99 protein-coding genes and 2 tRNA genes (2 of these 101 cut by a window edge) are annotated in these 115343 nt (G+C 51.7%); 38 read left to right on the top strand and 63 right to left on the bottom strand.

The genetic code is table 11. The features are described 5' to 3' along the window. A protein-coding gene (locus CBR65_RS21295; RefSeq protein WP_087468726.1) for a CTP synthase crosses the window boundary here: on the bottom strand, window positions 1-896 show its 5' portion. 730 nt of this gene lie to the left of the window's left edge; only the first 896 of its 1626 coding nucleotides appear in the window; it begins with the start codon at window positions 894-896; the stop codon falls past the left edge of the window. Window positions 897-1034: 138 nt separating this feature from the next. Further along, entirely contained in the window at window positions 1035-2375 is a 1341-nt protein-coding gene (gene tilS, locus CBR65_RS21290) for a tRNA lysidine(34) synthetase TilS (protein WP_087468725.1), read from the bottom strand. Between the two features lie 122 nt (window positions 2376-2497). Between tilS and CBR65_RS21285 the strand changes: the two genes are divergently transcribed. Beyond that, window positions 2498-4453: a S9 family peptidase gene (locus CBR65_RS21285; protein ID WP_087468724.1), complete on the top strand. Its 1956-nt coding sequence runs from the start codon at window positions 2498-2500 to the stop codon at window positions 4451-4453. Between the two features lie 5 nt (window positions 4454-4458). Beyond that, the gene (gene greB, locus CBR65_RS21280; protein WP_087468723.1) at window positions 4459-4971 is read left to right on the top strand and encodes a transcription elongation factor GreB; all 513 of its coding nucleotides are present in this window, start codon (window positions 4459-4461) and stop codon (window positions 4969-4971) included. A 174-nt stretch (window positions 4972-5145) separates the two neighbouring features. Here the strand turns inward: greB and CBR65_RS21275 are convergent, their stop codons facing one another. The 5 genes from CBR65_RS21275 to cysM form a co-directional block, all read right to left on the bottom strand. Then, complete coding sequence (locus CBR65_RS21275) at window positions 5146-6372, bottom strand: HD-GYP domain-containing protein (protein WP_369825670.1); 1227 nt, start codon at window positions 6370-6372, stop codon at window positions 5146-5148. Between the two features lie 212 nt (window positions 6373-6584). Next, window positions 6585-7388 carry a nucleoside triphosphate pyrophosphohydrolase gene (mazG, locus tag CBR65_RS21270; RefSeq protein ID WP_255377172.1) on the bottom strand — a complete coding sequence of 268 codons (804 nt, stop codon included), beginning with the start codon at window positions 7386-7388 and terminating at the stop codon, window positions 6585-6587. 104 nt (window positions 7389-7492) lie between these two features. Continuing rightward, a complete protein-coding gene (gene relA, locus CBR65_RS21265) occupies window positions 7493-9730 on the bottom strand; it encodes a GTP diphosphokinase (RefSeq protein ID WP_087468720.1) in 2238 nt (745 codons plus the stop codon). 21 nt (window positions 9731-9751) lie between these two features. Further along, window positions 9752-11218, bottom strand: coding sequence for a 23S rRNA (uracil(1939)-C(5))-methyltransferase RlmD (gene rlmD, locus CBR65_RS21260; RefSeq protein ID WP_087468719.1), 1467 nt, complete (start codon window positions 11216-11218; stop codon window positions 9752-9754). A 63-nt stretch (window positions 11219-11281) separates the two neighbouring features. Further along, window positions 11282-12178, bottom strand: a complete 897-nt coding sequence (cysM, locus tag CBR65_RS21255; RefSeq protein ID WP_087469206.1) for a cysteine synthase CysM — start codon at window positions 12176-12178, stop codon at window positions 11282-11284. 146 nt (window positions 12179-12324) lie between these two features. On the opposite strand from cysM, the gene CBR65_RS21250 reads away from it, so the two are divergent. Next, the gene (locus CBR65_RS21250) at window positions 12325-15132 is read left to right on the top strand and encodes a response regulator (RefSeq protein WP_087468718.1); all 2808 of its coding nucleotides are present in this window, start codon (window positions 12325-12327) and stop codon (window positions 15130-15132) included. A gap of 4 nt (window positions 15133-15136) precedes the next feature. Here CBR65_RS21250 and recO read toward each other — a convergent pair whose 3' ends face one another. The 8 genes from recO to CBR65_RS21210 form a co-directional block, all read right to left on the bottom strand. Continuing rightward, window positions 15137-15856 carry a DNA repair protein RecO gene (gene recO / locus CBR65_RS21245; RefSeq protein WP_087468717.1) on the bottom strand — a complete coding sequence of 240 codons (720 nt, stop codon included), beginning with the start codon at window positions 15854-15856 and terminating at the stop codon, window positions 15137-15139. Window positions 15857-15870: 14 nt separating this feature from the next. Beyond that, window positions 15871-16785, bottom strand: a complete 915-nt coding sequence (gene era / locus CBR65_RS21240; protein ID WP_087468716.1) for a GTPase Era — start codon at window positions 16783-16785, stop codon at window positions 15871-15873. A gap of 32 nt (window positions 16786-16817) precedes the next feature. Beyond that, on the bottom strand, window positions 16818-17495 hold the full coding sequence (gene rnc, locus CBR65_RS21235; protein WP_087468715.1) for a ribonuclease III: 678 nt from the start codon (window positions 17493-17495) through the stop codon (window positions 16818-16820). Window positions 17496-17497: 2 nt separating this feature from the next. Continuing rightward, on the bottom strand, window positions 17498-17902 hold the full coding sequence (locus CBR65_RS21230) for a DUF4845 domain-containing protein (protein WP_232461274.1): 405 nt from the start codon (window positions 17900-17902) through the stop codon (window positions 17498-17500). A 40-nt stretch (window positions 17903-17942) separates the two neighbouring features. Beyond that, entirely contained in the window at window positions 17943-18788 is an 846-nt protein-coding gene (lepB, locus tag CBR65_RS21225) for a signal peptidase I (RefSeq protein ID WP_087468713.1), read from the bottom strand. Window positions 18789-18847: 59 nt separating this feature from the next. Beyond that, on the bottom strand, window positions 18848-20647 hold the full coding sequence (gene lepA / locus CBR65_RS21220) for a translation elongation factor 4 (RefSeq protein ID WP_087468712.1): 1800 nt from the start codon (window positions 20645-20647) through the stop codon (window positions 18848-18850). A gap of 199 nt (window positions 20648-20846) precedes the next feature. Beyond that, window positions 20847-22268, bottom strand: coding sequence for a DegQ family serine endoprotease (locus CBR65_RS21215; protein WP_087468711.1), 1422 nt, complete (start codon window positions 22266-22268; stop codon window positions 20847-20849). A gap of 125 nt (window positions 22269-22393) precedes the next feature. Further along, the gene (locus CBR65_RS21210; protein WP_087468710.1) at window positions 22394-23311 is read right to left on the bottom strand and encodes an OmpA family protein; all 918 of its coding nucleotides are present in this window, start codon (window positions 23309-23311) and stop codon (window positions 22394-22396) included. 169 nt (window positions 23312-23480) lie between these two features. Between CBR65_RS21210 and pyrC the strand changes: the two genes are divergently transcribed. Then, window positions 23481-24515, top strand: coding sequence for a dihydroorotase (pyrC, locus tag CBR65_RS21205; protein ID WP_087468709.1), 1035 nt, complete (start codon window positions 23481-23483; stop codon window positions 24513-24515). A 9-nt stretch (window positions 24516-24524) separates the two neighbouring features. Continuing rightward, on the top strand, window positions 24525-25199 hold the full coding sequence (rnt, locus tag CBR65_RS21200; protein WP_087468708.1) for a ribonuclease T: 675 nt from the start codon (window positions 24525-24527) through the stop codon (window positions 25197-25199). A 33-nt stretch (window positions 25200-25232) separates the two neighbouring features. Here the strand turns inward: rnt and CBR65_RS21195 are convergent, their stop codons facing one another. Then, a complete protein-coding gene (locus CBR65_RS21195) occupies window positions 25233-25712 on the bottom strand; it encodes a MaoC/PaaZ C-terminal domain-containing protein (protein ID WP_087468707.1) in 480 nt (159 codons plus the stop codon). 155 nt (window positions 25713-25867) lie between these two features. Here CBR65_RS21195 and CBR65_RS21190 point away from each other — a divergent pair, with 155 nt between their 5' ends. After that, window positions 25868-26686 carry a universal stress protein gene (locus tag CBR65_RS21190; protein ID WP_087468706.1) on the top strand — a complete coding sequence of 273 codons (819 nt, stop codon included), beginning with the start codon at window positions 25868-25870 and terminating at the stop codon, window positions 26684-26686. Window positions 26687-26761: 75 nt separating this feature from the next. On the opposite strand, the gene CBR65_RS21185 is transcribed toward CBR65_RS21190, so the two are convergent. Further along, window positions 26762-27466: a DUF3313 family protein gene (locus CBR65_RS21185; protein ID WP_087468705.1), complete on the bottom strand. Its 705-nt coding sequence runs from the start codon at window positions 27464-27466 to the stop codon at window positions 26762-26764. Between the two features lie 167 nt (window positions 27467-27633). Here CBR65_RS21185 and CBR65_RS21180 point away from each other — a divergent pair, with 167 nt between their 5' ends. The 3 genes from CBR65_RS21180 to CBR65_RS21170 are packed head-to-tail and all read left to right on the top strand — an operon-like array spanning window position 27634 to window position 30925. Beyond that, complete coding sequence (locus CBR65_RS21180; RefSeq protein WP_232461273.1) at window positions 27634-28905, top strand: hypothetical protein; 1272 nt, start codon at window positions 27634-27636, stop codon at window positions 28903-28905. Continuing rightward, window positions 28905-29333: a hypothetical protein gene (locus CBR65_RS21175; protein ID WP_232461272.1), complete on the top strand. Its 429-nt coding sequence runs from the start codon at window positions 28905-28907 to the stop codon at window positions 29331-29333. The genes CBR65_RS21180 and CBR65_RS21175 overlap by 1 nt, the downstream gene beginning before the upstream one ends. Further along, window positions 29330-30925, top strand: a complete 1596-nt coding sequence (locus CBR65_RS21170) for a diguanylate cyclase domain-containing protein (RefSeq protein WP_087468704.1) — start codon at window positions 29330-29332, stop codon at window positions 30923-30925. Before CBR65_RS21175 ends, CBR65_RS21170 begins: the two co-directional genes overlap by 4 nt. 63 nt (window positions 30926-30988) lie before the next feature. Here CBR65_RS21170 and purL read toward each other — a convergent pair whose 3' ends face one another. Then, complete coding sequence (purL, locus tag CBR65_RS21165; protein WP_087468703.1) at window positions 30989-34858, bottom strand: phosphoribosylformylglycinamidine synthase; 3870 nt, start codon at window positions 34856-34858, stop codon at window positions 30989-30991. Between the two features lie 30 nt (window positions 34859-34888). Further along, window positions 34889-35113, bottom strand: coding sequence for a hypothetical protein (locus tag CBR65_RS22215; RefSeq protein WP_157672182.1), 225 nt, complete (start codon window positions 35111-35113; stop codon window positions 34889-34891). Between the two features lie 130 nt (window positions 35114-35243). On the opposite strand from CBR65_RS22215, the gene mltF reads away from it, so the two are divergent. Next, on the top strand, window positions 35244-36758 hold the full coding sequence (mltF, locus tag CBR65_RS21160) for a membrane-bound lytic murein transglycosylase MltF (RefSeq protein WP_087468702.1): 1515 nt from the start codon (window positions 35244-35246) through the stop codon (window positions 36756-36758). A gap of 153 nt (window positions 36759-36911) precedes the next feature. Here the strand turns inward: mltF and CBR65_RS21155 are convergent, their stop codons facing one another. From CBR65_RS21155 to CBR65_RS21120, 8 genes are all read right to left on the bottom strand, one after another. Beyond that, on the bottom strand, window positions 36912-39275 hold the full coding sequence (locus CBR65_RS21155; protein ID WP_087468701.1) for a hypothetical protein: 2364 nt from the start codon (window positions 39273-39275) through the stop codon (window positions 36912-36914). A gap of 247 nt (window positions 39276-39522) precedes the next feature. Continuing rightward, entirely contained in the window at window positions 39523-40506 is a 984-nt protein-coding gene (locus CBR65_RS21150) for an alpha-E domain-containing protein (protein ID WP_087468700.1), read from the bottom strand. Between the two features lies 1 nt (window position 40507). Further along, window positions 40508-41956 carry a circularly permuted type 2 ATP-grasp protein gene (locus CBR65_RS21145; RefSeq protein ID WP_087468699.1) on the bottom strand — a complete coding sequence of 483 codons (1449 nt, stop codon included), beginning with the start codon at window positions 41954-41956 and terminating at the stop codon, window positions 40508-40510. Window positions 41957-42187: 231 nt separating this feature from the next. After that, a complete protein-coding gene (locus tag CBR65_RS21140) occupies window positions 42188-42862 on the bottom strand; it encodes a 2OG-Fe(II) oxygenase (protein ID WP_198300835.1) in 675 nt (224 codons plus the stop codon). A gap of 69 nt (window positions 42863-42931) precedes the next feature. Beyond that, complete coding sequence (locus tag CBR65_RS21135; protein WP_198300834.1) at window positions 42932-43777, bottom strand: class I SAM-dependent methyltransferase; 846 nt, start codon at window positions 43775-43777, stop codon at window positions 42932-42934. Between the two features lie 59 nt (window positions 43778-43836). Next, complete coding sequence (locus CBR65_RS21130; protein WP_087468697.1) at window positions 43837-44466, bottom strand: energy transducer TonB; 630 nt, start codon at window positions 44464-44466, stop codon at window positions 43837-43839. A 105-nt stretch (window positions 44467-44571) separates the two neighbouring features. Then, window positions 44572-46134: a M56 family metallopeptidase gene (locus CBR65_RS21125; RefSeq protein WP_087468696.1), complete on the bottom strand. Its 1563-nt coding sequence runs from the start codon at window positions 46132-46134 to the stop codon at window positions 44572-44574. Between the two features lie 22 nt (window positions 46135-46156). Continuing rightward, window positions 46157-46549 carry a BlaI/MecI/CopY family transcriptional regulator gene (locus tag CBR65_RS21120; RefSeq protein WP_087468695.1) on the bottom strand — a complete coding sequence of 131 codons (393 nt, stop codon included), beginning with the start codon at window positions 46547-46549 and terminating at the stop codon, window positions 46157-46159. 293 nt (window positions 46550-46842) lie between these two features. Here CBR65_RS21120 and CBR65_RS21115 point away from each other — a divergent pair, with 293 nt between their 5' ends. The 4 genes from CBR65_RS21115 (at window position 46843) to CBR65_RS21100 (ending at window position 51310) form a co-directional block, all read left to right on the top strand. Beyond that, window positions 46843-47586: a ferredoxin--NADP reductase gene (locus CBR65_RS21115; RefSeq protein ID WP_087468694.1), complete on the top strand. Its 744-nt coding sequence runs from the start codon at window positions 46843-46845 to the stop codon at window positions 47584-47586. Between the two features lie 175 nt (window positions 47587-47761). Beyond that, complete coding sequence (locus CBR65_RS21110) at window positions 47762-48520, top strand: sterol desaturase family protein (protein WP_087468693.1); 759 nt, start codon at window positions 47762-47764, stop codon at window positions 48518-48520. A 17-nt stretch (window positions 48521-48537) separates the two neighbouring features. Further along, window positions 48538-50427 (top strand): StlD/DarB family beta-ketosynthase, encoded by a 1890-nt coding sequence (locus tag CBR65_RS21105; RefSeq protein ID WP_087468692.1) that lies wholly within the window; start codon window positions 48538-48540, stop codon window positions 50425-50427. A 1-nt stretch (window position 50428) separates the two neighbouring features. Further along, a complete protein-coding gene (locus CBR65_RS21100) occupies window positions 50429-51310 on the top strand; it encodes a hypothetical protein (RefSeq protein WP_087468691.1) in 882 nt (293 codons plus the stop codon). Between the two features lie 46 nt (window positions 51311-51356). On the opposite strand, the gene CBR65_RS21095 is transcribed toward CBR65_RS21100, so the two are convergent. Then, a complete protein-coding gene (locus CBR65_RS21095) occupies window positions 51357-52007 on the bottom strand; it encodes an OmpA family protein (RefSeq protein ID WP_087468690.1) in 651 nt (216 codons plus the stop codon). Between the two features lie 265 nt (window positions 52008-52272). Here CBR65_RS21095 and CBR65_RS21090 point away from each other — a divergent pair, with 265 nt between their 5' ends. Continuing rightward, complete coding sequence (locus CBR65_RS21090) at window positions 52273-52788, top strand: leucine-rich repeat domain-containing protein (RefSeq protein ID WP_232461271.1); 516 nt, start codon at window positions 52273-52275, stop codon at window positions 52786-52788. A gap of 55 nt (window positions 52789-52843) precedes the next feature. Here the strand turns inward: CBR65_RS21090 and CBR65_RS21085 are convergent, their stop codons facing one another. The 10 genes from CBR65_RS21085 to queE all read right to left on the bottom strand — a co-directional run bounded on the left by CBR65_RS21085 (window position 52844) and on the right by queE (window position 59980). Next, a complete protein-coding gene (locus CBR65_RS21085; RefSeq protein WP_087468689.1) occupies window positions 52844-53113 on the bottom strand; it encodes a PilZ domain-containing protein in 270 nt (89 codons plus the stop codon). A 188-nt stretch (window positions 53114-53301) separates the two neighbouring features. Then, window positions 53302-54012 carry a phosphoribosylaminoimidazolesuccinocarboxamide synthase gene (purC, locus tag CBR65_RS21080; protein ID WP_087468688.1) on the bottom strand — a complete coding sequence of 237 codons (711 nt, stop codon included), beginning with the start codon at window positions 54010-54012 and terminating at the stop codon, window positions 53302-53304. Window positions 54013-54061: 49 nt separating this feature from the next. Then, window positions 54062-54820, bottom strand: coding sequence for an MBL fold metallo-hydrolase (locus tag CBR65_RS21075; protein ID WP_087468687.1), 759 nt, complete (start codon window positions 54818-54820; stop codon window positions 54062-54064). Between the two features lie 10 nt (window positions 54821-54830). Further along, entirely contained in the window at window positions 54831-56048 is a 1218-nt protein-coding gene (bamC, locus tag CBR65_RS21070) for an outer membrane protein assembly factor BamC (protein ID WP_232461270.1), read from the bottom strand. Window positions 56049-56066: 18 nt separating this feature from the next. Beyond that, complete coding sequence (gene dapA / locus CBR65_RS21065) at window positions 56067-56942, bottom strand: 4-hydroxy-tetrahydrodipicolinate synthase (protein ID WP_087468685.1); 876 nt, start codon at window positions 56940-56942, stop codon at window positions 56067-56069. Window positions 56943-57063: 121 nt separating this feature from the next. Continuing rightward, window positions 57064-58122, bottom strand: coding sequence for a quinolinate synthase NadA (nadA, locus tag CBR65_RS21060; RefSeq protein WP_087468684.1), 1059 nt, complete (start codon window positions 58120-58122; stop codon window positions 57064-57066). 111 nt (window positions 58123-58233) lie between these two features. Next, window positions 58234-58309 (bottom strand) — tRNA-Lys (locus tag CBR65_RS21055). A gap of 66 nt (window positions 58310-58375) precedes the next feature. Next, a tRNA-Lys gene (locus CBR65_RS21050) sits at window positions 58376-58451 on the bottom strand. 124 nt (window positions 58452-58575) lie between these two features. Beyond that, window positions 58576-59268, bottom strand: a complete 693-nt coding sequence (gene queC, locus CBR65_RS21045; RefSeq protein ID WP_255377170.1) for a 7-cyano-7-deazaguanine synthase QueC — start codon at window positions 59266-59268, stop codon at window positions 58576-58578. A 61-nt stretch (window positions 59269-59329) separates the two neighbouring features. Then, entirely contained in the window at window positions 59330-59980 is a 651-nt protein-coding gene (queE, locus tag CBR65_RS21040) for a 7-carboxy-7-deazaguanine synthase QueE (RefSeq protein WP_087468682.1), read from the bottom strand. Between the two features lie 218 nt (window positions 59981-60198). On the opposite strand from queE, the gene CBR65_RS21035 reads away from it, so the two are divergent. Further along, window positions 60199-60519 carry a hypothetical protein gene (locus CBR65_RS21035; protein WP_087469201.1) on the top strand — a complete coding sequence of 107 codons (321 nt, stop codon included), beginning with the start codon at window positions 60199-60201 and terminating at the stop codon, window positions 60517-60519. A gap of 7 nt (window positions 60520-60526) precedes the next feature. Here the strand turns inward: CBR65_RS21035 and CBR65_RS21030 are convergent, their stop codons facing one another. The 3 genes from CBR65_RS21030 to lpxL all read right to left on the bottom strand — a co-directional run bounded on the left by CBR65_RS21030 (window position 60527) and on the right by lpxL (window position 63339). Beyond that, window positions 60527-61186: an HAD family phosphatase gene (locus tag CBR65_RS21030; protein ID WP_157672181.1), complete on the bottom strand. Its 660-nt coding sequence runs from the start codon at window positions 61184-61186 to the stop codon at window positions 60527-60529. 108 nt (window positions 61187-61294) lie between these two features. Further along, window positions 61295-62254 carry a magnesium/cobalt transporter CorA gene (corA, locus tag CBR65_RS21025; RefSeq protein WP_087468680.1) on the bottom strand — a complete coding sequence of 320 codons (960 nt, stop codon included), beginning with the start codon at window positions 62252-62254 and terminating at the stop codon, window positions 61295-61297. A gap of 152 nt (window positions 62255-62406) precedes the next feature. After that, on the bottom strand, window positions 62407-63339 hold the full coding sequence (gene lpxL / locus CBR65_RS21020; protein WP_087469200.1) for an LpxL/LpxP family Kdo(2)-lipid IV(A) lauroyl/palmitoleoyl acyltransferase: 933 nt from the start codon (window positions 63337-63339) through the stop codon (window positions 62407-62409). Between the two features lie 180 nt (window positions 63340-63519). Here lpxL and CBR65_RS21015 point away from each other — a divergent pair, with 180 nt between their 5' ends. Continuing rightward, complete coding sequence (locus CBR65_RS21015) at window positions 63520-63846, top strand: hypothetical protein (RefSeq protein WP_087468679.1); 327 nt, start codon at window positions 63520-63522, stop codon at window positions 63844-63846. Between the two features lie 103 nt (window positions 63847-63949). Here the strand turns inward: CBR65_RS21015 and grxD are convergent, their stop codons facing one another. Both grxD and CBR65_RS21005 read right to left on the bottom strand, forming a co-directional pair. Further along, the gene (gene grxD, locus CBR65_RS21010; RefSeq protein WP_087468678.1) at window positions 63950-64267 is read right to left on the bottom strand and encodes a Grx4 family monothiol glutaredoxin; all 318 of its coding nucleotides are present in this window, start codon (window positions 64265-64267) and stop codon (window positions 63950-63952) included. Window positions 64268-64403: 136 nt separating this feature from the next. Beyond that, complete coding sequence (locus CBR65_RS21005; RefSeq protein ID WP_087468677.1) at window positions 64404-64793, bottom strand: helix-turn-helix domain-containing protein; 390 nt, start codon at window positions 64791-64793, stop codon at window positions 64404-64406. 237 nt (window positions 64794-65030) lie between these two features. Between CBR65_RS21005 and CBR65_RS21000 the strand changes: the two genes are divergently transcribed. Both CBR65_RS21000 and CBR65_RS20995 read left to right on the top strand, forming a co-directional pair. Further along, complete coding sequence (locus CBR65_RS21000; RefSeq protein ID WP_087468676.1) at window positions 65031-66461, top strand: ATP-binding protein; 1431 nt, start codon at window positions 65031-65033, stop codon at window positions 66459-66461. Between the two features lie 8 nt (window positions 66462-66469). Continuing rightward, the gene (locus tag CBR65_RS20995) at window positions 66470-67144 is read left to right on the top strand and encodes a response regulator (RefSeq protein ID WP_087469199.1); all 675 of its coding nucleotides are present in this window, start codon (window positions 66470-66472) and stop codon (window positions 67142-67144) included. Between the two features lie 89 nt (window positions 67145-67233). On the opposite strand, the gene CBR65_RS20990 is transcribed toward CBR65_RS20995, so the two are convergent. The 4 genes from CBR65_RS20990 to CBR65_RS20975 all read right to left on the bottom strand — a co-directional run bounded on the left by CBR65_RS20990 (window position 67234) and on the right by CBR65_RS20975 (window position 74147). Further along, window positions 67234-69765, bottom strand: coding sequence for a PKD domain-containing protein (locus CBR65_RS20990; protein ID WP_198300833.1), 2532 nt, complete (start codon window positions 69763-69765; stop codon window positions 67234-67236). A gap of 426 nt (window positions 69766-70191) precedes the next feature. Continuing rightward, window positions 70192-70827: a carbohydrate porin gene (locus CBR65_RS20985; RefSeq protein ID WP_087468674.1), complete on the bottom strand. Its 636-nt coding sequence runs from the start codon at window positions 70825-70827 to the stop codon at window positions 70192-70194. A 166-nt stretch (window positions 70828-70993) separates the two neighbouring features. Continuing rightward, on the bottom strand, window positions 70994-73411 hold the full coding sequence (gene hrpB, locus CBR65_RS20980; RefSeq protein WP_087468673.1) for an ATP-dependent helicase HrpB: 2418 nt from the start codon (window positions 73409-73411) through the stop codon (window positions 70994-70996). 22 nt (window positions 73412-73433) lie between these two features. Next, window positions 73434-74147, bottom strand: coding sequence for a DUF6445 family protein (locus CBR65_RS20975; protein ID WP_087468672.1), 714 nt, complete (start codon window positions 74145-74147; stop codon window positions 73434-73436). A gap of 175 nt (window positions 74148-74322) precedes the next feature. Here CBR65_RS20975 and CBR65_RS22375 point away from each other — a divergent pair, with 175 nt between their 5' ends. The 4 genes from CBR65_RS22375 (at window position 74323) to CBR65_RS20960 (ending at window position 76776) form a co-directional block, all read left to right on the top strand. Next, a complete protein-coding gene (locus CBR65_RS22375) occupies window positions 74323-74679 on the top strand; it encodes a hypothetical protein (RefSeq protein ID WP_198300832.1) in 357 nt (118 codons plus the stop codon). Continuing rightward, entirely contained in the window at window positions 74660-74878 is a 219-nt protein-coding gene (locus CBR65_RS22370; RefSeq protein WP_198300831.1) for a hypothetical protein, read from the top strand. The genes CBR65_RS22375 and CBR65_RS22370 overlap by 20 nt, the downstream gene beginning before the upstream one ends. A gap of 283 nt (window positions 74879-75161) precedes the next feature. Further along, window positions 75162-75596, top strand: coding sequence for a DUF6795 domain-containing protein (locus CBR65_RS20965; RefSeq protein WP_157672180.1), 435 nt, complete (start codon window positions 75162-75164; stop codon window positions 75594-75596). 1 nt (window position 75597) lies between these two features. Beyond that, the gene (locus CBR65_RS20960) at window positions 75598-76776 is read left to right on the top strand and encodes a lipase family protein (protein WP_157672179.1); all 1179 of its coding nucleotides are present in this window, start codon (window positions 75598-75600) and stop codon (window positions 76774-76776) included. 9 nt (window positions 76777-76785) lie between these two features. Here CBR65_RS20960 and CBR65_RS20955 read toward each other — a convergent pair whose 3' ends face one another. Continuing rightward, window positions 76786-78819 carry a TonB-dependent receptor domain-containing protein gene (locus tag CBR65_RS20955; protein WP_087468669.1) on the bottom strand — a complete coding sequence of 678 codons (2034 nt, stop codon included), beginning with the start codon at window positions 78817-78819 and terminating at the stop codon, window positions 76786-76788. Window positions 78820-79074: 255 nt separating this feature from the next. On the opposite strand from CBR65_RS20955, the gene CBR65_RS20950 reads away from it, so the two are divergent. Then, window positions 79075-81552, top strand: a complete 2478-nt coding sequence (locus tag CBR65_RS20950; RefSeq protein ID WP_087468668.1) for a response regulator — start codon at window positions 79075-79077, stop codon at window positions 81550-81552. A 35-nt stretch (window positions 81553-81587) separates the two neighbouring features. Here the strand turns inward: CBR65_RS20950 and CBR65_RS20945 are convergent, their stop codons facing one another. Further along, the gene (locus CBR65_RS20945) at window positions 81588-82451 is read right to left on the bottom strand and encodes a DNA ligase (RefSeq protein ID WP_087468667.1); all 864 of its coding nucleotides are present in this window, start codon (window positions 82449-82451) and stop codon (window positions 81588-81590) included. A 321-nt stretch (window positions 82452-82772) separates the two neighbouring features. On the opposite strand from CBR65_RS20945, the gene CBR65_RS20940 reads away from it, so the two are divergent. Together CBR65_RS20940 and argF are read left to right on the top strand one after the other, a co-directional pair. Continuing rightward, window positions 82773-83936, top strand: a complete 1164-nt coding sequence (locus tag CBR65_RS20940) for an acetylornithine transaminase (RefSeq protein ID WP_087468666.1) — start codon at window positions 82773-82775, stop codon at window positions 83934-83936. A gap of 87 nt (window positions 83937-84023) precedes the next feature. Further along, complete coding sequence (argF, locus tag CBR65_RS20935) at window positions 84024-84941, top strand: ornithine carbamoyltransferase (protein WP_087468665.1); 918 nt, start codon at window positions 84024-84026, stop codon at window positions 84939-84941. A gap of 159 nt (window positions 84942-85100) precedes the next feature. Here the strand turns inward: argF and CBR65_RS20930 are convergent, their stop codons facing one another. The 3 genes from CBR65_RS20930 to CBR65_RS20925 form a co-directional block, all read right to left on the bottom strand. Continuing rightward, entirely contained in the window at window positions 85101-85925 is an 825-nt protein-coding gene (locus CBR65_RS20930; RefSeq protein WP_087468664.1) for an SDR family oxidoreductase, read from the bottom strand. Window positions 85926-85973: 48 nt separating this feature from the next. Next, window positions 85974-86096, bottom strand: a complete 123-nt coding sequence (locus CBR65_RS22605) for a hypothetical protein (protein WP_255377169.1) — start codon at window positions 86094-86096, stop codon at window positions 85974-85976. A 187-nt stretch (window positions 86097-86283) separates the two neighbouring features. Further along, on the bottom strand, window positions 86284-87072 hold the full coding sequence (locus CBR65_RS20925) for an enoyl-CoA hydratase (protein WP_087468663.1): 789 nt from the start codon (window positions 87070-87072) through the stop codon (window positions 86284-86286). A 151-nt stretch (window positions 87073-87223) separates the two neighbouring features. On the opposite strand from CBR65_RS20925, the gene argS reads away from it, so the two are divergent. Continuing rightward, window positions 87224-88963 (top strand): arginine--tRNA ligase, encoded by a 1740-nt coding sequence (argS, locus tag CBR65_RS20920; protein ID WP_087469198.1) that lies wholly within the window; start codon window positions 87224-87226, stop codon window positions 88961-88963. A 118-nt stretch (window positions 88964-89081) separates the two neighbouring features. Beyond that, a complete protein-coding gene (locus tag CBR65_RS20915; protein WP_087468662.1) occupies window positions 89082-89999 on the top strand; it encodes a hypothetical protein in 918 nt (305 codons plus the stop codon). A gap of 4 nt (window positions 90000-90003) precedes the next feature. Here CBR65_RS20915 and CBR65_RS20910 read toward each other — a convergent pair whose 3' ends face one another. Genes CBR65_RS20910 through CBR65_RS20900 form a run of 3 tightly spaced genes read right to left on the bottom strand, consistent with a single transcriptional unit; the run spans window position 90004 to window position 93707 of the window. Beyond that, complete coding sequence (locus tag CBR65_RS20910; protein ID WP_087468661.1) at window positions 90004-90324, bottom strand: YqcC family protein; 321 nt, start codon at window positions 90322-90324, stop codon at window positions 90004-90006. Window positions 90325-90372: 48 nt separating this feature from the next. Then, window positions 90373-92499, bottom strand: coding sequence for an ATP-dependent DNA helicase DinG (gene dinG / locus CBR65_RS20905; RefSeq protein WP_087468660.1), 2127 nt, complete (start codon window positions 92497-92499; stop codon window positions 90373-90375). 56 nt (window positions 92500-92555) lie between these two features. Then, window positions 92556-93707, bottom strand: coding sequence for a 1-acyl-sn-glycerol-3-phosphate acyltransferase (locus CBR65_RS20900; RefSeq protein WP_087468659.1), 1152 nt, complete (start codon window positions 93705-93707; stop codon window positions 92556-92558). Here CBR65_RS20900 and CBR65_RS20895 point away from each other — a divergent pair. Continuing rightward, complete coding sequence (locus CBR65_RS20895; protein ID WP_369825631.1) at window positions 93706-94278, top strand: YchJ family protein; 573 nt, start codon at window positions 93706-93708, stop codon at window positions 94276-94278. The two genes, CBR65_RS20900 and CBR65_RS20895, sit on opposite strands and share 2 nt — an antisense overlap. A 209-nt stretch (window positions 94279-94487) precedes the next feature. Beyond that, window positions 94488-95768 (top strand): diguanylate cyclase, encoded by a 1281-nt coding sequence (locus tag CBR65_RS20890; RefSeq protein WP_087468657.1) that lies wholly within the window; start codon window positions 94488-94490, stop codon window positions 95766-95768. Between the two features lie 47 nt (window positions 95769-95815). On the opposite strand, the gene CBR65_RS20885 is transcribed toward CBR65_RS20890, so the two are convergent. Beyond that, window positions 95816-96838 (bottom strand): aspartate carbamoyltransferase, encoded by a 1023-nt coding sequence (locus tag CBR65_RS20885; protein WP_087468656.1) that lies wholly within the window; start codon window positions 96836-96838, stop codon window positions 95816-95818. 367 nt (window positions 96839-97205) lie between these two features. Between CBR65_RS20885 and CBR65_RS20880 the strand changes: the two genes are divergently transcribed. Beyond that, window positions 97206-98069 carry a hypothetical protein gene (locus CBR65_RS20880; RefSeq protein ID WP_087468655.1) on the top strand — a complete coding sequence of 288 codons (864 nt, stop codon included), beginning with the start codon at window positions 97206-97208 and terminating at the stop codon, window positions 98067-98069. A gap of 12 nt (window positions 98070-98081) precedes the next feature. Here the strand turns inward: CBR65_RS20880 and CBR65_RS20875 are convergent, their stop codons facing one another. From CBR65_RS20875 to CBR65_RS20855, 5 genes are all read right to left on the bottom strand, one after another. Then, a complete protein-coding gene (locus tag CBR65_RS20875; protein ID WP_087468654.1) occupies window positions 98082-99248 on the bottom strand; it encodes a glycerol-3-phosphate dehydrogenase/oxidase in 1167 nt (388 codons plus the stop codon). A gap of 38 nt (window positions 99249-99286) precedes the next feature. Then, complete coding sequence (locus tag CBR65_RS20870) at window positions 99287-100792, bottom strand: FGGY family carbohydrate kinase (protein WP_087468653.1); 1506 nt, start codon at window positions 100790-100792, stop codon at window positions 99287-99289. Further along, entirely contained in the window at window positions 100792-101232 is a 441-nt protein-coding gene (locus CBR65_RS20865; RefSeq protein WP_087468652.1) for a DUF2214 family protein, read from the bottom strand. The genes CBR65_RS20870 and CBR65_RS20865 overlap by 1 nt, the downstream gene beginning before the upstream one ends. A 127-nt stretch (window positions 101233-101359) precedes the next feature. Next, complete coding sequence (locus tag CBR65_RS20860; protein WP_087468651.1) at window positions 101360-101698, bottom strand: DUF1820 family protein; 339 nt, start codon at window positions 101696-101698, stop codon at window positions 101360-101362. Window positions 101699-101859: 161 nt separating this feature from the next. Then, window positions 101860-105513 carry a hypothetical protein gene (locus CBR65_RS20855; RefSeq protein WP_157672178.1) on the bottom strand — a complete coding sequence of 1218 codons (3654 nt, stop codon included), beginning with the start codon at window positions 105511-105513 and terminating at the stop codon, window positions 101860-101862. A gap of 210 nt (window positions 105514-105723) precedes the next feature. Here CBR65_RS20855 and miaB point away from each other — a divergent pair, with 210 nt between their 5' ends. The 6 genes from miaB (at window position 105724) to lnt (ending at window position 112375) form a co-directional block, all read left to right on the top strand. Next, complete coding sequence (miaB, locus tag CBR65_RS20850) at window positions 105724-107094, top strand: tRNA (N6-isopentenyl adenosine(37)-C2)-methylthiotransferase MiaB (protein ID WP_087468649.1); 1371 nt, start codon at window positions 105724-105726, stop codon at window positions 107092-107094. Between the two features lie 107 nt (window positions 107095-107201). Then, window positions 107202-108164 carry a lysylphosphatidylglycerol synthase domain-containing protein gene (locus tag CBR65_RS20845; RefSeq protein WP_087468648.1) on the top strand — a complete coding sequence of 321 codons (963 nt, stop codon included), beginning with the start codon at window positions 107202-107204 and terminating at the stop codon, window positions 108162-108164. 135 nt (window positions 108165-108299) lie between these two features. Further along, window positions 108300-109352 carry a PhoH family protein gene (locus CBR65_RS20840; RefSeq protein WP_087468647.1) on the top strand — a complete coding sequence of 351 codons (1053 nt, stop codon included), beginning with the start codon at window positions 108300-108302 and terminating at the stop codon, window positions 109350-109352. Window positions 109353-109357: 5 nt separating this feature from the next. Further along, window positions 109358-109828, top strand: a complete 471-nt coding sequence (gene ybeY / locus CBR65_RS20835) for an rRNA maturation RNase YbeY (protein WP_087468646.1) — start codon at window positions 109358-109360, stop codon at window positions 109826-109828. A gap of 43 nt (window positions 109829-109871) precedes the next feature. Next, window positions 109872-110741 (top strand): HlyC/CorC family transporter, encoded by an 870-nt coding sequence (locus tag CBR65_RS20830; RefSeq protein WP_198300830.1) that lies wholly within the window; start codon window positions 109872-109874, stop codon window positions 110739-110741. 71 nt (window positions 110742-110812) lie between these two features. Further along, entirely contained in the window at window positions 110813-112375 is a 1563-nt protein-coding gene (lnt, locus tag CBR65_RS20825) for an apolipoprotein N-acyltransferase (RefSeq protein ID WP_087468645.1), read from the top strand. Here the strand turns inward: lnt and CBR65_RS20820 are convergent. Both CBR65_RS20820 and CBR65_RS20815 read right to left on the bottom strand, forming a co-directional pair. Further along, entirely contained in the window at window positions 112372-112785 is a 414-nt protein-coding gene (locus CBR65_RS20820) for a hypothetical protein (RefSeq protein ID WP_157672177.1), read from the bottom strand. The genes lnt and CBR65_RS20820 overlap by 4 nt on opposite strands. Window positions 112786-112836: 51 nt before the next feature. Further along, window positions 112837-113223: a hypothetical protein gene (locus CBR65_RS20815; protein ID WP_087468643.1), complete on the bottom strand. Its 387-nt coding sequence runs from the start codon at window positions 113221-113223 to the stop codon at window positions 112837-112839. Between the two features lie 327 nt (window positions 113224-113550). Here CBR65_RS20815 and CBR65_RS20810 point away from each other — a divergent pair, with 327 nt between their 5' ends. Then, on the top strand, window positions 113551-115343 hold the 5' portion of the coding sequence (locus CBR65_RS20810) for a di-heme-cytochrome C peroxidase (protein WP_087468642.1). It continues 103 nt past the right edge of the window; only the first 1793 of its 1896 coding nucleotides appear in the window; its start codon is at window positions 113551-113553; its stop codon lies beyond the right edge, outside the window.

Genomic DNA, 115343 nt, shown 5'->3' with positions numbered 1-115343 from the left:
TCCATGTATTTGCCGACCATAGCAATGGTCACGGTGTGTTCAGGATTCAGCTTGCCGTCCACAACGCGATCCCATTCGCTCAGATCAGCGGGCGGACAATTCAGGCCGAACTGATCCACAACAATTTGATCAAGGCCGAATTCGTTCAACAAACGGGGAATGGCATAAATAGTGTTGGCGTCGGGCAGTGGTACAACAGCGCGTTCAGCAACGTTGGTAAAGAGCGCGATCTTGCGGCGGGAATCTTCATCCACCAGTTTTTCAGAACGACACAGCAGCACGTCCGGTTGCAAACCAATGGAGCGCAGTTCTTTTACCGAATGTTGGGTAGGTTTGGTTTTCGTTTCACCAGCGGTGGCGATGTAAGGCACCAACGTCAAATGAATTAATAAGGAATGTTGCGGGCCCAGTTCAACTTTTAACTGACGCACGGCTTCGAGAAATGGTTGCGATTCGATGTCGCCGACGGTGCCGCCGATCTCCACCAGCGCCACATCCACATCGCGACCACCTTCAACGATACGGCGTTTGATTTCATCGGTAATGTGAGGAATAACCTGCACCGTACCGCCGAGATAATCACCGCGACGCTCTTTGCGCAGCACCGTCTCATAAACCCGACCGGTAGTGAAGTTATTGCGGCGAGTCATCTTGGTGCGAATAAAACGTTCGTAGTGGCCCAAATCCAGGTCGGTTTCCGCACCGTCTTCGGTGACAAATACCTCACCATGCTGGAAGGGGCTCATGGTGCCCGGGTCCACATTGATGTAAGGGTCGAGTTTCATGATGGTCACTTTCAGACCACGGGATTCGAGTATGGCAGCCAAAGAAGCTGAAGCAATGCCCTTACCGAGAGACGATACAACACCGCCTGTGACGAATATATAGCGTGTCATTTGAAGCCTTGTAGAAATTGAATGATGCAGTGCAGATGCGTGGGCAAGTCAACCAGGGGGGCTGACCTTTACCTTTCAGGACGGGGCGCCAGACTACCAGAAAGCCGGGATTGCCTCAACGGAAAGCTGCCGGCCGTTTCAGCGAATGTGCCATTGCAAACGGTAACCCGGCGCGCCGGGTAGGGCCACAAAATCGGCACAAACCCATAGATCCCCCACCGCTGCCAATTGACCATCGACATAGACCAGCGGCACTCGCTCGCGCCACCAGGGTTCCAACCCGTGTTCCTGTAGCAGCTTTTTCAGGGTTTGTGAGTGCGCGCGACCGGCGGGTCGGCAGCGTTCACCACCGGTGCGCCAACGAAGTTCAACCTGGGTAATGTCGGCGCGCAGGCAAGATGCCGGCGTCGCTGAGGAACAATACTCAAACGTCAGCCATGCGTTTGCCGACAAACAACACGCCTCGGTTTTGTTGATTAACTGCCATAGGCCAGGGTGGGACTGTTCCTGCATCGGTGTTAACGCCAGCGATCGCATGACGTATAACCGCTCCCGAAACCGCTGCACCGCCACATCTCCCCAGCGCACTTCACCCTCGGCATCAGCGCGCCCATAAATCAACTGGACATCAATCTGCTGCAGATGGACAAGTTCCGGTGCCGCATAGCATTGCTGGCGAAACCAGTAACGCAACAGATTATGGCGACGCGCAACCGACATTTCGCGTAAAACCGCGAGCGCCACACTACAGCCTTGTCGCTCCAAACGCGGCGCGGCACGCTCCAGATCCTCAGCGGCCAACTCTTGTAATAACTGTTCACTTTCGGCACAGGCTTGCGCGCTCTGTTGCCAGCGGCGGGTATAGTCGGGCCAGCGCAAGGCCAGCGACGGCATGACTTTTTGTCGAAGATAATTGCGATCGTAGTGCGTGTCGGTATTACTTTCGTCTTCAACCCAGGTCAGTTGATGCGCGATAGCGTAAGAATCCAGTTCACTACGTTTAACATCCAGCAGCGGGCGCAGGATCGTTCCCTGCCCCAATGGACGCTGCCGCGCCATGGCTGCCAATCCGCGCGGGCCGCTGCCACGCAGTAAACGCAGCAGCAGGGTTTCGGCTTGGTCATCCGCATGATGCGCTGTCAGTAACCAATCACCTTCACGCACATGAGCCTCAAAGACGGCGTAACGCGCCGTGCGCGCCGCCTCTTCCAAACCGCGACCGCTGTGCTCAACCACGACGGTTTGCGTAATGTATTCAACACCCCATGCAGAACACAATGCGGCACAGTGTTCTTGCCATTCAGCCGCATGGGGCGAAATCTGGTGGTTCACGTGTAGTGCGGTGACAGGCGTCGGCAGTTTGAGTTGCACCAAGGCATGCAAGAGCACCACCGAATCCAACCCACCACTCAGCGCTACCCACAAACGCCTGACATTTGAAGGCAAGTGTTGATGCAAGGCAGCGGGGGTAAAAACCATAGATGAAGTCCACGTGTGAATGACGCCATTAAACCCGAATCCACACGGAATAAAAACCGGCGGTTGAAGTCCCCGATCAAGCACAGGCACAATGCCGGCAACTTCACGAGCAGGCTTTGTTTATGAAACAGACACCGTTAACCGCCGCCTACGGCAGTTGGGCATCACCCATCAGCGCCGCGTCGCTGACTGAAAAAACCGTGCAGCTGAACGAACCGCGTTTTGACGGTGAGGTAATTTATTGGCTGGAATCCCGTCCGCAGGAAAAAGGGCGCAATGCGCTGGTCCGCTTGCGTGATGGTGTGCGCGAAGATCTGTTACCAGCCCCCGCCAGTGTGCGCACACGCGCCTATGAATATGGCGGAGGTAATTACACGGTTCATAGGGACTTTGTTTATCTGATGCTGGATGCTGACCAACGCGTATACCGCCTGGACACCGCCCATCACACACTGCAACCGCTCAGTCCGGAAGGACAATATTGTTATGCCGATTTTTGTGTGGATGAACAACGCCAGCAATTAATTTGCGTGCGCGAAGACCATTCGCAACCCGGACAGGAACCCGTCAGTGCGATTGTCGCTTTATCACTGGATGCGTCTCTGGAAGTCAGATTGCTGGTCAGCGGTGCAGATTTTTATAGCAACCCGCGCCTGAGTCCAGGCGGCACAAGCCTGTCGTGGCTGTCGTGGCAACACCCACAAATGCCGTGGGACGGTACCGAATGTTTTATCGCGGATTTCACCGATGACAATACACTGAGCACGAGCAAAAAAATTGCCGGCAGCGAAAAAGAATCTATCTTTCTACCGGAATGGTCTCCTGAAGGAGATCTCTTTCTGGTCTCCGATAAAAATAATTGGTGGAATATCTATCGTTGGGCGGCGCAAAAAAACGACAGCACAGAACTCCAGGCGCTGTACGAAATGGAAGCGGAGTTTGCCACACCACGCTGGGTCTTCGGCATGTCGACTTTTGGCTTTCTTAACGCCGATACACTTTTGTGTTGTTACAGCCAACAGGGTCGCTGGCATTTAGCATATCTGGATTTGCCGACCCAAAACCTTTGTAGTATTCCTTGCGACTTAACCGACATTTCCGCCATCCACTGCTGCGCAGGCAAAGCATTGTTGCTCGGCGGAAATCCGCAACGCAGCACGCAGCTGTATGTTTACGATCATGCGAACGAATCACTAACGCCCCTGGCACAAAGCGCACAGCAAACACCCGACATTGCTTATTTGTCCGACCCCCAGGCCGTGAGTTTTCCAACCCAGGATCAGGAAATTGCGCACGGTTTTTATTACCCCCCGCACAACCCGGAATTCATCGCGCCTGCCGAATCAAAACCACCATTGATTGTGATGTGCCACGGTGGCCCGACAGCGGCAACGTCTTCAACACTGAATCTCAAAATCCAGTTTTGGACCAGCCGCGGATTTGCGGTGCTCGACGTAAACTATCGCGGCAGCACCGGCTATGGCCGCCAATACCGCGACCGGTTAAAACACAACTGGGGCGTAACCGATGTGATTGATGTCTGCAGCGGTGCCGATTTTTTAATTACCCAAGGCTTAGTGGATAAAAATAAATTGGCCATTCGCGGTAGCAGTGCCGGCGGTTACACGGTATTGGCCGCACTAACCTTCAGTAAACGTTTTACCGCAGGCGCGAGCCTTTACGGCATTGGCAACCTAGAAACACTGACGCAGGATACACATAAATTCGAAGCCCGTTATCTCGATAATTTAATCGGCACCTACCCCGAAGAAAAAGCGCTATACCTCGCACGCTCCCCACTGTGTCACATCGATCAATTACAGTGCCCGGTCATTTTTTTACAAGGCTTACAAGACAAGGTGGTACCACCCAACCAGGCCGAAGCCATGGTCAAGGCACTCACCGCAAAAGGCATTCCCAACGCCTACATCACCTTCCCCGAAGAAGCCCACGGCTTTCGCCAGGCACACAATATCCAGCGGGCCATCGAAGCAGAATTATTTTTTTACAGCAAGATCTTTGGCTTCGCGTTAGCAGAATCCATTTCTCCCATTCACATTACCCATCTGGAGCACTGAGCATCATGGGTCGTTGGCGTCCCCCATCAGTCAAAGGCTCGGCCTATATCACCGCTGCCGGCGCAAAGCGTTTAAAAGATGAATTAACCCATCTATGGAAAGTTGAACGCCCGCAAGTAACCCAGACAGTCCATGAAGCCGCAAAAAACGGCGACCGCTCTGAAAACGGCGACTACATCTACGGCAAACGCCGCCTGCGCGAAATTGACTCGCGCGTGCGCTTTCTCAGCAAACGCCTGGAAGTATTAACCGTTGTGGATCGTTTACCGGAAGATCAAAGCCGGGTATTTTTCGGTGCATGGGTGACGCTGGAAGATGAAGACGGAAATGAACACCTATGGCAGATTGTCGGCCCGGATGAATTCGACGTGAGCCAACGAAAGCTCAGCATGGACTCACCCTTGGCCAAAGCCATGTTACGCAAACAGTTGGATGATGAAATTGTGCTGCGCAAACCCGAGGGTGAAGAAATTTATAACATCACTGCGATTGAATATCGCGATTATAGTGAGAGCTGACTCTAACAAAATTGACGCTGGCACAATACAAGTTTGGTATTAGGCCTTTTATTTTGAAACCCTCAAGTCAAGGACGACTTGAGGGAGCTATAAGGATGTATTCATGCGCTTTCAAAATAAAAGGCCTAATGCCAAACGAACTACGAAGCACCTTTTTCTATCACATGAAAACCCTCAAATCCTAAACACCAACCCCTTCTCCTTATAATCCCGAATAAAAACATCATGACTACCATCGCGCAAAGCGCGTTTCACCAAAAAACTTTTATCAAGATTCCCCTGCTCAATCTCCGCAAGATTCAACACCTGCTCCTTCTCCAACTTACCACTCTGATCATGCACCACAATCACCCGCGGCAAATGGCGATACCGGTGATTGGTTTCCAACACAATACCCACACTACCGTTAACCAACTCCACCAGACTACCCGGCGGATACAAACCGACACACTTCATAAACTCCAGCGCAAGCCGCTCATCAAAATGCGTACCGCGATCCTTGAAGATATTTTTCAAGGCATCCGTACTGGGAATAGAACGGGAATAGCAGCGATCCGCCGTCATCGCATCATATGCATCAACGATGGCAATAATGCGCGCAAAATCGGAAATACCCGAAGCTTTTAATTTGCGCGGATACCCGTTGCCATCAATACGTTCGTGATGACTGTAAGCCACGTCCACCGCACCGTGATAAATACCGGGCGACGACATCAATAAATTCCGCCCGTGCACCGTGTGGGCTTTGATCATGTTGAATTCTTTAGGCGTCAACTCACCCGGTTTATTCAATATTTCATGGGGTACGCGCATCTTGCCCACATCATGCAGCAAACCGCACAAGCCGAGTTTTTCCAGCTCCGGTTCGCTCATGCCCAAGTGGCGGCCAAAGGCGATGGCGAGAATACACACGTTCAAACAGTGTTCCGATGTGTACTCATCTTCGTTACGCATGCGCGACATCCACAGCAAAGCATCAGCATTGCGCAACACGCTTTGCACACAATCTTTTACGGTGGATTTGGCTTGTTCAGTATTGATGACACCGCCGAGGCGTACATCGTCCAGCAGGGTTTTGGTGAGCCGGCGCGCTTCGCGATACACACTGACCGCAGCTGCGCGTTCCTGCTCCGCAGACACTTTATTGATGTAGGTAATTTTGGCTTGGGGTTTGGGGCCGAGGATGGCCCGCTCTTCCGGTGGTATCCAGGTGTCCTGTACGGCATCGACCCAGATATATTCAGAGTATTCGGCTACGGTGTCGATATCATCCAGACTTTCTACGATAAACCCTTGCATCAGAAACGGCGTCTCAAGCCAATCCCGATCGAGTTTGGATACGTACATACCGATTTTCAGCTCTGAAATGTGGATCTTTACCGTTTGCCGGCTGGTATCCACATATCCCGGCTGCACTTCACGCCGATCCAAGCTAACCTCTCTCTGACTGCATTTATTCTACGGACGGAAGCATCCAGTCGACGACTGTTACGACCACCTTGCGCATTTTTCATCGCGAAGAGCATGTTCAGAGCATAGCTGGTTTTGAAGTAGGTCACACCAGACAAAAAGTTATGAATCGGTTTTTTTTTATACGAAGCGATACAAGTATGTCAGTCGATTTTCTTGGCTTCATCCCACAGGCGATTCATGTCATCCATTGAGGATTCCGCCAAGGGGCGAGCGCTCTGCTGCTCCATATACTGGAAGCGCTGTTCAAATTTGCGATTCGCCGCGCGCAGGGCGGCTTCGGCATCAATCTTGAGGTAGCGGGTAATATTCACCACCGCAAACAGCAAATCGCCCACCTCTTCTTCGACCGCATGGGCATCCTGCTGCGCCAGTGCATCTTCCACTTCGACCAGTTCTTCGCGTACCTTGGCAATCGGCCCCTGAATATCATCCCAATCGAAACCCACTGAGGCCGCGCGTTTTTGCAATTTGGTCGCACGCGTGAGGGACGGCAAATTGACCGGCACATCATCCAGCAAGCCAGTTTTGCCTTTAGCTTCCCGCTCCTGTTGTTTGATGGTTTCCCAACGGGCTTTTACATCCACCGGCAACGTATGGCGATTATCGATTTTGCTGTGCAAGGTGCCGTCAGGAAATACGTGGGGATGTCGACGCACCAGTTTGGCCACCAGGTCGGATACGACACTGGCAAAATCAAACCGACCTTCTTCTTTGCCGATCCGGGTATAGAAAATTACCTGGAACAACAGATCGCCCAGCTCCTCGCTCAGATGAGCAAAATCCTGCTTCTCAATCGCGTCGACGACTTCGTAGGCTTCTTCAATGGTGGAGGGTGCGATGCTGGCGTAATCCTGTTTGATATCCCAGGGGCAACCGGTATCGGGATCGCGCAGTCGGGCCATGAGGTATAGCAGATCATCAACAGTGTATTGCGGTTGGTTCACGCGAAGTCCTTTGAGTGATGAGTTGGATGTTGAGCGAATGTGGTGTCGGATTACGCGGCGCATGGCGCCGCTAATTCGACCTACATATTCCAGTGTGACAAAAATTAATGTTTACGGCGCGCCGAGGCGATGTTGGGTAATTGATTCAAGCGCGTCAATATGCGGCTCAACTCATTAATGCTGCGAATCTCGGCAGTGATCAGCATATCCACCGTATTTTTGCGTTTGTCCGATAAGGTTTGCAATGCACTGATGTTGATCCGCTCGTTATCCAGCAGCGCCGTAATATCGCGCAGCAAACCATAGCGGTCGTAGGCTTCGATGATGATATCCACCGAGTAGGCACTTTGCGGCGCGGAGCCCCACTCCACCTTGATGATGCGCTGCGGTTCGTCCGCCTGAAGTTGCAGTACATTGCTGCAATCCTGGCGATGGATAGATACGCCTTTGCCCAAGGTAATGTAACCCGTGATTGCATCGCCCGGCACCGGGTTGCAGCAGTTGGCGATCTGGGTCAGCAGATTGCCCACACCTTCAATATAAAAATCCGATTCTTTTTTCTTGTGCGACGACTTGGCCCGAAACGGAATGACCGGCTCTTTCGGGTTAGCCAGATCCAGGAGTTTTTGCGCGGCATTAAGTACCTGACCGACACCGACATCGCTCGCGCCCACCGCCGCGTAAAGATCGTCGAGACTGGCGAAATGCAGACGCTGGGCCAGCTCCTCAAAGTCCAGATCGAGCAACGCCAAGCGTTTGAATTCCCGATCCAACAGTGCCTGACCTTCCGCAATATTCTGATCGCGCGCCTGCACCTTAAACCAATGCTGCACCTTGGCCCGTGCCCGCGCGGTGTTCACATAACCCAAAGCCGGCGACAACCAATCGCGGCTCGGCGCTTCGCGCTTGCCGGTCAGGATTTCCACCTGGTCTGCGTTATTCAGGTGATAGTTGAGCGGCACAATCCGGTTGTTTACCTTGGCCCCGCGACAGCGATGCCCCACATCCGTATGGATACGGTAGGCGAAGTCCAGCGGCGTGGCAGTTTTAGGCAAATCAACGACGTGACCTTCTGGCGTAAAGACGTAGATGCGATCCTGGTTGACGCTGCGCAAATCATCTTTCAGAGGCTCGCCGCCCAGTTCGTCGTGCCATTCAAGAACCTGACGCAACCAGGAAATTTTTTGCTCATAGCTGTCCTGCACGTTTTCCTTGTCGGTGCCTTTGTAGCGCCAGTGTGCGCACACACCGTATTCGGATTCTTCGTGCATGGTGTGGGTGCGAATCTGAATCTCCAGCACCTTGTTTTCCGGCCCCATCACCGCCGTGTGCAGCGAGCGATAACCGTTCTCCTTGGGTGAGGCAATATAGTCATCAAATTCGTGGGGGATGTTGCGCCAGAGACTGTGGACGATCCCCAACACCGTGTAGCAATCACGCACCGTGGGCACGAGGATGCGCACCGCGCGGATATCGTAAACCTGGGAAAAATCGATGCCCTTGCGCTTCATCTTGCGCCAGATGCTGTAGATATGTTTCGCGCGCCCGGTGACTTCGCCATCGATATGAGCCGCCAACAATTCCGAGCGCAGCAGCGCCAGCATATTGTCGATGTATTCCTGCCGCGCCATGCGCCGCTCATCCAGCAAGCGAGCGATGCGTTTATATTCCTCCGGCTCCAGGTAGCGGAAGGACAAGTCCTCCAATTCCCATTTGATATGGCCGATCCCCAGACGATGAGCCAGGGGCGCGTAGACATCGGCTACTTCCCGCGCGACCTGCCGACGACGCTCAACGCTAACGGTTTTGACTGACCGGATAGCACAAGTGCGCTCGGCCAGTTTGATGAGGGCAACACGCACGTCATCAACCATCGCCACCAGCATCTTGCGGATATTTTCCGCCTGCTCCTGGGATTGGCGACCGAGGATACGTTCTTCGTTATCGTTGCGCTGGTAGCTGATCGCCGCCATGCGCAACACACCTTTCACCAACTTGGCGACGGTATCGCCAAACTGTTGTTGCACATCAACCAGGGGAATTTTGTTTTCGCGCACCGCGCGATAGAGGATGGCGGCGACGAGCGTGTCCTGATCCAGTTGCAAATCGGCGAGGATTTCCGCCATCTCCAGACCAATTTGGAAAGAGTTGGCGTCCCCGCCCCAGTTGTGCTGGAAATCACTGTGAATGCTGGCCGCCGCCAGGCTGACTTCGCAGGCTTTACGCAATTCTTTTCGAGTGGCTTCGGGCTGGGAATCGATGCCATTGATCCGCTCGATCCAGGCATCGATATCGACATTGCCATCGGCGGCAATGGGGTGGTCTTGTCTGACTTTAACCATAGTAAATCCACTAACGACCAATTAAGGGCGCACAAACAACGCCATGGATTCCACATGAGCCGTGTGAGGGAACATATCCAACACGCCCAGGCTGTCGAGCTGATAGCCGCTCGCCGCTAATAATTTGGCATCACGCGCCAGGGTGGCAGGATTGCAACTGACGTAGACAATGCGTTTGGCGGCAAGTTGCCCAATACTGGAAACAATTTCACGCGCCCCGTCCCGCGGTGGATCAAGCAGGATGGCGTCGATCTTGCCGCAGCGCTGGTGTAACTGATTGACGCTTAATTTACTCAAATCCGCTGCCATAAAGGTTACGTTCTGTAACCCATTCCTGGTGGCATTTTCACGTCCGCGCGCAACCATAGCGTCCACCGCTTCAATGCCAATCACTTCAGCGCTGCGCTGTGCCAAGGGCAAGGTGAAATTGCCGATGCCACAAAACAGGTCCAGGACTCTTTCCGTGCCGGCCAGATTAAGCAAGTTCAATGCCTGACTGACCATCTGCCGATTTACGGCAGGATTCACCTGGATAAAATCCTGCGGGTGAAATCCCAAGGTCAGTGAAAATTCCGGTAAGTCATAGTTTAGCCGGGGATCGCAAACCTCACCCTCGATTGTCGAAAGTGCCGCCCCTTTATCACCTTGCAGCCAAACCTGACACTGCTGTGCATCAGCCAGTTGACGCAAACGCTGCTTATCGTCAGCGGCCAAGCGCTTGGTATGACGGACGATAACCCCGGCGCCGGCACTGGCTTCAATAAGTTCCAGGTGAGTCACCGCTGCGGTGGACTGCAAGTCACGCAGCCATTGTTGCAAAGGGGCGAGCAGTCGATTTAACGAGGGCGCCAACACCAGGCACGCATCAATTTGAGTCAACTGCTTGCTCTGCCTCTGACGAAAACCCAGCGTCACCGAGCCGTCTTTTTCATACCACACGCCCAGGCGCGCCCGACTGCGGTAGCCGGTACTCAGTGGGTGAATCGAAGGAAGGATGTGGCGCGGCGTGAGTCCGCCCCAGCGCTGCATCTGTTCCAACAGCGCATCTTGTTTAAGCTGGATTTGTCGGGCATCCGGCATGTGCTGCAACTGGCAGCCGCCACACAACCGGTAATGGGGGCATGGCGGGATCTGACGTTGTGACGATGGCTCAATGACCTCGTCAACCACGGCCTCGGCATAGCGCCCGTGTTCGCTGATAAAACGTGCCGTAACCCGTTCGCCAGCCAGAGCATCTGCCACAAACAACGTCTTGCCCTGCCACTGGGTAACGCCACGACCGTCATGGCTTAAACGATCAATGACAAATTCGCCCAGGCGCTGGTTAGGCCGTGCCGCTGGCGTTGTTTCCTCACGCCGCACGGCGTTGCGTTTAGGGACATGGCTAAAGTCAAAATCTAATGGCGCTTTGGTTTTTTTATCGGCGCGCGGCTTGCTGCCCAATTTGCCGGGATGCTTGCCTTTGCCGCCGTTTTTTCCGTGGGACATAAAATGGTTATCGCTGAATGAGGATGATGGCCAGTACGGGCCATCGACGAGGAAGTCGGCGTACTAGGCGCCGACGTTGAAAACACCGGAAGACAAGTAACGATCACCGCGATCACACACAATCGCCACAATCACCGCATCGTCAACCTGCTGGCTGAGTCGCAGTGCGGCAGCAACAGCACCACCGGATGAGACGCCGCAAAAGATGCCTTCTTTGCGAGCCAGTGCGCGCATGGTGTCTTCCGCTTCCTGTTGCGACATGCTGACAATTTCATCCACGCGGGATTTGTCGTAAATCCTGGGCAGATAGGCTTCCGGCCAACGACGGATGCCGGGAATGCTGGCGCCTTCTGCCGGTTGTAGGCCAATAATACGAATAGCCGGATTGCGCGCTTTCAGGTAACGCGACGCACCCATGATGGTGCCCGTGGTTCCCATGGAACTGACAAAATGGGTAATCGTGCCACGGGTCTGCTGCCAGATTTCCGGGCCGGTACTTTCATAGTGGGCGAGCGGGTTGTCGTCGTTGCCGAATTGATCCAGCACCTTGCCCTTACCTTCTGCCTGCATCTTCAAGGCCAGGTCGCGAGCACCTTCCATACCCGCTTCTTTGGATACCAGGATCAGTTCCGCTCCGTAGGCACTCATGGAGGCTTTGCGTTCGGCGGTACTGTTATCCGGCATGATCAGGATCATGCGGTAACCTTTGATCGCCGCAACCATCGCCAGCGCAATGCCGGTATTGCCACTGGTCGCTTCGATCAATGTGTCACCGGGCTGGATATAGCCGCGCTCTTCGGCGTGGCGAATCATGGAAAGTGCCGGACGATCCTTGACCGATCCGGCGGGGTTATTGCCTTCCAGTTTTAGCAGGATAGTGTTGGTCGTCTTACCGGGTAAACGCTGCAAACGCACCAGCGGCGTGTTGCCGACAAAGGACTCAATCGTGGGGAAATCCATGCTCATCTCAATACCTGAAAGTAGATTGCCGGGTGGCGCAAAGGGGGGCTATTCTACCGCCGAATGTGCTATGGTGAAACCAACAAAAAAATCCGCATGACACCCCGTTAATCTCGTCTGTCCGTGCTCACAGGGCTTGTGTTTTCATGAAATATAACAGTATCAAGGCGCAAGTCTGGCGCCTCATATTAATTCCTGCACTGTCCGTCAGCCTGATGCTGGCCGGTACCCTGACGTATCTCTACGTTAAACAACTCAATAAATTTGTGTCGCACCGCGGCGGTATGCTGACGCAAAAGATGGCACACCTGAGTCACTATGCCTTGCGCAGCGGTGATGAAAATATGGTGCCATCAATCCTGGAGGCGTCTCTCGAAGAGCCCTTCATCCGCGCGATTCATCTTTATCATCACGAAACCGGGCAACACTTTCATGTGGGGCCGCAATTTATGGAGATCACCCACGGCGACGCGCCGACCATGGAGAAACCAAGCACACGCATCACCGTGAAATCCATTTTGTTTTCCCACCCGGTCGTCAATAACAACGGCAAACAACCTATCGGCTGGGTGGAGATGGAGTTATTGAATTCACCCTTTTTGGTGTTGCGTTATGAAACCCTGTTAATCAGTGTATTGGTTACGGTCCTGTGTTTGATCCTCGCCGCCTGGCTCGCTATTCGGTTACACCAGAACATCACCATTCCGCTCAGCCATATCAAAAGTGTGGTGCGTAAACTCGCGAAAGGAAAATTACACAGCCGGGTGGACACACAACACGGACAGGAATTTTTAGAGTTGGGGGAAACGGTAAACGCCATGGCGTTATCCATGGAAAAAGCGCAGCAGGATATGCAGGCCTACATTGACCAGTCCACCGAAGATCTGCGCGAAACACTGGAGACTATCGAGATTCAAAATATTGATCTGGATATCGCGCGCAAGGAAGCGCTGGAAGCCAGCCGTATCAAATCAGAATTTCTGGCGAACACCAGCCACGAAATTCGTACACCGCTCAACGGCATACTCGGTTTTACCAACCTGGCCTTGAAAACCGATCTGGATGAACAGCAACGGGAATACCTGAATACGATTCGCGATTCTTCGCAACATTTGCTCACAGTAATCAACAGTATTCTCGACTTCTCCAAGATTGAAGCCGGCAAACTCACGCTGGATTACGTGCCCTTGCCCCTGCGTCGCTCAATCGATGAAGCGATTCATATCCTCGCACCAGATGCCCACGAAAAAAATCTGCAAATCATTACCTACATCGATCCGGAAATACCGGCCAATTTGTTGGGTGATCCATTGCGTTTCAAACAGGTTATTACCAACCTGGTAAGCAATGCCATTAAATTCAGCAACAAAGGCAACATCATTGTTGATGTGGTATTACTCACGCGACAGGAATCCCAGGCGACCATTAAAGTGACGGTCAGCGATGAAGGTATAGGCCTGGCCCGCAGTCAAAAAGACAGCCTGTTTAATGCCTTTGCCCAGGTCGACACCTCCAGTGCGCGGGAACACGGCGGCACTGGACTCGGCCTCGCCATCAGCAAAGGTCTGGTGGAGCGTATGGGCGGCGACATCGGTGTGGAAAGTGAACCGGAAAAAGGTTCAAGCTTCTGGTTTACAGCACGCCTGGGCATCGATAAAAAACAACCGACAAGCAACTTCAAACCCAATTTCAATAAACGAAAAATTCTGGTTTGCGGTGAGAATTCAGCGTCCGCTGCACAAATCAGCCGGCTGCTGCAGGAGTGGGAAACCGATACGCAGGTGATCAGCGCTGTGCATGATATTTTTCCCACACTCCGCCAGGCGCGCGATGCGGGTCAACCGGTTGATGTTGTTATCCTTGATATTTCACCTGCGGAACGCAAGATCCAACCGATCCTGTTGCATAATCTTACTGAACAATTAATGGGTGAGTTCAATTGCAAGGTGATTGCCTGTTGTACCGCTGCACACCAACGCTTGCTGCGCAACCAGGCGGATAAATTACAAACCACTTTCGTCAATAAACCCATCACCTACGATTCGCTGTTACAAACTCTGGGACGGCAGTTAAATATCACAGTTAAGGACACCCGCGCCCAGGAAGCGGAAGCGGATGAACACCGGAATCGCCCAAGCGCATCGGTGTTGGTGGTCGACGACAATCCCGCCAACCTGCAACTGGCTTCGGAATTGTTGCGCGGTTTAAATACCAATGTTGTGCAGGCAAGCAGCGGTAAGGAAGCGCTGGACATCTGCGCTAAACAAAATTTTGATGTGATATTTATGGATATTCAAATGCCCGGCATGGATGGTATTGAAACCACACGTCGTTTACGTGCAACGGAAACCGGAGGGCGACGCACGCCCATCATTGCATTGACGGCACACTCCATGACAGAACAAAAATACGAGCTGTTGGTTGCAGGGATGGATGACTGTGTCAGCAAACCGGTCAGTGAAGCGCAATTGGCCCATATTGTTAATCGCTGGGTGTCGCAAACCGGCAAGAAAGAAGTCGTAGTAACACCACAGGAATTACAAAATTCGGTAACACAACCGCGCATGCCCGCGATTACTGATCTGGCGGAGGATGTTACCTCCGTGGATATTCTGACCTCCTTGCGTCTGGCGAATAACAAACCAACACTCGCACGGGATATGTTGGTGATGTTATTGCAAAACCTGGAAGCAGAACGCTGTGATATTAACGCGGCGTTTGAGCAGGAAGATTTTGTCAAATTGGAGGAATTGGTGCATCGCCTGTATGGCAGCTGCTGCTATTGCGGCGTACCGCGGCTGAAAAAAATCAGTGGTCTGCTGGATAAATTATTGCAGGCCAAACAATACGAGCAAGCACCGGGCGCGATGGTGTCATTGAATAAAGCCATTGATGACGTATTGAGTTGGGGACATAACCGCGACATCAATGCGATTTTTTCGCTGGATGAATAATTATTTATTCAGAGCGCAGGGATGCAAACAGCTCACGACTGCGCAAGGGTCTGGAGCCCAATAGAGGTTGTAACATCAAACGGCTCAATCGCTTTGCCGCTTGCCGCGTCTCCTGTGCCGCAAAATTTCGCGCGGCCATGGCGAGGATGTCCTTGCCCTGAAAGACTGGCAGCCTTGAGGTAGATGGGTGCAGATTTTCTGCCTGGTAAAAACCTGCTTGTGTATCAAACCAATAATGTTGTTCCGAACTGATCTCATCACCCGTGTGAGCATCCGCAGAAAAGTCGATGGCGTAACCCAAATCCTGCAACAAGGTGAATTCAAAATCACGCAGCAGAGGTTCCAGGTCAACATTGTCTCGCAAACGCTGCAAACTCTCCTGATAGCGATAATACAACTGGGGATGGGCATCCATCTCCGGCAGCAAACGCACCAGTAACTCATTTAGATAAAAACCGCTATAAAGCTGGGCACCGGTTAAATGACAGGCAGGGCCGAAGGCTTCGATAGCCGTCAGCAGCTTTAAATCGGTTTTGCCTTGCAGGGAAACTAATAACCCCAGAAAAGGATTAAACAAAACGCGCTTGTTGCCTTTGCCCTGACGAACGCCGCGCGCCACGGCACCGATACGACCATACTCAGGGGTAAAAAAATCCACCAACAAACTGGTGTCGCGATAAGGGCGCGTGTGAAGAATGTAAGCAGGTTGGAGTTCAATGCGCATAATAGCGCTCGCGGTTAGAGGTCGTTGTAACCCAGGCTGCGCAATGCACGTTCGTCATCGGACCAGCCGGATTTTACCTTGACCCACAGGTTGAGCATGATCTTGCTTTCAAACAGTTTTTCCATATCGAGGCGCGCTTGTTGGCCGATCTGTTTGATACGTTCGCCTTTTTCGCCAATCAGGATTCTTTTTTGCCCGTCGCGCTCAACCAGAATTAATGCCGAAATCGTTAACAGTGCGCCTTCCTGTTTAAACTCTTCGATCTCAACAGCCATCTGGTAAGGTAATTCATCACCTAATTGGCGAGTGATTTTTTCACGCACGATTTCGGCGGCCATAAAGCGCGAACTGCGATCCGTGATCTGGTCTTCCGGGTAGAGATGAATCCCTTCCGGCAAACGTTCAACCAGTAAGGACTCCAGACGCTCCAGATTAATATTGCGCAGCGCCGAAACGGGAATGACTTCATCAACTTTTAGTTTTTCGGCGAGTTTTTGCAGATGAGGTAAAAGTGTTTCCTTGTCTTCCACCTTGTCCACTTTATTCACGGCGAGGATGATCGGGCATTGCACGCGGCTGAGTTGTGCAGCCACCGCCTCGTCTTCATCATTCCAGATAAAGCGATCCACCAGAAACACCACAACATCGACATCTTTCATTGCGGTACTGGCGGTGCGGTTCATATAACGATTGATCGCACGGGTTTCATTGAGGTGCAGGCCGGGCGTATCGACAAAGATAAGCTGTATATCACCTTCCGTTTTAATACCCACCACAGCGTTGCGCGTTGTCTGGGGTTTGCGTGAGGTGATACTGATTTTCTGGCCAAGCAGGTGGTTAAGCAATGTGGATTTGCCTACGTTGGGTCGTCCCACTATCGCGACATACCCACATCGGGTGCCAAGCGGTGCATCGTCATTGCTCGACATAGCCATTTGCCTTTATTAAGAAAAAATGTGTATCAAATTTTAAGTAACCGCAGCGCTTTTGCGGCAGCTTGTTTCTCCGCTTCGCGACGGTTGGACGCCTGCGCGCGCGTGGTTTTTTTCAGGAGCGACACGCGACATTCTATAGTGAACATCTGCGCATGGGCTTCGCCTTCCACCTCAACAACCGCATACTCCGGCAGGGGTTGCTGAAGGGATTGAAGATATTCCTGCAGGCGGGTCTTTGCATCTTTTATTGGTGAGTCGAGGGTCAGCTCATCCAGACGCGTAGCGTACCAGGTAGTAACCCGTTCGCGACAGACGGGAAATCCACTTTCAACATAGATAGCACCAATCAGCGCTTCCAATGTATCCGCGAGGATCGAGTCACGCCGATGCCCGCCGCTTTTCATTTCACCTTCACCGAGGATAAGACATTCACCCAGTTCAAACTCGCGGGCAATTTTGGCCAGGGTCTCGCCTTTGACCATTTGCGAGCGCAAACGACTGAGCTGCCCTTCACGCGCTTCGGGGAAACGCTGAAACAGGGATTCACCAATAACGAAATTAAGGATTGAGTCGCCGAGGAATTCCAGCCGCTCATTGTTGCGCGCACCGCAGCTGCGGTGCGTCAATGCCAATTCCAGAAAAGCCTGCGTTTGAAATTGGTATCCGAGACGATGTTGTAAACGTTGGTATTTAAGATTTAACACTATTACTCGGCCACGGGTTTGCAGCACTGATGCGGAGCGGTACTGTCGAGATGGTTTTTAAAATCAACAACCACATCGAGGTTATAAAACAAATTGACGCGGGCTTCGTAATCAACCTTGACGACAACACGGTTTGCAGCCCGGTCCACGACAATGTTTTGCGCTTCTTTCGAGCGGACATTGTTGATCATGTAGAAGTTGCCCATCTTTTTCTTGATCTCAGCGGTGGTCATATCTTCCAGTTTGGTGCCGGGCTCCACCAGCGCTTTCAGGCCGGATACAATGTAGCGGTTTTCCGCATAGAGCGGGATGATCTTGAATGCACACAACAGAAAAAATCCGGCGACTGCCAATACCACCAGCCAACCCAACATCCCCAAGCCTTGCTGCTTTTTTAAGGTTTTCATCATTGCATCCTATGTTTACGGGTTACACCAGGATTAACACTTATTGAATCTCACCAACGCTGTCAAAACTGGGTAGACTGAAGAACGAATCCCAGTGCATCCAGACAGCGAATGCTTTACCTACGATAGCATTTTCCGAAACCTCACCCCAAGCTCGGCTGTCGGCACTATTGTCGCGGTTGTCGCCCATCATAAAATAATGGCCCGCTGGCACCCGCCAGGTACCGCGTACGCTCAACCCACCCGGCACCAGGTCTTTCTTAACCGTGAACTCCTTGCCGTCGATAGTTTCGGTAGCAAGTCGGTAGGTCGGATTGCCAGCCGGCAATTCAGCAATCAATTTTTCGGGAACAACTTCACCATTGATGGTAAGCACGTGATTATTGTAAGAGATCAAATCTCCCGGTAATCCAATAACGCGCTTGATGAAATAGGTGTCCGGTTGATGGGGCGGAAAGAACACCATCACATCGCCGCGCTGGGGATCGTTGACCGGAATCACTTCATTGTTAAGCACCGGCAGGCGAATACCGTAGGTGAACTTGTTAACGAGGATAAAATCGCCGACATCCAGGGTAGGTTCCATAGAGCCCGAGGGAATCTGAAACGGCTCCACCAGAAATGAACGCAGTACAAACACGACCAGCAGCACCGGAAAGAATGATTTGGCGTATTCCACCAGGACCGGTTCACGACCGGCAGTTTGTTGCGCTTCGGCGTAGGCAGCCTGTTTCTGTTCGTCAGCAATATTCAATTTGCTGAATTGCTGGTCCACGGCTTCCATTGCTGCCCTGCGCGGGCGAGCCAGAACCAGTGCGTCATAAAGCCAGATCAGACCGGTGATCAACACCGCCAGGGTAAGAATCAGGGGGAGATTAATACTCATCAGTATTCCTTGTTCAACGGAATCTACACCGTGCACAAGCCAAATGGCCAGACACGGTGTCAGCTATCAATTTTTAATACGGCAAAGAACGCGGCTTGTGGAATTTCCACGCTGCCAACCTGCTTCATACGTTTCTTACCGGCTTTTTGTTTTTCGAGCAGTTTTTTCTTACGCGTCGCATCACCACCGTAACACTTGGCCGTGACATTCTTGCGCAGGGCTTTCACTGTGGTGCGCGCCACAATTTGCCCGCCGATAGCAGCCTGGATAGCGACATCAAACATTTGCCGTGGAATTAATTCTTTCATCTTTTCCGTGAGCGAACGGCCAATGTTATGGGCTTTATCGCGGTGCACGATCAACGCCAGTGCATCCACTTTTTCGCTGTTGATCAACACATCCAGACGCACCAGACGCGCTGGCTGAAAACGCAGGAAACTGTAATCCAGCGACGCAAAACCACGGCTCACCGATTTCAATCGATCAAAGAAATCCAGCACCACTTCGTTCATCGGCAACTCATAGCGCACCGAAACCTGGCTGCCGGTAAACTGCAAATCTTTTTGGACCCCGCGTTTTTCGACGCACAGCGTGATCACATTGCCCAGGTGTTCCTGAGGAACAAGAATGTTCGCTTCGACGATCGGTTCGCGCATCTCCGAGATCAACCCCGGCTCCGGCAACTTGGAGGGGTTGTCCACGTAAATGGTCTCGCCTTTATTATCGACTACTTCGTACACCACCGTCGGTGCCGTAGTGATCAAATCGAGATCGTATTCCCGTTCCAGGCGCTCCTGAATGATCTCCATGTGCAGCATACCGAGGAAGCCACAACGGAAACCGAACCCCAAGGCATCGGAGCTTTCCGGTTCGTAAAACAGTGATGCATCGTTGAGGGTTAACTTGGCGAGGGCTTCACGGAAATCTTCAAAATCATCGGAGCTGACCGGGAACATACCGGCGTAAACCTGCGGCTTGATCTTCTGGAAACCTTCCAACGCCGGCACATCCGGGGTATTGGCGTGAGTGATGGTATCGCCCACGGGAGCGCCGTGAATATCTTTAATGCCAGCAACCACAAAACCCACTTCACCGGCTTTCAATTCTTTCAACTGGGTCAGTTTCGGGCTGAACACGCCTACTCCGTCTACGCCGTGAACCTTGCCGATGGACTTGGTGATAATCTTGTCCTTCAAGCGCAGTGCACCCTGGGTAACCCGCACCAGCGACACAACGCCGAGGTAATTATCAAACCAGGAATCGATAATCAGTGCTTGCAGCGGCGCGTCCACATCACCTACCGGCGGCGGTACCAGGCGCACCAGCTCTTCAAGCACATCTTCCATACCCAAGCCGGATTTGGCGCTGCAACGTACAGCTTCGGAGGCATCAATCCCGATAATATCTTCGATTTCCTGGGCTACACGCTCCGGCTCGGCCTGAGGCAAGTCCATCTTGTTCAGCACCGGAATCACCTCCAGCCCTTGCTCAATCGCGGTATAGCAATTGGCAACTGATTGGGCCTCAACACCCTGCGCCGCATCTACCACCAACAGCGCACCCTCACATGCCGCCAAAGAGCGCGACACTTCATAGGTGAAGTCCACGTGACCGGGGGTATCAATAAAATTCAACTGGTAGGTTTTACCATCGCGCGCCTTATAGAACAGCGTCACGCTGTGGGCTTTGATGGTGATACCGCGCTCGCGCTCAAGGTCCATCGAATCCAGAACCTGGGCTTCCATCTCACGGTCACTCAAGCCGCCACATAACTGAATAAAGCGGTCTGCAATAGTGGATTTGCCGTGGTCGATGTGGGCGATGATTGAAAAATTACGAATATGGCTGAGGTCGGTCACTGGATATCGAGTACTTATATAGATGACAAAGAAAGGGGTGACAGGGTAGCCCCTGCCGGGAAAGGCGGCAGTTTAGCCTATTTGCCTGCGGCTTGCTATGCGACCGAGAGCGGTACTACAGGCGCTTTCACAGGTTGGTTTTAGCGGCACAAAACAGCTCCGGAGATGGCCCGGAGCTGTCAGGCTCATGCTTACCCCACTAGCGTAAGGTGATGGTATGAAAAACCGGACGACCATTGCGCAGGAAGCGGATAGCCTGGGGCGTACCCTTCTCCAGCGAAGCCAGGATATCGTCATAGCTCTCCACTGAACCCACTTCGTTGAAACCCAACTGATCGATCACATCACCAACCATCAAGCCCGCCTGGGCTGCCGGACTGTTCGGCTCGACATAGCGGACGACCACCCCGCCATTGCCGGATTGGCCAGCGACATCCTCGACATCCTCAACCACCAGGCCGAGCGAGTCCGCAGCTGAAGAAGGCTTTTTATCGGGCAAGGCTGGAGCAGCTGCCTGCATCTGCGGCTCAGGCAAGACACCGATGGTGACACGAATGGTTTGCTCTTTGCCTTTGCGGATAACGACGACCGGCACTTTGGATTTCGGAGAGGTACGACCGACCAGATAAGGCAGGTCCGCCTGGGTGTCCACATCGCGCCCATTGAACTTGATGATCAAATCGCCCGCCTTGATGCCGGCTTTCGCCGCCGGACCATCGGGTTCTACATCGGCCACCAGCGCACCGGTAGGTTTATCCAGACCGAGGGAACTGGCCAGATCCCTGTTCACTTCCTGGATTGCCACCCCCAGCCAGCCGCGATCCACCCGGCCTTTTTCTTTCAACTGCTCGACCACTTCCTCCGCCACGCTGGATGGAATTGCAAACGACAAACCGATGGAGCCACCGGAGCGGGTATATATCTGCGAATTGATACCGACAACCTCGCCCTCAAGATTGAACAACGGGCCACCGGAATTACCGGGGTTAATGGCAACATCCGTCTGGATAAAAGGAACATAGCTGCTTTCGTTACGGGCCGAAATATTGCGCCCCGTGGCGCTAACAATGCCCGCACTGGCAGAGTAATCAAGACCAAACGGTGAACCGATAGCTAATACCCACTGGCCCACTTTCAGACTCTCCGCCTTGGCAAACTTAAGGCTGGGTAAGTCTTTAGCGTCAATCTTCAACAATGCCAGATCGGAACGTTGGTCGCTGCCCACCAATTCGGCCTTGAATTCCCGTTGATCAATCATCCGCACGGTAATTTCATGGGCTGCATCCACCACATGATGATTGGTTAACACATAACCATCGTCCGAGATAATGAAACCGGAACCCATGGAACCGTAATCTCGCTCAGGGGGTTGATGCCGCTCGAAAAGCTCGCGAAAAATATCGGGAATATCCTGGGGGTAAGGGTAATTTTGTTGCGGGGGGACGCGTAATTGGTCGGGGGAATTGGCACGCACCAGCGTCGTTATCTTCACCACCGCCGGTGAATTTTTTTCAATCAGTTCGGTAAATTCCGGCAAGTTTGCCGCGTAGGCTTGTGCAGCGACACACTGCACCAGTAAAAACATCACAAGGCCCATGAATTTGCTGCCCGGTTTTAACATGCATTGCACCTCGATCTCACCTGAAAAAAGGGTTTTATTACTCAAGACCGGAAGAAGGTCAAGAAGAATTAGCCGACAGGCGTCAGACAAAGTGACGGGGAATTAATTCCCGGCGGGAGGGTAGATCAGCGTTCCAGGCGAATGGTTACACGACGGTTTTTTTGTCGCCCCTGATCCGTGGTATTGCTGGCGATGGGGTAACGCTCGCCATGCCAGCGCGTGGTAATCCTGTTGTTATCAACACCGGCGCTGGCGAGGTAGGTGGCAATTCTCTGGGAGCGCGACTTTGATATATCGATATTATTCGGACGCGGTCCGACGCTGTCAGTATGGCCATCGATCAACACGCGTTTGATCTGTTGATCCTCTTTAACATAGAGCGCAACCCACTCCAGCTTACGACGCTCTTCCGCTGTCAGCTCATCGGAAGCACTGTCAAAGTACAGCGTGGTGCGCGAGACTTCGGCATAACTTACCGGCAAAAGTTGTTTAAGGCAGGCTTGGTAGTTGGTAAGGGCCCCGCGAAATTTAAGCGGTTCGACCACCACCCGGACAGGATTGGGCGAGGTATTTTCGGTTTTGCGGGTAATGATCACGCGCAAGCCTTTGAGCAACTCGGCCTGCAGGGTTTCCACCAGTGAATTCTCGACACGCAGGGGGATGGGTTCAGCGACGACACGGGCTTCCGCCAATGGCGTCGGCAGATTACCTGGCTGATGCCAGGACGGTTGGCCAAGGCCGATGATCGCCTTTCCCTCCGGCAACAGGATCTGCTTCTGCTGGAGATAAAACGCTTCGGGCTCGCCCGCCCGACGGGAAAAGGCCGCTTGTCCAAAACCCGCAACAGGTTGCGATAGTTTGCATTCAAAGATCGACTGATCCACCTGCCAGTTAACGTCCGACAATATGGTGTTAAACGTCACCGCCCAGGACGAGCCAACCAATAGCAACCATCCACTTAAAACAAACCCGCCGGCCCCTAGCAGCCGGACCGGAGCAGAAAGGTAAGTCAATATTCGCGAGGGGGTCGGAGTCAATCTCATCGTCAGTCATCTGCCGTGCAGGGCTTCATTAACCATAGCATACGCAGGCTATCGACCGGATCGGATCAGGCTTTAGCTTATTCACTCACGACCAAACCGGCTGCGCTTTAGTGACAAGTTTGATAGCATGCGGCCTCGCCCTGTAAGTGCTTCTGAGACGTTACGCCTTATGACTGACCGTATCACCCTGACTCGCCCGGACGACTGGCATATCCACCTGCGCGATGGCGTCGCCTTGCAGCGCACCGTTGCCGATGCTGCACGTTATTTCGGGCGCGCAATCGTTATGCCGAATCTGGTTCCCCCGGTTACTGACACCGAACTGGCGCTGGCGTATAAAGACCGCATCCTGGCGGCGCGCCCGACGGGAAGCCAATTCGAACCCTTGATGGTGCTCTACCTGACTGACAATACCCAGCCCCAGGAAATATTCCGCGCCAAAGCTGCAGGTGTCCATGCTTGCAAGCTGTATCCTGCGGGCGCCACCACCAATTCTGCCTCCGGGGTTACCGATCTTAAAAAGATCTATCCGGTACTGGAGGCCATGCAGGAAACCGGCATGCTCTTCCTGTTGCACGGCGAAGTCACCGACAGCGCTATTGATATCTTTGATCGCGAAAAAGTGTTTATCGACCGCATTCTGACCCAGGTAGTCAGCCATTTCCCGGCCTTGCGCATGGTCCTGGAACACATCACCACCAGTGACGCGGCAACCTTTGTAAGCGAAGCCCCGGGCAATGTCGGCGCGACCATCACCGCCCATCACCTGCTCTACAATCGCAATCACATGCTGGCTGGTGGCATTCGGCCACACTATTACTGCTTGCCTATCCTCAAGCGCAATACGCATCAACAGGCACTGGTCAAAGCCGCCATCAGCGGCAGTCCCAAATTTTTCCTGGGTACCGACTCCGCACCACATGCGCAAAACAAGAAAGAAGCCGCTTGTGGTTGCGCCGGCAGCTACACAGCAAACGCGGCCATTGAGCTCTACGCAGAAGTCTTCGAAGATGCCGGTGCCCTGGATAAACTTGAGGGTTTTGCCAGCCATTTCGGGCCTGATTTCTATCAACTCCCACGCAATACCGACACCATTACGCTGGTAAAACAAGCCTGGCAGATACCGGAAAGCCTGGCCTATGGCGAACAGCCACTGATTCCGCTACGCGCTGGTGAAAGCCTGCGCTGGCAAGTACAACACTAAGGCGACCCAGTGAATCCACCTGATAACCCCAGAGATCCCAAATCACTGATTGCCCAACGTTTTCGCGGATTTCTCCCCGTCGTGATTGATGTGGAAACCGGCGGCTTCAATGCCCGCACTGATGCGTTGCTGGAAATTGCAGCGGTTACGGTGCGGATGGACGAAGAGGGATTGCTGTATCGCCATGAGACGTTTTCGTTTCACGTCGACCCCTTTGAGGGTGCCAATATTGAGCAGGCTGCGCTGGACTTTACCGGCATTGATCTCGATAGCCCGGAGCGCATGGCCGAACCGGAACTCATGGTAATGACGGATTTATTTCAGGCGATACGCCGCGCTGTTAAGGAGAATGGTTGTACACGCGCCGTGATGGTCGGCCATAACGCCCATTTTGATTTGAGTTTTGTCAATGCGGCGGTTGAGCGCTGCGACATTAAACGCAACCCCTTCCACCCCTTTTCCTGCTTTGATACCGCTACCCTTGCCGGTCTCGCGTTTGGCCAGACAGTTCTGGCCAAAGCATGTCGGACTGCCAATATTGAATTCAGTAACAGCGCCGCCCACTCGGCCGCTTACGATGCTGAAAAAACCGCCGATCTGTTCTGCTACATCGTGAACCGCTGGCGGGAATTGGGCGGCTGGGCGCCGCTGATGGTAGAAGATGGTGACGAAGAAACAGAATAAAAGAAACGGAATAAATCGTCACCAGACTTGCTGCTATGGCGAACCCACCGTGATGTCTGGAATCTGCCCGGCTTGCAATGATTGTTTCTCGGCCGGAGCAATGACCTCCGCTACACCTTTGGCGATCAATTTGCCCTCCTGGTTATAGGCCTCACAATCCAGCACGACCAATCGCATCCGCTCTTTGATCTCATTGACCGTCAGGGTCACGGTTACCGTGTCACCCAGCTTGACCGGATGCTTGAAGCTGAGGCTCTGGCTACGATAGACCGAACCCGGCCCCGGCAATCGTGTAGCGATCGCAGCGGACACCAGGGCACCAGTCCACATGCCATGGCCGATAGGTTCGCCGAACGGCGTGGTCGCCGCATACTCAGCGTCCAGATGAAGGGGATTTACATCGCCGGAACAACGGGCAAATAAAACCACATCGTCATACGTCAGGGTTTTACTGTAGGTCGCTGTCACACCGGGACTCAATTCTGCAAGTGTATAATTTTCCAGCAAATTCATCGCAACACGAACTCCTTAACAACATTTTCGTGCAGTTTAATCCATATCCTCGCAGCGCCCTACTTTTGCCCTGTAAAAAAATGGCGGCGATTGTTATGCTAGGGCAAATTTATAAATAACAACCTCCCCATATTCGGGTACAAGCAGGAGCCACTATGTCTACGCAACAAAAGCTTTTCGTCGTTGTTGACCCAACCGCTGAGACTCATATAGCACTAGAGCGCGCCATTATCATTTCCAAGCTGCATGCCGTAACGCCCTTTGTCTACGTTTTTGTCTCGGTTGACCCGGATGCGGTAGATACCCGTTCAAGCAATGATCAGCTGTTTCGCGATCAAAAGTGGTTCGATGAAACGATCAAAAAACCCTTGAACGATGCCGGTATTGAATACCTGATCCAGGTGTCCTGGTCGAGCGAGTGGCAAAAGTCCATCATGGATTCCGCCAAGCGTATCGACTCCACTGTGATTTATCTGCCGGTTCACGCCAAGACCAATAACCGTCGCTTCAGCTTCACTGAATCAAAATGGGAATTGTTGAAAGGTGCTTATTGTCCTGTTGTGCTGATTCGTCCCGGCGCCGGAGCTCAGCGCAAAGTCATTCTGGCTGCGGTAAACTTCCAGGCGCAACGCGACGTGCAGCGCGAACTGAATAAAAAAATTATTGAACAGGCAAATTATTTTGCCGAGATGTACGGCGCTACTGTGCATGTCGTCAATGGTTACCTGGACTCCATGAACTATCCGGACCGCGGCCGTCTGGTTAATGAAACCGGCATTCCCGCCGAGCGCATTCATGTCAGAAATGGCTACACCTCTGAAGCGGTTTCCGAAGTGGCTGAAGAGATTAATGCGGACCTGGTGGTGATGGGAACGCTGGGCCAAAACGGTATGACAACAACACGTCGCGGCAACACCGCTGAACGTCTGATCGCAGCGCTGGATACGGATGTGATGGTTATCAACCACGGATAATCCTGCGCAATAAACGCTCCATAAAAAAGCCGGCCCCTACATAAGAACGGGCCGGCTTTTTTTATGATGTAGCTGTTAGCGAAGATACTGCTCCAGTGGCGATTGCCGCCCGGATAGCGCATCCAATTCGGTGCGTAGGGTTTTCAACCAGTCAATAAACGCTTGCCGAATAAGCACATTGGTAGCGAGGCGGTTATTGTTTACCTGCATTTGCCCGAGATCGCGGCTATCAGTGATGGTGCCAATTAGCCGATGAGTCGCGGAATCGAAAAGCTCCATGGAAATCGTAATTTCAGCGGCATTTTTGTTATACATCACCATGGCCTCATTCTCTTCAGATGGCAGGGATTCTCCCCCGGCAATCTGCACGATTCTCGATTTCACCAGCAATACATCCTCTGCCGGATTGATCGCCGTAGAATAAGTACCATCAGCAATTAAATTACCCACCACGGCGTGTATGTATTCACTGCGTAAAAAATTCTTGTCCTCTTCAGTCAATACCCAGGGAGTATCGCTGCGTGGCTCCGCCGGTATCGTGATATCAACATCGCCAAGCCCCAGTTCCGCTACGATGAGCCGTCGATACTTTGCAAACTCAACGCCGGGGGCAACAAACGTTCCTTCTATAATGTGTGGATCTGACGTTACCGACGCATCCTCCTGCGTTTGCTGTGTCGTTTTATTTGTTTCTGTTTGGGGGGTAGCACTGCATCCCCACAGGATCAAAACGCTTAACGAAACCAAGGTTTTATAAAATATTTTTTTCAGCTGTCGCATAAGGCCCTCATCTGGTGATACCGGATCGGGGGATTATCCGCTACCCCAATCGACGTTACAATGTGCACAGCAAATCCTGTGTGCAATGAGCAAACCCTGTCTATACTCAAAGAGTCATATCAACCCGCCTTGCTTAGCGCAAGCGTATCGATACAGGATTCTCCCCGGTGTTTGTGAAACTGAATCTCTCCCGTTATGCCGCCCTGCTAACCTTCATCGCAGGCCTTGCGGCGGCTGCCGCTGTGACTGCCGACCCTGTTGACCATCACTTTTCCGGCTTTGCCACACTGGGTCTCGTCGTCAATGACAATCCCGACCTTCGCTTTCGCCGCGATGTCAGCCAAGCCGATGGTTCTTACGACAATGATATTGCGTGGAAAACGGATTCATTAGTCGGCGTCCAATGGCAAAGCCGCTGGTCAGATCAGTTTGACACGACCATTCAATTGGTAGCCAAAGAACGCTTTAACAATAATTTTGACAAAGCAATCGAATGGGCCTTTTTGCGCTATCGACCGATGGACGGATTGGATTTTCGTGTCGGGCGTCTCGGCAGCGATCTTTTTATGCTTTCTGAATACCGTCAGGTTGGCTACGCATTTCCCTGGGTTCGACCGCCACAGGAATTTTATGGCTTTTTATCTTTCTATCATTTCGACGGCATGGATATTAACAAGCGCTTCGATTTGCAGCACGGAACGCTTAATGTCAAATTATTTTATGGCAACTCTGACGAAGACTATCCAACCGCTGATGCCGACACGCCCGGTGTCAATATGGATTTCGATGTAGCGGGAATCAGCTTCAAACTGGAATGGGATGATTGGAAATTTCGCTACAGCTATTCCCATGTTGACATCAATAACAATATCGTCACCCCCTTAACAGATGCATTAGCCGGTGTGGCACCGCTGTGGCCTGAAGCAAATATATTTGCTCATGATCTGAGTACGCGAGATAAATATATTATCTACAATGAATTTGGTGTCGGGTACGACAACAATGACTGGTGGGCGCAAGCCGAGGCCACGGATTTGCGCAGCGATTCAAGCTTGATGCCGAATAGCCGTCACTTTTATCTCAGCATTGGGCAGCGTTTCGGGCCTGTGTCCGTTTATGGTATCGGCGGCTATGTCCGCCCCAAGCATGACGTCCCGGCTATCATTCCTCCGGCGGGTTATCCTTCACCGATTGCAGAACAACTGGCTATTCTGGCTTATGTCACATCCGCCAGTCTTGAGGGAGTGAGGCTTGAGCAAAAAAGTTATGGCGTGGGCGCGCGCTGGGATTTTGCCAGCAAGATGGCAGTAAAGTTACAGGTGGAAAAATTTGATATTGAAAGTGATGGCAGCGGCTTATGGGTTCGCAATCAACCGATAGGTACGGACATTGACCAAACCTCCACCGTAATCAGTCTGGCGATGGATGTATTGTTCTGATGCGCATCAAACAATTTATGATATTTCTGAGTCTGTTTTTGGTGAGCCTGACGCAGGCTGACATGCTGGTTATCGTGCATAAAGATAATCCGCTGGAACAACTTGAGCGTAAACAGGTAGTGGATTTATTCATGGGGCGAGTAACCGCTTTCCCCAATGGCCAATCGGCGCAAACACTGGACTTACGTGCGGGAACACCTTTGCGGGCAAATTTTTATAAAGCGCTGACCGGCAAAAGCGAAGCGCAAGTGGACGCCTACTGGGCCACATTAATTTTTGCCGGACGAATGTCACCGCCGAAGCAATATGCCGATGATCAAACCATTATCCAGGCCGTGACTGAAAACCCTGCGGCTATTGCTTATGTCCCCAAACAAATATTGCCTTCTACCGTGAAGGTAGTCATGGAGTTATCCAGACCGGAATGATGATCAAAAGTCTGCACATAAAACTCTCTTTAAGTGTTGCGGCGGCGGCATTGTTTGTCGTGATTCTGTCGTCCTACTTTTTTTACAAACGCAGTTATGAAAATTCGTTTGCTGACAGCGAAAGATCCGTGCGGCAATTGCTGGAGACCGTCAGCAACACCGCCGCCATTGCAGCTTATGTCGGCAACCGGGAACTTGCGCAGGAAGTTGTGGCGGGGCTTTCTATCAACGATATCGTTGTCGGTGCACAGATACGCGCCGGCAATGAGATCATTGGCCAACAAGGCAAACCGATTAATGACCATCAGCAAACACCGATTTCCCTGGACTTGAAAGCACCGTTTGATGAACAGGAAGTTGTGGGTGTTGTCGCTGTACTACCTAACCTGCCGTTAATTGCCCTGCGTGCACGCGATTCAGCGACGGCCACGACGATTGGACTTGCCGCACAAGCTGCTGTGGTTGCCCTGCTGGTGCTGATCATGGTGTATTGGATGATGACGCGCCCGCTGGCAAGCTTGTCTGGCCGGTTGCACCGCATTACGCCGGGCGATGGCAAGCGTCTTGATGTGACCGATTTACATCGCAGCGATGAAATTGGCCTGCTCGCCGGAGACATTAATTCCCTGCTCAATACCGTTGAAAAAATGCTGGAAGAAGAACGTCAACTGCGTCATCGGGTCGAGTTACTGGAACATCGTTTTCGCGGCATCTTTGAGGACAGTAGCGCGGGGATTTTTTTGGTTCACGACCAAGGGGTACTGGTCACTGCAAATCCCGCATTCTTCCGCATCACTGAATTGACAGATCAGACACCCGCATCCCTGGGCGCCATCAATATCATCAAGAAAATATTTATTGATGATGAAAAAGCGGAGGAATTAATCCAGCAGGCGCTGCGCACCCAACATCCCTGCTCTGCCGATTTACGCATCAAAAATCATCAGCAGGATACGCGCTGGGTGCATTGTATTTTCTCTCCCGCCGGCAGCGAGCAGCAAACACCGACGGTGGAAGGAGTGATCTACGATATTACCCAACGGAAAATATCTGAAGAACAGACGCGTGAACTGGCCGAAAAAGACAGCCTGACTGGTCTCTCCAATCGCCAGGCGGTCGATTCCATGCTGGGCAATTTCTCCAGCCATTCCAGTATTGCCGAAAAGGGTTGGATCATGATGATGATTGATCTGGATGGTTTCAAACAGGTGAACGATACCTATGGTCATGAAGCCGGTGATGAGGTGCTTAAAGTTGTGGCTGCGCGCCTGCGTAAATTGGTCAGGGACTCGGATATTGTGGCGCGCCTGGGGGGCGATGAATTTTTAATTGTGTTAAACCAAACCAGAAATCTCACCATGGCGCGCAGCATTGCGCAAAAAATTGTGACGTCGCAACAGGAAGCCATTGAGATTCAACCGGGTGTTTATGAAAAAGTCGGCATCAGTATCGGCATCGCGCTGTATCCGGACCACGGAGATAATGAGACCAGCGTGCGTCGCCATGCGGATCAGGCCATGTATGCAGTAAAACGCCAGGGGAAAAATGGCTACGCGGTTTATGACGAGGAAAATGTAACGTCTGAGAGCTAATGAACAATGAAGCAGTGAAAAAAAATGGAGGCAAATGCCTCCATTTTTTTCGGCACGCATGAATTAATTAACAAACACGCGCGCATTGCGGAATAACCGCATCCACGCGCCGTCTTCCTGCCAGTCATCGGGATGCCATGAGTTGCTGACCGTGCGGAATACCCGCTCCGGGTGCGGCATCAGGATCGTAGCACGACCATCGCGGCTGGTGACGCTGGTAATACCCAGCGGCGAGCCGTTAGGGTTAGCCGGATAATAGTCTGTGGTATTCAAATTATTATCGATAAATCGCATAGCTACAGTGCCGCTTTCATCGCAGGCTTGCAGCGCTGCTTCATTGGCAAACTCAGCGCGACCTTCGCCGTGAGCAACGGCAACCGGCAAATGGGAACCCACCATGCCACTGAACAGCACCGAGGGCGATTGCTGGATTTTCACCAGACTGAACCGCGCTTCAAATTGTTCTGACAAGTTGCGCACAAACCGCGGCCAATGGTCTGCACCGGGAATCAGGTTTTTCAAATTGGACATCATTTGGCAACCGTTACACACCCCCAGAGAGAAGGTGTCGTCGCGATGGAAAAATTGCTGGAACTGATCGCGCACCCGATTGTTAAACAGCACGGTTTTTGCCCAACCCTCACCCGCGCCCAGAACGTCACCGTAAGAGAAACCACCGCAAGCCACGACGCCTTTAAATGCATCCAATGCAACGCGACCGGACAACACATCACTCATATGCACATCCACGGCCGCAAAGCCGGCGCGAGTAAATGCAGCGGCCATCTCCATCTGGCCGTTAACACCTTGTTCACGCAAAATCGCGACAGAAGGACGTACGCCGGTGTTGATATAAGGTGCCGCAATGTCCTCTTGCGGATCGTAAGTCAGCGACGCGCTTAAGCCCGGGTTATTGCATAGCAGCTGTTCAAATTCCTGTTTTGCACAATCGGGGTTATCGCGCAAGGCTTGTATGCGGTAACTGGTTTCTGCCCACAAGCTTTGCAGGATCACGCGGGATTGATCGAAGATCATCTCGCCGTCCTGTTCGATGTGCAGCCAGTCTTCTTCGTTCGGCTCACCGATGACGTTTACTTTCAATCCAGCATCAGCAAAACGTGCGACCACTGCAGCAGATTTCTCGCGCGTAACCTGCAGCACAGCGCCGGGTTCTTCACTGAATAACACGGCCAGCGCGTCTTCACCCAGCCCGCTGATATTGATGTCGATACCACAATGGCCGGCAAAGGCCATCTCGGCCAGGGTGACGAATAAACCACCATCACTGCGATCGTGATAGGCAAGCAGATCATCTGCCGCAAGACTGGCCTGCATTACGTCGAAGAACTTTTTCAGTTGCCCGGCATCGTCGAGATCCGCCGGCCCATCACCCAGCTGGTTGTATACCTGGGCCAGGATTGAACCACCCAGGCGATTCTTGCCATTGCCCAAATCCACCAACAGTAAATCGGTCGTGCCTTTATCGGTACGAATCTGTGGAGTCAGGGTCTTGCGTACATCAGCCACCGGAGCGAACGCGGAAATGATCAGTGATAAAGGCGCGGTAACCGCTTTGTCACCGCCATTATCCTGCCAGGCGGTGCGCATGGACATGGAATCCTTACCCACCGGAATCGTAATGCCCAGTGCCGGACATAACGCCATACCCACCGCTTCCACCGTGCGGTAGAGTTTTTCGTCTTCACCCTTGTGGCCCGCTGCACACATCCAGTTCGCCGACAACTTCACATCAGAAAGTTTTTCAATGCGGGTCGCGGCAATATTGGTAATCGCTTCGGCAATCGCCATACGGCCGGAAGCCGGTGCATCCAGCAAGGCAACAGGTGTGCGCTCGCCCATGGCCATGGCTTCTCCGCGATAACTGTCGTAGCTGACTGTCGTCACGGCACAGTCCGCCACCGGCACCTGCCAGGGGCCGACCATTTGATCGCGCGCGACCATGCCGGTTACCGAGCGATCACCAATAGTAATCAGGAAGCTTTTTGCTGCTACGGACGGATGTTTGAGTACTCGTTCAGCGGCATCATTAATATTGATATCGCCGGTATGAAAACTATGGGTCGCGCCCTGATAACGCTCCGCCGTGCGGTGCATCTTGGGCGGTTTGCCGAACAATACTGACATCGGCAAATCCACTGGCTTTGCGTCAAAGTGTTTGTCATTGACCAACAAATGTTTCTCGTTGGTTGCCTCTCCCACCACCGCGTATGGGCATCGCTCACGCTGACAAATCGCTTCAAAGCGCGGCAGGTCTTCCGGTTTGATAGCCAGTACATAGCGCTCCTGGGATTCATTACACCAGATCGCCAACGGGCTCATACCCGGTTCATCATTGGGCACATTACGCAACTCAAATTTACCGCCGCAACCGCCGTCTTTAACCAGCTCGGGAAAGGCGTTTGATAAACCACCAGCACCCACATCGTGAATAAAGGCAATCGGGTTTTCATGCCCCTGTTGCCAGCAACTGTCGATTACTTCCTGGCAGCGACGTTCAATTTCCGGGTTCTGCCGCTGAACAGAGGCGAAATCCAGATCCTCCGATGAACTGCCGGACGCCATGGAAGATGCAGCACCACCACCAAGCCCGATCAACATCGCCGGCCCACCCAACACCACCAGCTTGGCGCCCGCTGCAAAAGGCGGTTTCTCAACGTGTTCCTGTTTGATGTTGCCGTAACCACCGGCCAGCATGATGGGTTTGTGGTAACCGCGACGCTCGCCGTCAAAGGTCTCTTCAAAGGTACGGAAGTAACCGCAGATATTGGGTCGACCGAATTCATTATTAAAAGCAGCGCCGCCGAGAGGACCGTCGATCATGATATCTAACGCACTGACGATGCGACCGGGCTTACCGTAAGGTTGCTCCCACGGTTGGGTGAAGTCAGGGATCTGCAAGTTGGAAACCGTAAAGCCTGTGAGCCCCACTTTAGGTTTTGAACCACGGCCTACTGCACCTTCATCGCGAATCTCACCGCCGGCGCCGGTACCTGCACCGGGGAAAGGTGCGATAGCGGTGGGGTGGTTGTGGGTTTCCACCTTCATTAACAGGTGAACGGGTTCCTGGTGGTAGGCGTAGGTTTTGCTGGAAGCATCCGGGTAAAAACGGCCGGCTTCCGGACCGGCAACAACAGCGGCATTGTCAGCGTAGGCGGAGAGCACATTATCGCCACCGACTTCGTAAGTGTTCTTGATCATCTTGAACAAACTGCGGGGCTGCTCGATGCCATCGATGGTCCAGCTGGCATTGAAGATTTTATGGCGGCAGTGTTCCGAGTTGGCCTGGGCAAACATCATCAATTCCACATCAATGGGATTGCGTCCCAGTGCCTGGAAGCTCTCGACGAGATAATCGATTTCGTCTTCCGCCAAAGCCAGACCCAGGGAACGATTGGCCTCAGCCAGAGCTGCCCGACCACCGCCCAGAATATCCACGCTGGTCTGTGGTGCCGGCTGCTGTTTAATGAAGAGTTGTACTACCGCTTCCAGCGAATCGAAAATGGTTTCTACCATTCGATCGTGAAGTTGCGCAGCGATCAGAGTGCTGTCTGCATCGGCGAAAGTGCCGGTCACGTAGTAAGCGATGCCCCGTTCTATCCGACGAATTGATGAGAGTCCGGTGTTTTTGGCGATATCCGTCGCCTTGGATGCCCAGGGCGAAATTGTGCCCGGGCGCGGCACCGCGAGGAACAACTGACCATCGTGACTGACCTCACCATCGACCTTGGGACCATAGGTCAACAACTGGCGAAGGATAGACTGCTCCTCTTCATTCAGCGGAGCAGCAAGGTCAGCGAAGTGGACATATTCCGTAGCGATACCCGCTACCGCGGGAACCTGTTGTTGCAGCGAGGCCAGAAGTTTTTGGGTGCGAAAGGTGGAAAGAGCGGGGGCGCCACGCAGAATCAGCATAGGGGAACGAGCCTCAAGCGTCGGGGGGTGTTAAAAGAGGGCGCAATTGTACTTGATCCTCTGGCCGTTAACATCATTTGTAATGGCCGCTCGTCCCTCTGCTTGTGGTCTGCAACTGTCTTTTACACAGCCTGTGGTGTTTTTTACCAATTTAAACAATTTTTTTGAAGATTTTTTCACAGCGTCAACCGGCCACTGACGACCATAGAACCCTGATGGAATCTGGGTTTGGCGCCAAAATTGATTATTTTTCATTCAAGAGCTACACTATTTTTGTGTGAAAAACAAGCTAGCGGCGCACGTTAAGAGGCATTAAGATCGCGCAAATTTTGCACGGGTCAGCAATGGAATAGATTCGGCATCCGTAAATCCGGAGACACCGTATATGGAGATAGGCAAACGCAAAGCCGCCCAACGATTGATTTCCAACCTGTTTAGCGGGTTGGCAATTATCGCCATTTCACTGATGCTGGTCCGCAGCTATTTGCCCACCACATTGGAAAAAGTCCTCACTGAAGGCCAACTGCGTGTTATATCGCGCAACGGTCCTACCACCTATTATGAAGGCCCCGAAGGGCTGACCGGTTTTGAATATTCACTGGTCAAAGGCTTTGCCGATGAATTAGGCGTGGAACTGGTTATCCAGGACGAAGACAGCTTCGGCCGTATCTTCAATGCTGTCGGAGAGGAACAAAACCACCTGGCCGCCGCCGGTATTACCGTCACCCCCACCCGCAGCAAGGGCGTCAAGTTCACGCGCCCGTTTATGAAGGTCAAGCAGCAGTTAATCTACAACAGCCGCCAACCGGCGCCCCGCGACATTCTCGATCTGATGGGGAAAGACCTGGTGGTCATCTCCGAATCATCCCACGTTGAACGCCTGCAGGAACTGCGCGAAACCTATCCCGAACTGACCTGGCGCGAAGAGCCAGCACTGGAGATGATCGAGCTGCTGGAGATGATCCACAAAGGCGAAGCCGATTACGCCATCGTCGACTCCAACTCCTACGACCTGAATCGCCACGCCTACCCGCGCGCGCAAACGGCATTTGATATCAGTGACGCGCAAGATCTGGCTTGGGCTTTTGCTCACAGTATTGATACCAGCCTGTTTGATGCCGCCCAGGCTTATCTTGATCGCGTTGAGCAAAATGGCACACTCGCAACCTTAACCGACCAGTTTTATAAACCCATTGTTGAAGTCACCACGGGTGATGCCCTGCTTTTTTCCTATCGCCTTGAAAAGCGTCTGCCGCGCTGGGAAGAAGGCTTAAAAGAAGCAGCCGCAAAATTTGACCTGGACTGGCAACTGCTCGCCGCCATCAGTTATCAGGAGTCTCACTGGAATCCCACCGCCGAATCACGCACCGGCGTGCGTGGTTTGATGATGCTGACCTTGGCCACTGCCAGCGATATGGGGGTAAAAGATCGTATCGATCCCTCGCAGAGTATTTATGGGGGAGCCAAATATTTCCGCAATTTACTGGACCGCATTCCGGCGCGGGTAACTGGCGATGATCGGGTTTATATGGCGTTGGCCGCTTATAACGTGGGTATGGGACATTTGGAAGACGCGCGCGTATTAACGGAAATTCACGGCGATGACCCCAATAAATGGAGTGACGTGCGCAAACACCTACCGCTGCTCGCAAAACGCCAATACTACAGCCAAACCAAACATGGTTACGCGCGCGGTTGGGAGCCAGTGGCCTATGTCAAGAATGTGCGCAATTACCACAAGATCCTTGCCTGGCATTCCCAACATGAACAACGTCGATTGGCGGTGACTCACGGTGAAAAAACAGATGGGCAGACGCACTTGCCGTCGGAAACCTTACAACCAGTGAAGAGCAAGTTCAGTCGCAACAGTTTCAATACTTCATCGCTTTCGGTTTTATAGCGTTTTAGAGGGCAAAAGTCCCTTGGAATCCGTTTGTCATTAGGGCATGTATGTCAAAAACGCATGAATACATCCCTGTAGCTCCCTCAATTCATCCCTGAATTGAGGATTTTGACATACATGCCCTAACGCCAAACTCCCATTGTGCCAATATCAATCAACAGCCACTTCAGCTTCCGGCGCCTCAATATTCTCCGGCGCACCAGCACCAATAGTCACTTCTGCATCATTCAACACAAAAGTCACCACCTGGGTTTGCAGCTCTGTTGTGATATGAGCGGTTGCCGGGCTGCCAGGACGCAGTAGGGAGGCATGATCACCCGCCGTGAGCTTGACAATACCCTGCCCCAGCGCCTGATCAATACCGATATCCAACTGCTCCGCACCTACCAGATCGGCCAGTGCTTCGGTACCTGCCAGGGGCGCGCTTTCCGGCCCGTTGGGAATCACCAGGTCATTATTAACCTGCTGCAATAACACCGGCACATTCAACATCCCCAGGGTTTGGGCAAAGTTCACCGGGTCACCGGAATCCAATATGCTTTGAGCGGCGTAGAGGAAGCGTTCGTAATTGCTGGTACCGACATTCACGCCGGCCGCCGCCAGGCCATTATTAATCACCGGCGCAAAGGTGGCTGAATTCACCAGGATTTGTGACACCTGTGAGCCCGCCGTAGAAGCAATCAAGCCGCGAATTGGATTCAGATTGGATGGCAAGCCAACCTGAGCGTCGTTAGCGATTGCCATCTGGTTAACCGTGGTGAAGACGCTGCCGATAATCCCGCCGAGCGATTGACCCACCACATAAACCCTGTCCAGGTCAAAATTAACGTCGAGTGAAGCCTGTAGCGCGGTTTCGACATCTGCCAAACTCGCATTGAGATTGAGCAAATCCATTACCGCTTGACGATTGTTGTCACGGGTGTTGGCGAGGTAGCCCAGATTAATAAACTGCGCGCCGGAGCCGTCGGTTGCTCCAGGCGTTTCAAAATTCATGGGTGCCGGTGCACCGCCCGGGCCAGCCACATTGAAGTGACGCTCGCGCGGGGCATTCTCACCATAGAGAGCCGCAAAGGGAATCATGCTGCCTTGTTCGGTATTGAGCACACCGACAAAATCGCTGGTGGCAGGCACACCGTGCATGGGCAAATCGATGGCCACCGTGGCAATACATTGGCTGGCCAGGGTATGGCCAAGCGCCAGCACGGAGGTGCGATCACTGGTGATGCCGTGGATATAAATAACTACCGGATAACCGGAGGCGGTATAAATCTGGCCACAGGTCAATACACCACCGTAACCCGGCACATGGCTTTCAGATGGCAAAGTCACTTGTAGCGGCACAGACTCATCAGCGGTTTTGACAGCAAAGGGATAGCGATAGGTTACGTTGAAACTGCCATCGACATCCGCCGGGACAGTCACGCCCAGCGCCCCAGCCAGGGTCGTGTCCGGTTGCCAGTTACGACTCAGGAACGCACCAAATGGCAAACCATCCGGGCCGGTTTGATAGTAAGGCAGCTGGATATAACCGGTATAAAGCGCCCCCACATTGCCGGCTAGCAAACCTTCACTGAGGATCGCAAAGTCCAGACCGGTATCAGCAGATATTCCCAGCGGCCGAGGTTTGGGTGTGGGCAATAAGCCGGCACCGTCCAGTGCCATCACATTACCTACAGCAGTGGCTGGCTCCTCACCAGCCGCTATTTGCATTGCCGCGATCGCTGCACGGGGCGATGCCATGGCAACCAGAGGCGCCTGGGGGTCAGTGGTGGTGAAGGTGTAGGTCAATACCAATTTCTCTGTTGCCGCCGCCACGCTGAGTTCGGTCACTGCGCTCAGAAAACCGGCTGCCAACTGTTCCCAGCCGAGAATAGCGTTACGCACCGGCACCAATGATGCCAGCGTCGGGTATTCAGGATCGCCGAGGGCGTTGTAGGTCCAGGATGGTGTCAATGGCTGACCACCGGCATCCATGATGTCGTTAGTCAAAACCACGAGGTATTTTGTCTTGGGTTTCAGCGGCGCGGTAGGACGGATGCGGATGGCGTTGTTTGTGCCTCCGTCAACGGAAACTACCTGGGTATCAAAAGCAGCCGGACCGACCAGACCAACAACATTGGCCGGATTCAGCGCGTCGTTGCCGCCGGTGTCTACTTCCAGCAGGAAAACAGTCTGCATGGGAATGACCGAGGCGGCATTAACACTCCCTTGAATCAGCACATCAAAAAATGCCGAGGAGGAAAAACCATCCAGCATATTTAATGCGGCACGCACCGGATCGGTAGCAGCACCAACATTTGCGGTGCCGTCGCTGGTGGCGGCCGCCGCAAAGATCAAATCAGTATTAAAGGGAAGATCCTGGGCAACGGGGTCAAAGCGCGGATGGGTGCCCGGTTCAAACACGGCAGAGCCGGATGGCTCCGGGCCGCTGTTGGCATCATCATCGCTGCCACAACCCTGTAATATCAACGGCAAACAGACAACGGCAAGCAAGGCATTCGTTATTTTTTTCATCACCACTCTCCAAGAGAAAACAACCAGTCAAACGTTCCAGCCCCAGAAGATAACCTATTACCACCAAACAGTGTAGACAGGATTCGGCGTTGTGTAACAGGAAATGATTCAGACGACAATCGGCGCGAGTGTCAGTTTCTTGAAGGATAAAGTGAGTGGCAAATCTGATAAGCAGTGATGTAAATGAGGTGCCCAAAAAAGCAGGCTCTGCAAAGCCTGCCTCATATTTTCAAAAAGCACATAACACTCAAGCCGCTGATTGCTTTTGCGATTGCGCTATTTTTACCGGCAGGAACCAGGTTTCCGTAATCACCGAATGCAGATTGCCGATTTCAGACTGAATATCATCAATATATTCATGTAAGCCTTTCTCCAGCAACTGCGGGATATCCGCTGCCTTGACACGCGCAATAGCGCTGACAACCGCATGAGAGGCGGCCTTGCTATTGGGTAATTTTTTCAGGCAACCTTCCAGCTCCCCTAATGAATGAGCAACGGCACGCGGAAAATTCTCATTCTGCAATAAAAATGTCACCACATCTTTTGCGTTAACACGATCGCGCACATGCTGGCGATACATTTGATAGCCGCTCAAGGAACGCAGCACACTCATCCACAACACATTATTGTAAGGTTGCAGAACATCGCTACCGCTACCACTGCCAGACGATAAATGCGGCAGTAAATGTACTAGCCCTGCGTCCACAATACGCGTGGTCATATCAGCGCGCTCCAGGTTGCGCCCTAACCGTATAAAATCGTAAGCATCGTTGTGAGTCATGCAGCCGGCCAACAATCCGGTGAATTGTTGAACCTGATTAATCACGTGCAATAACATTCGCCCGCGCTCGCGTCGCGCGACCATGGAATTAGCGTTGTCCTTGATCGTGTGGTACAGATCATTGATCAACTCCCAGGCTTCCATCGGCATGGTTTCTCTTGTGATACGCGCATTTTCCCGCGCCCAGCTGAGCGAGTTTAACAACGATGAGGGATTATCTTTATCAGCCAGCATAAAACGCACAACCGTGCGCTCATCTACCTGATCGGTATCGCGATTGAAATAATCGCCAGTGCCGCTGATGTCAATCAACGAACCCCATCCCACCTTGACGCCGCGCGGCAGGTCAAGCAGTAAATTGGAATTGACGTTCACCATGCGCGCCACATTTTCGCTGCGCTCCATGTAACGACCCAACCAGTAAATACGTTCAGCAACGCGAGATAACATATTATTTATCCCCCTCAACGACAATCCAGGTATCTTTACTTCCCCCACCTTGCGATGAGTTCACCACATAGGAACCTTTCACCATTGCCACGCGGGTCAATCCACCGGGCGTGACGTAATGTTCTTTGCCTTGCAACACAAAAGGCCGCAAATCGATATGGCGCGGCTCGGCATTTTTGTTGGCGAGGATGGGCGCGGTGGACAAAGAGATCAGCGGTTGTGCCATATAATTGCGCGGGTTGGCTTTGATGCGCAGCGCAAATTCATCACGCTCTTTCTTGCTCGCCTGAGGCCCGATAATCATGCCGTAACCGCCCGACTCGTTGGCCGGTTTTACCACCAATTTATCCAGGTTCGCCAACACATATTCGCATTGTTTAGGATCAATACATAAATAGCTGGGTACATTTGGCAGGATAGGTTCTTCACCCAAATAATATTTGATCATTGCCGGTACAAAGGTGTAGATTACCTTGTCGTCCGCCACGCCGGCACCAGGTGCGTTGGCCAGGGCCACATTGCCTTTGAGCCAGGCGCGCATCAAACCGGGAACGCCAAGCATGGAGTCCGGGATAAACATTTCCGGGTCAAGAAATAAATCATCGATGCGTCGGTAGATGACATCCACTCGCGACAAACCTTTGATGGTGCGCATGTAAACGCAATCGTTTTCCACCACCAGATCGCTGCCTTCTACCAACTCCACACCCATCTGTTGTGCGAGATAAGAATGTTCAAAATAGGCGGAGTTATAGATTCCCGGCGTAAGTACAACGACTTCCGGCCGATCCAGCGGGCGCGGTGACAAGGCGGCAAGGGTGTCGAATAGTTGGTTGGGATATTCCGTTACCGGCACAATATTGTGGTTTTCAAATAACTCCGGAAAAACCCGCTTGGTGACTTTGCGATTTTCCAGCATGTAAGACACACCGGAGGGCACCCGCAGATTGTCTTCCAATACAAAAAAATCGCCCTTTTCATCACGAATTAAATCGCTGCCGCAAATATGAGCCCAAACCCCGAAAGCCGGTTTCATGCCCATGCATTCCTTGCGGAAGTTAACCGAGTCCGCCAGTAATGCCATAGGCAGGACTTTGTCTTTAATGATTTTCTGATCGTTGTAGATATCGTTGATAAAACAGTTCAGTGCGGTCAAGCGTTGGATCAAACCCTGTTCGGTTTTCAGCCATTCTTTTTGCGGGATGATGCGCGGGATAATGTCAAACGGCCAGGCGCGGTCGATGTTGCCAGCATCGCTGTAGACCGTAAATGAGATGCCCATGGTTTTGATAGCGAGTTCGGCGGACTGCTTGCGCTCTTGTAATTCATCGCCGGTTAGCGAGCTTAAATACTTGGCAAGGTGGCGTGTCGCTTTGCGCGCATGGCCGGGAGAACTGATGAGTTCGTCGTAAAAATGACCCGGAGAATAAGTCCGCCAATCTATCTGCATAGAGTAATCCCTGTTGCCTGAAAACGATGATCGGAAAAAATCACTTTTCCGTCAGCAGGTTTCTTGCAAAGCCCCTGCCAACCACCTATCTGCGCTATTAATCCTGTGCAAGAGTCACAAATACCGCATCAATGAAGTGCGCACCCAATAGCGGCCGCCCTAAACCAGCGCAATGCGCACAGCTTTAGGGCAGTCCTTGGATGATAGCAAAGTCTTGTGAAGAGGGAGGGTTTATGTCGGTCCGCTTACGCGAAACCAGCCAGCAATACTGTGGCGTTCACGTTGGGCAACCAGAACTTCGTGAGGAAATTTTTCACTGAGAAAGATAACCAACTTGCCATATTCCGGTGCGATGGTTTCCAGTACCAGTGCATCATCTTCATCGTAAAGGCGTAATTCTCCGCCATCCCCCACCTGCCATTCCGGATTGAGATAGAGAACTGTGGAAAGAACCCGACTGGGTTGGGACTGCAGAGGAGAGACTTGGATCTGCGCCTGTAGCAAGGGCGTAGGTAGCTTGAAAGCATCCAGGTGCTTTTTATAGAAAGCGCCGATGCCATAGCTGGCGAAGTGGCATTCGTAATCCATCAAGCCCATAAACAGCCGGCGATTCAGCGCAAGGCGCAGTTCATCCATCCAGGCCAGAAATTCTACCTCGGCGGGGTGATCCTGTTGCAACCAATGAATTCGGTCACGACGCACACTGGTATCGATTTGAAAGTCATCCTGACGACCAATGCCGGCGCGCTTGAAGTCTTCATCGCCCAGGTCATGCAATCGCTCCAGCAGTTTGCCTACCACATCGGCGGGCAAGACGCCGGATAAGATAATGTATCCGCGATCAACCAGCGCATCCGCGATACGGTCAAATAATTGATTACTTTGAATAAACGAGGTGTCGCACAAGGCCGGCTCCCATCACAGACCCAAGAGGAGCGCGTATATACTACAAAGCCTGTGAATACGCCAATAATTTCAGCTGGCGGTTACCGGCAATGAATCCGGCAATTTACGGAGTGTGTAAATATCGAAGCGGCTGGATTTTCCCTCTAACTGATAGGAAGGTTGGCGAGCATCAACAAACGCGGCTTTGCGCGATCGCTTGACCACCACGCGATACCGCGCTTTTGCCAGACATAACGCGAGGAGTTCATCGGCATCTTCATCCTTGCCCACTAACGTATGGAACGCGCGCATTTCCTTTTTTACATCCGCCGACTTTTCGCGTTCGGGAAACATAGGGTCCATGTAGATAACATCGGGACAAGCAGCCTCACCGAGTTGCTTAAGATAAGTGCGGCTATCAGCAGCCAATAAGGTCATACGCTGCACAATGTTCAACAATGCCGGATCATCCATCGCCGCCAGGTTGTGCGCGCGACTTAACCCGTCCTGTAACAACGCATGTACCACAAGAGAGCGCTCAAGCAGTTGCACCGGACAGCCCAGGGTGGCCAACACAAAAGCGTCTTTCCCAAGCCCGGCGGTTACATCCAGCACGCGTGGATAAACACCCGCTTTGATGCCCACCGCCCTGGCAATCATCTGCCCTTTACCGCCACCAAATTTACGTCGATGATCGACTGACCCTTCCGCAAACTCAGCGCGTATCGGTCCCGGTGCTTTGCGGCCGGTTTGTTGTAAAGCAACGCCCTGGTTATTCAATAGCACCACAAAATCACTCTGCGTCAATGCTTGCGGGTCCGCATTCAACAACAGCGGTTGCTGTAATTTCTGAGCTAGGAGCGCTGCCTGTTCACGATATCGTTCATCGTTACAGACAATCGGCAAACTACAAATGGCGAGTGGGGTATCAGTCATAATTCTCATCAGTGCGCGGCAGGGCGGCCATTATCCATCCTGCCCGCACGCAGGACAACCTAACCTTTTTCCAGCTCAAAGGTAATTCGTTCGCGGACATCAAACGATTTAACCGGTACCTCGTTAACCATCCTGGGTTTGTATTTCCAGCGTTTGATCGCCTGAACAACGCTGCTGTTAAAGATGCTTGAAGGAACCGCATTGATGATACGAATATTCTCGGTCGCACCCGTTGGCGCCACGTCAAACATCACATCAACATAACCTTCAATACCGCGCGAGGATGCAGAGGTTGGGTAGTTGGGCTGTACCTTTATAAATGGCATAGCCTGATCGCCAAAGGAGCTATCAAGTTCAACATTGATGTCAGGTTTGACAATCGCTAATAAGTTATCTGTTAACGTGTTTACGTCAGGATTAACCGGGTCCAGTTCCGGAGCTTCGGGCGGCGTTGTCGGCGGTTGCGGCTTGACGGGTTTTTCCAAATTTTCATAGCGGTTGTTGATATCCCTGGGCTCCTCGTTGATAAACGTTGTTATATCCTCCGTGTCTTCCGGTTCAATGATGTCAACAAAATCGGTATGCACCAATTGATACATCAAGTACAAAATCAACAAGGTGGCGATAGAAGCAGCCGGCAAGATACTCAACATACGCACAAACGGATTAGCTAAGGTAAGCGTGGTCATAGGATGATCCTCATAAATAATAATAGGATTTAACAAATTCCGGGCATGACTTTCCCCGTCCCGGTACGGGCAAAAAAGTTAAGGGGTTAGTGAGATAAAATCAGTTTATCGTCGTCGCTGTTCAGCGATGAGAGGCTGTTGGATCTGGAAGGTAAATACTTCGGTTACACCTTCGATAATCACCGGGATACCATCGATGATCTGCGGGTGATAACGCGAGTCTTTTAATGCGGCCAATACAGCTTTGTCGAATAGATGGCGCGGATGAGATTTCAGGATGTGCGGGTCGAAGATTGTTCCATCTTCTGCAATGGAAAATTCAACAATAACCTCACCTTCCGTACCCCGCTCCAGGGCATTGCGCGGATAGATAGGAATCACCATTTCTGCCGGCATGTAGCCTTGCATATGAATCAAAGGTTCCGGCATTTTTACCGGCTTGATTAATTGCCCTCTGTTCGCCAGACCGCTGGTATCCAACGAATCAGGACTGGCGGTAACGATCAGTTTTTCCTGAGGCAACCTGGGCATTTCACTTACACGAACCTGTTGTTTTAATTTGCGCAAAGTCTCCGCATCCAACCGATAGGTTGGCGTAACAGGTTTCTTCCCGGATACGGCTGTCGAATCTTGACGACCAGCGTCAGGTAATTGAATTTTTAATACCTGTGCCATCAGGGTTTGCTGAATTGGCATAAGCTGCAAACTCGCTACAGGCAAGAGCAGCAGCAGTAAAACCAGAACCCAGTATTGCCGCGCTTCCGGTGTCGCATTGTCACGTTGACGCTGGCGGTCCAGAATAGCTTCTATGCGATAAAACACCGGTGAATGCCCGGCCATGGACAATGCAGATTCAGGTGGCGCTTTCACCGCCTGGGCCATGGCTAACAGGTTTTCTGCATAGATTATTTCTTTATTGCGTAGCTGATAATCGTTATGCAAACGGTAGATATAATCGTCACAAGCGATCTCGGCGAAGTGGAATAATCGATTGGTCAACCACCATACCGGCGGTAAAAACCAGAAAAACGCGCAACATATTTTTACGGCAAGGGTCGTTGCCCAATCACAACGCGCCACATGCCCCAGCTCATGCAATAACACCGACAATTTACGCTCACTGGTCCAGCTACTTGCATGCGCGGGTAACATGATGACCGGCCGAAAGATGCCCCACATCTGCGGCGAACTAACGGTGTTACTGACGCGCAAGCTAACCTCACGGGTTATACCCATTTCTTCACGCAAATCCAGCAGGCGTTGCTGCATGTCAATATCGTCACACATTCTCGATTGACGGGTTTGCAAAGCAACGCCACAGATGCCAAGCAGCAAATAAAACAACAGCCAGAACACGCCCATCGCATAAATGGCTGTTATCAGGAGGACATTATTGATTTCACCAAACCAAACGGAAAAATCATAAAGCCAGGCCACAAGCAAAGAGGTTGGTTTATCAAAAGATAAAACCTGCCATTTGATTTCCGGCAAAAAACTGAACAACAAAGGCAATAACAAGAGTGCGAACAAACCGGTGGCTACCCAGAAATGTTGCAATGCCGCTGATTTTTTCCGCAACAAGAGCAAACCGGCTGCAATAGCCAGGATGATCAGTAACGGCTTGATCAATAGCAGTGTAAGTATGTTTAATGCGTTTTCTGTGGCCATGTCTGCCTCGCGAAAAAAACCGCTAATCCTTATTGCTTTTGGCTTTCTCAATCGCTGCCTTCAACTCAGCAACTTCTGCATCACTCAACTCCTGCTTATTCATTCCCAGGAGTGCGTTCACGGCAGCGACCGTTGAACCGTCAAAAAACGTTTTAATCAATTTTTGCAACGCGTTGGCACGCGCCTCGCTGCGCGCCACCACAGGAAAATAAATATAACGCGGTCCTTCTTCGCGATAATCGACCAACTTCTTTTCAACCAGCTTGGCAATCAATGCCCGCACCGCAGAATAACTGGGCGGATCGGGAATGGCTGAGCGGACATCCTGAGCGGAAAGCTCACCCCGCTCAAATAGCGCATCCATGATTTGGCGCTCACGCCGACTGAGTTGATTGTGTAGTTGATCTTTTGCCATAACCTGCCCATTAACCCTATGTATCATTAATCCTACGCAGCGATTGGTGCTAATTTTTTAGCACCATGCTAGAAAATTAGCACCATCAGAAAATAAGTCAAGCGCCTTGTGCTAAAAATTTAGCACCACTGGCAAAAAATTAATTAACACATTGATTAATAAAGATATTTTTATCATCGTCATAATCCCCTACCACAGCGGTGCGTGGATATGATGCAGACGGGCAAGGTCGACCCAGTGCAGCTATGCTTTAAGGGCAGCACATGAATTAACGCTGTTATCAGGAGCGGGATATGCCAAATTGGTTAACTGGCACCATTCTAGAACGCCATCAATGGAACAATCGCCTCTGTTCCCTGAGGGTGTTGTTGGATTTACCCGAATTTGAAGCTGGCCAGTTCGTCAATCTCGGATTGGAAATAAACGGCAAGGCCGTCACTCGCCCCTACTCTCTGGTCAACGCACCGGGCAAACCGATTCAGGAAATCTTCTTCAATCGCGTTGATGGTGGGCTTCTGTCGCCGCGCCTGTTTCAATTACAACCGGGTGACAAACTTATCAGCAGCCCCAGAGCAGGCGGCTTTTTTGTGCTCTCGCTGGTACCTGCCACCCAGCAATTATGGTTGTGTGCCACCAGTACCGCTATCAGCCCTTTTCTCTCCATGCTGCATACTGTTGACCCTTGGGAAAGTTTTGAACAGGTCATATTGATCCATGGCATACGCGACCACAGTGAGATGGCCTACAGTAAAGAGCTGGAGCGCATCAAACAGTTACATTCGCAGCAATTTCATTATTTTTACTCGGTAACCCGCGAAGCGGATACACCGCATTTTACCCAACGTATTCCCGACCTGTTATCAAGCAATGAAGTAGAAAATTTATTGGATTTAACCCTGACCGCCAATAATGCCCAGGTCATGTTGTGTGGTAACAGTGGGATGGTCAATAACTGCCTGTCTGTGTTAGCCGAGCGCGGGTTGAAGAGGAATGAACGACGCGATCCAGGTCAAATCACCATTGAGATTTACCAATAATCCTCGTCTTTAGGTTCCTCTTTACCCACCCGGTATCACAATACAAAACCGCCGGTATTATTTACGTCGCATTGTTCATAAACTGGCGAAAAAGATTTGACCCATCACCGCAGACTACGCAGTATAGTCACGCATTACGCCAGTGAACGGCGATCTTTTTTTCAGGGTTGGTTTTATGCGTGAATTTTTCCTGACCGCTTCCGGGTGGCATATTGTCGTAGCGGGAACATTATTCTTCGCCAGTATCTACTTGACCTTCGGCGGCCTGAATTGGCTGCTGACCCATTATCTTTTTCCCGCCTTAGGCATCGGCAAGAAGCTCGACCCACGACCCTTGATTAGCGGACAATGGCAACACGAAATTGGTTTGTCTCTGTTATCTATTCTGATATTCGGGATAGGTCTCTTGCTCCCCTGGGGACTGCTGCAACTCGGTTGGGCCGGACTCGCGTTACAACCTTCTATTGTGCAGATTGCGATTGAAATTCCTGTTTTACTGTTATGGAATGAAATCCATTTTTATATTACCCACCGCTTGTTGCATACGCGCTGGTTACGACGCTTCCATCTTGCGCATCATCGCTCGATTGTTACCACTCCCTGGTCAACTTACAGTTTTCATCCCGTGGAAGCCATGCTGCTGGGCAATGTCATTGTGTGGCCCATGTTATTCCACGATTTCAGTACCGCCGCGTTAATCTCCTTGCCGTTGTTGAGCTTGTTGTTTAACAGCATCGGCCACTCGAATTATGATTTCCACCCACAAGGCACAAGCCCTTGGTATCAAGCAAGCCGACGCCACCACCTGCATCACGCCTGCTTCAAAGGTAACTTCGGCTTTATGTTTGCTTTCATGGATCGCCTGCTAGGTACCAGCCTCCCTGATGATGCAGCCACATTACCTATTGAAAAATGGCAAGCACGCCAATCGTAAATTATTAAGGATAAATTATGCCTATTCGTTTCACTCAGGTTTATATCGACTCTGCCGGTTACTTTTTACCGGGCGATCCCGTAGACAATGAAGCCATGGATGCTTTTATTGCGCCGATTAATCGATTGTCGAAACGCATCAAACAAAAAATTCTGGCGGAAAACGGTATTCAAACGCGGCACTACGCGATTAATGCAGAGGGTAAAACACAAATATCCCACGCACGACTCGCGGCACATGCCATTCATGATTGCTTGAATCGCAGCACAACAACCCTGGCGGATGTTGGTCTGCTTGCGGTGGGTTCTTCCGGGAGCGACGCACTGATTCCTGGCTTTGCCGCTATGGTCCACGGTGAGCTGGGTGCACCGCCTATGGAAACCTTGTCAAGCCTTGGTGTGTGCGCCGCTGGCGTGAGCGCCATTGAGTTTGCCGCGCAGGCTATTGAATTACAGGGTCATGAGCAGGCGTTAGTTGCTGCGGCAGAGATGCCCTCGCGTATGTTCAAGCAATCACGCTTCGCACCACGCGGTTACAACAGCGATTTTGATGCGCACTTTCTCCGCTGGATGCTATCGGATGGTGCCGGCGCACTCCTGTTGACTCGCAAGCCTAAAGCACAGAACGGAGTACGATTAAAATTAAACTGGATTCATCAAAAAAGTTTTGCCGGCGATTATCCCGTGTGCATGCAATTGGGCTTAACCGAAGACCGTCAGACATCGTTCCTCGATTTTCCTTCCAGCAGCGACGCTGAAGCCGCCGGAGCACTTTCTCTGCGTCAGGATATTCGTTTACTGCCGCATCTGTTCGATGTAAGTATTCATGAGTATGTGAAGTTAGTGAGTGACGGCTGGATCGATTCTAACAGTATCGATCATTTTCTTTGTCACTATTCCTCCGCGCGTTTTATTCCTGTTGTTGAAGAATTACTGGACAAAGCCGGGCTCAGTATCCCGCGCGACCGTTGGTACAGTAATCTCACAACGCGCGGTAATACCGGAGCGGCTTCAATTTTTATTATGCTGGCAGAGTTTCTCGAAACCCGGGAAGTAAAACCCGGGGAGAAAATATTCTGTTTTATTCCCGAGTCAGGCCGTATCAGTGCAGCTTATATGTTGATAGAGGTGGAATCCGCCGAGCCAAACGCGTCGCAAGAGCCTATACAAACAACAATCGCTCCATCTATTACGCATTCTTCAGACCCCTTGATTGATGCACCACATGACCCGCATGCGGCTCCACATCAATTGCGTGAACTCCTGACAGGTTTGGCAAACAGTTGGCACAACTATCGCTCTGATGTATGGCGTAGTCCGATAATTCATAAACTGGTATCCAACCAATTTAACCAGGACGATTATCGCCAATGGACCGCTCAATGGGTGCCACAAGTGAGGGAAGGCAGCAAATGGATGCGTGAGGCAGTGCAGTCACTCAGCGATGAATATGCAGCACTTGGCGAATTGATCGAAACCCATGCGGGCGATGAACAAAATGATTTTATGATTTTGTATCAGGACTACCAGGCCGCCGGTGGCACGGCCATACTGGATGATCTGCGCCGCAATCCCGGTGGCGATGCATTAAATACATATCTCCACGGCTTGGCAGCACGTCCAAATCCGGTCGGTTTATTGGGAGCCATTTATATCATTGAAGGTACGGGGCAACGTATTATTCCGGCGCTACTACCTCTGTTACGCAAGCAAGTTAATCTCCCGGCTAACGCTTTTCGTTTTCTTGACTACCACGGCGCAAACGATGAACACCATCTTGCGCGCTGGCTCAAAGCAGTTGAGATAACCCTGGCGATAAACCCACGCGCTGCCACACTCATTTTGCAAACAGCCAAGCGCACAGCACAGCTGTATCAAATGCAATTTGATCATATTCTGGAGGACTAATATGAAACAGGACGCACCACTGCCACCTTTTCTTCAGGAAGCATTTGATCCTCGCGATCCCAATCCCTGGCTGGCGTTGTATCTGGATCGCAGCACGCCGTTATCAGATCATGTCAAGACTGCCTGGCTAACGGATTCAGGTTCACGCTCCCGGCAATTTTTATTACCTTTTGCCCGCCCGCTCGCGCGCACCTTTATTGTCTTGATACAGATTGTAAAGTCCGTCTTGCCACGCAATTGGGCCGCATCAAAACTATTACATTGGATACTTGCTACTGGCTTGAAATACTTTGTAACGCCCGAGGCTAATTGGCTGGTCTTGCGGCACTTTCATCTCGGTTCACAAATTCTGGCTTTTATTGCCGCGAATGCCCCGGTAAAGGTCGCGACTGACCCACTGGAGCCGGCAACGCTCGATGACCTGAAAGACGAATTATTTTTAAAGCACGACCTGAATCTGTTTAATTTTGTTATTCGTTTAAATCAGGCATTGCGCGACCAGGAAGTGGTTCTGACTGCGGTAAAAAACCCCGACTTCAGCATGATTCGTGAACCAGACCTGGAATTAAAATCGCTACCCAAACGTTGGACAAATTTCATTGATCTGCAAACAGCGATTGAGTTATTTACACCAACGTATCAGTTATTCCTGACAGATAATGATTTCTGGCGCGCGTCCAACTCCCTGCAATTGGACGAACTCATTGGCCTTTATGTCGCAACGATTATGCAGTCACCAGAACACCTTATTCTGTTAAATAACAAACATCCTCTGGTGCCGATGAGCACATTGCGTGCAGGCCATCGCTTGGTGTTGCATGGGCTATCAACCGAAATGCTGCATGCGCTACTGATGGAAATGAAACATAAATCTGTCGCATAAAAAAGCCGCCTGACAAAGGCGGCTTTTTTTATGGCTGGCTACCTGATTATTCCAATGGCAACAATTCCAGCTCAACGCGACGATTTGCCTGACGGCCCGCGTCAGTGTCATTAGTGGCGATGGGGTAACGAGGACCGTAACCGTAGGATTGAATACGGCCAGCAGCAACTTTACGCTCAGACAAATAATTACGCACACTGTTTGCACGTTGTTCACTCAGCGTCTGGTTCAATTGTGCACCGCCGGTAGAATCCGTGTGGCCGCTGATCTTGATGGCCGTTTTGTTGAACTCAGCCAACACTAAGGCTACAGAATCCAGCACGTCGTAGAAATCTGAACGAATGACGGCGCTGCCGGTATCAAAGGTGATATTGCCGGGCATAACCAAATAAATTTTGTCGCCTTCACGACGCACCTGAACACCGGTACCTTGCAAGCGCTGGCGCAATGCAGCTTCCTGGCGATCCATGTAATAACCCACACCGCCACCGATAGCACCACCGGCCAGGGCACCAGTCAATGCACCCTTTTTGCGATCACTTTTGCTGGCTGATGCTGCACCGATTACCGCCCCGGCAACGGCACCGATTCCTGCGCCTTTTGCTGTGTTGCTGGCTTTCTGCTCACCAGTGTAAGGGTCAGTTGACATACAACCGAATAAAAACAATGCAGATAACAAGGCAATTAACTGTTTCATGAAGCGTCCTCTTGTGAGACAGATGATGGAAATTGGTTAGCAAGATAACAGGATTTTAAGAAAATTAAATGGTGTTTTGTCAAAGTTTTATCGGCACAATAGACCCGAATCAAATTCGGCAGTTCAATCATTCCAATTGGTTGAGCCAAGCCCGATTTCGATTCAGCTCAGGTTCAGCTTTTAGGAGAGATAGCAATATTAAGTTGTTTTTTAATAGGCTATTGACTGAAGTCCCCACGGTTATTTTAAGCGGATGATATTGCAAATGAACTCTTACTACGTCACAAGAATTTTGCTACTGGCTGGCATGTGCCTGGCAGGAGCTTGCAGCTATTCCGTCAGCGTCAATGATAACGTCGTTTACACACCGGAACCGTTATTTGCCGATTACCAGATAGCCGACGACAACCTCCGCCGCTGCATAGAGCAGACTATTGCGGATAAGAAAATCACCAGTGCTTCACAATTAACATTCCTTAATTGCAGCAGCGCCGGTATTGCAAATCTCGCGGGACTCGAACGTTTTGATGGATTGGAGGAACTTAATCTGGCCTCCAATCAGCTGAAAACTGTCGCGCCACTTAATAAACTTACGCGATTGAAAACCTTAGTTCTGCGTGAAAACCAACTTATGAGTGTCGTACCCCTGTTAGGGTTACTAAAACTTGTACAGCTGGATCTGGAAAAAAATTCACACCTTGATTGTACAGATGTCAATCAATTGGCGATGAATATGAAGGAAACCAACGCGGAGATATTAAAGCCGGAACAGTGTCGATAAACCCGGCGTAACATATGAAGACGGCTAACACCGAAAGGTTGTTAGCCAATTGGAATCAGCGGCCCACAAACATCAAGCCGATGGTATTACGCAACTGGTGAACAACTTTCATCTTCACCGGATCAATATTGATAGGCCCTACGGCTTTCTTGAAACGCACCATAACCTCTGTTCCAACAGGCGGATTAGGCTGGTTTTCAATTTGAACAAGAGCACCGCCATCAGAGATGTCCTTGGTAAATCCCACAATCGTACCGAAGCTCGGATGACTCATTTCTACTCTTACCGAGGTCGATGTGCGTTCAAACATGCGACGTTCAATCACAGTCAAGCTCCTGATTTTCTGAAAGTTAATTGTACTCGGCGCTAAAAATGCCTATCTCCGGCAAGCTTTAACAAGCATAGAACAGTTCTGCCACATTGAAAGTGGACTGGGCCAGAATTTGGCTGAAGAAAAGGGGCCGGAGCCCCTTAGCGTGACGTATTACACACTGGTATACCAACCAGCGAGGATCAGAAACTCAACCCCAAACGCTTGCCCACCAGTTCGTATGATTCCACAACATTACCGAGATTCTGGCGGAAGCGGTCTTTATCCAGCTTTTCGCGGGTGTCTTTGTCCCACAAACGACAACCATCCGGAGAAAATTCATCGCCCAGGATAACCTCACCTTTGAACAACCCGAACTCAATCTTGAAGTCCACCAGCAACATGTTACCGCCGGCAAACAAATCCTTGAGCACGCCGTTGACCTTGAAGGTCAATTCTTTCATGCGCGCGACCTGCTCCGCCGTGGCCCATCCGAAAGACTGGATGTGGGATTCATTCACCATTGGATCGCCCAATGCATCGTTCTTCAAAAAGAATTCAAAGGTGGGAGGATTAAGCTCAATGCCTTCCTGCACCCCCAAACGACGCGTGATGGACCCGGCAGCAATATTACGCACCACACATTCCACCGGAATCATGTCCATCTTTTTCACGAGGGATTCGGTATCAGACAGCAGTTTTTCAAAGTGAGTGGGAATACCCGCTTCCTGCAATTTACCCATGATGAAGGCATTAAATTTGTTGTTAACCATGCCTTTACGATCCAACTGCTCGATGCGTTTACCGTCAAACGCCGAGGTGTCGTTGCGGAATAACATGACCAGTCGATCCGGGTCATCGGTCTTGAAAACAGATTTTGCCTTACCCGCGTAAAGTTGTTCGCGTTTTTCCATCATGTTGCCTGCTGTAAATAAGAAAACTATCGGTTGGTAAAAGTCAGGGTTACACCAGCGTCAGCCAATCAAAACCTTCGTTCTGACAAGCGTAGGTTACCTGTTTGATCTGGGACGTTACCGGCATCAGGGCCGCCTGTGCCAGCGCCGGCGTATTGTTTTGTTGGCTGATATGCGCCACCACCAGGTGCTGCAACCGCCGGGTATCAACACGCTGCAAAAAACCGGCGGCCTGCTGATTACTCAGATGACCCCACTGCCCTCCCACGCGTTGCTTGAGCGAGGGAGGATAACTGCCGTAAGCCAGCATCGCCGGATCATGGTTTGCTTCGAGCACCATCGCATCACAGGACTGGTAACAGGCTTCAACGTGGGGCGTAATACTACCCAAATCAGTGAGTATTCCCAAGCGGAGACCGGCAAATTCAAGAACAAATTGTGCGGGTTCACGCGCGTCATGGGGAACAGCCACCGGCTTTACCGTTAAGCCGTTAATCTCGAAAGGGGTATAGGCATGAATGAGACGCAAATCGGGAAGCTCACCCAAATTCCGGCTGTGAAAAGTACCGGGCGTCATGTAAACCGGGATCTGGTAGCGACGCGCCAGGGCGGCAACGCCTTTTATATGATCCGAGTGTTCATGGGTGACAAGAATGGCGGCAAGCTGTTCGGCACGCCGGTCAAGACGCAAGAGACGCTGCTCGGTGTCTTTGACACTGAAACCGCAATCGATGAGCAGTGCGCCTGTCGCCCACTCCACCAAAGTGGAATTACCACGACTGCCACTGCCCAGCGATGCAAAACGCATAGCGTTTTCCTTAAATGAGGTTCTTCCGCAGGATAGTCAGCATCTCACGCGCTTTACGCGGCTCAAGACGCTTACCGTAAGGGTCACGTACCCGAACAGTCAGATTACCCTCTTCGCCCGATACAATCACCAGGTAACCTGGTGCGTCCGGCAGCGTCTGCTCCTTTTTACGATTCGACAAGGGCGCCTGATCGAGCGCAGCACCTTGCGGCAGGTTTGCCGTCAATTCTTCCAGGGTGTAAGGGCTTTTTAATCTGATACGCTCTTCTTCGGGCTGGCCAAATATCGCCGTCACCCATTTAGCATTTCTGATACCGCTCCACTTGCGGCTAAACCAGCCCGGCCCTTCAGGATCTATCTTGCGATAGTGCACATAGAAAGTACCTGTTGCCGCATCACTTTCATAAGGCGAGAAACCTTCCTGTTTAACGGCATGGGACAAGGTACCCAAAGCACGCGCGCGATCCAGCTTCAAGCGCATCACCGGCTCGTTACGCAAAATACCCAGGTTGGCTTTGGTGGAACCACCAATAGATTGGGCCAACAAGGATGTGCCGCCCTCGGTGGTATCGCTGGCCAGTGTCGCTGCCAACTCATCCAACAACCATTTTTCTTTTTCAGCGTTGACTGATGCTTGCGGCCAAGTGACCGGAGCCGGCGGCGTAGCGCCGGTTGGAACACTGAGATGGACGATATGAATTTCACTGGTTTCCGGCTGAACGCCCTGATCTATCTGGATGCGATATTTATCGTAGGTGCTGAGATCGGTCTTGAATTGAATCCAGTCGGTTTCGATTACACCGCTGCTGATATCGGCGGAGGCTACTGCCAGTCCATTAACATTCAAGAAGTGGCGTACGCGCGGCCAGACTTCTCCCGGCGCTACGTTCATCAAAATCCAGGTCTGTTGGCCCAGGCGCTGAATCTTGACGCTCTCTTCCAGCATATTTGCCGAGAGCGGTAACGGCCGGGGAATTTCGTTGTTCTCAGGGTCAGCTTCGTAACCGAAATCCGATTCAGTAATCGGGGGGATAGGATAAAGCTCACCCAGGGCGCTTTTGTCCAGGTTTTCATCCAATGCCAAAGGGGGGATGTTATCGGCCATCAGGTAGTCGTTCTCGCGATTGCGAAACACACCATCATCACCGAAGAAAAAGCCACAACCAGACAGTGAAACATTCAGCAGCGCCAGTAACACATAAAAAGCTGGCGACTTTTTAACAGTCATTATTCTCATGAATCGTCTCTACAACAGCCCGGCGGATTGCAGGGCAGATTTAACCTGTGGGTGATACTGCGCCGACAGACGTGTCAGCGGCAGGCGAATACCGGACTGGATCAAACCCAACTGCTCAACCGCCCACTTGACCGGTATCGGGTTGGCTTCAACAAACATAGCAGCGTGCAAGGGTAATAAACTGTCATTAATCGCGCGCGCTTCATCGGTCTGTCCGGCAATTGCCAGCTCACACATCCGAGCGATGGCAGCAGGTACGACATTTGCGGTGACAGAAATATCCCCTTTGCCACCCAAAAGCATCAATTCTACGGCTGTCGCGTCATCTCCCGAGATAACCACAAAGTCATCCGGCGCTTGCTCAATCAGGGTTTTCGCGCGCTCAAGATCACCGGTAGCTTCTTTAATACCGATAATGTTGTCGATCTGTGCGAGACGTAGCGCCGTCTCCGCACGCATATCTACCCCGGTACGCCCCGGCACGTTGTACAGGATTTGGGGGATAGCGACTGCTTTGGCAATAAATTCATGGTGCAGGAAGAGACCTTCCTGGGTGGGCTTGTTGTAGTAAGGTGTCACCAGCAGACAGGCATCCGCACCCATTTCTTTGGCAGCGGCAGTCAGCTCAACAGCCTCGTCGGTGGCGTTCGCACCGGTTCCGGCGATCACCGGAACGCGACCGTGGACCTGGTCAACAATTTTGCGAATGACTTCCAGGTGTTCCTCAACGTTCAACGTCGCAGATTCGCCCGTCGTGCCGACCGCAACGATGGCGTGAGTGCCCTGCTCCAGATGCCAATCCACCAACTTATGCAGACTGGACCAGTCCAGTGCATTATCGGGGGTCATGGGGGTCACCAGGGCAACCATACTGCCTTGAATCATTAGAAACTCCGTCGTTAAGAACACAACGCGCAGGTCTGGCGGTGTTCATAAAATTGCAAAGGCGCAATGGTACTGAGAGGAGCAGCGCGAAACAAGCGCGCTGCGCTGCAATCGCCCCGGCTTACTTTTTAAAATCCAGCATACGCTGCAATGGAATCATCGCACGCCGAGCCAATTCGGGGTCCACATGGATTTCATTATCATCGCGCTCAAAAACCGTGACGAGATTATCGAGCGCATTCATTGCCATCCAGGGGCAATTGGCACAGCTGCGACAGGTGGCGCCGCTGCCGGCAGTAGGTGCGATATGGAATACTTTGTCCGGATTTAACTGCTGCATCTTATAGAAGATGCCTTGATCCGTCGCCACAATAAATTCGCGGTTAGGCAGGGTCTGCGCGGCCTTGATCAGTTGTGACGTCGAGCCGACCACATCAGCCAACTCCACCACCGCAGCCGGCGATTCGGGATGAACCAGGATGGCGGCATCCGGGTAAAGCGTCTTTAAGTCGATAACACCACGGGCTTTGAATTCTTCGTGAACAATGCAGGCTCCATCCCATAGCAGCACGTCGGCGCCGGTCTTTTGCTGTACGTAGCTTCCCAAATGCTTGTCCGGCGCCCACAGGATTTTTTTACCCTGTTTATCCAGATGATCCACCACATCCAGCGCAATGCTGGAAGTCACCACCCAGTCAGCGCGCGCCTTGACCGCCGCCGAGGTGTTGGCATAAACCACGACAGTCCGGTCTGAGTGTTGATCACAAAAAGCAGAGAATTCTTCGATGGGACAACCAAGGTCCAATGAACAGGTTGCCTCAAGGGTGGGCATCAACACGCGCTTTTCTGGCGTGAGGATCTTGGCGGTTTCTCCCATAAACTTTACGCCGGCCACAATCAACGTCGTGGCGGGATGATTCTTGCCGAAACGCGCCATCTCAAGGGAATCGGACACACAACCACCGGTCGCTTCTGCCAGTGATTGGATCAACGGGTCGGTGTAATAATGCGCAACCAGCACAGCATTGTGCTGCTTGAGTAAAGCGGCGATCCGGTTTTTATAATCCGCTTCTTCTTCGGGGGTGTATTGTGGCGCACTCCAGGCACGAGCCAGATGTTCCTGCACCAGCGCTTGCGCGGAGTGGACATCATTGGTGGCAATCATCACAGGTTTTGACATCACGGCTGCCTCAAGTGAAGGTGACGGATTCTACCACAGGGGCTCTACAGCCCTTTCACATTCAATTTGACAATAAAAAAGGGGAAGCCATCTGGCATCCCCTTTTTGTTATGGTGGGTCGTGCGCGATTCGAACGCGCGACCAATTGGTTAAAAGCCAACTGCTCTACCGACTGAGCTAACGACCCGAAAACGGTTTGTCTTACGATTTGTGTTGCAATCGACCCATGCTTGCGCATGAGTCCTTTTGAATATGGTGGGTCGTGCGCGATTCGAACGCGCGACCAATTGGTTAAAAGCCAACTGCTCTACCGACTGAGCTAACGACCCAAAAGAGGCGCGTATATTAAAGATTTAAACAAAAAAAACAAGCGCTTTTTGGCCATTAACCACGAAAAAATGCTCTGTCAAACAATGGGTTAAAAGATGCACAACATCGGCGAACAGGTTGGGATCAGCGCCGGTAATGCGTTGGGTCTGCGACCCCTGCCTGGGCAAAACCGGAACTGCGCAAACGGCAGCTGTCGCACTTACCGCAGGCTTCACCCTGATCATTTGCCTGGTAGCAGGAGACGGTCAGACTGTAATCCACACCCAGAGCGATCCCTTGTTTTATGATCTCAGCCTTACTTAAATCGATAAGCGGCGTCCGGATTTTAAGGCGATTGCCCTCTGCTCCCGCTCGGGTCGCCAGGTTTGCCATCACTTCATAGGCGGCGATGTAATCCGGCCGACAATCGGGATAACCCGAAAAATCCACCGCATTGACGCCGATAAAGATATCGTCCGCACCCAACACCTCGGCCCAACCAAGCGCGATGGATAAAAATACCGTATTGCGCGCCGGCACATAGGTGACCGGAATGCCAGTGGTTTCCTCTTCCGGTACCGAGATGGCGTCATCCGTTAACGCCGACCCGCCGATACTGCGCAGATCCAGTTTTATCACCTTGTGCTCTACGCTGCCCAGCGAGCTCGCCGTACGCTCCGCCGCCAGGAGTTCGCTACGGTGGCGCTGGCCGTAATCAAAACTGATGGTATAACAGGCATATCCCTGACTGCGGGCAATCGCCAGCACGGTGGTGGAATCCAACCCACCCGACACAAGTACCACCGCTTTCTTTTGACTCATACGTCTACACCTCATTAAGTCTCTGGTCTTCAGCCTTGGCGGCAGCGTTGCAGCATCGAAACGATTCGCCGGAAAATCAGTGACCCGGCGTGTCGTTCCATAACAATTTATGAAGTTGTAACTGGAAACGCACCGGCAAGTTATCCGCAATAATCCATTCCGCCAGCTGCACGGGCTCTATCTGGCCAAAACTGGGCGAGAAGAGTACCTCACCTACCCGCTCATGCAGGCGATGTTCATCCAGTTTGAATCGCGCCCATTCATAATCTTCGCGATGACAAATAACAAATTTCACCTGATCCTGCGATTGCAATAGCGGCAGATTTTCCCAGCGATTGCGATTAACTTCGCCGGAACCGGGGGTTTTGAGATCCATCACCTTGATCACACGCGTATCAACATCGTCCAATGGCAAGGCTCCACTGGTTTCCAGCGATACCTGATAGCCAGCGTCACATAATTGAGTCAGCAATTGTGTGCAATCGCGCTGTGCCAGAGGTTCACCGCCGGTGACGCACACGTAGCGCGGGCGATAGCTGGCCACTTTTTCCAGAATCTCACTCAGGGTGAGTCGCTCGCCGCCATAAAATGCGTATGCCGAATCACAATAACCGCAACGCAATGGGCAACCGGTTAAACGCACAAATACCGTCGGCAAGCCGACTGTGCTCGACTCGCCTTGAAGTGAGTAAAAAATCTCGGTGATTTTCAGGGTTATATCGGTCATAAGATATTGGCCGCGAGGGGCGGAGGACGAGATACCGCTGCGCCCGGTAAGCAGGAAAAGACGCGCAGTTTACCCAAACCCCCAGCAGTATGCGAGCGACAGGTTTGTCTGCCAAAGTGCAGACTGGTATCCTGAGTGGTCGTCTGTGGGCCTGGTATCGGGTGAGTGGGCGATCTTCCAGAAACAACGTGGCCCGAGTGAGATACCTGATCAGCATCATGAAACCGATCAAAACCAAACGCCAATTGCGCGATGAGCTCAATCAACAGGTCAGCGAGTTCCTTGATCACGGTGGTTCCGTAAAAGAAGTCCCACGAGGATTAAGTGGTCGCGAAGACGCGCGCGGTCCACTGGTCAGTATCTTTGATGGCCAGGGCGGGGAAGATCGCACTCCGGTCCCGGAGGTCGTTGCAGCTATCGAAGCACGCCGCAAACCCCATCCTCCACTTCACAAAAGCAATCGCAAACCTCGCCCACGCAAACGCGTTATCCTGGATGACTTTGGCCAGCCATTGCGCTGGGAATGGGTGGAGGAATAACAGCTGCTTACCAGGTTGCCTGATTCAACAACGGGAGAAACTGCACCCAGTCCGTAAAAACACAGGTTACACCAAAATTATCCAGTTCCTCTTGCGTTAAATGCGGGCGATAACACCACACAGTCGCACCGCTGTGAACACCGGCACTGACGCCGGGAAAGCTGTCTTCCACAATCAGGCAGCGCTTGATATCAAACCCAAGCGTGGCCGCTGCGCGTCGGTAAATTTCCGGGTTAGGCTTGGCCACCCCCAGCGTTTCCGTATCGAAACGATGCTCGGGCGGGAAAAAAGTATCCAACCCTGTGTGCTTCAATTTCACATCAAGCTCGCGCGCTTGTGAATTGGTTACCAGGGCATAGGGCAGCGTCAGCGATTGCAGAACCTCTTTTATACCCGGCATTGCAACCAGCTCTTGCTCCATCATGTCGCGAAAATAACGGCGATTATCTTCCATAAAATTTTCTGGCAGCGAACTGCCGCGATGCGCCTCAATCAAGGCGACACACTGGGAAAAACTTTGCCCGGTAAAGGTTGTGGCGACCTCATCCAGACTCAGGGTTATATTGATATCCTGCAACGAACGATGCAGTGCACGGGTTGCAATGACTTCAGAGTCCACCAGCACACCATCGCAATCAAACAATACCGCTTCAAAAACAACAGACATAACATCAGGGTCCTCAAGACAGGAGAAACACATTATCAGCAGATAAAACAGGGGAGATTCTTATTAGAAGGGAGTTCAACCGACAAGGCGGACATTGCCCGCCTTAGCTTACAGCCAGTCCTTGCTTTTGAAATACCAGTAAGGTGCCAATGCGCTTAACACCATCAGGCATAGACCTAATTCGAAACCGTACTGCCAATGAATATGAGGCATAAACTCAAAGTTCATGCCGTACAAACTGGCTACCACTGTCGGCGGCAGAAAGATAACCGCAGCGATGGAGAAGGTTTTAATAATCTGGTTTTGTTCGATATTGATAAAACCCTGCGTCGAGTCCATCAGGAAGTTAATCTTATCGAACAGAAAAGCCGTGTGGGACATCAGCGTATCCACATCGCGTTTAATTTCCCGCGCGGTTTCCTGCAACTCAAAGTGTTCGCGCAAATGACGCTGCATAAAGGAAATGGAGCGCTGGGTATCCATCAGACATAAACGGATTTTACCGTTGCTGTCTTCCAGTTTGGCCAGACGATCAATCGCATCTTCCAACTCAGCGTCGGCATCCTCCAATACCATGTGACTGACTTCTTCCAGTTTGCGATGGATATCTTCCAGGGCATCTGCCAGGTTTTCCACCTTTTGCTCAAACATGGTAATCAGCAAGTCTTGCGGCGAACTGACATGCACCTGACCGCGACGCGCACGCATACGCAGCAAGCGAAAATCTGCCAAGTCGCCGTCACGCACAGTCAGTAAGCGTTTGTCTTGCAGAATAAAGGCGACTGTCACGGTATTATGCCGCCCCGATTCCCCGGGGGACAAAAATAACGAGTGAACGTGGATGCCGGCACTGTCCTGAAAATAACGGGCGGAGAATTCAATTTCCTCTACGTCATCCGACTCTGGCAATTCGGCGCGCAGAAACGTATTGAGATTTTCACGTTCTTCTTCACTCGGTTCGTGGGCATCAACCCAAACAGCATTGGCGAGTGCAACCTTGGTATCCTCTTCCTGTTGCGCGGGAACTTCGCGCAAGGTGGTACCTTGAATCTTGAACATTCTCAACATCAGTGCTGCTCCTCAAGGAATGCATTACAACCATGCAAGGGCTTATAGCATATCCTGTTGACGCGTGACGGCTTTTTTGGGGAACCCTTAAAAAATTACTGCGCTGCCGGTGATACACCTGTCGCAAGGGCCGTGTAACCAAACCAAATTTTTCAGCGCTTCTTCCGATAAAAACTGGGCTCGCCAGGCGGCCGTGTTTTGAAGCGTCGGTGAACCCAAAGATACTGGTCTGGCTGACGACGGATGATTTCTTCAATAACCGCATTGGTGCGGGTCGCGTCAGCCACGTCATCACCGCTGGGGAAATTATCCAGCGGTGGATAAAACTCGATCTCGTAATGCCCCTGGGCATTACGGTAATACGACATGGGAATCACCTTTGCCTGACCCATTTGAGCAATACGCCCGGTGCCCACAATCGTCGCCGCATTCACACCAAAAAAAGGTGCAAAAACCCCATGCTTTAAACCATAGTCCTGATCCGGGGCATACCACACAGAATGTCCCTTGCGCAGATTCCTGATCAATTGGCGGGTATCGTCGCGGGGGATGGCGGATGTGGCAAACCGTTCGCGCGCCTGGGAAATCATATAGGACAACAACGGATTGGGATCACGCCGGTACAAGACATCAAAGGTAATATGGCTGGATAAAATACGCCCCACCAAATCAAGCGTCGTTTGATGGCTGCCCATCAAGATAATGCCCTTACCTTCAGCTTGCACTGCTTCGATATGCTCTACACCTTTGATGGTATAACGACCTTTGATTTGCTTATCGCTACCCCAGAGAGCAATCGACGTTTCCACTACGCTGATGCCAACCGCACGCATGATTCCACGCACCAGCTGGTCTTGTTCCTGCGCGCTTAACTCTGGAAAACACAGCGCAATATTTACCTCAGTGATATGGCGACGAGGGCGGGCCAAGTAGTAAAACAAATAACCTATGCCCACACCCAGCCGCATACTGATAGATACCGGCAGGCTCGCTAGCAATTTAAAAAAGCCCAAGCCTAGCCAGGTAAACCAATAGCGCGGGCCATAAAACGAAATATGAAATTGAGGATCGGTTTTTCTATCCACGAAAGCTGATAACTCCAGAATCGGAAAGATCACGCGGGTGCCATACCCACAAAAAAGATGTCGATTATAACAAGCCCGCCTGGTTTATGAACGAGCCAGTAAAGCGTGTTTGTTTACACACCCCCAACGGCGGATATCTGCTAAGGTAAACGCCACCGTTTGACGCAAGAGCACCCAATTATGAAGATCAATGAGCTGTCCGCTAACATCGACCAGAAAATAGCCGAGCTGGAACAGCAATTGGAAAACCTGCATGCGCAACGCGCGCAAACCAGCGACCCGGCAAGTCAGCAAAAAATAATTGCCGATATCACAGCGCTTAACAAGATCAAGTTAAAACTGCTGAAATCCCGCGATATTGCCTGGCGTGCGCATCAATTGTTGCGCGACCAGGAAGATCAACGCAGCGATGATCGCAAGCGTCTGCTTGGCCTGGCACTGTGCATATTTAGCGCCGTTGGGGCGGTAACGCTAATCGGAATTTATTTTTGGAGCGGATTGTTTTGAATTGACGCAGGTGACCGTTTCAGTCAGCACGTGGGCTGGAACAGGCGTTTTCACCTGCGTCACACAATCCGGTTCCAGCAGTGCCTGGCTTTTCCGCCAGCAGTTAATTGACCACAGCGGCATCGACGAGGGTTTTTAATTCACCTTTTTCGTGCATCTCCGTGATGATGTCGCATCCCCCAACCAACTCTCCTTTTACCCACAATTGTGGAAAGGTCGGCCAATTGGCGAATTTGGGCAGTTCGGTGCGAATGTCGGGGTTGGTCAGCACATCAACATAGGCAAAGCGCTGGCCACAGGCCATCAGCGCCTGGGATGCGCGCATGGAAAAACCGCACTGGGGAGCATTTGGCGATCCTTTCATGTAAAGGATGACCGGGTTTTCGGTGATTTGTTGCTTGATCGTTTCCAAAACGTCCATAACCGTAATTGACCTCTGTTTGCGGTGGGTGCGGCAAGCGCGCAGTAGATGAAATAGTGGGGGCGGTGCTACAGAAAGCAAGCCGAATCGGGCTGGCATTCTACTCGGCAATCCGCAATAACCCAAGTCGGGGCAGCTATGTCTTCTCGTCCCGCGCGGGATGTGCTTTCTTGAGGGTTTGCACCAGATTCAGAGCCAAATCCCGACCTTCCGGAGAAAGCGAACAAAAGTAACGGGTTAGCTGATTAACCTGTTTTTCCAGCTCTGCGGCACGTTTTTTGTCCGTTTTATAGCGATCGCTCGGCTCCTTGACGGCTGTCGCCTGGCTTTCCACCTCAGCATATATTGCAGAAACCGTTAACCCCAACGCACGGGCAATTTCTTCTAATAAGTCCAGCGACGGACGCTGCTCGTCCCGCTCGATACGCGACAGATTACCTGCATCGGTGCCCGCCACGAATGATACCGCCTCCAAGGTTTTGCCTTGGGCGTTGCGGTGTTGTCTGAGTACTTTGCCTATTTTCATTTCGCCATTTTCTGCGTCGCGCGCAAACCTAACAACGCGAAATACGCAAAATAAATGGCGTAATTTGCGCTCAAAACAAACCGCGGATGAATAAACCTGAAAAGACGCGCCATCTTAACTCGCAGAATCATAGGGGGTTAATATTCAATTAGCCCCGCAGGAAGCGGGCCAGCCATTGATCGCACACCCTGCATAAGTGCACACTGCAAAATTGACGGCAACAAGATTGAGCCAGGCATGTTTAAACTTCGAACCCAGTTCTTCCTCGCCTTACTAGCTACCAGTGCCGTGCTGACCGGTGCGCTCTATGCATTCTTCAGTTTCAGTTTCGAGCGGGGTTTCTGGCATTACATTGAACAAAAAGAGATTGCCCGTGCGGCGCCGTTGATTGAAAAGCTGGAACAACATTATCAGGAGCACGGCAATTGGGATTGGTTCAGGAGCAACCCCGAGGCCTGGCCCGATTACCTGACCGTTTTTATGATGGACAATTTCCGGAGCCGGCGTTTGCCACCCGATGCGTTACCCGGCACCCCGCCCGACGGGATGGCGCCGCCGATTAACGTCAGCCGGCGGGTCAGCGCGTTGTTCCGCGCGGTGGTGTTGCTCGACAAAGAACAAAACCTTGTCGCGGGCGATCCGCGCATGCGCCGCGATATTTATCGCCATAAATTGCAGGTTAATTCGCGTACCGTCGGTTATCTGGGAATGCCGTTGAATCCGGCCCTGCGCGACCTGCACGATGCCGAATTTGCCGGCGACCAGACTACCAACATGGCATTGATTGCCGTCGCGGCGTTTTTATTTGCGTTGTTGTCCGCCCTGCCCTTGTCACACTTTCTCACCAAACGCATCCACGCCCTGGTGCAACATATCAAGCAACTGAGCCAGGGCCAGTATGACAACAAAATTCATCTCAAGGGTGAAGATGAGCTGACAACGCTGGCAGAACACCTCAATGATCTGGGTCATTCGCTGCAACAAAGTGAACAGGCCCGGCGGCGCTGGGTCGCCGATATATCCCACGAGTTGCGCACCCCTTTGGCTGTTCTGCAAGCGGATATCGAGGCATTGGAGGACGGCGTTCGGGCGCTCGACCAAAAAGCGCTTGCGCGACTGCAACAGCACACCCGGCGCCTGACCAATCTGGTCGATGACCTTTATGATCTTTCACTCACCGACATCGGCGCCCTGACATACCGCAAACAAGCCTGCGATTTACACGAGCTCTTGCAGGAACTGGTGAACATTATGCAGCCACGTTTCGAAAATGCAGGGCTGGCGTTTGTCGCGCACTTGCCGCCGGGGGATGCACCGGTTTTTGGTGACCCGCAACGCTTGCATCAATTGTTCTTAAACCTGTTACAAAACAGCCTCAATTACACCCAGGCGCCCGGCAATGTCAGATTGCAGATGCACCGTGAAGAACATCATTTTTTAATTACTCTTGATGACAGCGCGCCGGGCGTTGATGACTCACTGCATGAAAAATTATTCGAACGTTTATATCGTGCTGAATCTTCCCGGAATCGCGCTACCGGAGGTGCCGGTTTAGGCCTGACATTGTGTCGCAATATTGTTGAGGCGCATGAAGGAACCATCCACATTACCCACAGTCAGTTAGGCGGTTTAACCGTTACTGTTACCTTGCCTATATCACGAGCCTGATAATTATGATGCGCATTTTGATCGTGGAAGATGAACCGGAGTTGGGCGAGATAGTGCAGGATTATCTTCGCGCGCAGGAGTTCGACACAACCCTCGTCGGCGACGGACAGATCGCCTTACACAAAATCCTCCATGAACACTGGGACCTGGTATTGCTGGATCTAATGCTGCCTGGCAAGGATGGTTTAAGCATTTGCCAGGAAGTTCGCCGCGTATCGCAAGTTCCCATCATCATGATGACGGCCAAGGTCGAAGAAATTGATCGGTTGCTGGGCCTCGAATTAGGTGCTGATGATTATATCTGCAAACCCTATAGCCCACGGGAATTGGTTGCCCGCGTCAAAGCGGTATTGCGACGCACGCAGCCCTTAACGGCCGATACACATTTTTACCTTGATCAATCGACCCTATCGGTACGTTTTCGTGAGCAGCAGGTTGAGATCACAGCGGTTGAATACCGATTGCTGGAAACCTTGATGGCCAGCAAGGAACGCGTTGTTTCCCGCGAGCAACTGATGAAACATGCTTATAACGATCACCGCGTCGTCAATGACCGAACCATGGATTCACATATCACCAAATTACGAAAAAAATTACTGCAACTGACTGAAGAAGAGATTATTCATTCGGTTTACGGCGTGGGTTATAAATTACAAATCCCCCGGCCAGACCTACCACAATAATTCATAAACCCCGGCGGTTTCACATGCACAAAAAAACCGGCACTGCTTGTGCCGGTTTTCATTACGCTTAGTTGCAAATCATGTATTCACTACTCACATATTGCACCCATAACCGTGGGAACTTCGGCTGCAATTCCCTCAGGCTTGGTACCCTGGAAACCAAATTCAACTGTTTGTCCCGGCTGTATTACTGCATTCCAACCGAGGCTGGCGGCCGTGTAGGGATTATTTCCAGAGAATTGCGTATTCCACGCACCGCTGATGCGATCACCGCCCGCGTACTGCCATTCCACCCGCCAACCATTCAAGGGGGCAACGCCCTCGTTGGTGATGCGCACCGCACCGGTAAAACCCGTGCTCCATTCGCTGGTCAAAACATATTCACACTGCGCCGTGCCAACAGCCCCATAAATGCCCGTATGAGTAGTAGAGTGCGATGCGCGGCCATCGCTCACCGTCAAGCGGGTTTCATAGCGTCCGGGATTGGCAAATTGATGGGACGTAATCACGCCGGTTGCGGTAGAGCCATCACCGAACTCCCACTGATAAGTCAAGGTGTCACCGTCAACATCGGATGAACAATTCGCGTCAAAGGTAGCATTCAAGGGCGGCGGATAGATGGCATTTTGAATAATCCGGAAGCAAGCCGTTGGCGGTGTATTGTTGTCTGGAATTTCAATACCACTGGACGCTACCTCGCGCGTGATGGTGTCGGTGAACTCACCATCGCTTACCGTCATGGTGACCGTGTAACTGCCGGCAACTTGATATTGATGAAAAACGGTATCAATGGAACGCGTAGTTTCATAGGTTGCGCCATCACCCATCTCCCAGGAAAACACCAGATCGTCGTCTTCATTTGGGTCGACGGTTCCTACACCACTGCACGCCGTGAAATATTGTTCAACACTTGATCCATCGGGTTGCTCTACCGCACGCTCCACTTCGGTACAGGCAATTGCCGCCACCGGCGGTTCGTTGGGTTCATCTATTTGCCCGGAAGATGTCCAGTTAAATTGCTCAGTCACCGTGTTCAATGTGTCTGATACCGTTAAGGTAATGACGTAATCACCTGCCTCTTCGTATTGATGAGCGAACCTTGTGTATGAGGCAACACCACTGGAAGAACCATCCCCCCAATCAACGATGTATGTCAGATAATCGCCGTCCGGGTCAAGCGTGCCCGACACATCGCACGTCGTCACGGGACCATCGATATAATCCATTGTGGATTCTTCGCAAACCAACGCGGGAATGGGCGGTTCATTATCCTGCACATCACCGACAATCAAAGTCACCGCTTCAGTGTCAGAAAATGGAATGCCGGATGCCGAGAGAGTCAGGCGATAAATTCCCGGTTCAGCATAGGTATGCGACGTGACCAGATCATTGCTCGTCGTGCCATCACCGAAAGTCCAGTTAATGTTATATGCCGCCTCTGAATCACGCGCATCGACATATACGGTCATATTGTCCAGGTGATACTCGAAATTAGCCGATGCGCGGAAGTCATACCAATAAGTACAGTTAGCCGGTGCAAACATTTGCTTGGTATCGGCTAATTCGCCGTCACTCACAGTCACCGTGACATAAGCGCCACCATTAACATAACGGCCCGGCGAGGAAGGGCTGGTTGAGGTGGTGGGACCGGTTCCCACATCCCAGATATAAGTCAGTGCATCACCGTCTTCATCGAAGGCTGCATTGGCTCGGCCATAGATACGCCCGCGGTCAGACCCTATTGCCAGCATCGCAATCGGCGCGCGATTGCCGCCAGTGTATTCCGTCACCGTAATAACGTCGGTGTGAATGTCTGTCAGTTCTCCATCGGAAACAGTCACTGTGACGGTGTAATCGCCAGCTGCTCTGTAGGTATGCCAGGCGTTGCTGTAGCGAATGGCCTCACCATCGCCAAAATCAATGTCGTAGGTTAATGGATTATCGTCAGGGTCCGTCGAGGTTCGCGCATCTACGAATACGGTAGGGCCGTAAACATCGACCTCAACACCGGCACTCGGAGCACGATTAGGTAAGGAGCCTGATATGCATTGCGGCTGGACAAATGCACCCGGATGCGTGCCGTTTATGCCAAATGTTGTGCTCTGGCCCGGTTGCAAAGTGCCGTTCCATTGAAGATTTTCGGCGGTGATAATCTGCCCATCCAACGAGACATCCGCACCCCAGGTATTACCGATGGTATGGCCTTCGCCCAGCGCAATATAAACCTCCCATGCACTGACGGCTTCTGTGCCGGTGTTGGTCACGTTAACCGCAAAGTCGTAACCGGTATTCCAGGCGTTAGCATTGGCAATGGCACACTGAACGCTCGCCGCCGATGAGTTGCTGGAGCTACTGGAACTGGAGGTTGAATATATGCCGCAAGCCGACGTAGATGCGGATGCCGATGTATAGCTTGTAGAGGTTGAATAATTTGAAGTATTTGAAAAACTCGAAGAGCTTGAAGAACGTGAAGAGTTTGATGCGCTTGATGGCCCACCCCAGCATGCCGAAGACAAGCTGCTACATGCTGATGAAAATGCAAATGTTTGCGTCATTGAAAGCGATAAACCAAGAAAAACACAAGATGAAAAAAATAATCGCACCAGAGAGGGAGTTCTCATTGCATACATTCCTTAGGATAGGTGGTTGCTGTCAACTCAATATCAACAGCTGCTTCCATGACAAAGCCTGGCTCATCTACCAACCGTGATCCGGCAAGAAACCAGCGCAAAAACCTTCGCTGCTTTGTCAACCATTAAAATTATTTTTCATTGATAACGCGAAATTTTTCCCACATCAACGCGACCCTGACTGACTACTTATTTTTATTCATAAAAACAATCAGGGCACTCAGCGCGAGAAAAAATGACGGCAGCGCGTGACGTTACATTTACACGTTCACCATGACCATTTCAAGCATCAGGTACAACGATGCTGAAAAGTCAGGTTAAATTTGGCAGAAAGAAAAGTGATGCGCCATATTCTCTTTCAAAGAAATATGTTCAGAAAAAAGAAAATTTATATTAAAGAACGGTTGGAAACCGCTATCAGAATTTGAAATGCACACGCAGCTGCGCCGCAATGGAGTCACTGATTTCGACATTCTGGACAGGATGCTGGATGTAATACACACTGGTTTGAGCGTTCAGCCGATTGAGCAGATGGCCAAAATAACTTAACTCCCAGGCCATCTCCGCGGATTCCCAGTCCGGATAAATATGTTGTTGAAGATCACTGGAACGAGCGTGGGCAATACCCAAACCAATGCCGTCGCCGGCGCGCCACCGATTGTTCACCAGGATACCGGTACCAATATATTCATGGCTCAGGGCAGCATTGTTTTCAGTGTGACTGACTTGCAGAAATACCGCGAGATTATCGTTAAGGTTTTTCTCGGTGAAGCTATAGACGACGTCGCTATATTGCCCGGGATAAGCAACCTCAACAACGGATAATGCGTAACGTGAACCAACTTCAACGGAAGGTTGTGGATGGCTGATCAAGCGCCATTCAGCGTTGATTTCAGGAGAGGACATAACAGGGGTAGTGGAGGAGTCGACGCGCAACATCTCATCAAAATAAGCGACGTCTTCTGCGGATAACGTATCATTCCAATAGGACATGTCATCCGCATGGGCGAAGGCAGCAAGGCAACTGATAAAAGCCGCAGCGATTTTTTTCATCCCATCACCTGTCGATAAACAGATTCAAGCCCCAAGTCAGATATCGCGCAGAAACGCTTTAAAGTATAGCCAAGTTTAGCTCGCCGGAGTGAGAGATCCACAGCAATTTAAGCGATAAGTGCCCTAACGAACATAGACGATAGACATAAGGATAAATCCGCCAACTTCACGACGGCGGATTATGCTGCAATCGTTTTTTTGTGAGCGCCGTTGCCACATGGTCGAACGGATTATCCGGCCAGGGATGACGAGGATAGCGACCGCGCATTTCTTTTTTCACGTCCGGATAAGCCTGTCGCCAGAACGAGGCCAGATCAGTCGTAATGGCCAGAGAACTGCCATTTGGCGATAGCAAATGAATACGTAAAGGTATACGGCCGTCTGCCAGGCGCAGATCGCTGCAGCCAAAAAATTCTTGTAACTTGGCGGATATTTCCGGTGTAGCATCGGCAGCGAATGTCAGGTTCACATGCCGACCGCTGGGCAATTGGATTGTCTCAGGCAGGATGGCCTGAATTTTCTGGCAATGTTCATAACCGAGATAGAACTCAAGCCCGGCACGCCAGGGCAATGCGTCCAGCTGCGTTTGAGCCGTTAAAAAAGGCTGCAGCCACGACGCAAGTTGACTAACCAGACTGGCGTCGTCCAGCGGTGGAAGAGTCAGCAGATCATAGCGTGCAATCAACCTTGCACTCTGCAACAGTCGCTCTGCATTGGCAGACCATGTTAAACCTTGCAAGCCTTTTTCCGCGACGATTGTTTGCACATGCTCAAGCAATGCAGGCGCCAGTTCATCATTGGCGATAACATCGGTTTGCTCAGCAATAACCACACCGCCCATCTTCCATAGCGACTGGCGTTGCCATTGATTCTGTTTAAAAACAAGATAACTCTGACGTTGACTCAGTTGGCGTTGCTGCTCGGCCGTCAAGGTCAATTCGAGCCCCAAACCAGCGTGGCCTTTTGCACGCGGTTGAATAACCGGAAAAATCGCCCAGGCAGTATTCAGGGCGTGTGTAGGTTCGACACTGATGCCTGAATTCAAGCGATAACGGCCTGAATCCTGCCGAAAACCAATGCGATCACTGAAGGACAACGCCAGTTGCTGTGCTGGCAAAACTGATTGCGGTTTTACCTGCGCATGGAGCACGGCAAGCCAACGTTTTCTTCGCAAACGCCAATGCGCTTGTCGTTGCAGTTCCTGCGCAGATTCCGCCAACCAGCTTGGCATGTCTGCGGCAGGATTTAATTCAAAATGCAAAGCAAGTGCGAGCAACAAGGCAGATTCCGGCAATACGCCTTCATGAACCATCGACTGCAAAAGGGCGGCGATACGAGGATGCGTGCCCAGCTCGCTGACCTGTTCGCCGGCCACGGTGACTTTGCCGTGTACATCAAGCAGGTGCCAGGAGTGCAACTGTTGTTGCGCCTGTACCATCGCCAAATGATTCGGTGATTCAAGCCAGTTCAATTGATCTGCCCCACTTCCCCAATGGGCCAGGCGCAACACTAACGGGACATAATCGGTGGTGCGAATCTCCGGCAAGTCAGCCGGTGCCAATGGCTGGTCCTGAGACCATAAACGAATGCAGTGGCCCGCCTGAACCCGCCCTGCCCGCCCGCGCCGCTGGTCTGCACTGGCCTGACTGATACGCGCCGTGCGCAAACGCGTGATACCCGTTCGCTGCTCGTACTCGGCGCGGCGCACCAGGCCGGAATCAATCACCAATGTCACATCCGCAATGGTCAGCGACGTTTCAGCAATATTGGTGGCAAGAATCAGGCGCACACCCTGCGCAGGATCAAGCGCTTGCAACTGTTCCTGCGCCGTGACACGACTGTGAAGACGCACAATCCTGTGGTTCGGGTAACGGTGCAAGACAGCTTGCGCGCAGGCTTCAATATCACGCCAACCCGGTAAAAAAACCAATGTGGTTTGCTGCTGCCAATCGGGACAAGACTGCAAGGCGCGCAGTAAATGATCGTCAAGTTTTTCTGCCTGGCCGTAGGCATTTTGTTTAGGGGACAGAAATTCCGTTGTCACCGGAAAACAGCGACCGGGGGCAAATAAACGCTGGGGAATCTGACGTTGCAAGCCGGGGTCCGGCGTTGCACTCATCAACACCAGTTGCAGATCATCACGCAGAATCTGCACCTCCTGTAACAATGCCCAGGCGAGATCTTGATTGACGGCACGCTCGTGAATTTCATCGAGCATGACAACCCCCACACCGTCGAGCAGCGGATTGCGCAAAAGATGCTGCAACAAAATTCCCGGCGTCATCAACAATAACCGCGTCTTCGCGCTACTGCGGTTGTCATAAGGAACTTGATAACCGACGGTCTCGCCGGGAGATTCACCCAGCAATCCGGCTAAACGATTGGCCAACGCCTGGGCAGCCAGCACCCGTGGCTGAACCACCCACACTGATTGCCCATCGAGTACAGCATCCAGCACCCACAAAGGCGCGAGCGTCGATTTACCTGCCCCGGGCTCCGCCTCAAGCAGCAGCGTTCCCGCCTGAAGGCTTTCCATAAAGGATTCGCGGTAAAGACTTAAAGGTAATTCAGGCAAATTCATCATCAGGCCATGCAATAAGGCGGAATTAATCCCGACAAAAAATAAACGTGTTAATGGACAAACGTCCGCTGCGCGGATCAGGGTTAAAGGCAAAATCTTCGGGGATATTGCCGGAGTGGAGGCTGGTGCAAGGATAGATGAGGATACGGTTGAATACCGCATCATACGCCGCTATCTGTTCAAACAAATTGTTGCTGCCATTCATATAACGGGCAGGCAGTTCGCCTTGTTGTTTTACCTCTGACTCCAAGGTCTCTCGATAATGCGCAAGGCGTTTATCATCGACAAATTCATACCCGGTGCGTCGGTGTCGATAAAACGCTGTGCCACCTTGCTTCCCGGCACACAGAAAATGCACGGCGGCTAACTCAGGACGCTTGTTGGAATCATAATGTGGAATACGATGTGGAAGCCTCAGATGCTCTGGCGGTGTCGTGACCATAGAAAAATCTGCTTGAGCGCCAGTGATAAGCGCTTCGTTCAAATTGAAAGTGCGATAAATCAAATCACCAAGCAACTGGCGAAACGCAGACAGATATTTATCTGGTGCTGGCGAACGCACCCCGGGATAGCCCGGACCCGCCAATCGAAATTGACCAAAACGGGCGACATAATCCACCAGGCTTTCAGCGTTTGCGAGAAAACTATCAATCACCAGGACAGGTTCACCCTCCTGCCCCACTCGATCTACCCGGTAGCAAAAATGCTCATGTAGCTGCGCAGTCGACTGTTGATACATAAATTATTCGTCTTTAGTCATTTTTTGTTAGAAGTTCTTATTCTACCGGGAACACCCTAACGCGGAATATTTGCGTTTTATAATGAGTCCTAGTGTTTACGATCCGTTTATTTCAGTACTCAGATCGCCGTTGTCTGAAGTCGCACAATAACCACAATCCCCCGAAGGAGGATGTATGAAGCGCTTTTACTACATCAGCGATGACCTTGATGATCTTGCACAAGTGGAACACGAACTTGAAATGGCGGGGATTGCTAAACCGCAAATTCATGTATTTAGCCATGATGATGCCGGCATAGAACAGCGCCACCTCCACAATGTACAAGAGTTTATGAAACGGGACGTGGTTCATTCAGCACTGTGGGGGGCATTGATTGGTTTCATCGCCGCCCTTCTCATCCTGCTAGCGGCTCATTTTTCCGGTATTGCCGCCCGCGTACATTGGGCACCCTTCCTGTTGTTAGCCCTTGTTGCCTGGGGTTTTTTGTACCTGGGAAGGCGGCCTCTTCGGTATGCATGTTCCCCACCATGAATTACGTCATTTTGAGGCGGCATTAAAAGAGGGAAAACACATTCTTTTCGTCGATGTAGAACCGGACCAAATCGATTTGCTCTCCAGTATTCACGCGCGTCATTCCCACCTGAAACCCGCTGGCCAAGGCACATCAACACCAGGCTGGGCAATCCTCTGGCAAAAAAAATGGCATGACTTTATTCAGGCTATGCCATAACCACCTGCGGCCGCTGCCATGCAGCGGCCAGCTCTCCCATTAACGCCTCGCCCGCCACTTTGCCTCCTTCGGCTGTGAAAAATATCACATTTCTCAGCAGATCAGACTTACCTTTGCCACGATCCTGGCAGACAATGCAGAATCTTCACGTCAGTCAGTTTGTTTATTAATCTGACACGGCATTCTTATCCGATGAATTTTCGGTGGTGGCAATGTGAGCAATTCACGTATTTTACATATTGTGGTGTTATCACTTTCTATGATGGCTAGTGGGGTGTTTGGCATGAGCTTAACGGATGCAGGCAAGGTATGTTTATTTTCCGGTATCTCCGGTGTGATCACGTTGGATGGTGAGCCGGTCGCTAATGCGCGGGTTGTGCGCAAGGCAGATCGGGATGGCGAAAAGCAGGATGAGACCACTACCGATGAGCGGGGACGTTTCTCTCTTCCTCCGATGTTTGAACGAACCATCGCCAAATATTTACCCCAGGAATTTGCCGCATCTCAGGACATCACGGTGTTTCATGGTGATCAGTCCTATTCGATATGGCGCGGCGTGAAACGCAAGCCGGAAGAGAATACCGAATCACGCGGAAAACCCCTGGTGGTCGCGTGTGAATTACATGCTGAAGAGAAGATGATCAAAGTCAACAACTCACCCATCATCAGTTTATGCACATGGGATGTCGAACCAGACCCAATCGAAAAGGTATTTTGAAATGGCTGAACTCACAGCGTTCCAGGCAGCAAGATTAGCGGACGATGTTTACTCCCTGACCCGACTTTCCTCCCTGAAAGATGCCGTCACTTATTTAAATGGAGAATACGGTGAGGTCTTCAGTTTCTCAGAGCAGAATTTATTGAAAGCAAAAACAGGAGGCCCCTGGTTTATAAAATGCCGCACGGCTTTTGGTTTTACCTTATTAGGACAAGGCACATTAAAAGGCCATGCCTTTTTCCTATTCCGTGGCACCCAATATTTAGCTGACTGGCTTACCAACCTCAATATCAGCGTTTCTCGCTCGCCGTCCGGGCAACCTGTTCACGATGGGTTTAAGAATGCTTTCTTTACCATGGAACCTAAACTGAAAGAGTTCATGGCAATTGTTGCGAAAAACAATATTTCTCACATTCATTGTATTGGTCACAGCCTCGGAGGTGCGTTAGCGACTCTTTGCGGTGACTGGATCAAGAGTGGGTATAAGATTAAGCCTTACATTTATACCTTCGGCAGTCCTCGAGTTGGGCTATACGGTTTCGCTGATTTCTGTACAAGCAGCATTGGGGCTGAACGTATATTCCGCGCCTATCATAAAACGGATATCGTTCCCTGCATTCCAATATGGCCCTTTATCCACACACCAAATGCAGGCCAGGATTATTACCTTCCATCGCCCGGCATAGTGCCAATGGCTGAATATCATGGAATGAATCACTACATTGATTCTGTCAGGAACAAATCCTGGCCCACCCTCGCCGCACTGGAGTCAGAAAGAAAAAGCGATGACGGTATTGTTCGCTGGCTTAAATCCACATCTCCAATCGGATTAACCATTACGGCATTGGAGTGGTTAAACCAGGCTCTCGTGTATGTGTTAAAGAAATGCCTGAAGGGTGTTGCCTGGGCAATCTCGGGGACTTTCGGCACCTCATTTACACTGATGGACCAACTGGCTTATGTGTTGAAGAAAGGCATTGATGTTTCAGAAAATTTTTCTTCACTGGTACTGAACCTGATCAAGAAAATGATGGAAATCCTGGGTATGAAAAAAGTACTCAAGGCCGCTGAGCTTACCCGGGAATTTATTCGCTCCATCTTCCTGAAACTGCAACAGAAGGTGAATGAATTTACGCAGGCTGCCTTGAGCAAAGTTTTGGTGAAGGGGCGCGCTGTCTAGCGCGCGATATTAAAACTTATAAGCCACATCAATACCCGCACTAAAGTTACGCCCCGGTGCGGGTTCAAATGCGCGCCCATTATTTTGGTTAACAATCACTGAACCCACATATTTTTCGTCGGTAAGATTCGCCAGTTTTATCCAGGCACCCATATCCCAATTTTCCCAGGGGATTTGACTGCTTAGCGCAATATCCGCCGTTGTCGATGAGGGCGCAAAGGTTTGATTATCATCACTCGCCGCAACCCGCGCGCGATGTCGAGCGGCCAGCGACAGCGTCAAGCGTTCATCCAGTAACGGTTGCCAACGCAATTGCGTGTAGTGATTTTCCTTCGCCACACCGGGCAGGTTATTACCATCAACATCGCCACCGCTGTATTCGGCATCCAGGTAGTTCATGCTTACGCGTAATGACCAGCTATCCGCTAACGGAATATCGCTCGCTAACTCAACACCGCGTCGCTCGGTTTCGGCAGCGTTACGGTAAGTTGTTCGGCCATTGAGCGATTGATCAACCACAATTTCATTTTTGCTGTCGATATTGAACACGGTGACATCGACTGAAACACCTTCAACCGCGCGATATTTTAGTCCCACTTCTTGCTGGCGATTGTCCGCAGCATCAAGCGCTGTATTCAGGCCAGTAGCCTCATTGCGATAAGCGGTTTCGGTGAGCGTCGGCGTTTCAAATCCGCGCCCTGCACTGGCAAAGAAAGTCCAGTGTTCATCCAGTAAAAAATTCACACCGAAGGCAGAAGACCATTCCGCGAATTTTTTTTCACCGCTGTCATCGGGGTTGCCGGTTACGATGAAATAATCATCCACATCGAAATCAACATCGCTATGACGCACACCCCCAAAAACCTGCCAGCGTGTGGCAGGCTGCCACTGCAACAAACTGTATATATCCCGACTGACCGCCTCACCCAACTCATCGCGCCGCAAGTCACCGGCCACACCGAATTGATTGATATAGCCTCGTCGCCGATCTTCCATTTGCGACACTTCAGCGCCCAGGGTAAAGGTCGCCGGCTGCGCTAAAAATTGGAAGTCGCGATTGTAGTTGCCATTTGCTCCAGCGAAATCGCGCTGCAAATCAACCACACCACCCGCACTGGTGATTGCATCGCCGGCAAATCCGAGATACTGAACGACATCCCGACTCCCTTGCCAGAACGCGGTTTGCCAGCGCCCCTCTCCGCGCTGTTGACGCAGCGTTAAAGAGACCTGGCGATGGGTTATTTCTTTACGTGTATTAAACAGTTCAGCCATGGGATTCAGTTCGTGAGGATCTTCCCGCCATTGCGCTTCCGTCAGGCCCAAAGGGTCTTGCAGCGAGGGATCGCGACTCGTGTCCAGACGTAACACAGCGTCGATGCCACTGTCGCTGGTGTAATAGACCTGCGCACCGGCATGGCGACGTTCGGCACTGGCATGGGGGCGATCACCGTCAGTCTCCAGATTGGCGGCTTGTATGCGCGCGCCCCTGTTGCCGTCGCGCCACTGACCCGTGACCGATTGCCGCGTCAAATTATCTTCGCCCACTGACAATCGGGTGCCAAGCCTCGTCTGATCCGGAGCGCTGGTTTGCAATGCGATCACACCGCCAGCACCGTTGCCATAAAGGCCGGCCACTGGGCCGCGTAACACCCCGACGGAGGTAATTTCATCCAACAGCACGCTGGACAATTGTCCTTGCCCGTCCGGTGTGGATAGCGGAACGCCATCCACCGATAAATCGATACCACGCACGCCGAATGCCGAACGCGCACCAAAACCTCGCAAGGTAACGCGCGTGTCCTGGGCGTAGTTGGAGCGGCTGTCTGCTTGCACGCCAGGCAATCCTTGCAAGATTTCGGCACTATCAATACGCAAGCCGGGTAATTGATCGCGAGTGGCAAGCTCCACGGTACTGGAAGCCAGTGGCATCGCAGGAGAGCCTGTAACAACCAGCGTCTCAAGGGTTCCGGCGCTTTCTGCCCAGACATTCGGTACTGAAACGAACAAACCTGGCAAGAGTATGGCAAGGTTATAGAAACGCATAATTCTCCCTATATGAACATTGACACGCAAAATTACATTGTCAGGTGAGGATTAAAAATATTCGATGCGTAAGAACACTGAATGTGCCGAATAGTCTCACAGGGATAAGAAAACTGGCGCTTGGGTTTGCAAACTTTTACGCGATGAAATTATTTCTCGCCTTACATGCCACAGTATCAACTGGCATGCTATGCGTGCCGGCGAGTTTCCGACACACATGCTTCTGTCTGACCAACAAACCATGAGATCAATAGGATGCCTGATACATTTGCTAAAGAGTTTCAGTTATTGCGCAGCAAATACATCGCCAATCTCACCGAGCGCGCCAGCCAGATCAGCGAACTCTGGAGTATGTTGCGTTACCTGAAGTGGAGCGATCAGGGGCTCCGCGCGTTGCAACACCTGGCACACCAGTTAGCAGGTTCAGGGGACACCTTTGGTTTTCCTGCCATCAGCCACGCGGCCAGACAGCTTGAAAGTTATTTAACGGAACATCAAAACCCCGCTCAACTTATCGGAGGTATGGAGCGCAAGGTGATCGATGAGCATATTGCTGCATTGACGAATCTCTTGCGCACTGCGGCTGATATATCACAACAGGTGCCCGTGCAACAATCTGCCGAGCCGGTTAAACAAGGACACAATAAAAAAATATTTATCGTGGATGATGATACGGCTCTCTCCGCCCTGTTGGCCGTTTACTTGCGCAGTGCCGGCTTTGAGGTCACTACGTTTGAGTCGCCAGCCAGTTGTATGCAGCAATTGGAACAGGAACTGCCTGATGCGGTTTTGATGGATTTGCTTTTTCCAACCGAAGGCCGCTTTGCCAATCCAATGCCGGGCATCACCGCCTTGCAGGACATTCACCAACGCGTCGGAGAAGGGATACCGGTGATCCTGATTTCTTCGCGCAGCGACCTCAATGCACGCTTGCAAGCTTTACGCGCAGGCGGCGCCGGTTATCTGACCAAACCGCTGGATTTTCCAGTGCTGGTAAAAACATTGTTGGCCACGATCGAACAACACGAACCGGTTCATCGCGTCATGATTGTTGATGATGATCAGGCAGTAGCAGAATTCCACGCCGGTATTTTGCGCAACCAGGGTATGGAAGTGATGTGTGTCAACCAGGCCATGCAAACCTTCCAGCGCGCCGCGCAATTCAAACCGGCGCTGATGATTCTGGATATGCATATGCCTGACATCAACGGTGTCGAGCTGGCGACCCTGTTACGCCAGGAGCCGCTGTTTACGCTGTTGCCGATTATTTTTTTAACGGCTGATCATTCCGAAAAAGTGCATGAGCGCATACAGGCGCTGGGGGTTAATGGATTACTGACAAAACCTGTTGAGCCCGCGATGTTGGTACAGGAATGCCAAACGGCGCTGCACAATACCCAGTTGCTCAAAAGTCGTATCGAGCACGTTATTCGCAAACGCGACAATCATCAGGTTACCCGTCACTTCCTGTTTGCGGCCATTGAAAACGAATTACAACGCGCGCAAACCTCAACGCAATCTGCGGCGGTTTATTACATCAGCGTTGATCAATTGGAAAAGTTGGATAAAACCTATGGCTATTCCGGCATGGCCGAATTACACGACGCTTTTTGTGAACGCCTGGCCAACGTGATCGGCAGCCAGGAGCAATGGGCAGCCATTGCCAATCTGACTGCCTGCGTGTTGGTATCGGCACGCACAACCGAACACCACCAACAACGAGCCCGGCATATTATTGAGCGTCTCACCGCGGAACCCTACACCGTTCAAGGCGAAGATCGCGAGTTGCACATTTGCATTGGAGTTGCCTATTTAAATTCCACAAATCTCAATGTCAACGATGTCATTTTCCAGGCGGAGAAGGCCCACGAATCCGCGCAGCAGTCCGGTGATAAAGGCGTAGCAAGTCATCTCGCCGCACTGGCTGACAACACAGAACAACCGGCTACAGGAGCCAGCACCATCAGCGAACCGCAGATTGACATTACTGACACCTTGCCTTTGGATAAATTGGCGCTCTCCTATCAACCCGTGGTGAATCTCGAAAACAATGACATCAATCATTATGACGTGTTAGTGCGTTGGCGACGGGAGGATGGTGAACTCATCTCGGCAGCAAATTTTTTACACCGTATTGAAAACCCCAAATTACTGGTGGAGCTGGATCGCTGGATTTTACAAAGCGCCGTTAACGCCATGATGGCCGACAGCAGCACGCGGGAAAGCGCCACTCTGTTTTTGCATCTTTCGGCTCACACACTGCAACAGAAATTATTTTTCTCCTTCGCGACCAATCTGATGCGCAACACGCGCTTGCGCGGCAATCGACGTATCGTGTTTATTTTGGAAGAGTCCTGGGTTATCGCCGAAGCCTCCGCAGCTCGCACCTTGGTGAAAGCCTTGCAGGATGCACAATGCGGTGTTTGTCTGGCCCGCGCCGGTGAGTCACCCGAGGCACTGCATCTTCTCGACGACCTCGTGTTTAACTACATTCGCCTCTCTACCGGATTGACCGGGGAACTGGCAAAACATGAGGAACGCATCGCGCAACTGATTGCAGCCGCGCGAACGCAAGAAAGCCGGGTCATCGCCACACACGTTGAAGACGCCCGCCATCTGGCTGCGTTATGGCAGCTGGGTGTAACGCTCTTTCAAGGCTTTTTTATCCAGCCGCCGGGTAATGTGTTTTATAAAAAGAATGACCTGGCATATAACAAAGCCCATGAAATTTGAAGCGCCATAAAATATTAAGCGAGAGTTTCATACCATCAGAGTTCATCGCGCACGCGCAGGAAACTGGCAAAGCGCGGTAACTCGCTGTTGGTTTTACCGAAATACTTATAAGTAATTGTGCTGCCGATGGGTGGCGGATCGGCGCGTTGTGCATCGCTGAAGCCGGTGCCGATTTTAAAGCGACGACGGTTCGGCATCTCCACCAACAAGGAACCCATCATGCCCTCGTATTTTCCTTTGCCGGGCAGATGGGCAATCACCACGGCCTCAGCGTCTTCGTATGTCTTGAGTTTTAACAAATCATCCGAACGGGCGGCGCGGTATAAAGACGCACCGCGATGCAACATCAGCCCTTCACCGCCCTGTGCAACGACTCGCTCCAGATCCTGCATCAAGGTCGCCCGATCAGTGACTTTATATTGTTCAACCAGTTGCAAATGAGGAAGGCCCTGCGCGGCAATCAACTGCGTCAACCGGGCAAGGCGCTCATCGAACGTCAGGTCCGGTATTGGCATATCAAACACCATGTAATGGACCTTGCGCCATTGGTCATCATCCGGCGTTTGCTGGCGCACGGTGCCTGACAGCACGTCAAATGTACCGCGCCCCATCCATAACTCGCCGTCCAGCGGCTCATCCGGAAAACCGGCAGTGAACCAGGCTGGCGCCGCAAATCGATTGCCTTGACGGGAGATGAGCTGCTGTCCATCCCAGTAGGCGCGAACACCATCCAACTTTTCGCTGACCCAATAATTATTCAGGTCGGTCTGATCGCTGTAAACCTTGGCGAGGAGTAAGGCTGGAGCATCAGCCAATGCCGATGAGACGAACAGCGCAAGTAGCAGACCGCTATAGAAGATACGACAACAGAATAAGGGGATGGGAAATAAGGGTGACATGGTTATCCTTCCTTGACAGATTGTGAATGATCAAACGGCACAAGATCCCTTGCCCCGCGAGCAGGCAAGTCTAAAAGCCAATCCGCGAAATGTCACCCCTCGATTATTGCGCAAAAATCCGACCTGAATTCCTGACCGGCGATTTGCCAATCCGGCCATTTGCTTATACTATTGCCGCCTTAGTCTTTCCCGCAGGCAGCCCAGATGCTGCCTGTTTTGTTTTAGACTCTCTGGTTTATATCCCATTTCGCCTGACAAAAGCCCGCTCTTGTAACGGGCTTTTGGCGGTTTTGTTTTTGGTACTTTTGCGTGGAGACTGTGATGGCAACGCTGATGAACACATACGGCACCAGAACCCTGACCCTGACCAAGGGCGTGGGTAGCCGAGTGTGGGATGATCAAGGCAAATCCTATCTGGATGCCATCAGCGGTATTGCCGTGTGTGGCCTGGGTCACGCCCATCCGGCGGTCACAGCTGCCATTAGCCAGCAGGCGGCTACCCTGCTGCACGTCTCCAACCTGTACAACATTCCCCAACAACAGCGGCTGGCGGATTTGCTGATCGAGCAATCCGGCATGCAGAAAGCGTTTTTCTCCAATTCCGGCGCTGAAGCCAATGAAGCGGCCATCAAGATTGCGCGTAAGTATGGCAATGACAAGGGCGTGAAAAACCCTGCCATCATTGTCATGGCCAACAGCTTCCATGGCCGGACGCTGGCCACTCTGAGCGCCACCGGCAACAGCAAGGTCCAGATCGGTTTTGAACCCCTGGTGGAAGGCTTTATCCGCGTTCCCTACAACGACGTCGCCGCCGTCAAGGCCGCTACCGATGAACACGCCAATATCGTTGCCATACTGGTTGAACCGGTGCAAGGCGAAGGCGGTGTGCGGGTACCGGCAGCAGACTACCTGAATCAACTGCGCGCAATCTGTAACGCCCACGATTGGTTGTTGATGCTGGACGAAATCCAGACGGGCAATGGGCGCACCGGGACTTATTTCGCCTTTCAGCACAACGGCATATTGCCGGATGTGGTCACCACAGCCAAAGGGCTGGGTAACGGCATGCCGATCGGCGCCTGCCTCGCAACCGGTAAAGCGGCCGATGTATTGCAACCGGGCAATCATGGTACGACCTTTGGCGGCAATCCGTTGGCGTGCAGCGCCGGTATCGCCGTGATCGAAACCCTGAAAGCGGAAAATCTGGTTGCACGGGCCAAACACCTGGGCGAAAAATTATTGGCCGACTTTAAAACAGCCCTGGCTGGCCATGCCAAAGTCGTCGAGATTCGCGGCAAGGGCCTGATGATCGGTATCGAATTAAATGCACCCTGCCCTGAGCTGGTCGAAAAAGGCCGCGCAAAAGGGCTTCTAATTAACGTAACTTCCGTCAATACCATTCGTTTACTGCCGACGTTTATCCTGACTGATGCAGAAGCGGAGGAGCTGGTCACGAAAGTGGTCGAACTGGTGACGGAGTTTTAACCAGGTGCGGGAGTTCTTCATCCCGCACTGTAATGAAAGAGCGCGAGCAGGTTTTTTCTTTCGCGCTCCGTAGAAGAGTAGGCAATTATGGTTCCCTCAAAGGCACCGAGACATTTTTTAACTCTCAACGATATTTCGCGCGATGAGCTCAACCACATCATCCAGCGCGCGATAGAACTCAAATCCCTGCAACGCAAAGGTCAATCGCCCGAGCTATTCAAAAACAAAGTGCTGGGCATGATCTTCGAAAAGTCATCCACCCGCACCCGCGTTTCCTTTGAATCCGGTATGGCACAGATGGGCGGCCAGGCGATTTTTTTATCGACCAAAGATTCACAACTCGGCCGCGGCGAACCCATTGAGGACGCAGCGCGCTGCATCTCCAGCATGGTGGATATGGTGATGATCCGCACTTTTGCTCACAACACCGTGCAACGCTTCGCCGACTACTCCCGTGTGCCAGTCATCAACGGTTTGACTGACGATTTTCACCCCTGCCAATTGTTGGCCGACATCCAGACATTCGTTGAACAACGTGGCTCAATGAACGGCAAGGTGGTTGCCTGGGTGGGCGACGGCAATAACATGTGCAAAACCTACATCCAGGCTGCTGCGCTGTGTGATTTTGAATTGCGCATCGCCTGCCCGAAAGGGTTTACGCCGCGTAGTGATCTGGTAGAGGCCCACGCCGACCGCGTCAAGCTTTGCGCTACGCCGCAAGAAGCCGTTGCCGGTGCCGACCTGGTGGTGACAGATACTTGGGCGTCTATGGGTCAGGAAGAACAAAAGAAAGAGCGTGAATTGATTTTCTCTGGCTACCAAGTTAATCGCGAATTGATGAACCACGCTAATGCTGATGCATTATTTATGCATTGCTTACCGGCGTATCGCGGTAAGGAAGTCAGCGCGGAGTTGATGGATGATGTGAATGCTATTGTGTGGGAAGAAGCGGAAAATCGTTTGCATGCGCAGAAAGCATTGATGGAGTTTTTGTTTAATCAATAGTTATCTTTTTTCGAGGGTGACGTTTGCACAATGCAAGTTTGGCGTTAGGACTTTTGTTTCGAAACCTTCAAGTCAGGGACGACTTGAAGGAGCTACAGGGATGTATTCATGCGTTTTCGAAACAAAAGTCCTAATGACAAACGAACTACGAAGCACCACTCACGACCTCGGCGAGCTCTTCTTCATCATTTCTCCCAAACCCGCACCCACCATCGCTACCCCGCCTTGTACCCAACCGCCGTCCACCGGCACGATAGCGCCCGTAATGTAGCTCGCCATGTCCGATACAAGAAATAAACAGGCGTTAGCAATATCTTGCGGCGTACCCATGCGTTTTAAGGGAACTGAGTTCACTACAGCGTGACGTACAGCTTCCGTAGGAGCGAGGCGTTTCATGCCTTCGGTACCGTCGATAGGGCCAGGAATGACGGAGTTGATGCGAATACCTTCGCCACCCCATTCAAGTGCGAGGGTACGCGTAATCATGTCGACGCCGGCTTTGGCGGCGCAGACGTGGGATTGTGCGGGCATGGGGATAATGGCTTGTGGAGCTGAAATATTGATGATGGCTGCGCCGGGTTTTTGCAGGTAAGGGTAAACGGCTTGCATGACATGAAAGGTGCCCAGCAAATCAATCTCAATTACTGAACGAAAACCATTGGCAGACATACCTGTGGCCAAGGCAGGAAAATTTCCGGCAGCACCGGAAATTACCACAGAAAAATCTCCCCAGGCTTTATGGATTGACGCAACCCCGTCGTTAATGGCGGCTGCTTCGCGCACATCTGCCGTGAAGCCCATCGCATCTGCCGCGCCAAGTTTTTTTAATGCGGCAACAGTATCGTCCACTTTTTCCTGGGTACGACTGGCCACAGCGACCTTTGCGCCTGCACGCGCAAAAGCTTCGGCAATACCACGGTTAATGCCGCTGGTGCCGCCAATAATCACTACCACTTTTCCTGCATAATCAAATGTTACATTCATGACTTTTCCTTTTTCAGATTTCGCCATGATCAAACAGGATTAAAAAGATTATTCATGTGTGCAACTGACATATATGCCTGCTGTATTTTCGCAGTCCGTCGTCCAACCATATACCACGACGGCGCCAGTCAATAACACTACACTCAACAAGGCTGCTTTAAGAATTTTCATAAACACCACCCTTCTACAGAATCAGTTATTCCTGATAATAAGACAGTGTTTACGCAGGCTTATTCAGCTTGTTTTGCTCTAACGCTTTTGAATCCTTATTTGAACCATGACACAAATTCTTCGTTATTTAAGGCTTATCTGTTTGCCATCCAACATAAGCATCAAATTCGGTTTTGATATTAAATGGCTATTCAAAACGCGAAAAATCCGGCGTTCGTTTTTCAAAAAAAGCCATCACGGCTTCCTTGCATTCATCTGAGCCTAAGCCTTCCGCAAAACCAACAAATTCAGCAGCGATGGCCGCATCAACGGCGGGCAACTGTGCTTGCTTGAGCAGAGCCTTGGTACGACGTACAGCGGCGGGTGGTTTTTGTGCAAGTCGTTGCGCCTTGGCAAGGACAAATTCATCCAGCTCAGCATCGTCTACCACGCCGGTGATCATATTCCATTGCAACGCCTGCGCGGCGCTGAAAGGTTCACCGAGCAATAACAATTCACTGGCTTTTGCATGACCTAACATCAACGGTAATAAATAACTGGCGGCGTATTCGGGACACAGCCCCAGATTAACAAAGGGCAACTGTAAACGCGCATTATCAGAGGCGAATACCAGGTCGCAATGCAACAGCAGAGTAGTACCAATACCGATCGCCGGGCCGCGCACTGATGCAATCACCGGCTTGGCGGTATGCTGTAGGGCACGCATAAAACGCACTACCGAATGGTTCTCATGAATCTCAGGCTCATTCATAAAATCCACCAGATCGTTGCCACTGGTGAAACACTCGCCTGCTCCGGTAATGACAATCACCCGCACCTCACTGCTGACATCCGCTTTTTGCAGGGCATCGGCAGCTGCGGCGTACATGGCCAGCGACAACGCATTTTTTCGCTCCGGCCGATTAAATCGCACCGTCAGCACCCGCTCGTGCAGATTAACCTCTAACTGAGGGCAGTCACTGGTAATACTGGTCATAAAAACTCCCTGAACATGATGATGAAGAGATAAGAGTATAGTCAGCTGCGTGGCGGTGTTCTGCGATACAACCACAAAACAGATAGATGACACCCTCCAAGCGCCGCAGGTACAATTCCGCCCTGTTTCTTTTGCTGACATCCGGGATGCTATGAATATCCGCGAATTATTGAACCATAAAGTCCACCAGGCCATGCTTGCCTGTGGCATTCCCGCTGAACTCCCTGCCGTGATTGCCCCCGGCAAAAAGGCCGGTTTCGGCGACTATCAGGCCAATGGTGCCATGGGCGCCGCCAAGATGATGGGTACCAACCCGCGCGAACTGGCCGCCCGCATCGTGGCTGAGCTGCAGCTGGATGATATCGCTGCCAAGGTGGAGGTCGCTGGTCCAGGTTTTATCAACATTGATCTCAAGCCGGAATGGCTGGCACAGCAACTGGCATTGGCGGAAGCCGATCCGCGCCTGAAGATAGCACCTGTTGAAACGCCCCAGACTGTGGTTATCGATTATTCCGGCCCAAATCTCGCCAAAGAAATGCACGTAGGCCATTTGCGTTCGACCATCATTGGCGATGCACTTGCGCGACTGCTGGCGTTTCAGAGGCATAAGGTGATTCGCCAAAATCACGTCGGTGATTGGGGCACGCAATTCGGCATGTTGATTGCCGAACTGGAAGAACAATTAGGCAGTGACCGTGAAGCCGGTATGGCACTGAAAGACCTTGAAGTTTTTTATCAACAGGCCAAGAAGCACTTCGATGAAGATGAAGGTTTCGCCAATAAAGCCCGTGATTATGTGGTGCGCTTGCAATCCGGCGATGCCGACATTCTCAAACTCTGGCAGCAGTTTAAAGCGGTTTCATTGCATCACAGCACAGAAATTTATCAACAACTGAATGTTACCCTCACCGATGCCGATGTACGCGGCGAAAGTTTTTATAACGCTGATCTTGCGCCGCTGGTAAAGGCTTTGCAGGAGCAAGGTCTGGCGGTGGAAAGCGATGGAGCGCAAGTTGTTTTCTTGCCGGAGCTGGCTGACAAGGATGGAAATCCGTCCCCGGTCATTATTCAAAAACAGGGTGGTGGTTTTCTGTATGCCACCACCGACCTCGCTGCACTGCGCTATCGCGCCAATACCTTGCATGCCAAGCGCATTATGTATTTTATCGATGCGCGTCAGTCGCTCCATATGCAACAGGTATTTACCATCGCGCGCAAGGCAGGTTTTGTCAGCGATGACGTAAGCCTCGAACACTTGGCCTTCGGTACCATGATGGGTTCCGATGGTAAGCCGTTTAAAACCCGCACCGGTGGTACCGTTAAATTAGCCGAGCTGTTGACTGAGGCAGTCGAGCGCGCCGCTGCACTGGTGAAAGAAAAGAATCCGACACTGAGTGACCTTGAGGTGGCAGAGATTTCACGGAAAGTCGGTATCGGCGCGGTGAAATATGCAGACCTGAGTAAGACGCGCACCAACGACTATATTTTTAACTGGGACGCCATGCTCAGTTTTGACGGCAACACTGCGCCATACTTGCAATATGCTTATACCCGCGTGCAAAGTATCTTCCGCAAGGCAGAGATTGCGCCGACGGCTCTGACCGGCGAGATTATTGTCGGCACGGACCAGGAAAAGATGTTGGGCATAAAACTGCTGCAATTCAGCGAAGTATTGGATCAGGTCGCAAAAGAAGCATTGCCACACCTGCTGTGCACATACCTGTATGACATCGCCAGTTTGTACATGAGTTTCTACGAAGCCTGTCCGATTTTAAAAGAAGGCGTAGAAGCCGATGTGCGCAACAGTCGTCTGCGTTTGTGTCACCTGGTTGCCCAAACTATTGAGAGAGGTTTGGGTTTGCTGGGTATTGACGTCATGGAAAAGATGTAACCGTGAGGGCATGCAAGCGCATGCCCGAAACGATAAAAAGAGAGCGCGTTAACCGGAGTCAGCCAAATAATAATTCCTGGCTCCGTGAAAAAATCAACCAACCCGAGAGTACGCAGCCATGAAAATAATAATTGGTGTACTGGCTCTGGCGCTGGCTATTCTGGGCCTGCGCTATGTCGATTTATATCTGGATCACACCACCCTGAAAGACGAGTTGTTGCACAAGGAGCAATTGCATTCACAACAGTTAGAAGAACAAAAGCTAGACTATTTGCGGCAAATCGAGAATCTCGAACAGTTTCTGGTTTTTAACCACAACAGCAACACCTCTCCCACAACCAAGCAGCCTGGCCAGGGTTTACCGCAAAAAGTGGTGGATGGCAGCACCAGCCTGCAATCCTTTGCTGAAATACGCGATTCAAGCCTTACGCGGGCAGTGGATCAAAAATATTCCATTATATTTCCCGGCCTTTCATTGCCTCACGAAGATGAAGAAAAACTGCGTCAATTGTTAGTGGATCGGGAGCGCGTGTTGGGCACCAGCACCGTTGGTTACCACTCCAGCCAGAAAGAAATCGAAGACAGTATTCGGCAACAACAGGAACTGTTAGCGGAAATCGATGGGCGCATCGCTGACCTGCTCGGCCCGGAAGAAGCCCAAGAGTATGAATTGCTCAAAGATTCGAGTTATGAGCAGCACCAGATGAATAGCTTCTATGAGCAGCTCGGCGGCCGAAACAGCCTGAGCAACGATAACCAGCGCGCGCTGTTGATAACCAAACTGGAACACAAGAAAAATTTCAATACCCAGTTACAGGAAGCGACTGCTTACCTCAACAATGCGTCGCCGGAAGAGCGCGCCAATGCAGAGAAAAAAATGCAGGATGCATTGAATCAGTACAAGGAAAATTATTTACGCGAAGCTCGTTCAATCTTGACCGATGAACAGTACAACGTGCTCAGTGAATATGAACAAATGCAGTTTGAGGAAATGTGGAGCAGCCTGGAAACCGGTTGGCGGGCGCAAGCGCAATAACCTACTAGCGAGTCAAGAGCACATCAATGCGGCGCAGGTGATTAATCAGGTTGGCGGTGTTTAATCCCAGGGGTTGGAAATATTCTTCTGCCATGGGTGCAACACCGCAATTGACCGGCAAGGCGTCACGCGCTTCAATCAAATCGTATAAACGCGGGATAAAAATAAACTGTAGCCATTGAGAAAAACTCAATGTATCAACCGCAAAAGGCTGCACGCTTGCCAAGGCTTCCGCAGAGGGTGATTCAGCTTCCCACAGGCGCAGTTCGCGCAACTCTTTTTCGAGATCAATAAGAATTTCAGCCAGGGCAATATGTTGACTCATGTTGGTTCCTGTTTGCGGGTAAAGCCGGAACTGTAGGTAAACCGCGAATTAGCGATGCACTACTTGCGTAAACGGCGGCAGTGAATTCAATATGGCTTTGCCGTAACGCTTGGTGACAATACGGCGATCCAGCAGAGTGATCTTTCCGGTATCGGTTTCTGTCCGCAGTAAACGGCCGCAGGCCTGCACCAATTTTAAAGAGGCATCCGGCACGGTGATCTCCATAAAGGGATTGCCGCCGCGCGCTTCTACCCATTCCGATAACGAGGCTTCAATCGGATCATCGGGCACCGCGAAGGGCAATTTGGCGATGACGACATGACGACAATAATCACCGGGTAAATCCACGCCTTCGGAAAAACTGGCAAGACCAAACAAGACACTGCCCTCGCCCGCATCAATTCGTTTGCGATGCTGCGTCAACATTTCCTGTTTGGAACTATCGCCCTGTAGCAATATACGTGTACGCCAGCTTTCCGGTAACGCTTCGTAAACATCCAGCATCTGACGACGCGATGCAAATAACACCAGTGTCGCTTCATCTTTGTCGAGTAATTCGGGTAAATGTTCAATCAGGGATAAGGTATGTGCATCGGCGTTGCTCGCATCCACCGCGCATGCAGGAATTTCCAAGGTGGCACTGGAAAAATCAAAGGGACTCGGCACCACTTGATAATTGGCATCCGGTGGTGTTCCTGCACGCATACGGTAGCGATCAAAGCGACCCAGTGCGGTCATCGTGGCCGAGGTGACCACTGCACCGCAGCATTTTTCCCACAGACTGTACTCCAGTGTCCGCGCCGCCAGGATAGGGCTGGAACAGACTTCGATATCCATGGACCCGGTGTGATCCACCGGTGTCAGCCAACGCGCTTTGGGAACACTGTTGGCATTGTCCGGCGCAGCGTAACTGGCCCAAAGTTCGCGGTTGGCTTCCGCGCGGGCTTGCCAGGTGCCCACCACAGGAAAATGATTTTCCAGGTCGATCTTCGGCACAGGGCAGTGCGGATCTTCCATCGCTTCACTGAGTTCTTCGGTCATCTTGGCCAAGAGTTCCGCCAGCCGGCTAAAGCTGCGTTGTAATTCCACGGCGGGGATCAACAAATCCTGGGGAATAACGCCATTGGGAAAACGGTAGTGCGACTGTCGATCATCAAAGGCGATGCTTTGTGCGAGCACTTCCAGTTGCGGATAGATACGATCCAGTTCCTGTTTGCAATCCATCAATGCAGCGGGCAATTGCTCCGCGTAGCGATCCACATTGCCTGCACCGCTGATATTACCCAACATGGTTCCAAGAGTTTTGTTGCATTGATCCAGCCATTTGCTGGTGGACGACACGCGGCTGTGATGGGAGAAATGTGACAAGGCTTTTTGGGGTAAATGATGACCTTCATCGAACACATAAATACTGTCCGCCGGGTCGGGCAGGATGGCACCGCCACCCAAGGCTAAATCAGCAAGTACCAGATCGTGATTGGTGACAATGCAATCCACGCTGTGCAGAGAATCCCGCGCACGAAAAAAACTGCAGGACGATACATTGGAACAACGGCGCCCGGTGCATTGCCGGTGATCGGTGGTAATAATCTGCCATTCGTTTTGTTCGAGGGCTTGGGGCCAGGTGTCGCGCTCGCCATTCCAGCGATTGCCCGCCAAGGCGTCCATCATCGTTTGGTAGAGTTTAATTGCCTGCGCATTAATGCTGGGTAATTCATCTTCATACAAAGCGCGCGTGGGATTCATACCGCTTTCGTATTCATTGAGCAGGTTATCCAACTTGCTCAAACACAAATAACGGCCGCGCCCTTTGGCCAGCGCAAAATTAAATGATAAGCCGCTGTGGCGCAGTAGTTCAGGCAGGTCCTTGTTAACAATTTGTTCCTGCAAGGCGACGGTTGCGGTGGATACGACCAATTTTTTTCCCATCGCTTTAGCGATGGCAATGGCAGGCAAGAGATACGCAACGGTTTTTCCGGTACCGGTTCCCGCTTCCACAACGCAAATATGCCCCGATGTGGTACGGCGATTTTCATCATCCAATGCAATGGCGCCGAGCGTGCGGGCAATTTCGGCGATCATCAATTTCTGGCCATAACGCGATTTCATACCCTTGCTTTCCAGAAACTGGCTGTAAGCGCGCTGAATCTGTTGCTTGAGCTGGTCGGTTAACATGCGTCGGGCCAAAAAAGAAAAAGTGCAATCGCCACCACGGGGGGCGTTCGAAAAAATTAATCCTGCAGTTTGCTCAGCACGGGATTAGCGTACATGGCCAACACGAGTTCGCGATATTCCGTCGGAATAGCCTGCATACGCAACTCGAATTGCTGGCGCTGTTCCCCGAGCTTTTCCGGCACGAACGGAACATTTTTATCAGAGTAATTTACCTTCGGCACTGTGCCATGGAGCATTTGATAGGCGAAGCAGTTACTGCTGTGCAATACATAATTGCTGAGCACCTGGCGATCAATTTCCGCGACAACTTCGTCAGCATCCATATAATCCTCCTTCAGTACCTCACCGAAGGCTATATGCACGTGGCCTTTCTGGCCGGCAATGCCCATGGCAATGCTTTTCACATCTTCGTGCTGTTCTTTTTGATAACTGCCACTGGTGCGCTGATGATACAGCTCACGCGCTTTGGCCGCGTCGCAGGGATCGAATTCATAAGAAATAGACACAGGCACAATGTGCAGGGCTTTAACGTAATCGCTGAATTCCTGGGTCTTGGGGCGGTTGATCGTCAACATACCAATGACCGCAGAATTGGTTTTATCGTGTCCGTCTTTAGCGCGCCCTTCACGCTGCGCAATCCAGATATTGCTGTTCTCGTTGACGATAGAATGATAGATATACGCCGACAAATGTTTTGCTGCTTTTAATTTCTCACGGGGCGCTTTGGCTGAGCGGTTGACAATAAAACTTTTGTTCAAGCGCATCAGATCTGACACATAAGGTTTGGTCAGCAGGTTGTCACCAATGGCAATGCGCAAGGTGTTACAGTCGGAGTGGTACAGCGACCAATTCACAAACGCCGGGTCCATGGCGATATCGCGATGATTACTGATAAACAGATAGGCCTGTTGTGGGTCCAGGTGTTCCAGACCGGACACCGTTAATGCCGATGTAGTATTCCGGATCATGCGCGCCATATACTTCTCTACCACGTCCTGAAAGCCGCGCACCGAATTTACACCGGCCAGCTGTTTGACCAGCGCACGCTTTACCAGGGGACGCAGCAAACCACCAGCCCAGGAATTCAGGCGTGGAAATTTAAGGCGCGCCACCGCATCAATCAACTCGGGATCAGCGAGGATACGATCCAGCGTCGGGCGGACTTCGTCATCGTGGTAGGGGCGGATATCATCGAATTCTGTGGTCATGAAGGGCAATCACTTAAATAACAGACATGGAAGTTTTTCAGTGCCAAAAAATCCGTGGCGTTTAACCAGAAATTTGTGGTTTCGAAAAGATTCTTGGACAAAAATAGCCGCACAACATACCGAAAAGAGGTGGAAAATGCCACAGGCGAATGACCCGATCCCCCTTGCTGCACATGAGCAGGACTGTCCCTGTGGCAGGGGATCACCACTGCGTAACTGTTGCCTTCCGAGGCTGAGCGGCGAACATCCACCTCGGACCGCCGAACAACTCATGCGCTCCCGTTATACTGCCCATGTGTTTTTGCAAATTGACTACCTGTGGCAAACCTGGAGTTCGGAACAACGACAACGCAGCAGCCCCGATCAGATTCGCGCCTGGGCCGCCAGCTGCGAATGGTTAGGACTGCAAATCATCTCAACAGAAGCCGGACAGGAGAATGACAGCGAAGGGTTGGTCAGTTTTGTCGCGCTTTATCGGCATGATGGTAACTTCCAACAACATCATGAAGTGTCGCTGTTTCATCAGGTTATGGGTCGTTGGTTCTATGTCGACCACCGACCGGCTGAATAAGTCGCCATTGTGGGTGTGATCCAGCCTACGCTATGGCTATAAACCGGCCTTATACAGACCCGGATCATCGACGCGGCGCCCGCCGCCACCTAAGATAAAGCCCATCGATTAATGCGATACGGCAATAAAAAGCGACTAGACTTAGTGCACATAAAAGCTGGAGTTGTCATTGCACTCCGGTATATCTATTGGGGTAAAAGTCGATATTCATGAAGATCCTGTTGGTCGAAGACAGCGCCACCCTGCGCCATGCCATGAGTCACTACATCACTGATGCGGGTCACACGCCGCTGATTGCCCGCAGCGGTGAAGAAGCTTTGCAACTGCTGGAAGACACGCCGGTGGACATGATCATCATGGACGTCGAAATGCCCGGCCTTAACGGCTTTGAAACCACCCGCCTGATCCGTGAATGGCTTGGCGGCCACTGGATTCCCATCATCTTTGTCACCGGTCGTAATGAAGATGAGAGTTACCGGGAAGGTATCGAGGCCGGCGGCGATGATTACCTGATCAAGCCCGTCAGCTACATGATCATCAAAGCCAAGATCCGTGCCATGGAGCGGATCGCCGAGATGCGCGACCAGTTAAACCGCCTCAATGCCGAACTCGAAGCGCTCAGCCAGCTGGACAGTCTGACCCAGATTTACAATCGCCGTACCTTTACCGAGCAGGCGGAACAACAATGGTTGGTCGCCACCCGCCAGCAACAGCCTGTAAGCGCGTTGATGATTGACGTGGACCATTTCAAGCTATTCAACGATCACTACGGCCACCCGGCCGGTGATGCCTGCCTGAAGAAGATCACCCAGGCCATTAAAAGCTGCCTGCGACGTCCGCTGGATTTACTGGGCCGCTACGGCGGTGAAGAATTTATCGTGCTGCTGCCCGAGACCGACAGCGTGGGCGCATTTCGCGTGGCCGGATCGATCAATAAAGCGGTCGAGGCATTGGGTCTGCTTCACGAAGTGTCGCCAACCAGCGCGGTGGCAACCGTCAGTATCGGCGGCGCAACCTGCCCGCGCACGGCGGGACACAATCTGGAAGAGCTGATCAAATGCGCCGACCGGGCACTTTATAAAGCCAAACGCAGCGGGCGCAACCGCGCGCTGGTGGATGAAGTGGTGATTCACAAGACGGTGTTGATCGTCGACAGTGAAGCGGATGACCTGCGACGCGTAACCAGTATCCTGCAACAGCATTGCAACATTCTGACGGCGGAAGCCCTGGATGAAGGGTTGGAGATTGCGTTCGACGTGCGGCCCGACGTCATCCTGATTGATGCGGGTACAGCGGCGGAGGATGATCACCGTTTCTGCCGTCACCTCACTCGCAGCGACAAAACAGCCATCATACCCGTGGTGTTGATGCTGGATGAAGACGCACCGGATGGTCCCATCCCCGACCGGTTTATCGGCATCCGTGAATACCTGCGCAAACCCCTGGCGGAAAAAAACCTGCTCAATAAAATCCAGCAATTGTTGTCCTGATCACCAAACCACGGCGACATGACTCGCCGTGGCTCACGTCTCAAACATCAACCCTCATTCGTCCGCAGGGCGTTATACCAGCCCACATCGCGCGCGCTCTTATCCACCTGATCCACCACATCCAACACCAGCGCAAACAGCGCCATGCGCACCAGCACGCCGTTATCCGCCTGACGAAAAATCGCCAGATTGGGGTTCTGGTTCAGGTCGTTGTCCAGCTCATTGGCATCCGCCCGGGAATCGCGTGGCAAGGGATGCATGATGACGGTGTTGGGTTCGCAGTACTGAGTGTAAATAGATTGGTTGAGGCGAAAGCGCCCGCGGTAGAGATCGGCCTCTTCCTTACTGGAAAAGCGCTCTTCCTGAATTCGGGTCGAGTAGGCAATGTCCACCTTGGAGATACTGTGCGGCAGGTCGTCAGTCACCACTACGCTGTGCCCGACTTTGCGCAACTCTTCAACCAGATATTCCGGCATCGCCAATTCACGGGGCGACACCAGAGTGACCTGCACCTTATCGAACAGACACAAGAGCTTGCACAGCGAATGAACGGTACGGCCATGCTTTAAGTCGCCGATCATCGCAATCCGCAAGCCGTCCAGCCCGCGCCCTCTGGAACGTAACTCTTTGCGAATGGTATAGAGATCCAGTAATGCCTGGGTGGGATGTTCGTTAGCACCGTCACCCCCATTGATGACCGGCACACGACTGGCCTGGGCAAACTCGGCCACCGAACCCGACTGGGGATGGCGCATACAGATGACGTCGCTGTAGCCCGATAAAACCCGGGCGGTGTCATAGAGGGATTCGCCCTTGGTGATCGAAGAGCTTTCAAAACCGGTGGTTTCGCGCACCTCGCCGCCCAACAAATTGAATGCACAACCAAAACTGATACGCGTTCGGGTACTGGCTTCAAAGAACATGTTACCCAGGATGGCGCCTTCAAGTACCCGCGTCATTCGTCGACGCAGGGCGTAGGGCTCCATGGCATCCGCCACGTCGAAGACACGCTGGATATCAGCACGTTCAAATTGTTCAATGGAGAGAATATGGGCGCCGGTAAAGTTCACGAATGGTCCTCAGCAGTGATCCGCACAAAGGCGGTTAAGACAGTGGATGGGGTAGTTACAAAGCAGCCTGGTGACAATGCGCTAAATGCGGCTATTCTAACGGCACTGCTCTAACGGCACTACCACCATCGGGAAATTGTTTATCCCGCGGGTTTGAAGATTGTGGACTTTACTGCTGTAATCAAACCAGCTCTTGTGTGCCAGTAGCGGCTTATCGACAACGGTTCTATTTGTGAGGACATGTTTTGTCATCGGTAGCCGAGATAAGCGAATTAATTATTAAAATAAATTGCCACCCATAGGACCCAACGTGTTCGAATACCCGGAAACCTTGTCCAAATTCTGTACAGCCGAGACGGCAACCAGGATGTTAACTTCCCATACTCTGCGCTGGAGTTCGCCGCATTTGTTTGGCGATCCCTTCGAGCTGGACCACCGTACCGGGTTGAGTTTTGATCCACACTCCATGCTGAATGAAGTGATCCGTACCACCATCGCCATGATTTTTTCCCCCAGTGCGCCTCACGGCAATTCGTTGCTGATAAATGGCATTCGCCGCTGGCGGGATGACGGGCGGTTTGAAACGCCGGCCGAAGCCGAAGCCTCGGCTGCATTGATGGAGTTGCTGTCAAAGATGGTTGATCAACGGCAGGCCGACATTGATACCCTGATGGCCGACTGGCGACACTTTACTCGCCACCTGCGCATCTGCTGCTTCAGCGATAAGCCGGATAACCTGCCCTGCTGGCAGCGGCATGCGGACAACCATCGCGGCGCCGTGATCCGTTTCCACGTGTATGAGCTGGGAGTTAACCCCGATGCGGCAGATGCGTTGCGCCCGATAGAGTATCGGCAGATCCGCCCCGAAATTACCACCCTCAAGGAACAGTTAAACGCCGCGATTTATAATGAAAAACCGAATTTACAAACCGGCTTTCTCGATAAATTATTGTGCAAGTCTGCGGTAGCCAGCGGCGAACATGAATGGCGTTGTTTCTATAACGCACTGACAGAACCGAGCAGCAAAAGTAACAACGACATGGATTGGTTTGATGATCGACCTTTTTTGAGCAAGGCGGTCAGCACCATTTACCTCGGTGCTTATATGTCGGTGGATGACAAGAAAAATTTATTGGATGTGCACAGGGAATTTTATCCCAATGCCAAAATTTTCCAGGCCCAACCCGTGCACGGCAAATATGATATCGAGTTTGTAAAAGTTACCCGTTAATCCATCAACAATTTATTCCGGATATAGCGGCAATTGAGCGGTATCACCGCGTGCTTGCCGCTCCGGCAGCGCCGCACGAACACGATCAAGCGCCATTTGCGCCGTCGGGCGATAGGTGGTTAATTTCCCGCCCATCAGCGACAACACGCGCGGGCACTCCGCATTATCCACATCCAGCAACACTTCGCGCGGCCGAAAAAATGCGCTCTTTTCGCTGCGCGGCAACACGCGCAATCCGGCAAAACCTGAGACCGGCACACCGGAAAGATCCAGCGCGGGAAAATAATGTTTTAACGTCGCCAGCAAATACGCTTTTTCGCTATCGAGGCAACGTGCTCCTTCCGGCGGTCCATGATGAATGGTTTCTGTTGTACCGATAAGCAATTGCTGTTTCCAGGGCAAAACAAATACCGCGCGTTTATCCTGCGGCGCTTCCAGGTAAAAATATTGTTGCAACAAAGGCGGCAACAGCAAATGGCTGCCCTGCACTAATTCTACTGCGGGCAACGTGTGTGCAGGAAAGATGCGGGCCAACACATCCAGCGCCCAGGGGCCGCTGCAATTCATCAACACACTCGCGGTCACGGCGTGCTCTTGCCCTTGGTAGTGGTAATCAATATGAACCTGCGTACCCTGCACTTCGGCAGCGATAAAACGGGCGGGGATCAATGCCTCGGCACCGAGCGATAACGCAGAGCGCAACACCGCCGCCGTCAAGGCAGCATCATCCGTTTGTGCTTCGTAATAGCGAAACACTTCGCGCAATCCGTCCTGTTTTAATCCCGTTAACGTATCCCATTCGCTCTGGGGCAAACTGCGAAAATGGGCGGTATTACTCAGCCCGGCAAGTACGGAATACATACTCAAACCGGCGCGGATTGTTAAAGGCGAACGCTTGGAATCCTGATAAATCGGAATATGTAGGGGTTGCAGTTTGACCAGGTCAGGTGCCAGTTTTAATAACAATGCGCGCTCGCGTAAGCTTTCGCGCACCAAACCAAATTGGGCGCTCTCCAGATAACGCAAACCGCCATGGATTAATTTGGATGATTTACTGGAAGTACCCGCAGCAATCGCTTGTTGCTCAAGCACCAGCACAGAATAGCCGGCCGCTGCCGCCGCTTGCGCAACGCCAGCCCCCTGAATCCCTGCGCCGATCACCACCACGTCGTAATGCATAAAAATGTCCCGTTAGATATAGCAGATTGCTGGTCACACTATGAATTGCCCAACCACACATGCAGCGCACCTTGCCACGCCAGAAATCGCTGCTGTAGCAACGGATTGTGCGTAGCAACAAATTGCTCATCATTATATTGCGGCTGCCATTGGGCAGGCATACCTGCCGTTGTGAAAGCAACGCCTTGCAAGGTGGCATCGGTGTTATCACTGCGGTGAACTGTCACGCCCGTTAAATCTGCCAGTCGTTGACACAGTCCATCAGCCCGACTCAATCCGCCACTGATATAAATACGTTTTACCGGACCCAGCGATTGCATCAAATGGAAATTAACCAACAGCTGAAACACCACACTTTCCAGCCAGACTTGAATTTTTTCCAGGGGCGCCAATGCTTCGCTGAAACGAGAGCTCAGATCGGTTCGCCAATAAGGCGCACTCAAACCACCGACGGCATTTAAAAAATACGCATTCGATTTTGTTAACGCTGTTGCCAGGGCAGTGTCGATAAGATTGGGGGTAATTTCTGTATCGATTTCCGTCTGCAGCCAATCAATAGCCGCCGCTGCGCCATTAACCGTCGCTTCCCACGCGTAAAGCGGTGTAGAGGAAGCACTGGCTGGATCAGGTAACCATAGCGGGCTGACCAATAATCCCGCCGGGGCCTCAAGTTGGCTGGTTACACGTTGTATAAACGCACCGGTACCGATATTGATATAACACGCATCCGCCTCAGGCATACCGCGTGCAAAGAGCGATGCCCCCTGATCGCGCTGAGAACTGTTCAACGGAATATTATGGCCACGCATGGTCAAGTGGCCGAACACACTGTTATGCCAGGCACATACCGGCAAGATCACTGGATCGATCCGAAAACAATCCAACAAATCACCATCCCACTCATGGGTAAACAGATTCCACAACAGCGTGCGTTGCGCATGCCCTGGGTCGATAAACGTTTGCGCCGTTTCATTGCGCAGCAGATTGGAAAATAGGTAACTGGCTATGGGACCGATCATCAACTGGTTTGAATTCGCTGCTGATTTGACGGCCTCGATATGATCAAGGCACCAGCGAATTTTACTCGCGCCATAGTGGGGAGAAATGCGAATCCCCGTTCGCTGCTGCACTTCATTTTGGGAGAGCGGAAAATTGTGCAGCCAGGATTCAGCACGCCGATCCTGCCAGCTCAATACTGGCGATAAAGCGGCTCCGGTTTCACGTTGCCAGCAAAGTAATGATGACCCCTGCCCCGCAAAACCGGCAGCCGTGACATTGCGGATCGTCTCGCCCAACTCATCAATCATGCCTTCAAAGCAGGTGCGAATGCCGCCGAGAATTTCCTCGCCATCCTGCTCAACATGAACATGCTGCTGTTCATCCGAATAAGTGTGTGTCGCACAGGGAGCAGAGAACATACTGACCTGCTCCCCGGTAGTGCGATACACGGCTACCCGACTGCTCTGGCCGCCCTGGTCTATCGCCAGAACCAGCGGTTCAGCCGGGTTAGTTGTTGAGGGATAACGTGGATGGTTTTGCGGCATCAGGCGCGCGCCATGAAGACGGCAAGCAAGGGCAAGAGCACAACAGCCAGCAACTCGATACGTTGCACCAGTCGGATTTTGGCCGGGAGGGGCATCAGGGTATCCGGGGGCAGATTAGCCGAGCGTCTACGCGCTTTGAAAAACACCAGCGTAGGCCAGATGGACAACAAGGCCACAATGACAAACAGCGTAACCTTTGCATGAAACAATCCATTCTGGGCATAAAAGATCGCGGGCTTGCCCACCCAGAACACCTTACCCAACCCCGTTAGCAACACCAGGATAGCGGCGCCACCATACATACCATCCAGAATAAAAAGACGTTTGATTTGCTGAGGGTTCGCTTCCGTCACAAACAGCAGGTGCTGGGCAACCAACGCCGCAAACAACACCATAAAACCCAAGTAGTGCAGATAAGTTACCAACGCTTCCGCCATCATGAATCAGGACTCCATCAATCAATATGCGGTGAGCATACCCTTTATCGAACCGCAAAAAAAAGCGGCCCGATCTAAAAAGACCGGGCCGCCGGGTTCTTTCTCAGGGCGTTGATGTATAAACGCGTTGCTACTCTCCCGAGCCAGGATTAGGTATAAAACCGCCGTAGGGAAACTGGGCTACCTTGTCGCTGCCCTTGAATTCGCTGATCTTGGCTGAACCTTCTTTTTCCACTTCATCAATGCGCACAATGGCATGCATGGGAATATAAGAGCGTTTCACGCCTGCAAATTCATTCTTCAAGCGCTCTTCCGCCGGATCAACCAGCAGCTGACTGCGCTCGCCAAAGACAAACTCCTCAACTTCGATAAATCCATACATCTCGCTCTGGTATATGGCCCGAGCAAAGACCTCATACACCTGCCCTTGATTAAGGAAAATGACCTTGTAAGTGGGTTTAACTGCCATATAACTCTCTGAATATGCGTTGCAGATGGCCGGATACCGACCGATGGGACGAAGGGCGCGAAGGATAGCACAATTCGGGAGGTTTCTCGCCTAAGCGACCGATCAGGCTTTTACAGGAGGACAAGGGCGCGGCAGCACCCTTGTCGGTGTGAGTCCACCGTCTAGTGAACGAGGTACATTGCCTTATCGGTGTTGAACATCAGGCGCGACTCACCTTCGTCCGCTACCCGGTTAAAAATACTGCGCGAGGAAAATGAGCCCAATATATTCATCTTGCCAATTAAACCGCCGGACTCCAGATCGAACGCGCCAATGAAGTGGTCGTCATAGTAACTGGTTGGGTTACGTGCACCGATATACAAATGAGAGGGTTGCGCAGGATCAGCCGAAAAAGCCATATCAATCAGATAACCTGGAATTTCCCATGATTTTATAGCTTCATCAAAAACATCATCCTGATAACTGAAACCCAACAGGCCGGTTTCATATTCGATACTACCGTAACAGTATATTTTCACCTGTCCTTGCTCTTCCCGTGCCAAAAGGCGCTCACAGTTCACCGGTGTTGTCATCACAAGGCTGAAGGAAACCCCGTCCTTCCGCCACACTTGCAACTCGTTCCAGGAAGAGACGATGACATCAATGGTGTCAAGATCAGGCCTGTCTACGATAGCGTAATCCCTAATTTGATTATTCACGATATCGCTGGAAATAATTGCTGCTTCACTGATGTCCGTCATAATCAGCTTGTTATCATCAATATAGATGCCATCCATCAGGTCATCGCCATTAATATCGAATGCAGTGGGAGCCCTTAAACCGCTGTTGTACTCAGTGGAGCCTGATGACCAGATTTCACTCAGATTGCTGGCCTGGAATGCCTGAAACTCCTGCCCAGAGTAGTAATCATTTGCGCCTATGAAGAAGACATCCCCGTAGCCATTCTGATCATAATCTGTGGTTACGCCTTGCAATCCACTCGTGGTCCACGAATTAAGTAAAGCAGACTTTTCCGTAGCGCCATTCTCTTGCACAAAAAGCAAATGTTGACCCTGGGCATCACCCCGCTGCTGCACAATAAACACCGATTCCTGTTCAGCGTCAGGAGTGCGATTCAGCCAACCAGCTGCAGAAAAATAATCCCAGTATGTGCCATTGTTCCATTGGTCATCACTGAACAGCACAGTCAGTGATGTTCCACCACCAGCCTGATGGATTTCATTAATGCCATCGTTATTCGAATCACCTATGGCAAGACCATAGGCATTGCTGTATTCCGTTTCACTCAGTGTTCGATCGATAACTGCGGCTCCACTGGCAACATCATAAATAGTTGACTCATCCCATCCGCAGGAACTTACCAGAATCTCTGCCTGGGCGTCGGCGTCAAAATTATTCACTAAAATATTACAGGCATATAGGTCATCGATACTCATGCGCTGGCTTTTAGCAACCGCATCAAAAATTACGACACTAGCGCTGTAAGTATCTCTGAGCGAAATAATCTCCTCGACTCCATTATTATCCACATCACCCAAATCGAGTTTGGATCCGAAACCATCTCCGTAGTACCACTGATTAGCCCAGGTTACTGTGTCATAAACCAACCCATTGGACAGCACAACCTCCAAAGCGGAATCTTCATCAACATTACCTACCACGAGCTCTTCGGCAGGAGAAACCAGATTGATGCTTCGCAACTGCTCGCCTGAGGGCAAGTCATACACCACCAAACGCGGTTGAGAGCCGTAATAACTGCTATCGCTAACCAGCGTGATCAATTCAGGTGTCCCGTCGACATCAATGTCAGCAATCTGGGCTGCGTGAAAATAACTGTCCTCCAACAATTCAATTTGTTCTGCTGGTGCATCGAGATCCAGAATGATGTTGATATTACGATTGCCAAGCACGAGGATTTCCTGCGCAGAATCTTCATCAAGATCGGCGGGCAACACTCGAATGATATTATTTTCAGTATTTAACGATAATGGATACAACCAGGACTGTTCGTAACCCTCACCAGTGAAAGAAACCAACATCACCCGCTCATTCCCATCTGTGGTCAATATTTCATTATTGTCATCACCATCAAAATCGCCGACCCACAAGGAATGTGGACGTGTCGACGTCCTGATATCCGAATAAGCCGTTGGCATCTTTTTAGTGGCATCAGTTACAGTTACCTGACGTTCAACCTTCGTTTCATAGTATTCATCTGTAGATGCATCAAAAACAAAGCTATATGACATGACGTTGCCGAACAACGGTGCCGTCGCAATCCATTCTACCTGTCCATCTTCATCAATGACCGCACCCGGCGGAGCAGAAATCATGGGCAATGCTTGAGGGACATTGCCATTATCAGGATCAATTAATACGGCAGAAAATGCCACCAATTCACCGGGTATTACATTTTCTGTCGGGGTGTCAATACTGACAACACCGGGGGCATCATCGATGTAAATATCCAGGCGCGAACTACGAGTAGTATTGAAGCCATCTGAAACCACAGCAACAACACTCACCGTATCACCATACACAGCGACATTAGCGGGAAAGGTGGTAGAGCTGCTCAGAGAAGAGAGCACATTGTTGATGTACCATTCATAAGAAATACTTAGAGGATCATTCTCTACATCATAAGTGTCGGGTGGAGTAACAACCAGGGGCGTCAATGTCGTGGCGGACCAATTTTCCCAATAAAAATAATAAATCTGTGGAGGGAAATTAATGTCATCTATGGGAACAAATACAGGATCTGTCGCCGCAAAGCTATCAAACTGAAAAAAGTCTGCAAGGCTGGTACCGACATCGAGAACATCATCACCATCGTAATCAATAGCGACAATTACGGCATAATCATGGAAATTAACATGCCCCACCGCTTCGCCTGAGCCGGATATTTTTATGTTAGATCCTACTTGGGTAGGTATGACAGTAACTTTACCGAGCGAACCAATAAATAAAGTCCCGTTAATGCGGGGCGTATAAACCTCATAATAATTGACGTTTTCGGTGAGATTTTCCAATTTATATTGTTCATTGTTTGTTTCATTAGTAAGCGTGACGTAATGAACAAAGGTGTAACCATAAAAGCTAGAGTAAGAGAATTCTCTTGAAGAGTAACCGGAAGCAATCCAACGCTGGCCATTCAATGTCACGCTAAGCCGATCATAATAAAGGCCTTCCTGCGAAGCGTCTTCGTAATAATCGCCCACAACGGCATATTTGCCGTTGTATAAAACCCCGTCAAAACGGCAAGAAAAGTAAGTCACAACCACTTCAGCATGGCTTTCGCTTTCTATTCCTTTCACCGTGAAATAACCAGATTCATCGCAGTCAATTCGTTCGTCAACTTCCTCATCAGCAAGGCTGCCTTTTTGAAGCCGCGCCACATCGATATGTTTTGTCAAATCAGATGCAATTTCATTCATGAACAATTGCGGCTGACGGTTTGATTTTTTAATTTTTTGTTCTTCAACCGATGAGGAGGATGGTTTAAAACCTGGGCTGACGACACCATCATTTTCCCTCTGAAATAAATACTCCACATATACCGGGAGCGTTTCTTCATTGATTTCCGCTGTAGTGGTTTTACCGGTATAACGCGTATCACTCAACTTCTTAAAAGTCGTGTTCATCACTGCCGGATCAAGGTCAGCAAAAGGATCGGATGGCGGGGGAGTTGGTTTCCCACCGTTTCCACCGCCCCCTCCACCACCACCGCAGGCAGTCAGAGAGAACAAAATCATGATCACTGCAGGAAAACGGGAAAAGTTGGAGATGCTTTGAAGCGAGGGGAGGATTTTCAACATGTTATGGCCACTCAGGGAAGTCCATTTGGGAGGCGCAAAGAATAAATTAAGCGCCATTGTAGCTCAATCATTTTTTATGCAGTTCGTACAAAATCCGGCCGAAAGATTCGCTAATTTGTCCCAGGCTCATCGACCTATAGGCTTTACCACCCAAGGCCGCTATAATGCGCGCCCGAGTTTTCTGCGTAATTTTTGATCAGGTTTGCTGCCATGACCACCACCGAAACCACAACCAAGAAGCTGTACATCAAGACCCACGGTTGTCAGATGAACGAGTATGACTCCTCGCGCATGCGCGATTTGCTGGGGGAGTCGCACAACATGGTGGCGACGGAAAACCCGGAAGATGCGGACGTTATCCTGATTAATACCTGCTCCATCCGCGAAAAGGCGCAGGAAAAGTTGTTTCATGAGTTGGGCCGCTGGAAGCAGCTAAAAAAGAAGAATCCCAACCTGGTGATCGGCGTCGGTGGCTGTGTCGCCAGTCAGGAGGGCGCCGCCATTGCCGAGCGAGCGCCTTATGTTGACCTGATCTTCGGCCCGCAAACCCTGCACCGCCTGCCGGAAATGATGGAGACCAAGCGCGAAAACGGTGCTGTGGTGGTGGATATCAGTTTTCCCGAGATTGAAAAATTCGACCGCCTGCCCCAGCCCGATGCAGATGGTGTCAGTGCCTTTGTGTCGATTATGGAAGGTTGCTCCAAATACTGTACCTTCTGCGTCGTTCCTTATACCCGCGGTGAAGAAGTGAGCCGCCCGATGGCCGATGTCATGGCCGAGATTGTCCACCTGGCCGGTCAAGGTGTACGTGAGGTGAATTTACTCGGTCAGAACGTGAACGCCTATCGCGGTGCCGGTAAAGACGGCACGGTGGTGGATCTGGCGGAGCTGATTACATATGTGGCGGCCGTTGAGGGTATCGACCGCATCCGTTTCACCACCTCGCATCCGGTGGAATTCAGTGATGCCTTGATTGATGTATACAACGACGTGCCCGAGCTGGTCAGCCACTTGCATCTGCCCGTTCAAAGTGGCTCCGACCGCATTCTTATGGCGATGAAACGCGGCCACACGGCGCTCGAATACAAATCCAAACTGCGTCGCCTGAAGAAAATTCGTCCCAACATCAGCTTCTCATCCGATTTTATTATCGGCTTTCCCGGCGAGACAGATGCGGACTTCGAAGCCACCATGAAGTTGATCCACGATATGGACTTCGACACCTCCTTCAGCTTTATCTACAGCCCACGTCCAGGCACCCCCGCAGCCGACTTGCCGGATGAAACACCGGAAGAGGTCAAGAAGCAACGCCTGCAAATACTGCAAGACCGCCTGATCCAGCAAGCTATGGGTATCAGCAGACGGATGGTCGGCAACACAGAGCGCATACTGGTCAACGGCTATTCGCGCAAAGACCCCGGCCAATTATGCGGTCGCACGGAAAACAACCGCGTGGTGAATTTCCGCTGCGATAACCCGGCGTTGATCGGTAAGTTTGCGGATATCCTGATCGAGGAAGCGCTGCCCAATTCATTGCGCGGTACCTTGATCAGTTCGGAGCTTGATGCTGATTGGTGCTGATGCTTTTCACTGCCTATTGCTAGCATCGCCAATATACCGCTCCACACCAGACTCAACTTTTCGCCCCGGTAAAAGATCCGGCAGCGCTTGATTAGGTAAGGAACTACATGATGAGGTTGAACAAGGACTACGTGTGGCCGATTATTGGACTGGCTGCGGTAGGATTTTCGGCTTGGTTGTTGTTCCATCAGCTACGCGACATCTCTTTCGACGATATCGTCGACAGCCTCAATGCAATACCTGTCACTGGCTGGCTGTTGTCAGCCCTCGCCACCCTTCTCGCCTACGCAGCCCTTGCTGGCTACGATCGTCTTGCCTTGCTCCACCTGCGTAAAAAAATATCCTGGGGTTATATCGCGGCGGCCTCATTTACTGCCTATGCCATCGGCCATAACATTGGCGCTTCGGTGTTTTCCGGTGCTGTGGTGCGCTACCGTGCCTACACAGCAAAGGGTTTGAGCGGCGCCGACGTCGGTGTGCTGGTGGCGTTCTGCTCGTTTACCTTCACCCTGGGTTCTATTCTGCTGGGTGGCATCGTGCTGCTGATTGAACCTCGGCTACTGAATCGCTTTTTTGAGGACCTAGCACTGTGGGTTCCCATTGCCAGTGGCGTAGCAATGCTGGCCATGGTGGGGCTTTACGTTGTCGGCAGCAGTCTGCGTCTCAAATCCTTGCGCATCCGTAATTTCCGTCTGCAGTATCCCCGTTTGCATATCGTGTTGCGTCAATTGATCATTGGTCCGTTGGAATTGATCGGCGCGGCAGCCATTATTTATTTTGCGTTGCCTTCCGCCAGCAACCCTGGTTTCCTTCTGGTATTGGGCATATTCCTCGCCTCCTTCTCCGCTGCGCTGGTCTCCCACGCGCCGGGTGGGCTCGGGGTGCTGGAGGTGGTGTTCCTGCTGGCGTTGCCGGATGTGAATCCCGCCGATGTGATAGCCGCGCTGCTGGTCTTCAGATTGTTTTATCTGCTGATTCCCTTCGCTTTATCGCTGGTGATCGTATTGTTGTTCGAGCATGACCAGTGGCTCCAGCGATGGCGCCTGGCTCGCAAACCACCGAAAGAGTAGGCCTGGTTTCTATAACCGAAGGTTAGTAAAAAAGCGTTGGAAAGAATCAATTGGCCGATCAAGAGGCTTTTACCCATTCCGGGAATGGTTTAGTCTTTAACCGTGTATTGCCAAAAGAGCCTCGAACCTCCATTGATGAATAGCCATGTAGTTACCAGCCCCGACGCTATCACCCGTCAATTGACCCTGGAACCGGATGATAGCCGACGTCTCGCCAACCTCTGCGGTCAGTTCGGCCAACACCTGCGCCAGATCGAACAACGCCTGAATGTGGAAATCCGTAACCGCGGCAATGAATTTGCCCTGGTCGGTGAAACACAACCCACCCAGGCCGCCGCCGAGTTATTACGCCACCTTTACCGAGAAACCGACAATGTCGAGCTGACGCCGGATGAGATCCATCTCGCCCTGCAAACTTCCGGCATAGAGGCCCTTATGGAACAACTGAACACCCCTTACGACGCTGGCACTGATACAGCCCATGAACAGGACAACGAAGATACCAGCGCCGGCATTACCCTGATTCGCACCAAAAAATGCACCATCAAGCCGCGCGGTTTGAATCAGCAGCGCTACGTGCGTTCAGTGCAGGACAATGACATTAACTTCGGCGTCGGACCGGCCGGTACCGGTAAAACCTACCTCGCCGTCGCCTGTGCGGTTGAAGCGCTGCTGAAGGATGAAGTGGAACGTATTCTCCTGGTACGCCCAGCGGTCGAAGCAGGGGAAAAACTGGGCTTCCTGCCCGGTGACCTGGCGCAAAAGGTCGATCCTTACCTGCGTCCGCTTTATGACGCTCTGTTCGAAATGCTGGGCTTCGAAACGGTCGGCAAGTTGATGGAGCGCGGTGTCATCGAGGTAGCGCCACTGGCCTTTATGCGCGGTCGCACATTGAACAATTCTTTTGTCATCCTCGATGAAAGCCAGAACACCACCCGTGAACAGATGAAGATGTTCCTCACACGCATCGGCTTCGGCACCACAGCAGTCATCACCGGCGATCCAACCCAGATTGACTTACCGCGCGGCCAACAATCCGGTTTGCGTCACGCTATTGAAGTGCTTGAGAATGTGGCCGGTATCAGCTTCACCCACTTCAACTCCAAAGACGTGGTTCGCCACCCACTGGTACAACGCATCGTTGAGGCTTACGACCAGTTCGAGCAGAAACCGGGCACGACCGACTGATCATCATGACCACCCACGTTGATATTGATGTTGCCAGCGGCAGCACACACATTCCTGTTACCGAGCATATCGAACACTGGATCAGCACTGCCCTGACGGCAGTGCCTGATCTGGACCGGCCGGACACCGAAGTCAGTGTTTACATTGTTGATGAGCCCGAAAGCCAGGAACTGAACCTGCGCTATCGCCAGCAAGACAAGCCTACTAATGTCCTCTCCTTCCCTGCCGACATTCCACCCGAGTTGAATTTACCTTTATTGGGGGATCTCGTCATCTGCGCCCCGGTCGTAGAACGTGAGGCGGTCGAGCAGCATAAAACCCTGGAAGCTCACTGGGCGCATATGGTGGTCCATGGGACCTTGCATTTATTGGGATATGACCATATAACCGACCCCGAGGCAGAGGAAATGGAGAGTCTGGAAACCCGAATTCTCACGGAAATGGGCTTCCCGGCACCTTACGAATTTCACGAATAAGAACTCTCACTGAATAATTTCTATATCACAGGAAAGCATTACCATGTCGGACGATCCCACGAGTAGCAGCGTTCAGCGCCAAGCGGACCGCATAGAAAAACAAGACCGGTCCTGGCTGGACAAACTGCTCCATGCCTTTAGCGCTGAACCTAAATCCCGCGAAGAATTACTGGACATCATCAAGGATGCCGCCAATAACCAGCTATTGGATCAGGAAGCCTTGAGTATTATTGAAGGGGCCATGGACGTGTCCTCCTTGCAGGCCCGTGAAATCATGGTGCCGCGCTCCCAAATCGTCGCCGTGCGGATTGACGATACACCCCAGGAATTTTTACCCAAGATCATTGAATCCGGTCACTCCCGCTTCCCGGTGATTGGCGAGTCGGCTGACGATATTCGCGGCATTCTGCTCGCCAAAGACCTGCTGCGGTTGCTGCTGGATAACCAGCAAGAGTTCAACCTGGAAAATATCCTGCGTCCAGCCAACATCATTCCCGAAAGCAAGCGCGTCAATGTGTTGCTGCGTGAGTTCCGCGAAAAGCGTTATCACATGGCGCTGGTGATCGATGAATACGGTGGTATCTCCGGTCTGCTGACCATTGAAGATATTCTGGAAGAAATTGTCGGCGATATTGAAGATGAAACCGATGAAGAAGTCAGCGATGACTTCATCAAGCGCGTCGGCGAAACGGACTACATCATCAAGGCACTCACCCCCATCGAAGACTTCAACGAGTTCTTTGGTTCAGGACTGAGCGAAGATGACTTCGATACCATCGGCGGTATTCTGATGCAGGAGTTTGGCCATCTACCCAAACGGAATGAAGTGGCGACTATCGACAACTTCCAGTTCCGCGTGCTCTATGCAGACAACCGACAAATACATCTGCTAAGGTTGACGGTCAACAAATAGCAAAAAATCCCGCCCTCTCCGGCGGGATTTTTTTAGCAGCTCCTTTCAACTTCTGCGACGAACCTTTCTACATGACGGCTTCACCTTTTGCATTGCGTCTTCGGGCCTTACCCAATTGGCTTGCCTGCATTCTGTCACTGATTGCCGGGGCACTGGTTCCGCTCAGTCTCGCGCCCTTCAATCTCTGGCCTCTGGGCATTGGCGGTATGGCGCTACTGGCGTTGTTACTTGAGCAGGGCTCGCTGGCACAAGTCTTTAAACGCGCCTGGTGTTTCGGGGTAGGATTATACGGGGTGGGGGTGTCATGGATTTACATGAGCATCCATAACTTCGGCGGGGCATCGATCTTGCTGGCCGGCTTTCTGACACTGATATTTGTTTTTTTTATGGCCCTGATGTTCAGCCTGCCGTTTTATGTATACGGACGCTGGTTCAGTCGCTGGCGCTGGAGTTTAGTGATTGCTTTCCCCGCCTGCTGGTTACTGGGCGAATGTTTTCGCTACTGGTTCTTAACCGGCTTCCCGTGGTTATACAGCGGTTATGCGCATCTGCATACGCCATTGTCGGGTTGGGCTCCCTTGGTCGGGGTGATCGGATTGGGCTTTATCTGTGCCCTTACGGCAGGTGTACTGGCCCAGGTAATCTGGCAGTGGCGGCAACCAACCCTGGCATGGGTGGGCGGTTTGGTGGTCGCAGCCTGGATCAGCGGTTTTATGCTGAAAGAAGTCTCCTGGACCCAACTGGATGACGAGCCAATCACAGTCGCCATGGTGCAGCCGAACATCTCCCAGGACATCAAATGGAGCGCTGCCTTTGTTGAGCCTACCCTGGATTTACTGCGCACCATGACGGAAGATCTTTGGGGAAATGATTGGGTTATCTGGCCTGAAGCGGCCATTCCCCTGACCTATCATCAGGCCCTGCCTTTCCTGAACGAAATGAATGATCGCGCCACCGCGTCTGGTGCGGGCCTGATGACCGGCATTATCTACGACAACCCACACGATGATCGCTACTACAACTCGATTGCCGGGTTCGGTGATGCCATGGGGATTTATCACAAGCGTCGTCTGGTGCCTTTTGGCGAATATGTACCCCTGGAAAACTGGCTGCGCGGTTTGATTCACTTTTTTGATTTGCCCACGTCCATTATTGCTTTTGGTCCGATGGAACAACGCGGTATTCAAATTGATCAGGTCGCTGTGTCGCCTTCAGTTTGCTATGAACTGGTGTACCCGGATCTAGTGGCATTCAGTGCGAGGGATGCTCAGGTATTGCTGACCATCAGTAACCTGGGCTGGTTTGGCGATTCCATTGGGCCGTTACAGTTTATGGAGATGGCGCAGATGCGTGCTCTGGAGACTGGTCGTTACCTGGTGTACAGCACCAACAACGGCAGCAGCGCCTTCATTGATGAAAAAGGCCACATCATCAACTTCAGCAACACCTTTGCTACCGAAACCTTGACTGGCACAGTCTACGCTGCCCAGGGAATGACACCCTTTATGCGTTGGGGCAGTTTGCCACTGGCAATCCTGAGCCTGATGTTACTGATTGGGGTGCGTGTTTTGCGCGGGAAAGAGCCCGCCGTACAGGCAAGCATCCTCGATGGGATTAATAATGGTGAAGGTTAGTAACCCGCTGCGGGAGAAATCTCCCGGGGTTTGGCCAGATTCCGGGTTTGGCCGTAGGTAATAGGCACGACCGTTGCCTTGACAATCCAGTCTTGCAAGCGCTTGCCTTCGTCCAGATTGTTCAGCATGACAAATTTATAGCTCACCAGGTCGGCATCACTCCACACGATATCGAAGCGACCAAACATACTGCCCTGTTGAGGGTGATAAACGTGGCGATAAAATTGTGTGCTGACCGGATGCAAACTCAAACGCTGCGCTAATTGCGCCAGATAGGTGGCGGCATTACGTGAGATGGAACTACTGGTGTTGTTTTGCCTGTCCGACATAAAAACCGCAACGGTCCCGGCCAACGCCAGCACTTTAACGTCAACACCCACTTCCACGTTGTCTCTGTCGAGTAACAGCACGGAAGTCATCTTTGGCAAACAGTTGGTTTTCATCGCGTTTAATTTCGCCGTTCAGGTGGCCGCAGCCTTCAGTTGATCATCGGGATCGAGCAAGCGCATTAGTTGTTGTCGTTGCACAGGAGAAGTGATGAGTTCGCCCCTGCCCGACAGCGGCGTTGTACCCACCCACTCAAAACGCCAACGCCACAGACTTTGCTCGTCCGCCGCGCTGCGCAATTCCACCAATTCAAAACGCTTCGTGTCAAGTTGAAAACGGTGCAATAACTGAAACGCGAAATGGTCGGCATTTTTTCCGACAAAACTCGATGCCTGCTGGCTTAATGCGGTAACAAAAACGTAATCGCGCATCTCTGTGGGTATATGGGTAACGCCTAGAAAAACCTTTTGACCGAGGCGATTATCAAGTTCCAGCCGGGTAAAACAGGAATGATGATGCATGCGAGAATGACCTTGTTATAGGAATAGCCCCTATTGAGCAACTCCGTACCGATAATCATGCCGGGCTAAAAACCCGATCAAATAGGGGGCGGCAGTTTACGCACAAACAGCTCATGCGCAAGCGAATTCATCATAGACTTGAGTTAGCAGTGATTTATCCGCCAAAATAAACTTTTTGTTTGCGCTTTCCTGTGAGTACCCGTTGTCAGGCGGTTTTGGACTGGCAACAATGGACCACCGCAGCCGGAAGGAACAACTGAAGTCTACTGATGCAGCAGCCCCCGACAGGCTAAACCTGAACTCATCGATTTATCGTAAGGAAACACCATGAGAAACATGATTCGTTTTATATCTCTGATGTCACTAATGACGCTGATGCTGTCTGGTTGTACATCTCTCTCCCAGGATGTTTTTGACACACACCGCAAAGCCTTGTTGTTACCCGAAGACACCTTGGGCGACCAGGCATCGCGCGTGGTGTATCCCGAGCAAAACTGGGACCCCGACGACAGCTTGTGGTTCTATAATACGGCCCAAGGCTCTCACCTCCTGCCCTACAACATTTTCCTGCATCTGGAACAAGCGAATAGCCAGTCATTGTTTCGTGCCAGCGATAACATGGACCGTTTGCGCTACCTTGTTCAAAAGCCCTCACGCGCTAACCCTGATGGTTTACCGCTGGGCTGGGTCAAGGAAAGATATCAGGGCAAGGAATATGTTGGCCTGACTTGCGCAGCCTGTCACACCGGCCAGGTTAATTATCAGGGTGTTGCGATTCGGATTGATGGAGGACCAACGCTGTCGGATATGGACAAGTTGTTAAACGAACTGGCAGCAGCACTGGAGGCCACCACCAAAGATCCGGAAAAATTCAAGCGCCTCGCCGCCAGGCTTCTCGATAAAGCTACGCCTGAAGATCAGCAGGCGCTGCTCGATGAAGTGAAACACCTGGAACAAAACCTGCGCCGTTATAACACCGCTAACGCATCCTATGCCGACGCTCAACCGGTACCCTACGGCTACGGACGCCTCGATGCATTCGGGCGGATCTACAACCGGGTTTTCGCCCATCTCACACCCGGTGTGGAAAACACCAACCCCGCCAACGCACCGGTCAGTTATCCGCAATTATGGGATACACCCCAGCATGATTTTGTGCAATGGAACGGTGTCGGTGATAACGAGGGTGACGGCACCTTGTCGCGCAATGTGGGACAAGCCATCGGTGTGTTTGCCACTTTAGATTTACAGCGTTTGCCCGCCGATGCCGGCTACCGCTCTTCCGTCAACATCCGCAATGTGCAGCGGCTGGAAATCCACCTGGAAAAACTCTGGTCACCCAGTTGGCAAGAACTCGCCAATAAAAATATTCTGCCGCCGATCAATCGTGAGCTGGCAGAAAAAGGCGCTGCGGTTTACACCGAATACCAGTGCCATACCTGCCACGCATTGATTGATCGCACTGACCCGAATCGACGCATCACTGCGCACTTCGCCAGTCTGCAACCCTTGAATACAGATCCCGCCATGGCTCACAACGCTTTGCATTACGCGGGCAAGAGCGGTTACCTCGAAGGCCAGGTTTCACTCAAACCACCAGCCAGGGTTTTTGCGGCACAGGTATCGGCCCTGGCCGCTGTGCGCGATGTGACCGAAGGGGTTATACGTGCAGCGCAAGCGGAAGAAACAGAACAGAATGAGGGTACGGCTGACCACACTACCTGGCGTTCCAGCGTGCAGATTCAATCCACCCGTCGATTGCTGGACTTCGAGTATGTCGATAAAACCAACCCTCAAACCCTGATGGCCTACAAGGCTCGTCCCTTGAATGGCATCTGGGCAACAGCGCCATATCTGCACAACGGTTCTGTAGCCAATCTTTATGAACTGTTTCTACCAAGCTGCAGTGATGCCGAGATTGCTGCTGGAAAAGTATGCCGAGCCAATCAATTTACCCTGGGCTCACGAGAACTTGACCCGGTTAAAGTAGGACTTGTGCAACGCGATCCGCAAACTTATCCCAATGTATTTGTGCTGGACACGCGCTTACCAGGCAACGCCAACAAAGGTCATGAATACGCTGCGGGCGTTACACCGGTTGCCGTTTTCGATGAGCAGGG

Origin of the sequence: Cellvibrio sp. PSBB006, from assembly GCF_002162135.1 — a bacterium.
GTDB lineage: Bacteria > Pseudomonadota > Gammaproteobacteria > Pseudomonadales > Cellvibrionaceae > Cellvibrio.
Note: the sequence above shows the minus strand (reverse complement) of the source record. Positions and strands in the feature narration are given on the sequence as shown.

What these genes read in the sequence shown, in the direction of transcription:
- ybeY (WP_087468646.1), top strand. Translation starts at nt 109,358, where the DNA reads ATGACCACCCACGTTGATATTGATGTTGCCAGCGGCAGCACACACATT.
- queE (WP_087468682.1), bottom strand. Translation starts at nt 59,980, where the DNA reads ATGACCGATATAACCCTGAAAATCACCGAGATTTTTTACTCACTTCAA.
- CBR65_RS21195 (WP_087468707.1), bottom strand. Translation starts at nt 25,712, where the DNA reads ATGAATTTGCTGGAAAATTATACACTTGCAGAATTGAGTCCCGGTGTG.
- CBR65_RS22215 (WP_157672182.1), bottom strand. Translation starts at nt 35,113, where the DNA reads ATGAAAAATAATCAATTTTGGCGCCAAACCCAGATTCCATCAGGGTTC.
- CBR65_RS21105 (WP_087468692.1), top strand. Translation starts at nt 48,538, where the DNA reads ATGCCTATTCGTTTCACTCAGGTTTATATCGACTCTGCCGGTTACTTT.
- CBR65_RS20915 (WP_087468662.1), top strand. Translation starts at nt 89,082, where the DNA reads ATGAAAATAATAATTGGTGTACTGGCTCTGGCGCTGGCTATTCTGGGC.
- CBR65_RS21210 (WP_087468710.1), bottom strand. Translation starts at nt 23,311, where the DNA reads ATGAGATTGACTCCGACCCCCTCGCGAATATTGACTTACCTTTCTGCT.
- CBR65_RS20870 (WP_087468653.1), bottom strand. Translation starts at nt 100,792, where the DNA reads ATGCCGCAAAACCATCCACGTTATCCCTCAACAACTAACCCGGCTGAA.
- CBR65_RS20965 (WP_157672180.1), top strand. Translation starts at nt 75,162, where the DNA reads ATGAGCTTAACGGATGCAGGCAAGGTATGTTTATTTTCCGGTATCTCC.
- argF (WP_087468665.1), top strand. Translation starts at nt 84,024, where the DNA reads ATGGTTCCCTCAAAGGCACCGAGACATTTTTTAACTCTCAACGATATT.
- CBR65_RS20845 (WP_087468648.1), top strand. Translation starts at nt 107,202, where the DNA reads ATGATGAGGTTGAACAAGGACTACGTGTGGCCGATTATTGGACTGGCT.
- CBR65_RS20890 (WP_087468657.1), top strand. Translation starts at nt 94,488, where the DNA reads ATGAAGATCCTGTTGGTCGAAGACAGCGCCACCCTGCGCCATGCCATG.
- CBR65_RS21090 (WP_232461271.1), top strand. Translation starts at nt 52,273, where the DNA reads ATGAACTCTTACTACGTCACAAGAATTTTGCTACTGGCTGGCATGTGC.
- CBR65_RS20840 (WP_087468647.1), top strand. Translation starts at nt 108,300, where the DNA reads ATGAATAGCCATGTAGTTACCAGCCCCGACGCTATCACCCGTCAATTG.
- CBR65_RS20975 (WP_087468672.1), bottom strand. Translation starts at nt 74,147, where the DNA reads ATGTATCAACAGTCGACTGCGCAGCTACATGAGCATTTTTGCTACCGG.
- CBR65_RS20880 (WP_087468655.1), top strand. Translation starts at nt 97,206, where the DNA reads ATGTTAACTTCCCATACTCTGCGCTGGAGTTCGCCGCATTTGTTTGGC.
- lnt (WP_087468645.1), top strand. Translation starts at nt 110,813, where the DNA reads ATGACGGCTTCACCTTTTGCATTGCGTCTTCGGGCCTTACCCAATTGG.
- purC (WP_087468688.1), bottom strand. Translation starts at nt 54,012, where the DNA reads ATGGAAAAACGCGAACAACTTTACGCGGGTAAGGCAAAATCTGTTTTC.
- CBR65_RS21250 (WP_087468718.1), top strand. Translation starts at nt 12,325, where the DNA reads ATGAAATATAACAGTATCAAGGCGCAAGTCTGGCGCCTCATATTAATT.
- CBR65_RS21130 (WP_087468697.1), bottom strand. Translation starts at nt 44,466, where the DNA reads ATGACCACGCTTACCTTAGCTAATCCGTTTGTGCGTATGTTGAGTATC.
- CBR65_RS20950 (WP_087468668.1), top strand. Translation starts at nt 79,075, where the DNA reads ATGCCTGATACATTTGCTAAAGAGTTTCAGTTATTGCGCAGCAAATAC.
- CBR65_RS21150 (WP_087468700.1), bottom strand. Translation starts at nt 40,506, where the DNA reads ATGTTATCTCGCGTTGCTGAACGTATTTACTGGTTGGGTCGTTACATG.
- recO (WP_087468717.1), bottom strand. Translation starts at nt 15,856, where the DNA reads ATGCGCATTGAACTCCAACCTGCTTACATTCTTCACACGCGCCCTTAT.
- CBR65_RS21075 (WP_087468687.1), bottom strand. Translation starts at nt 54,820, where the DNA reads ATGCGTTTTGCATCGCTGGGCAGTGGCAGTCGTGGTAATTCCACTTTG.
- CBR65_RS21185 (WP_087468705.1), bottom strand. Translation starts at nt 27,466, where the DNA reads ATGCGACAGCTGAAAAAAATATTTTATAAAACCTTGGTTTCGTTAAGC.
- CBR65_RS20995 (WP_087469199.1), top strand. Translation starts at nt 66,470, where the DNA reads ATGCGCATTTTGATCGTGGAAGATGAACCGGAGTTGGGCGAGATAGTG.
- greB (WP_087468723.1), top strand. Translation starts at nt 4,459, where the DNA reads ATGGGTCGTTGGCGTCCCCCATCAGTCAAAGGCTCGGCCTATATCACC.
- CBR65_RS20955 (WP_087468669.1), bottom strand. Translation starts at nt 78,819, where the DNA reads ATGCGTTTCTATAACCTTGCCATACTCTTGCCAGGTTTGTTCGTTTCA.
- bamC (WP_232461270.1), bottom strand. Translation starts at nt 56,048, where the DNA reads ATGACTGTTAAAAAGTCGCCAGCTTTTTATGTGTTACTGGCGCTGCTG.
- miaB (WP_087468649.1), top strand. Translation starts at nt 105,724, where the DNA reads ATGACCACCACCGAAACCACAACCAAGAAGCTGTACATCAAGACCCAC.
- CBR65_RS21230 (WP_232461274.1), bottom strand. Translation starts at nt 17,902, where the DNA reads ATGAAAACCTTAAAAAAGCAGCAAGGCTTGGGGATGTTGGGTTGGCTG.
- rlmD (WP_087468719.1), bottom strand. Translation starts at nt 11,218, where the DNA reads ATGTCCCACGGAAAAAACGGCGGCAAAGGCAAGCATCCCGGCAAATTG.
- relA (WP_087468720.1), bottom strand. Translation starts at nt 9,730, where the DNA reads ATGGTTAAAGTCAGACAAGACCACCCCATTGCCGCCGATGGCAATGTC.
- CBR65_RS21005 (WP_087468677.1), bottom strand. Translation starts at nt 64,793, where the DNA reads ATGAAAATAGGCAAAGTACTCAGACAACACCGCAACGCCCAAGGCAAA.
- CBR65_RS22370 (WP_198300831.1), top strand. Translation starts at nt 74,660, where the DNA reads ATGCATGTTCCCCACCATGAATTACGTCATTTTGAGGCGGCATTAAAA.
- era (WP_087468716.1), bottom strand. Translation starts at nt 16,785, where the DNA reads ATGTCGAGCAATGACGATGCACCGCTTGGCACCCGATGTGGGTATGTC.
- cysM (WP_087469206.1), bottom strand. Translation starts at nt 12,178, where the DNA reads ATGGATTTCCCCACGATTGAGTCCTTTGTCGGCAACACGCCGCTGGTG.
- CBR65_RS21170 (WP_087468704.1), top strand. Translation starts at nt 29,330, where the DNA reads ATGATGATCAAAAGTCTGCACATAAAACTCTCTTTAAGTGTTGCGGCG.
- CBR65_RS21285 (WP_087468724.1), top strand. Translation starts at nt 2,498, where the DNA reads ATGAAACAGACACCGTTAACCGCCGCCTACGGCAGTTGGGCATCACCC.
- lepB (WP_087468713.1), bottom strand. Translation starts at nt 18,788, where the DNA reads ATGAGTATTAATCTCCCCCTGATTCTTACCCTGGCGGTGTTGATCACC.
- CBR65_RS21030 (WP_157672181.1), bottom strand. Translation starts at nt 61,186, where the DNA reads ATGTCTGTTGTTTTTGAAGCGGTATTGTTTGATTGCGATGGTGTGCTG.
- CBR65_RS21095 (WP_087468690.1), bottom strand. Translation starts at nt 52,007, where the DNA reads ATGAAACAGTTAATTGCCTTGTTATCTGCATTGTTTTTATTCGGTTGT.
- corA (WP_087468680.1), bottom strand. Translation starts at nt 62,254, where the DNA reads ATGTTGAGAATGTTCAAGATTCAAGGTACCACCTTGCGCGAAGTTCCC.
- queC (WP_255377170.1), bottom strand. Translation starts at nt 59,268, where the DNA reads ATGAGGTGTAGACGTATGAGTCAAAAGAAAGCGGTGGTACTTGTGTCG.
- CBR65_RS21175 (WP_232461272.1), top strand. Translation starts at nt 28,905, where the DNA reads ATGCGCATCAAACAATTTATGATATTTCTGAGTCTGTTTTTGGTGAGC.
- CBR65_RS21190 (WP_087468706.1), top strand. Translation starts at nt 25,868, where the DNA reads ATGTCTACGCAACAAAAGCTTTTCGTCGTTGTTGACCCAACCGCTGAG.
- CBR65_RS21145 (WP_087468699.1), bottom strand. Translation starts at nt 41,956, where the DNA reads ATGCAGATAGATTGGCGGACTTATTCTCCGGGTCATTTTTACGACGAA.
- mltF (WP_087468702.1), top strand. Translation starts at nt 35,244, where the DNA reads ATGGAGATAGGCAAACGCAAAGCCGCCCAACGATTGATTTCCAACCTG.
- CBR65_RS20815 (WP_087468643.1), bottom strand. Translation starts at nt 113,223, where the DNA reads ATGCATCATCATTCCTGTTTTACCCGGCTGGAACTTGATAATCGCCTC.
- CBR65_RS20930 (WP_087468664.1), bottom strand. Translation starts at nt 85,925, where the DNA reads ATGAATGTAACATTTGATTATGCAGGAAAAGTGGTAGTGATTATTGGC.
- CBR65_RS21000 (WP_087468676.1), top strand. Translation starts at nt 65,031, where the DNA reads ATGTTTAAACTTCGAACCCAGTTCTTCCTCGCCTTACTAGCTACCAGT.
- CBR65_RS22605 (WP_255377169.1), bottom strand. Translation starts at nt 86,096, where the DNA reads ATGAAAATTCTTAAAGCAGCCTTGTTGAGTGTAGTGTTATTGACTGGC.
- CBR65_RS21015 (WP_087468679.1), top strand. Translation starts at nt 63,520, where the DNA reads ATGAAGATCAATGAGCTGTCCGCTAACATCGACCAGAAAATAGCCGAG.
- CBR65_RS20940 (WP_087468666.1), top strand. Translation starts at nt 82,773, where the DNA reads ATGGCAACGCTGATGAACACATACGGCACCAGAACCCTGACCCTGACC.
- CBR65_RS21110 (WP_087468693.1), top strand. Translation starts at nt 47,762, where the DNA reads ATGCGTGAATTTTTCCTGACCGCTTCCGGGTGGCATATTGTCGTAGCG.
- CBR65_RS21100 (WP_087468691.1), top strand. Translation starts at nt 50,429, where the DNA reads ATGAAACAGGACGCACCACTGCCACCTTTTCTTCAGGAAGCATTTGAT.
- dinG (WP_087468660.1), bottom strand. Translation starts at nt 92,499, where the DNA reads ATGTTAACCGACCAGCTCAAGCAACAGATTCAGCGCGCTTACAGCCAG.
- purL (WP_087468703.1), bottom strand. Translation starts at nt 34,858, where the DNA reads ATGCTGATTCTGCGTGGCGCCCCCGCTCTTTCCACCTTTCGCACCCAA.
- grxD (WP_087468678.1), bottom strand. Translation starts at nt 64,267, where the DNA reads ATGGACGTTTTGGAAACGATCAAGCAACAAATCACCGAAAACCCGGTC.
- CBR65_RS20865 (WP_087468652.1), bottom strand. Translation starts at nt 101,232, where the DNA reads ATGATGGCGGAAGCGTTGGTAACTTATCTGCACTACTTGGGTTTTATG.
- CBR65_RS20830 (WP_198300830.1), top strand. Translation starts at nt 109,872, where the DNA reads ATGTCGGACGATCCCACGAGTAGCAGCGTTCAGCGCCAAGCGGACCGC.
- tilS (WP_087468725.1), bottom strand. Translation starts at nt 2,375, where the DNA reads ATGGTTTTTACCCCCGCTGCCTTGCATCAACACTTGCCTTCAAATGTC.
- CBR65_RS20910 (WP_087468661.1), bottom strand. Translation starts at nt 90,324, where the DNA reads ATGAGTCAACATATTGCCCTGGCTGAAATTCTTATTGATCTCGAAAAA.
- CBR65_RS21155 (WP_087468701.1), bottom strand. Translation starts at nt 39,275, where the DNA reads ATGAAAAAAATAACGAATGCCTTGCTTGCCGTTGTCTGTTTGCCGTTG.
- CBR65_RS20945 (WP_087468667.1), bottom strand. Translation starts at nt 82,451, where the DNA reads ATGTCACCCTTATTTCCCATCCCCTTATTCTGTTGTCGTATCTTCTAT.
- CBR65_RS21035 (WP_087469201.1), top strand. Translation starts at nt 60,199, where the DNA reads ATGAAACCGATCAAAACCAAACGCCAATTGCGCGATGAGCTCAATCAA.
- nadA (WP_087468684.1), bottom strand. Translation starts at nt 58,122, where the DNA reads ATGTCAAAACCTGTGATGATTGCCACCAATGATGTCCACTCCGCGCAA.
- CBR65_RS20895 (WP_369825631.1), top strand. Translation starts at nt 93,706, where the DNA reads ATGAAGGGCAATCACTTAAATAACAGACATGGAAGTTTTTCAGTGCCA.
- hrpB (WP_087468673.1), bottom strand. Translation starts at nt 73,411, where the DNA reads ATGATGAATTTGCCTGAATTACCTTTAAGTCTTTACCGCGAATCCTTT.
- CBR65_RS20875 (WP_087468654.1), bottom strand. Translation starts at nt 99,248, where the DNA reads ATGCATTACGACGTGGTGGTGATCGGCGCAGGGATTCAGGGGGCTGGC.
- CBR65_RS20860 (WP_087468651.1), bottom strand. Translation starts at nt 101,698, where the DNA reads ATGGCAGTTAAACCCACTTACAAGGTCATTTTCCTTAATCAAGGGCAG.
- CBR65_RS20990 (WP_198300833.1), bottom strand. Translation starts at nt 69,765, where the DNA reads ATGAGAACTCCCTCTCTGGTGCGATTATTTTTTTCATCTTGTGTTTTT.
- CBR65_RS20855 (WP_157672178.1), bottom strand. Translation starts at nt 105,513, where the DNA reads ATGTTGAAAATCCTCCCCTCGCTTCAAAGCATCTCCAACTTTTCCCGT.
- CBR65_RS20925 (WP_087468663.1), bottom strand. Translation starts at nt 87,072, where the DNA reads ATGACCAGTATTACCAGTGACTGCCCTCAGTTAGAGGTTAATCTGCAC.
- CBR65_RS20960 (WP_157672179.1), top strand. Translation starts at nt 75,598, where the DNA reads ATGGCTGAACTCACAGCGTTCCAGGCAGCAAGATTAGCGGACGATGTT.
- CBR65_RS21115 (WP_087468694.1), top strand. Translation starts at nt 46,843, where the DNA reads ATGCCAAATTGGTTAACTGGCACCATTCTAGAACGCCATCAATGGAAC.
- CBR65_RS22375 (WP_198300832.1), top strand. Translation starts at nt 74,323, where the DNA reads ATGAAGCGCTTTTACTACATCAGCGATGACCTTGATGATCTTGCACAA.
- CBR65_RS21135 (WP_198300834.1), bottom strand. Translation starts at nt 43,777, where the DNA reads ATGACTGATACCCCACTCGCCATTTGTAGTTTGCCGATTGTCTGTAAC.
- CBR65_RS21215 (WP_087468711.1), bottom strand. Translation starts at nt 22,268, where the DNA reads ATGTTAAAACCGGGCAGCAAATTCATGGGCCTTGTGATGTTTTTACTG.
- CBR65_RS20900 (WP_087468659.1), bottom strand. Translation starts at nt 93,707, where the DNA reads ATGACCACAGAATTCGATGATATCCGCCCCTACCACGATGACGAAGTC.
- CBR65_RS21125 (WP_087468696.1), bottom strand. Translation starts at nt 46,134, where the DNA reads ATGGCCACAGAAAACGCATTAAACATACTTACACTGCTATTGATCAAG.
- CBR65_RS21120 (WP_087468695.1), bottom strand. Translation starts at nt 46,549, where the DNA reads ATGGCAAAAGATCAACTACACAATCAACTCAGTCGGCGTGAGCGCCAA.
- argS (WP_087469198.1), top strand. Translation starts at nt 87,224, where the DNA reads ATGAATATCCGCGAATTATTGAACCATAAAGTCCACCAGGCCATGCTT.
- pyrC (WP_087468709.1), top strand. Translation starts at nt 23,481, where the DNA reads ATGACTGACCGTATCACCCTGACTCGCCCGGACGACTGGCATATCCAC.
- CBR65_RS20985 (WP_087468674.1), bottom strand. Translation starts at nt 70,827, where the DNA reads ATGAAAAAAATCGCTGCGGCTTTTATCAGTTGCCTTGCTGCCTTCGCC.
- dapA (WP_087468685.1), bottom strand. Translation starts at nt 56,942, where the DNA reads ATGATTCAAGGCAGTATGGTTGCCCTGGTGACCCCCATGACCCCCGAT.